General features: G+C 67.7%; 99 protein-coding genes, 5 tRNA genes, 1 other RNA gene and 3 pseudogenes (1 of these 108 running past the window's edge). 62 read left to right on the top strand and 46 right to left on the bottom strand.

All coding sequences use genetic code 11. From position 1 onward, the window contains the following. The coding region (locus LCF40_RS09910; RefSeq protein ID WP_224828344.1) for a glucuronate isomerase at positions 1-292 on the bottom strand (292 nt) is incomplete at its 3' end. Positions 293-476: 184 nt separating this feature from the next. On the opposite strand from LCF40_RS09910, the gene LCF40_RS09905 reads away from it, so the two are divergent. The 10 genes from LCF40_RS09905 to LCF40_RS09860 all read left to right on the top strand — a co-directional run bounded on the left by LCF40_RS09905 (position 477) and on the right by LCF40_RS09860 (position 13,853). Then, positions 477-1,238 carry an IclR family transcriptional regulator gene (locus LCF40_RS09905; RefSeq protein WP_224828343.1) on the top strand — a complete coding sequence of 254 codons (762 nt, stop codon included), beginning with the start codon at positions 477-479 and terminating at the stop codon, positions 1,236-1,238. A 211-nt stretch (positions 1,239-1,449) separates the two neighbouring features. Then, entirely contained in the window at positions 1,450-2,910 is a 1,461-nt protein-coding gene (locus tag LCF40_RS09900; protein ID WP_224828342.1) for an endo-1,4-beta-xylanase, read from the top strand. A gap of 216 nt (positions 2,911-3,126) precedes the next feature. Continuing rightward, positions 3,127-5,391, top strand: coding sequence for a glycoside hydrolase family 3 N-terminal domain-containing protein (locus LCF40_RS09895; protein WP_345777851.1), 2,265 nt, complete (start codon positions 3,127-3,129; stop codon positions 5,389-5,391). 31 nt (positions 5,392-5,422) lie between these two features. Then, a complete protein-coding gene (locus LCF40_RS09890) occupies positions 5,423-6,508 on the top strand; it encodes a mannonate dehydratase (protein ID WP_224828340.1) in 1,086 nt (361 codons plus the stop codon). A 30-nt stretch (positions 6,509-6,538) separates the two neighbouring features. Beyond that, complete coding sequence (gene gfo6, locus LCF40_RS09885) at positions 6,539-7,612, top strand: D-xylose 1-dehydrogenase Gfo6 (RefSeq protein WP_224828339.1); 1,074 nt, start codon at positions 6,539-6,541, stop codon at positions 7,610-7,612. Positions 7,613-7,930: 318 nt separating this feature from the next. Continuing rightward, positions 7,931-9,379, top strand: a complete 1,449-nt coding sequence (gene xacF / locus LCF40_RS09880) for a 2,5-dioxovalerate dehydrogenase (RefSeq protein ID WP_224828338.1) — start codon at positions 7,931-7,933, stop codon at positions 9,377-9,379. 165 nt (positions 9,380-9,544) lie between these two features. Continuing rightward, positions 9,545-10,618: a D-xylose 1-dehydrogenase Gfo6 gene (gene gfo6, locus LCF40_RS09875; protein WP_224828337.1), complete on the top strand. Its 1,074-nt coding sequence runs from the start codon at positions 9,545-9,547 to the stop codon at positions 10,616-10,618. 94 nt (positions 10,619-10,712) lie between these two features. Further along, positions 10,713-11,561: a sugar phosphate isomerase/epimerase family protein gene (locus LCF40_RS09870; protein WP_224828336.1), complete on the top strand. Its 849-nt coding sequence runs from the start codon at positions 10,713-10,715 to the stop codon at positions 11,559-11,561. A gap of 55 nt (positions 11,562-11,616) precedes the next feature. Further along, complete coding sequence (locus LCF40_RS09865; protein ID WP_224828335.1) at positions 11,617-12,825, top strand: enolase C-terminal domain-like protein; 1,209 nt, start codon at positions 11,617-11,619, stop codon at positions 12,823-12,825. Next, positions 12,822-13,853 (top strand): LLM class flavin-dependent oxidoreductase, encoded by a 1,032-nt coding sequence (locus LCF40_RS09860; RefSeq protein WP_224828334.1) that lies wholly within the window; start codon positions 12,822-12,824, stop codon positions 13,851-13,853. The genes LCF40_RS09865 and LCF40_RS09860 overlap by 4 nt, the downstream gene beginning before the upstream one ends. Before the next feature lie 637 nt (positions 13,854-14,490). Here LCF40_RS09860 and LCF40_RS09855 read toward each other — a convergent pair. After that, the gene (locus tag LCF40_RS09855; RefSeq protein ID WP_224828333.1) at positions 14,491-15,477 is read right to left on the bottom strand and encodes an LLM class flavin-dependent oxidoreductase; all 987 of its coding nucleotides are present in this window, start codon (positions 15,475-15,477) and stop codon (positions 14,491-14,493) included. A 150-nt stretch (positions 15,478-15,627) separates the two neighbouring features. After that, the gene (locus LCF40_RS09850; RefSeq protein ID WP_224828332.1) at positions 15,628-15,831 is read right to left on the bottom strand and encodes a hypothetical protein; all 204 of its coding nucleotides are present in this window, start codon (positions 15,829-15,831) and stop codon (positions 15,628-15,630) included. A 155-nt stretch (positions 15,832-15,986) separates the two neighbouring features. On the opposite strand from LCF40_RS09850, the gene LCF40_RS09845 reads away from it, so the two are divergent. The 4 genes from LCF40_RS09845 to LCF40_RS09830 all read left to right on the top strand — a co-directional run bounded on the left by LCF40_RS09845 (position 15,987) and on the right by LCF40_RS09830 (position 22,297). Next, positions 15,987-17,909: an ABC transporter substrate-binding protein gene (locus LCF40_RS09845; protein ID WP_224828331.1), complete on the top strand. Its 1,923-nt coding sequence runs from the start codon at positions 15,987-15,989 to the stop codon at positions 17,907-17,909. 69 nt (positions 17,910-17,978) lie between these two features. Then, entirely contained in the window at positions 17,979-18,974 is a 996-nt protein-coding gene (locus LCF40_RS09840) for an ABC transporter permease (RefSeq protein WP_224828330.1), read from the top strand. After that, positions 18,961-20,103, top strand: a complete 1,143-nt coding sequence (locus LCF40_RS09835; RefSeq protein ID WP_380682971.1) for an ABC transporter permease — start codon at positions 18,961-18,963, stop codon at positions 20,101-20,103. Before LCF40_RS09840 ends, LCF40_RS09835 begins: the two co-directional genes overlap by 14 nt. 49 nt (positions 20,104-20,152) lie before the next feature. Beyond that, a complete protein-coding gene (locus tag LCF40_RS09830; protein WP_224828328.1) occupies positions 20,153-22,297 on the top strand; it encodes an ABC transporter ATP-binding protein in 2,145 nt (714 codons plus the stop codon). A 148-nt stretch (positions 22,298-22,445) separates the two neighbouring features. Here the strand turns inward: LCF40_RS09830 and LCF40_RS09825 are convergent, their stop codons facing one another. After that, complete coding sequence (locus LCF40_RS09825) at positions 22,446-25,250, bottom strand: rhamnogalacturonan lyase family protein (protein WP_224828327.1); 2,805 nt, start codon at positions 25,248-25,250, stop codon at positions 22,446-22,448. A 490-nt stretch (positions 25,251-25,740) separates the two neighbouring features. Further along, a complete protein-coding gene (locus LCF40_RS09820; RefSeq protein WP_224828326.1) occupies positions 25,741-25,995 on the bottom strand; it encodes a hypothetical protein in 255 nt (84 codons plus the stop codon). Positions 25,996-26,090: 95 nt separating this feature from the next. On the opposite strand from LCF40_RS09820, the gene LCF40_RS09815 reads away from it, so the two are divergent. Further along, positions 26,091-26,819, top strand: coding sequence for a ThuA domain-containing protein (locus LCF40_RS09815; RefSeq protein WP_224828325.1), 729 nt, complete (start codon positions 26,091-26,093; stop codon positions 26,817-26,819). A 259-nt stretch (positions 26,820-27,078) separates the two neighbouring features. After that, positions 27,079-28,965 (top strand): ABC transporter ATP-binding protein, encoded by a 1,887-nt coding sequence (locus tag LCF40_RS09810; protein WP_224828324.1) that lies wholly within the window; start codon positions 27,079-27,081, stop codon positions 28,963-28,965. On the opposite strand, the gene LCF40_RS09805 is transcribed toward LCF40_RS09810, so the two are convergent. Both LCF40_RS09805 and LCF40_RS09800 read right to left on the bottom strand, forming a co-directional pair. Next, on the bottom strand, positions 28,962-29,954 hold the full coding sequence (locus LCF40_RS09805; RefSeq protein ID WP_224828323.1) for a Gfo/Idh/MocA family protein: 993 nt from the start codon (positions 29,952-29,954) through the stop codon (positions 28,962-28,964). The two genes, LCF40_RS09810 and LCF40_RS09805, sit on opposite strands and share 4 nt — an antisense overlap. Before the next feature lie 51 nt (positions 29,955-30,005). Beyond that, entirely contained in the window at positions 30,006-31,046 is a 1,041-nt protein-coding gene (locus tag LCF40_RS09800) for a zinc-dependent alcohol dehydrogenase (protein ID WP_224828322.1), read from the bottom strand. Between the two features lie 165 nt (positions 31,047-31,211). Here LCF40_RS09800 and LCF40_RS09795 point away from each other — a divergent pair, with 165 nt between their 5' ends. Then, positions 31,212-32,216, top strand: a complete 1,005-nt coding sequence (locus LCF40_RS09795) for an SGNH/GDSL hydrolase family protein (RefSeq protein WP_224828321.1) — start codon at positions 31,212-31,214, stop codon at positions 32,214-32,216. 13 nt (positions 32,217-32,229) lie between these two features. Here LCF40_RS09795 and LCF40_RS09790 read toward each other — a convergent pair whose 3' ends face one another. The 8 genes from LCF40_RS09790 to LCF40_RS09755 form a co-directional block, all read right to left on the bottom strand. Beyond that, complete coding sequence (locus tag LCF40_RS09790; protein ID WP_224828320.1) at positions 32,230-32,889, bottom strand: carbohydrate-binding family 9-like protein; 660 nt, start codon at positions 32,887-32,889, stop codon at positions 32,230-32,232. A 420-nt stretch (positions 32,890-33,309) separates the two neighbouring features. Beyond that, complete coding sequence (locus LCF40_RS09785) at positions 33,310-34,524, bottom strand: oligogalacturonate lyase family protein (protein ID WP_224828319.1); 1,215 nt, start codon at positions 34,522-34,524, stop codon at positions 33,310-33,312. Between the two features lie 80 nt (positions 34,525-34,604). Then, positions 34,605-38,408 (bottom strand): glycosyl hydrolase family 2 protein, encoded by a 3,804-nt coding sequence (locus LCF40_RS09780; RefSeq protein WP_224828318.1) that lies wholly within the window; start codon positions 38,406-38,408, stop codon positions 34,605-34,607. A gap of 204 nt (positions 38,409-38,612) precedes the next feature. Next, complete coding sequence (locus tag LCF40_RS09775) at positions 38,613-39,572, bottom strand: formylglycine-generating enzyme family protein (RefSeq protein WP_224828317.1); 960 nt, start codon at positions 39,570-39,572, stop codon at positions 38,613-38,615. A gap of 32 nt (positions 39,573-39,604) precedes the next feature. Then, positions 39,605-40,381, bottom strand: a complete 777-nt coding sequence (locus tag LCF40_RS09770) for an SDR family NAD(P)-dependent oxidoreductase (RefSeq protein ID WP_224828316.1) — start codon at positions 40,379-40,381, stop codon at positions 39,605-39,607. A gap of 89 nt (positions 40,382-40,470) precedes the next feature. Then, a complete protein-coding gene (locus LCF40_RS09765) occupies positions 40,471-43,233 on the bottom strand; it encodes a glycoside hydrolase family 2 protein (RefSeq protein WP_224828315.1) in 2,763 nt (920 codons plus the stop codon). Between the two features lie 43 nt (positions 43,234-43,276). After that, a complete protein-coding gene (locus LCF40_RS09760) occupies positions 43,277-44,146 on the bottom strand; it encodes an amidohydrolase family protein (RefSeq protein ID WP_224828346.1) in 870 nt (289 codons plus the stop codon). 343 nt (positions 44,147-44,489) lie between these two features. Next, positions 44,490-44,867, bottom strand: a complete 378-nt coding sequence (locus LCF40_RS09755; RefSeq protein ID WP_114575927.1) for a hypothetical protein — start codon at positions 44,865-44,867, stop codon at positions 44,490-44,492. A 187-nt stretch (positions 44,868-45,054) separates the two neighbouring features. Between LCF40_RS09755 and LCF40_RS09750 the strand changes: the two genes are divergently transcribed. Continuing rightward, complete coding sequence (locus tag LCF40_RS09750; RefSeq protein WP_114575928.1) at positions 45,055-45,369, top strand: DUF5783 family protein; 315 nt, start codon at positions 45,055-45,057, stop codon at positions 45,367-45,369. Positions 45,370-45,411: 42 nt separating this feature from the next. Beyond that, a complete protein-coding gene (locus LCF40_RS09745) occupies positions 45,412-45,780 on the top strand; it encodes a NifU family protein (RefSeq protein WP_114575929.1) in 369 nt (122 codons plus the stop codon). A 48-nt stretch (positions 45,781-45,828) separates the two neighbouring features. On the opposite strand, the gene LCF40_RS09740 is transcribed toward LCF40_RS09745, so the two are convergent. From LCF40_RS09740 to LCF40_RS09730, 3 genes are read right to left on the bottom strand one after another with little or no spacing between them, the layout of a single operon-like run. Next, complete coding sequence (locus LCF40_RS09740) at positions 45,829-46,725, bottom strand: ketopantoate reductase family protein (RefSeq protein ID WP_224828314.1); 897 nt, start codon at positions 46,723-46,725, stop codon at positions 45,829-45,831. 45 nt (positions 46,726-46,770) lie between these two features. Then, complete coding sequence (locus tag LCF40_RS09735) at positions 46,771-47,064, bottom strand: DUF7130 family rubredoxin-like protein (protein ID WP_114575931.1); 294 nt, start codon at positions 47,062-47,064, stop codon at positions 46,771-46,773. 43 nt (positions 47,065-47,107) lie between these two features. After that, the gene (locus LCF40_RS09730) at positions 47,108-49,144 is read right to left on the bottom strand and encodes a DUF4129 domain-containing protein (protein WP_224828313.1); all 2,037 of its coding nucleotides are present in this window, start codon (positions 49,142-49,144) and stop codon (positions 47,108-47,110) included. A 95-nt stretch (positions 49,145-49,239) separates the two neighbouring features. Here LCF40_RS09730 and LCF40_RS09725 point away from each other — a divergent pair, with 95 nt between their 5' ends. Genes LCF40_RS09725 through LCF40_RS09710 form a run of 4 tightly spaced genes read left to right on the top strand, consistent with a single transcriptional unit; the run spans position 49,240 to position 52,912 of the window. Next, positions 49,240-50,700 carry a DUF58 domain-containing protein gene (locus tag LCF40_RS09725; protein ID WP_224828312.1) on the top strand — a complete coding sequence of 487 codons (1,461 nt, stop codon included), beginning with the start codon at positions 49,240-49,242 and terminating at the stop codon, positions 50,698-50,700. Then, positions 50,697-51,164, top strand: a complete 468-nt coding sequence (locus tag LCF40_RS09720) for a DUF8163 family membrane protein (RefSeq protein ID WP_224828311.1) — start codon at positions 50,697-50,699, stop codon at positions 51,162-51,164. Before LCF40_RS09725 ends, LCF40_RS09720 begins: the two co-directional genes overlap by 4 nt. Next, positions 51,161-52,024, top strand: coding sequence for a DUF7982 domain-containing protein (locus LCF40_RS09715; RefSeq protein WP_224828310.1), 864 nt, complete (start codon positions 51,161-51,163; stop codon positions 52,022-52,024). Before LCF40_RS09720 ends, LCF40_RS09715 begins: the two co-directional genes overlap by 4 nt. A gap of 48 nt (positions 52,025-52,072) precedes the next feature. Further along, positions 52,073-52,912 carry an aldo/keto reductase gene (locus LCF40_RS09710; protein WP_224828309.1) on the top strand — a complete coding sequence of 280 codons (840 nt, stop codon included), beginning with the start codon at positions 52,073-52,075 and terminating at the stop codon, positions 52,910-52,912. On the opposite strand, the gene LCF40_RS09705 is transcribed toward LCF40_RS09710, so the two are convergent. The 4 genes from LCF40_RS09705 to LCF40_RS09690 all read right to left on the bottom strand — a co-directional run bounded on the left by LCF40_RS09705 (position 52,913) and on the right by LCF40_RS09690 (position 56,812). Further along, the gene (locus LCF40_RS09705; protein ID WP_224828308.1) at positions 52,913-53,953 is read right to left on the bottom strand and encodes an AAA family ATPase; all 1,041 of its coding nucleotides are present in this window, start codon (positions 53,951-53,953) and stop codon (positions 52,913-52,915) included. Continuing rightward, positions 53,950-55,098, bottom strand: coding sequence for a DUF4350 domain-containing protein (locus tag LCF40_RS09700; RefSeq protein WP_224828307.1), 1,149 nt, complete (start codon positions 55,096-55,098; stop codon positions 53,950-53,952). The genes LCF40_RS09705 and LCF40_RS09700 overlap by 4 nt, the downstream gene beginning before the upstream one ends. Next, positions 55,092-55,373 (bottom strand): DUF8044 family membrane protein, encoded by a 282-nt coding sequence (locus LCF40_RS09695; RefSeq protein ID WP_114575939.1) that lies wholly within the window; start codon positions 55,371-55,373, stop codon positions 55,092-55,094. The genes LCF40_RS09700 and LCF40_RS09695 overlap by 7 nt, the downstream gene beginning before the upstream one ends. 155 nt (positions 55,374-55,528) lie before the next feature. Beyond that, on the bottom strand, positions 55,529-56,812 hold the full coding sequence (locus tag LCF40_RS09690) for a hypothetical protein (RefSeq protein ID WP_224828306.1): 1,284 nt from the start codon (positions 56,810-56,812) through the stop codon (positions 55,529-55,531). A 143-nt stretch (positions 56,813-56,955) separates the two neighbouring features. Here LCF40_RS09690 and LCF40_RS09685 point away from each other — a divergent pair, with 143 nt between their 5' ends. Together LCF40_RS09685 and LCF40_RS09680 are read left to right on the top strand one after the other, a co-directional pair. Continuing rightward, positions 56,956-57,852 (top strand): MBL fold metallo-hydrolase, encoded by an 897-nt coding sequence (locus tag LCF40_RS09685; protein WP_224828305.1) that lies wholly within the window; start codon positions 56,956-56,958, stop codon positions 57,850-57,852. A 77-nt stretch (positions 57,853-57,929) separates the two neighbouring features. Continuing rightward, a complete protein-coding gene (locus LCF40_RS09680; protein WP_224828304.1) occupies positions 57,930-59,867 on the top strand; it encodes an AMP-dependent synthetase/ligase in 1,938 nt (645 codons plus the stop codon). Here LCF40_RS09680 and LCF40_RS09675 read toward each other — a convergent pair whose 3' ends face one another. Beyond that, entirely contained in the window at positions 59,868-60,080 is a 213-nt protein-coding gene (locus LCF40_RS09675) for a hypothetical protein (protein WP_224828303.1), read from the bottom strand. It lies immediately after the preceding gene. A gap of 165 nt (positions 60,081-60,245) precedes the next feature. Here LCF40_RS09675 and LCF40_RS09670 point away from each other — a divergent pair, with 165 nt between their 5' ends. Continuing rightward, complete coding sequence (locus LCF40_RS09670; protein WP_114575944.1) at positions 60,246-61,016, top strand: DUF7260 family protein; 771 nt, start codon at positions 60,246-60,248, stop codon at positions 61,014-61,016. A gap of 447 nt (positions 61,017-61,463) precedes the next feature. On the opposite strand, the gene LCF40_RS09665 is transcribed toward LCF40_RS09670, so the two are convergent. The 3 genes from LCF40_RS09665 to LCF40_RS09655 form a co-directional block, all read right to left on the bottom strand. Then, positions 61,464-62,228: an ABC transporter ATP-binding protein gene (locus LCF40_RS09665; RefSeq protein ID WP_114575946.1), complete on the bottom strand. Its 765-nt coding sequence runs from the start codon at positions 62,226-62,228 to the stop codon at positions 61,464-61,466. A gap of 100 nt (positions 62,229-62,328) precedes the next feature. Further along, on the bottom strand, positions 62,329-63,228 hold the full coding sequence (locus tag LCF40_RS09660; RefSeq protein ID WP_224828302.1) for an NmrA/HSCARG family protein: 900 nt from the start codon (positions 63,226-63,228) through the stop codon (positions 62,329-62,331). A 162-nt stretch (positions 63,229-63,390) separates the two neighbouring features. Next, entirely contained in the window at positions 63,391-64,107 is a 717-nt protein-coding gene (locus LCF40_RS09655) for an alanyl-tRNA editing protein (protein ID WP_224828301.1), read from the bottom strand. A 137-nt stretch (positions 64,108-64,244) separates the two neighbouring features. Here LCF40_RS09655 and LCF40_RS09650 point away from each other — a divergent pair, with 137 nt between their 5' ends. Both LCF40_RS09650 and LCF40_RS09645 read left to right on the top strand, forming a co-directional pair. Then, positions 64,245-65,348 (top strand): RNA-guided endonuclease InsQ/TnpB family protein, encoded by a 1,104-nt coding sequence (locus tag LCF40_RS09650; protein ID WP_224828300.1) that lies wholly within the window; start codon positions 64,245-64,247, stop codon positions 65,346-65,348. A 444-nt stretch (positions 65,349-65,792) separates the two neighbouring features. Next, a pseudogene (locus LCF40_RS09645) lies at positions 65,793-65,954 on the top strand (RNA-guided endonuclease TnpB family protein); the annotation flags it as partial. Positions 65,955-65,993: 39 nt separating this feature from the next. Here the strand turns inward: LCF40_RS09645 and LCF40_RS09640 are convergent. After that, positions 65,994-67,142 (bottom strand): thiolase family protein, encoded by a 1,149-nt coding sequence (locus LCF40_RS09640; RefSeq protein WP_224828299.1) that lies wholly within the window; start codon positions 67,140-67,142, stop codon positions 65,994-65,996. Positions 67,143-67,272: 130 nt separating this feature from the next. Between LCF40_RS09640 and LCF40_RS09635 the strand changes: the two genes are divergently transcribed. Both LCF40_RS09635 and LCF40_RS09630 read left to right on the top strand, forming a co-directional pair. Continuing rightward, on the top strand, positions 67,273-69,255 hold the full coding sequence (locus tag LCF40_RS09635) for a beta-propeller domain-containing protein (protein WP_224828298.1): 1,983 nt from the start codon (positions 67,273-67,275) through the stop codon (positions 69,253-69,255). Between the two features lie 80 nt (positions 69,256-69,335). Further along, complete coding sequence (locus tag LCF40_RS09630) at positions 69,336-69,941, top strand: DUF5806 family protein (protein WP_380682643.1); 606 nt, start codon at positions 69,336-69,338, stop codon at positions 69,939-69,941. Between the two features lie 7 nt (positions 69,942-69,948). Here LCF40_RS09630 and LCF40_RS09625 read toward each other — a convergent pair whose 3' ends face one another. The 3 genes from LCF40_RS09625 to LCF40_RS09615 all read right to left on the bottom strand — a co-directional run bounded on the left by LCF40_RS09625 (position 69,949) and on the right by LCF40_RS09615 (position 71,577). Next, complete coding sequence (locus LCF40_RS09625) at positions 69,949-70,446, bottom strand: DUF7529 family protein (protein ID WP_224828296.1); 498 nt, start codon at positions 70,444-70,446, stop codon at positions 69,949-69,951. 117 nt (positions 70,447-70,563) lie between these two features. Next, on the bottom strand, positions 70,564-70,818 hold the full coding sequence (locus tag LCF40_RS09620) for a DUF7127 family protein (protein ID WP_114575952.1): 255 nt from the start codon (positions 70,816-70,818) through the stop codon (positions 70,564-70,566). Positions 70,819-70,878: 60 nt separating this feature from the next. Next, the gene (locus LCF40_RS09615; protein ID WP_224828295.1) at positions 70,879-71,577 is read right to left on the bottom strand and encodes a lipoyl protein ligase domain-containing protein; all 699 of its coding nucleotides are present in this window, start codon (positions 71,575-71,577) and stop codon (positions 70,879-70,881) included. Between the two features lie 52 nt (positions 71,578-71,629). Between LCF40_RS09615 and LCF40_RS09610 the strand changes: the two genes are divergently transcribed. Both LCF40_RS09610 and LCF40_RS09605 read left to right on the top strand, forming a co-directional pair. After that, complete coding sequence (locus LCF40_RS09610; protein ID WP_224828294.1) at positions 71,630-72,496, top strand: DUF8155 domain-containing protein; 867 nt, start codon at positions 71,630-71,632, stop codon at positions 72,494-72,496. A gap of 56 nt (positions 72,497-72,552) precedes the next feature. Next, complete coding sequence (locus LCF40_RS09605; protein ID WP_224828293.1) at positions 72,553-73,023, top strand: PaaI family thioesterase; 471 nt, start codon at positions 72,553-72,555, stop codon at positions 73,021-73,023. Here the strand turns inward: LCF40_RS09605 and LCF40_RS09600 are convergent. Beyond that, positions 73,022-73,105, bottom strand: a pseudogene (locus LCF40_RS09600) (DUF4385 domain-containing protein); the annotation flags it as partial. The gene LCF40_RS09605 and the pseudogene LCF40_RS09600 overlap by 2 nt on opposite strands. Next, positions 73,102-73,683 (bottom strand): cysteine hydrolase family protein, encoded by a 582-nt coding sequence (locus LCF40_RS09595; protein WP_224828292.1) that lies wholly within the window; start codon positions 73,681-73,683, stop codon positions 73,102-73,104. The gene LCF40_RS09595 and the pseudogene LCF40_RS09600, both read right to left, overlap by 4 nt. A gap of 91 nt (positions 73,684-73,774) precedes the next feature. On the opposite strand from LCF40_RS09595, the gene LCF40_RS09590 reads away from it, so the two are divergent. The 4 genes and pseudogenes from LCF40_RS09590 to LCF40_RS09575 all read left to right on the top strand — a co-directional run bounded on the left by LCF40_RS09590 (position 73,775) and on the right by LCF40_RS09575 (position 79,796). Then, positions 73,775-75,646 (top strand): Hvo_1808 family surface protein, encoded by a 1,872-nt coding sequence (locus LCF40_RS09590; protein ID WP_224828291.1) that lies wholly within the window; start codon positions 73,775-73,777, stop codon positions 75,644-75,646. 65 nt (positions 75,647-75,711) lie between these two features. Beyond that, complete coding sequence (locus LCF40_RS09585) at positions 75,712-77,193, top strand: Hvo_1808 family surface protein (protein WP_224828290.1); 1,482 nt, start codon at positions 75,712-75,714, stop codon at positions 77,191-77,193. A 38-nt stretch (positions 77,194-77,231) separates the two neighbouring features. Continuing rightward, a complete protein-coding gene (locus LCF40_RS09580; RefSeq protein ID WP_224828289.1) occupies positions 77,232-78,452 on the top strand; it encodes a nicotinate phosphoribosyltransferase in 1,221 nt (406 codons plus the stop codon). A gap of 93 nt (positions 78,453-78,545) precedes the next feature. Continuing rightward, positions 78,546-79,796, top strand: a pseudogene (locus LCF40_RS09575) (RNA-guided endonuclease InsQ/TnpB family protein). A gap of 75 nt (positions 79,797-79,871) precedes the next feature. On the opposite strand, the gene LCF40_RS09570 reads toward LCF40_RS09575, so the two are convergent. Further along, positions 79,872-80,480, bottom strand: coding sequence for a TIGR00296 family protein (locus tag LCF40_RS09570; protein ID WP_224828288.1), 609 nt, complete (start codon positions 80,478-80,480; stop codon positions 79,872-79,874). A 195-nt stretch (positions 80,481-80,675) separates the two neighbouring features. On the opposite strand from LCF40_RS09570, the gene rnpB reads away from it, so the two are divergent. Beyond that, positions 80,676-81,068: RNase P RNA component (gene rnpB / locus LCF40_RS09565), an RNA gene on the top strand. On the opposite strand, the gene LCF40_RS09560 is transcribed toward rnpB, so the two are convergent. From LCF40_RS09560 to LCF40_RS09550, 3 genes are all read right to left on the bottom strand, one after another. Beyond that, on the bottom strand, positions 81,067-82,053 hold the full coding sequence (locus LCF40_RS09560; RefSeq protein WP_224828287.1) for a nucleotidyltransferase family protein: 987 nt from the start codon (positions 82,051-82,053) through the stop codon (positions 81,067-81,069). The genes rnpB and LCF40_RS09560 overlap by 2 nt on opposite strands. A gap of 137 nt (positions 82,054-82,190) precedes the next feature. Further along, positions 82,191-83,375, bottom strand: coding sequence for a galactokinase (gene galK / locus LCF40_RS09555; RefSeq protein WP_224828286.1), 1,185 nt, complete (start codon positions 83,373-83,375; stop codon positions 82,191-82,193). Between the two features lie 458 nt (positions 83,376-83,833). After that, positions 83,834-83,906: transfer RNA gene (locus LCF40_RS09550), tRNA-Arg, on the bottom strand. Positions 83,907-84,048: 142 nt separating this feature from the next. Here LCF40_RS09550 and LCF40_RS09545 point away from each other — a divergent pair. From LCF40_RS09545 to LCF40_RS09525, 5 genes are all read left to right on the top strand, one after another. After that, the gene (locus LCF40_RS09545; RefSeq protein WP_224828285.1) at positions 84,049-84,927 is read left to right on the top strand and encodes a hypothetical protein; all 879 of its coding nucleotides are present in this window, start codon (positions 84,049-84,051) and stop codon (positions 84,925-84,927) included. Positions 84,928-85,091: 164 nt separating this feature from the next. Next, entirely contained in the window at positions 85,092-86,360 is a 1,269-nt protein-coding gene (locus LCF40_RS09540; protein ID WP_224828284.1) for an MFS transporter, read from the top strand. A 33-nt stretch (positions 86,361-86,393) separates the two neighbouring features. Continuing rightward, a complete protein-coding gene (locus LCF40_RS09535; protein WP_224828283.1) occupies positions 86,394-87,836 on the top strand; it encodes a single-stranded DNA binding protein in 1,443 nt (480 codons plus the stop codon). A gap of 53 nt (positions 87,837-87,889) precedes the next feature. Next, positions 87,890-88,321: a histone family protein gene (locus LCF40_RS09530; protein WP_114575965.1), complete on the top strand. Its 432-nt coding sequence runs from the start codon at positions 87,890-87,892 to the stop codon at positions 88,319-88,321. A gap of 4 nt (positions 88,322-88,325) precedes the next feature. Continuing rightward, positions 88,326-89,324 (top strand): histone deacetylase family protein, encoded by a 999-nt coding sequence (locus tag LCF40_RS09525; RefSeq protein WP_224828282.1) that lies wholly within the window; start codon positions 88,326-88,328, stop codon positions 89,322-89,324. Positions 89,325-89,884: 560 nt separating this feature from the next. Here the strand turns inward: LCF40_RS09525 and cca are convergent. Further along, on the bottom strand, positions 89,885-91,255 hold the full coding sequence (gene cca / locus LCF40_RS09520; RefSeq protein ID WP_224828281.1) for a CCA tRNA nucleotidyltransferase: 1,371 nt from the start codon (positions 91,253-91,255) through the stop codon (positions 89,885-89,887). A gap of 91 nt (positions 91,256-91,346) precedes the next feature. Here cca and LCF40_RS09515 point away from each other — a divergent pair. From LCF40_RS09515 to LCF40_RS09470, 11 genes are all read left to right on the top strand, one after another. Further along, positions 91,347-91,450 (top strand) — tRNA-Asn (locus LCF40_RS09515). 49 nt (positions 91,451-91,499) lie between these two features. Then, positions 91,500-92,093 carry a MogA/MoaB family molybdenum cofactor biosynthesis protein gene (locus LCF40_RS09510; protein ID WP_224828280.1) on the top strand — a complete coding sequence of 198 codons (594 nt, stop codon included), beginning with the start codon at positions 91,500-91,502 and terminating at the stop codon, positions 92,091-92,093. Positions 92,094-92,244: 151 nt separating this feature from the next. Continuing rightward, on the top strand, positions 92,245-92,379 hold the full coding sequence (locus LCF40_RS23165; protein ID WP_255565192.1) for a hypothetical protein: 135 nt from the start codon (positions 92,245-92,247) through the stop codon (positions 92,377-92,379). Positions 92,380-92,476: 97 nt separating this feature from the next. Next, positions 92,477-92,580: transfer RNA gene (locus LCF40_RS09505), tRNA-Ile, on the top strand. 262 nt (positions 92,581-92,842) lie between these two features. Further along, positions 92,843-93,652: a M14 family metallopeptidase gene (locus LCF40_RS09500; protein WP_224828279.1), complete on the top strand. Its 810-nt coding sequence runs from the start codon at positions 92,843-92,845 to the stop codon at positions 93,650-93,652. Continuing rightward, positions 93,649-93,930, top strand: a complete 282-nt coding sequence (locus tag LCF40_RS09495; RefSeq protein WP_224828278.1) for a hypothetical protein — start codon at positions 93,649-93,651, stop codon at positions 93,928-93,930. Before LCF40_RS09500 ends, LCF40_RS09495 begins: the two co-directional genes overlap by 4 nt. Positions 93,931-94,283: 353 nt before the next feature. After that, complete coding sequence (locus LCF40_RS09490; RefSeq protein WP_380682633.1) at positions 94,284-94,631, top strand: type IV pilin domain-containing protein; 348 nt, start codon at positions 94,284-94,286, stop codon at positions 94,629-94,631. A gap of 128 nt (positions 94,632-94,759) precedes the next feature. Then, positions 94,760-95,008: a hypothetical protein gene (locus LCF40_RS09485; RefSeq protein ID WP_224828277.1), complete on the top strand. Its 249-nt coding sequence runs from the start codon at positions 94,760-94,762 to the stop codon at positions 95,006-95,008. Between the two features lie 291 nt (positions 95,009-95,299). Continuing rightward, positions 95,300-96,001, top strand: a complete 702-nt coding sequence (locus LCF40_RS09480) for a queuosine precursor transporter (RefSeq protein WP_224828276.1) — start codon at positions 95,300-95,302, stop codon at positions 95,999-96,001. Positions 96,002-96,051: 50 nt separating this feature from the next. Continuing rightward, a complete protein-coding gene (locus LCF40_RS09475) occupies positions 96,052-97,128 on the top strand; it encodes an aminopeptidase (protein WP_224828275.1) in 1,077 nt (358 codons plus the stop codon). Between the two features lie 45 nt (positions 97,129-97,173). Then, entirely contained in the window at positions 97,174-97,788 is a 615-nt protein-coding gene (locus LCF40_RS09470) for a DUF309 domain-containing protein (protein ID WP_224828274.1), read from the top strand. Here LCF40_RS09470 and azf read toward each other — a convergent pair. Continuing rightward, positions 97,785-98,531, bottom strand: a complete 747-nt coding sequence (azf, locus tag LCF40_RS09465) for an NAD-dependent glucose-6-phosphate dehydrogenase Azf (RefSeq protein ID WP_224828273.1) — start codon at positions 98,529-98,531, stop codon at positions 97,785-97,787. The two genes, LCF40_RS09470 and azf, sit on opposite strands and share 4 nt — an antisense overlap. Positions 98,532-98,626: 95 nt before the next feature. Here azf and LCF40_RS09460 point away from each other — a divergent pair, with 95 nt between their 5' ends. Then, positions 98,627-98,995 (top strand): dihydroneopterin aldolase family protein, encoded by a 369-nt coding sequence (locus LCF40_RS09460; protein ID WP_224828272.1) that lies wholly within the window; start codon positions 98,627-98,629, stop codon positions 98,993-98,995. Here LCF40_RS09460 and LCF40_RS09455 read toward each other — a convergent pair. Both LCF40_RS09455 and LCF40_RS09450 read right to left on the bottom strand, forming a co-directional pair. Then, positions 98,914-99,807 carry an ABC transporter ATP-binding protein gene (locus LCF40_RS09455; RefSeq protein WP_224828271.1) on the bottom strand — a complete coding sequence of 298 codons (894 nt, stop codon included), beginning with the start codon at positions 99,805-99,807 and terminating at the stop codon, positions 98,914-98,916. The two genes, LCF40_RS09460 and LCF40_RS09455, sit on opposite strands and share 82 nt — an antisense overlap. Continuing rightward, positions 99,804-101,423, bottom strand: coding sequence for a hypothetical protein (locus LCF40_RS09450; protein ID WP_224828270.1), 1,620 nt, complete (start codon positions 101,421-101,423; stop codon positions 99,804-99,806). Before LCF40_RS09450 ends, LCF40_RS09455 begins: the two co-directional genes overlap by 4 nt. Positions 101,424-101,590: 167 nt before the next feature. On the opposite strand from LCF40_RS09450, the gene LCF40_RS09445 reads away from it, so the two are divergent. Together LCF40_RS09445 and LCF40_RS09440 are read left to right on the top strand one after the other, a co-directional pair. Next, positions 101,591-102,043, top strand: coding sequence for a DUF5790 family protein (locus LCF40_RS09445; RefSeq protein ID WP_224828269.1), 453 nt, complete (start codon positions 101,591-101,593; stop codon positions 102,041-102,043). Between the two features lie 59 nt (positions 102,044-102,102). Beyond that, positions 102,103-103,380: an MFS transporter gene (locus LCF40_RS09440; protein WP_224828268.1), complete on the top strand. Its 1,278-nt coding sequence runs from the start codon at positions 102,103-102,105 to the stop codon at positions 103,378-103,380. Between the two features lies 1 nt (position 103,381). Here LCF40_RS09440 and LCF40_RS09435 read toward each other — a convergent pair whose 3' ends face one another. Next, a complete protein-coding gene (locus LCF40_RS09435; protein WP_224828267.1) occupies positions 103,382-104,119 on the bottom strand; it encodes a creatininase family protein in 738 nt (245 codons plus the stop codon). 86 nt (positions 104,120-104,205) lie between these two features. Here LCF40_RS09435 and LCF40_RS09430 point away from each other — a divergent pair, with 86 nt between their 5' ends. Continuing rightward, positions 104,206-104,583: a DUF5789 family protein gene (locus LCF40_RS09430; protein WP_224828266.1), complete on the top strand. Its 378-nt coding sequence runs from the start codon at positions 104,206-104,208 to the stop codon at positions 104,581-104,583. Here LCF40_RS09430 and LCF40_RS09425 read toward each other — a convergent pair whose 3' ends face one another. Next, positions 104,584-106,524 carry an ABC transporter ATP-binding protein gene (locus LCF40_RS09425; protein ID WP_224828265.1) on the bottom strand — a complete coding sequence of 647 codons (1,941 nt, stop codon included), beginning with the start codon at positions 106,522-106,524 and terminating at the stop codon, positions 104,584-104,586. Positions 106,525-106,591: 67 nt separating this feature from the next. Continuing rightward, positions 106,592-107,086, bottom strand: a complete 495-nt coding sequence (locus tag LCF40_RS09420) for a DUF192 domain-containing protein (RefSeq protein ID WP_114575984.1) — start codon at positions 107,084-107,086, stop codon at positions 106,592-106,594. A gap of 60 nt (positions 107,087-107,146) precedes the next feature. Between LCF40_RS09420 and LCF40_RS09415 the strand changes: the two genes are divergently transcribed. After that, positions 107,147-107,220: transfer RNA gene (locus LCF40_RS09415), tRNA-Val, on the top strand. 131 nt (positions 107,221-107,351) lie between these two features. Here LCF40_RS09415 and LCF40_RS09410 read toward each other — a convergent pair. Beyond that, positions 107,352-107,798: a DUF7344 domain-containing protein gene (locus LCF40_RS09410; protein ID WP_224828264.1), complete on the bottom strand. Its 447-nt coding sequence runs from the start codon at positions 107,796-107,798 to the stop codon at positions 107,352-107,354. Positions 107,799-107,995: 197 nt separating this feature from the next. On the opposite strand from LCF40_RS09410, the gene LCF40_RS09405 reads away from it, so the two are divergent. The 3 genes from LCF40_RS09405 (at position 107,996) to upp (ending at position 109,755) form a co-directional block, all read left to right on the top strand. After that, positions 107,996-108,069 (top strand) — tRNA-Phe (locus tag LCF40_RS09405). Positions 108,070-108,335: 266 nt separating this feature from the next. Continuing rightward, positions 108,336-109,025, top strand: a complete 690-nt coding sequence (locus LCF40_RS09400; protein WP_224828263.1) for a carbonic anhydrase — start codon at positions 108,336-108,338, stop codon at positions 109,023-109,025. 52 nt (positions 109,026-109,077) lie between these two features. Next, a complete protein-coding gene (gene upp, locus LCF40_RS09395; protein WP_224828262.1) occupies positions 109,078-109,755 on the top strand; it encodes a uracil phosphoribosyltransferase in 678 nt (225 codons plus the stop codon). A 9-nt stretch (positions 109,756-109,764) separates the two neighbouring features. On the opposite strand, the gene LCF40_RS09390 is transcribed toward upp, so the two are convergent. After that, positions 109,765-110,019, bottom strand: coding sequence for a DUF8007 family protein (locus LCF40_RS09390; protein WP_114575988.1), 255 nt, complete (start codon positions 110,017-110,019; stop codon positions 109,765-109,767). Positions 110,020-110,115: 96 nt separating this feature from the next. Here LCF40_RS09390 and LCF40_RS09385 point away from each other — a divergent pair, with 96 nt between their 5' ends. Next, positions 110,116-110,751, top strand: a complete 636-nt coding sequence (locus LCF40_RS09385; RefSeq protein ID WP_224828261.1) for a DUF8052 family protein — start codon at positions 110,116-110,118, stop codon at positions 110,749-110,751. Here the strand turns inward: LCF40_RS09385 and LCF40_RS09380 are convergent. Continuing rightward, a protein-coding gene (locus tag LCF40_RS09380) for a carbon starvation CstA family protein (protein ID WP_224828260.1) crosses the window boundary here: on the bottom strand, positions 110,748-110,783 show its 3' portion. The gene runs 1,911 nt beyond the window's last position; the window shows 36 of its 1,947 coding nt (coding positions 1,912-1,947); its start codon lies beyond the right edge, outside the window; its stop codon occupies positions 110,748-110,750. The genes LCF40_RS09385 and LCF40_RS09380 overlap by 4 nt on opposite strands.

The following is a 110,783-nucleotide window of genomic DNA, read 5'->3' as shown; positions in this document are numbered from 1 at the left end:
TGGGGTTGCCGGCGAAAGAGGGGAAGACCTCCGCTAAGGCCTCCCACTTCTCTCGGTTCGAGGCGTCACCCGTGATTCGTCGCTCGGGGACGCCCCGGTTGCGCATCAAGGCCCAGACGTAGTGGTCGGTCGCGCCCTCGACCTCCCAGACGTCGTCCCAGCCGTCGTCGTCGACGATCTCGCGGACGTCGGCGTGGGTGTGGGGATCCACGATCGGGAGGTCGGCGATCTCCCCGTAGAGGCTCCGTGCGGCCTCGGTCTCGAGCAGGTAGTCGTCGTCGATAAATCCCATACCGGTACTGTCCGGCTGTCGATCATAAAGCTTGGCTCCCGCTCTGACAGCGATGGATCCATTATAGTTGGATAGATTTTCCAACGGGTCGGCTGCCCGGTCGCTCCCCCATTGCGGGCGAATCGGCTGCCCTCGAGCCGAGCCGTGCAGTCAGTTCTAAGTAGCGTCGGGGAGTACTCGCTCCATGGGCGGTACAACGGGGCAATCGCTGACGTCGGTCGAGACGGCGTTCACGATCGTTGGACGACTCGCGGAGGTGGGGTGGACGACGCCGACGGAACTCGCCGACGCCCTCGAGATGCCCACGAGCACGGCCCACGTCTATCTCAAGACGATGGCGGAGGCGGGATATCTGGCGAGGGCGGACGGCCGGTACCGGCTGAGTCTCCGCTTTCTCTGTCACGGTGCCCACCTGCGCCGCGAGTTCGAGATCTACGAGGTCGCCGGCCCCGAACTCGCTTCGCTCGCGGAGGCGACCGGCGAGGTCGCGAGCCTCGGGATCGAGGAGGGCGGCGAGCGGGTCCTCCTCGACAAGGTCGAGGGGGAGAACGCGGTCTACGACAAGGCGCCGACGGGGGAGTTCACCCGCATGCACTGGACCTCGCTGGGGAAGACGATCCTCGCACACCTCCCCGAGGAGCGCGTCCACGCGATCGTCGACGACCACGGCCTGCCGGAGGCGACCGAGCGGACGATCACCGACCGCGACGAGCTGTTCGCCGAACTCGAGTCGATCCGGGAGAGCGGCTACGCGATCGAGGACGAGGAGCGCCGGGAGAACATCCGGGCGGTCGCCGTCCCGATCTTCACCGACGGCGCGGTCGCCGGCTCGATCTCGGTCTCGGGTCCCGTCTCTCGGTTCTCCGACGCCCGGATCGGGACGGAGCTGGTCGCCGCCCTCGAGGACCGTGCGAACGTGATCGAACTGCGGCTCCGTCACTACTGACACCTCGCTTTTGATTACGTCCGTATGGCTGTAATTTTATCGTCGTACGGTTCCCGCGGAGGTGGACCGATCAGCTCCGCCGGAAGGATCCAATATGGATGGATATGGAGGTGGGAGGTCGACGGGCCGGATTCGTCGATCACTGCAACAATCAGTTTTATAGTCCATACGTCCGTTCCCCGACACGGTACCCGGAGTACCACCAATAACCATGACTAACCCCTCCGATTCAGACGACGGTATCGACCGCCGACGCTATCTCCAGTTGGCCGGCGCGGCGGGCCTGCTCGCCGCCGGTTCCGGCACCGCCGGCGCCGCCCGGCCGACCGACCACACTACGGCCGCCGCGAACGCGCTGGCCGCGGCCGACGACTGGGAGGCGGCGGCCGACGAGCGGATCGCCGACCACCGGATGGCCGACCTCGCGGTCGAGGTCGTCGACGACGAGGGCGAGCCCATAGAGGGCGCCCAGGTCGAGGTCTCGATGACCGACCACGCCTACGAGTTCGGCACGATGATCGCCGCCGAGTTCCTCACCAACGGCACCGAGTGGGGCGAGGAGATCTATACCCCCGAGGATCAGGCGAAGTATCAGGAGACCGTCGAGGACCTGTTCAACACGGTCGTCCTCGAGAACCTCCACAAGTGGAACCTGTGGGAGGACAACGCGGGAATCGCCGACGAGGCCGTCGACTGGGCGATCGAGCGCGGGATGGACGTCCGCGGACACGTCTGTCTGTGGGGCAACGTCGGCGCCTACGCGATCCCGGCGGACGTCGTCGAGGCGATGGGCGTCGAGTGGGAGGCCGGCGGGGCGACCGACCCCGACCACGATCCGGAGTACGTCGTCGAGCGCTCGATGGATCACATCGAGACGATCATCACCCACTACGGCGACGACATCGCGGAGTGGGAGATCACCAACGAGGTCATCCACCAGCCCGCGATGATCGAGGCCGTCGAGGGCGAGGACGTCGACCCCGTCGAGGCCGAGATCCTCGGCGACTGGTTCGAACACGCCCAGACGGTCGCCGACGAGGAGGGCGTCGACATCGCGATCAACGACTACAACACGCTCGCGGGCGGCTACGAGGACACCCGCGACACCTACGAGCGCCAGATCGAGTACCTGGTCGAGGAGCGGGGAATCGACCTCGACGGCGTCGGCTTCCAGTGCCACTTCGCCGACGACGAACGACTCTCCCCCGCGGAGATCACGGCGGGACTCGACCGCTACGAGGGGTACGGCGCCGGATTCCGGGCGACCGAGTTCGACACCTTCCAGGGCGACTGGGCGGACCCCGAGGAACAGGGCGAGTACCTCCGGACGTTCCTGAAGGCCTTCTTCAGCCATCCCGGGACCGATTCCTTCCTCGTCTGGGGTCACTGGGACGGCGTCCACTGGGCGCCCGACTACGACGGCTCCGAGCCCGACGGCGTCCTCTTCGACCAGGAGTGGAATCCCAAGCCCGCCCACGACCACTACACCGACCTTGTCTTCGGGGAGTGGTGGACCGACGAGGACGGCGAGACCGACGGCGGGAGCTACGAGACCCGCGCGTTCAAGGGCGACTACGAGATCACCGTCTGCCACGCCGGCACCGAGCGGACGGTCGAGGCGACGGTCACGGAGGACGAGACGGTCACCGTCAGCCCCTACGAGGAGTCGTAGACTCGTCTCACTCGGCGACTCCACGATTTCGCCCTTTCGTCCGGCGGCTCGTAGAGTCGGCCTTTATTCGGTGAGCCGGGGCCTCACCCACCCGCTGTCAGAAACACTAAGTCCGCCGCCCGCGAGGGCGAAGACGTGACACGAGACGACGCCCATCCGACGTACCGCGACGCCGAGGCGCCGGTCGACCGACGCGTCGAGGACCTGCTCTCCCGGATGACGGTCGAGGAGAAGGCGGCACAGCTCGGATCGGTCAACGCGGATCGCGTGATCGAGGACGGCGAGGTCGACCGCGAGGCCGCCCAGCAGTGGCTCGGCGACGGGATCGGCCACCTCACCCGGATCGGCGGCGAGGGCGGCTTGGCGCCCGCCGAGGCCGCGCGGGTGACCAACGAGCTTCAGGAGATCCTGGGCGAAACCCGGCTGGGAGTGCCCGCGATCCCCCACGAGGAGTGTCTGAGCGGGTATATGGGTCCGGAGGCGACGACGTTCCCCCAGATGATCGGGATGGCGAGCACCTGGAACCCCGAGTTGCTGGGTGAGGTCACCCACACGATCCGGGGCGAACTCGAGGCACTCGGAACGGTTCACGCGCTTTCTCCTGTATTGGACGTCGCGCGTGACCTCCGGTGGGGCCGTGTCGAGGAGACGTTCGGCGAGGACCCCTATCTGATCGCACGGATGGCCGCCGAGTACGTCACGGGGCTCCAGGGCGAGGGCCGTGAGGACGGAATCAGTGCCACGCTCAAACACTTCGTCGGCCACGGCGCGACCGACGGCGGGAAGAACCGCTCGTCGCTCAACGTCGGTCCCCGGGAACTCCGCGAGACCCACCTCTTTCCCTACGAGGCGGTGATCGCCGAAGCCGGTGCCGAGTCGGTGATGAACGCCTACCACGACATCGATGGCGTCCCGTGTGCGAGCTCGGAGTGGCTCCTGACCGACGTCCTGCGGGGCGAGTTCGGGTTCGACGGCACCGTCGTCTCGGACTACTACAGCGTCCGCCACCTGGAGACCGAACACCGCGTCGCCGAGACCAAGCCGGAAGCGGGAGCCGCGGCCGTCGAGGCGGGGATCGACGTCGAACTCCCCTACACCGACTACTACGGCGAGTTCCTGGTCGAGGCCGTCGAGAACGGCAACCTCGCAGAGGAAACCCTCGACACCTCCGTCCGCCGCGTCCTCCGCGAGAAGGTCCGAAAGGGCGTCCTCGACGATCCGATGGCCGATCCCGACGCCGCCGCCGACGCCTTCCACACCGAGGCGGCCCGCGAGGTCACCGCCCGCGCGGCCCGCCAGTCGATGACGCTGCTGAAAAACGACGACCTCCTTCCACTCGAGGGCGTCGAGTCGGTCGCCGCGATCGGACCGAAAGTCGACGACCCCAAGGAGCTGATGGGCGACTACGCCTACGCCGCCCACTACCCCGAGGAGGAGTACGAGGCCGACGCTGTCACGCCGCTTGCGGCCCTCGAAGAGCGCGAGGGGATTTCCGTGAGTCACGAGCAGGGCGGTACGATCTCGGGACCCTCCACGGAGGGGTTCGACGACGCCGTCGCAGCGGCCGACGACGCGGACGTCGCGCTGGCGTTCGTCGGCGCGCGCTCGGCCGTGGACTTCTCGGACGTGGAGGCCGACCAGGAGGAGAAACCGAGCGTCCCCACGAGCGGCGAGGGCTGTGACGTCACCGACCTCGGGCTTCCGGGGGTCCAGGACGAACTCGTTTCCCGCCTCGCCGAGACCGACACCCCGCTCGCGGTCGTCGTCGTCAGCGGCAAGCCCCACTCGATCGAGGACATCGCGGAGAGCGAGGGCGTCGACGCCGTCCTCTACGCGTGGCTTCCCGGCGACGAGGGCGGTCCCGCAATCGCCGACACCCTCTTCGGCGAGACGAACCCCGGCGGGCGCCTTCCCGTCTCACTGGCGAAGTCCGTCGGCCAGCTCCCGGTCTACTACAACCGGAAGGAAAACACCGCCGAGAAAGAGTACGTCTACACCGACAGCGAGCCGGTCTACCCCTTCGGCTACGGCCTTTCCTACACCGACTTCTCCTACGACGAGTTCTCGCTTTCGACGGAGTCGGTCGCCCCGCTCGGCGAGTTCGAGGCGAGCGTCACGGTCGAAAACGTCGGCGACCGGGCGGGAAGCGAGGTCGTCCAGCTGTATGCCACCCCCGAGAACCCGAGCCAGGCCCGGCCGGTCCAGGAACTGATCGCCTTCGAGCGCGTCGAGCTCGAGGCCGGAGAGTCCGCGCGGGTCACGTTCTCGCTGTCGGCGACCCAGCTGGCCTTCCACGACCTGGCGATGGACCTCGCGGTCGAGGAGGGCGACTACGAACTTCGAGTCGGCCGATCGGCCGCCGACATCGAAGCGAGCGACTCCCTCTCGGTTACCGGGACGAAGCGGGTTCCGCGAAGCGGCCGGACCTACTTCGCGGAGAGCGCAGTCGAGGAGGCGGCGGGCAGCGGGGGGAGCCAGTAGGGTTTTGGGCCGTCCCCCGCCTACGACGGGTATGGCCGACACACACACCCCCGACGGGGACCGGGATCGAGAGGCGGAGGCCGGCGCGGACGTCCGGGTGGGCGTCCGGACGCGGTCCTTGTCGCCCCCGCGCCTGCGATATATCCGCCAGTTAGGCGCGACCGACGTCTTCGTCGATCACGCGGACGTCGACGAGGAGCCCGACGAGTTCAACGACCGCGAGGCCTCGGTCACCCTCGAGGTCGGCCGAGACGCGATCCCCTCCGTGGCCGAGTTGGTAGAGGCCCGCGAGCACGTCGAGGCCGCCGGCCTCACCCTCACCGGGATCCAGTCGCTGCCGTACTCGCTGTACGGCGACGTGATGTTCGACCGCGAGGGCAAGGAGGACGTCATCGAACAGATCGCGACACTGATCCGCAATCTGGGCGAAGCGGGAATCCCGATTCTGGGCTACCAGTGGAACCCCCGCGGGGTCGTACCGATGCGGACAACGCCCGTCGAGATCCGCGGGGGCGCGACCGGAACCGCCTTCGACTACGACGAACTCGAGGCACCCGACGAACTCGCCCCCGGCATCGACCGGGAGTACACCGAGGAAGAGTTCTGGGAGAACTATCAGTACTTCCTCGAGCAGGTCCTGCCCGTCGCCGAGGAGGCGGGCGTCGATCTGGCACTGCATCCGGTCGATCCCCCCGTCCTCGAGTCGATGTGTGGCATCCCGCGGCTCTGTCGGAGCGTCGAGAACTTCGAGAAGGCGATGGAGCTCGTTCCGAGCGACAATCACGGACTCAAGCTCTGTTTGGGCTGTTTCTCCCAGATGGGCGAGGACGTCGAGGAGGTTCTGCGAACGTTCGGCGCCCGCGACGAGATCGTTTTCATCCACTTCCGGGATGTCGAAGGGGAAGTACCGAGATTCCACGAGACGTTCGTCGACGAGGGCAACTTCGACACGCCGGACGTGGTCCGGACGCTTCACGAGATCGGCTACGAGGGAGCCGTGATCCCGGATCACGTTCCGCTGATGGAGGGCGACGACGACTGGCGCCACCGCGGGCGGGGCTTTACCGTCGGCTACCTCCGTGGGGTCATCGACACCGTTCGATCGGAACGCCGGTAATTTATTACGGACCGTGTAAACCGTCCGGGTATGGTATCAGACGGCATCCGGGAGGTTCTCGACTCGTTTCCCCACCGCGACTGGGCGGAGTCCGAGGAGGACGCCGGCCCGATCCGCTTCGCGATGGTCGGGCTGGGCTGGTGGACCCGCGATCAGGCGATGCCCGCCGTCGCCGACTCCGGCAGGTGTGAGACGACGGTCGTCGTCAGCGGCTCCGCCGAGAAAGCCGAGGAAGTGGCCGACGACGAGGAGACCGTCGAGGCGGGACTCACCTACGAGGCGTTCCAGGACGGGGAGGCACGCGACGCCTACGACGCGGTCTACGTCTGTACGCCCAACGCCCGCCATCTCGAGCACGTCGAGGCCGCTGCGGAGTTCGGCAAGGCCGTCCTCTGTGAGAAACCGATGGAGGCGACCGTCGAGCGAAGCGAGGACCTCGTCGACGCCTGCGAGGACGTCCCGGCGATGATCGCCTACCGGATGCATACCGAGCCGGTCGTCCGCCGGGCGCGCGAACTCGTTCGAGCAGGCGCGATCGGCGAGCCGGTTCACGTCCACGGCGACATGTCCCAGAGCATCGTCGGCTGGGGCGCCGATCAGTGGCGCCTTGATCCAGACCTCGCGGGCTACGGAACGAGCGTGATGGATCTCGGCATCTACTCGGTCAACACCGCCCGCTTCGTCCTCGACCGGGATCCCGTCTCCGCGACGGCGACGATGCGAAGCAGCCACGACTACTTCGCGGAGGTTCCCGACGAGGTCGCCGCCTTCACCGTCGCCTACGAGGACGCTATTCTCGCGAGTTTCACCGCGAGCCAGAACGCGGATCTGGGAAGCTTCCTCCGGATCGTCGGCTCGGAGGGGACGCTGTTGATCGAGCCCGCATTCCACGGCGAATGCACTCTCGAGCTATCAGTCGGAGAGACGACCGTCGAGATCGACTCGCCGGAGGTCGATCAGATGGAAGAGGAGTTCGAGTACTTCGCCGACTGCCTGCTTGCCGACCGCGAGCCCGAAGCCACGCCCGCACACGGCCTCGTCGACATGCGGGCGCTCGCGGCGATCTACGAGTCGGCCGAAACCGGCGAACGGGTCGAGTGCTGACGGGTCCTGTTCTCCGAAAGTACACCTCCGTGTTCTATACACGAACACAGTTCGGGTGTCGAACATTCCTGTTCGATCTGGCCCGCCGTTCTCTCACGTTCCTACGGCTGTAACAGGGCCGAGATCGGCGCTTCCGTCGACGGGGCCGTCGGACGGGGATCGGTCGGCGCCGAACCGGCGTCGTGGCGGCTCCAACACATAGGGAACGCCCCCCTCTTTCTCCACCAACCGGGTTCGCTGCTCGAGGACCATCGCCGAGCCGCGGCGAACCCCGCCCGAACCGTAAGGGACGTGTACCGGGACGCCGAACCGACGCCCGTGAGCGAAACAAACCGGAACTACGTGGGCGGCGAGTGGACGGAGGCAGGGACGGGCGAGACCTTCGAGACGGTCAACCCCGCGGACCCCTCCGAGACAGTGGCGGAGTACCAGCAATCGGACGAAGAGGACGCCGCCGAAGCCGTCGAGGCCGCGGCGGCGGCCGAAGACGAGTGGGCGAACACGCCCGCGCCCCAGCGGGGGGCGATCCTGCGCGAGGCCGCGGGAATCCTCGCCGACCGGAAACAGGAGCTCACCGAGGAGCTGACCCGCGAGGAGGGGAAAACGCACGCGGAAGCGGGTGGCGAGGTCCAGCGGACGATCGACATCTTCTACTACTACGCCGAGAAGACCCGCGACCTCGGCGGGAAGGTAAAATCGGCGAGCGCGCCCCAGACGAACCTGTATACCGTAGCGGAGCCCGTGGGCGTCGCAGGGCTGATCACGCCGTGGAACTACCCCATCGCGATTCCCGCATGGAAGATCGCGCCCGCGCTCGCGGCGGGTAACACCTTGGTGCACAAGCCCGCCTCGATCGCGGCGGGTCCCTCCGTCGCGATCTTCGAGGCGCTCGACGAGGCGGGGCTCCCCGATGGCGTCGCGAACTTGGTGACGGGACCGGGCAGCAGCGTCGGGGACACGATCTCGACCCACGACGAGGTCGACGCCGTATCGTTCACCGGATCGGGCGAGGTCGGCCAGATGGTGTACGACGCGGCGACCCAGGCGGGCAAGCGCGCCCAGACCGAGATGGGCGGCAAGAACCCCACGGTGGTCTCCTCGAGCGCGGACGTCGAAGAAGCAGCGGAGATCGTCGCCAACGGCCGCTTCGGCGTCACCGGCCAAGCCTGCACGGCGTGCTCCAGAGCGATCGTCCACACCGATGTCTATGAAGAGTTCGTCGAGGCCATCGTCGAGGAGGCCGAGAGCATCGAGGTCGGCCCCGGTGACGAGTACGACATGGGCCCGCAGGTCTCCGAGGACGAACTCGAGGGCACCCTCGAGTACATCGACGTCGCCGAAAAGGAGGGTGCCCGCCTGGTCACCGGCGGCGACACCCTGTCGGGCGACCGCTTCGGTGAGGGCTACTTCGTCGAGCCCACCGTGTTCGCCGACGTCGAAAGCGATTACCGCATTGCCCAGGAGGAAGTGTTCGGACCCGTCCTCGCCGTGATCGAGGTCGACGACTTCGAGGAAGGGCTCGAGGTCGCGAACGACGTGCGCTACGGGCTCTCCGCATCGATCGTCACCGACGACCACACGGAAGCCGAGCGGTTCGTCGACGAGATCGAGGCCGGGGTCGCGAAGGTCAACGCGAAGACGACCGGACTCGAGCTTCACGTGCCCTTCGGCGGGTTCAAGGAGTCCTCCTCGGAGACCTGGCGCGAGCAGGGCGACGCGGGGCTGGAGTTCTACACGATCGACAAGACCGTCTACGACAACTTCTGAGGTCGTCGGCGGACCGTTTTCGCGTCTCTCTTTCTCGCCCGTCCGTTCGAGAGCATCGCGTTCCAGGAACCATATTATATATGTCTATTTCGATTACCTCGACAGATACTGATATTATCCGCCACGGATCGAATCACTTTACCACCGGTCACCGTATGGGCGCGTATGGACCTGGCAACCGGGATCGGCGATTTCTCGCGGCGGGACTGGCAGCGTATCGAGGACGGGGAGCTCCGGTTCGCTCTGATCGGGCTGGGCTGGTGGACCGTCGACGTCGCGATCCCGGCGATCGAGGAGAGCGACCTCTGTGCGACGGCCGTGCTCGTGAGCAGTTCGACCGAGAAGGCCGAACGGATCGCGGCCGAAAACGGCGTCGAGACCGGGATCTCCTACGAGGAGTTCCACGACGGCGAAGCGGCCGAGGAGTACGACGCGGTCTACGTCGGGACGCCCAATGCCCTCCACCTCGAGTATGTCGAGACCGCTGCCGAGTACGGCAAGGCAGTGCTCTGTGAGAAACCCCTCGAGGCGACCGTCGAGCGCGCCGAGAAACTGGTCGAAGCCGCGGAGGGAGAGGTTCCGCTGATGACGGCCTACCGGATGCAGACCGAGCCCGCGGTCCGGCGGGCGCGGGAGTTGATCGAGGCTGGGTTCGTCGGGGAGCCCGTCTCCGTGCGGAGTACCAACACCCAGCCGCTGCTCGAGATGATCCCCGACCCCGATCAGTGGCGGCTGAATCCCGACCTGGCTGGATACGGCGCGAGCGTGATGGACCTGGGGATCTACTCGATCAACACCGCACGATACCTCCTCGACCGGGAGCCGGTCTTGGCGCGGGCGACGATGCGGTCGGACGACGAGGCCTTCGCGGACGTCCCCGACGAGGTCGCGGAGTTCACGCTCACCTTCGAGGGAGAGGTTCCCCTGGAAGCGACGGCGAGCCAGAACGCCCAGGAGGGCACCTCCCTCACGCTGATCGGGACCGAGGGTTCGATCGAACTCGATCCGGCGTTTCACGGCGAGGCGACGCTACACGTCTCGAAAGGGGACGTCCGGGCCGAAATCGAGGATACGGGAATCGACGCGACCGGTGAGATGCGCGAGGAGTTCGACTACTTCGCCGACCGCGTCCTGTCGGGCGGCGACATCGGCCCCGATGGCCACGAGGGGCTCGCGGACATGCGTGCGATCAGGGCCATTCATAACGCCGCTGACCGTGACGGAACGGTCGACATCTGAGTTCTTGTCGATATCTCGTTTATTATATTTTATTGGTGCGTAATGGGAGTACGTCGACGGAACGACTAAGTAGGGGAGCATCGAACCGCGGCGTATGCCACCACGGGACGGCCACGTCGTGTTGAGCGGGTTCGCGGACGAGATTGCCGAGTCGTTCGACGAGCAACTCGAAGTTCTAGAGCGGGAGGGGATCGGGGCGCTTGACCTCCGGACCGTAGACGGGACCGGCGTCCTCGATCTGTCCGACGAGGAGGTCGCGGAGGCACGGGGACGTCTCGACCGGGCGGGCGTTTCGGTTTCCTCGATCGGCTCGCCGATCGGGAAGATATCCATCACCGATCCCTTCGAACCCCACTTCGCGGAGTTCGAGCGCGCGGTCGAACTCGCGGGAGCGTTCGACGCCGACTACATCCGGCTGTTTTCTTACTACATCCCCGAGGGCGACGAGCCCGAGGACCACCGCGAGGAGGTCCTCCGGCGGATGGAACGGAAAGCGGAGCGCGCCGAGGAGGAAGGCGTCGTCCTCGTCCACGAGAACGAAAAGCGGATCTACGGCGATACGCCCGGACGCTGCCGAGACATCTTCGAGAGCGTGGACTCCCCGGCGTTGCGGGCTGCCTTCGACCCGGCGAACTTCCTTGAGATCGGCGTCTCGCCCTATCCGGAGGCCCTGCTCGACCTGATCGAGTACGTCCAACAGCTCCACGTCAAGGACTGCGTCTACGGCGAGGAGGGCGCGATCCGGGTCGCCGGCGAGGGCGACGGGTCGTTTCCGGAGATCGTCGCAACACTCGATCGCCGAGGGTGGGAGGGTTATGCCTCGCTCGAACCACACCTCGACGTCGCGGGCGAGCGAAGCGGCTTTTCGGGTCCCGAGGGCTACGGGCGTGCGGCGGAGGCGTTCCGGGGGATCCTCGAGGAGGGGGGCGTGAGTTACGAGTAGCCCTCGCGGTCGGGTGCCGAAACACTTTTTTCGGGGCTGGGGGTCGTATACGTCGATGGAGATCACCAGCGTCAGCGCGACGAACGTCGGGACCGAGTCGTGGGGCGAGTTCGTCGAGTTCCCGCTCGTCACCGTGATGAGCGGCTACGAGGAGTACAGAAACGCGGAGGGAGAAAACCCCCAGGCCCGCCGGAAGTGGATGGGACCGGTCGGCGATGTCGTCGTCGAGGTCGAGACCGACGCGGGGATCACGGGCGTCGGGCAGGGCAACTGGGCGACCGGCGCGATCTCGACGATCGTCGACGAAACCCTTTCCAAACTGGTCGTCGGCGAGGATCCCCGCGAGCGCGAGAAGCTCTGGGATCAGATGTACCGGGCGACGATCCCCTTCGGCCGGAAGGGTGCGGCGGTCGAGGCGATCAGTGCCGTCGACCTCGCGCTCTGGGACATCGCCGGCAAGGAAGCCGACAAACCGGTGTACGAACTGCTCGGCGGCCCTGTCGAGGAGGAGATCGACTGTTATGCGAGCAACCTCCACCCCGTCGATCACGAGACCTTGGAGCGAGAGGCCATCGAGTACGCCGAGGCCGGCTTCGAGACGATGAAACTCCGCTTTCGACACGGACCCGAGGCGGGCCGGTCGGGAATGAAAGAAAACGAGAAGATCGTCGAGACCGTCCGGGATGCCGTCGGCGACGACCTCGCCATCGCGGGCGACGCCTACATGGGGTGGTCGGTGCGCTATGCAAAGGAAATGACCCAGCGACTCGAACCCTACGACATGGCGTGGGTCGAGGAGCCGGTGATCCCCGACGACATCGACGGCTACGCGGCGGTCCGCGACGCGGCCCCGATGCCGATCTCGGGTGGCGAACACGAGTTCACCCGGTGGGGCCACGAGGAACTCCTGGAGCGTGGCGCAGTCGATATCCTCCAGCCCGACGTTCATCGGTGTGGCGGACTCACCGAGTTGTTGAAGATCGACGCGCTGGCCTCGACCCACGACGTGCCTGTAATCCCGCATACGGGTACCAACCCCCACCTCCACTTCATCGCGGCCTCGACGAACGCGCCGATGGCCGAGTACTTCCCGATCCCCGAATGGTACCAGAAGCGCCAGGGCGAGAAGGATTCGACCTACGCCGACGCGATCTACGCGAACCCGCCACAGGCCGAGGACGGTACGCTCTCGCTTCCCGAGGGGACGGGTCTGAGCGCCGAACTGAACCGCGAGGCCCTCGAACACTTCGCCGTCGAGCCATGAGCGACGTCAGCTTCGAGTTCAACGTCCCGGTGTTCGCGGGTGCCCCCGAGGACGGTGACGAGCCGGTCCACCGCGATACGCCCCGGCTCGAGGAGTTGGACTGGGAACGGACCAGGGAGTCGGTCCTGTTGGCCGAAGAGTTGGGCTTCGACGCCGCGTGGGCGCCCGACCACCTGATGCTCGGGCGCGACCAGGCGGAATACGAGTGCTGGACGCTATTGAGCGCGATCGCGGGCTTCACCGACGAGATCGATATCGGCTCGCTCGTGCTCTGTAACGACTACCGAAACCCCGCGCTGGTCGCGAAGATGGCCGCGACGCTCGACGTCGTCTCCGAGGGCCGACTTCAGCTCGGCCTGGGCGCAGGGTGGCACGAACCCGAGTACGAGGCCTACGGCTGGGAGCATCGAGACGGGTTCGAGCGCCTGATGCGCCTGGACGAGGCGATCCGGCTGATGAAGGCGATGTGGGCGACCGACCCCGGCGAGGGCGCGACGTTTTCGGGCGAGCGTTACGAGATCGAGGACGCCCACTGCGAGCCGGGTCCGATTCAGGAGCCCCATCCGCCGATTTTGGTCGGGGGGACCGGCGAGGAAGTCACCCTCAAGCTCGTCGCGAAACACGCCGACGTCTGGAACACCGACGTCTTCAACGGCGACCCCGAGACCCTCGCCCACAAGATCGGCGTCATCGAGGACCATTGCGAGACCGTCGGGCGCGACCCCGCGGAGCTCGAGTACTCCTGGGACGGTCACGTCATCTGTACGCGCGACGAGGAGCAACTGGAGGAGTTGGTCGACCTGATGACCCCCATCCAGTTCGAGGAGGAGTACCAGGACAGAGCGCCCATCAAGACCGGCGCGGACGCCCGCGAGTACTTCGTGATGGGCACCCCCGAGGAGTGTGCCGAGGCGATCGAGGAGCGCATCGACGTCGGCGTCACGAAGTTCCAGGGCTGGTTCGTCGACTTCCCCGAGACGGGGGGAATGGAGCTGTTCGCTGACGAAGTGATGCCCGCGTTCGCGTAGCACGATCCGTGAAACCCGTCCGGTAATGCCGAAGTATCCGTTACGGTGGTACGATCGTAATGCACCCTCCGGGGAGTCCGAAGGAGCCAGCTTTCTGTCGTCCTCAGCGGTCGACATCGGTTCGGACGATCACCGTCTCCACAGTCCGGTCGTCGAGACGCACGCATCTCGTCGTCCGGGTTTCGGCGTTTGGACAAGGCGGGACGTCGTGATCGGCTGCTCGAGGGATCGATACCCGGCCGGTCGATCGGCGCCGTCGGATCTTCAACGACGATATCGCTCGTCTCAGGAACCCGGTACTCGAGCGGTTCGACGGGTTCGTAGCGGGTCTGCCCGGTCTCACCGTTCGGCATGATCGGACAAATTGCCTGTGTGCTGCCTGGATCGCTGGCCGAAGAGGGACGTTCCGGAGACGTCTGGCCGTTCGCCGGATGACCAGGCGTTTCCACCCGTGGTCAGCCGCCTCGGGCGGTTCTGTTAGTTCGTCCGATCGTCGACCTCGAGTGCCCGAACGTGTGGTGCACTTAGGCGAGGGGGAGAGATCGTACTGATCTGTCGATTTCCCACAACCCTCTGTCCATTAGAGTTCTCCGGACGGGAACGATCGGAAACGGCCCGTCCGGTAATATCGGAGAAATTAGTCGATCCGCGGGATGACCTCCTCGCCGAACAGCCGGATCTGGTCCTCGACCAGGTCCTTTGGCATCCCGGAGTGGTGGAATCGAAGCGCGAGCTGGTCGAGCGGGAACCGCTCGCGGATCCCCTCGATCTGGTCGACGACCTGATCGGGCGTGCCGTAGATGAAGCGGTCGTCGGCGAGTTCCTCGAAGTCCTCGACGCTGTCAGCGGTCATCAGCGGGTGGGAAAACTCCCCGCCGTACTCCTCCATGTAGGTCTCGTGGAGGTATTCCTTGCGCTCCATCACTTCTTCTTCGGTCTTGGCTATGACGGCCTCGCGCATCAATGGATGGTCGATCTCCTCCCAGTTCTGGTCGCCGTCCGCGACGTGCTCGCGCTGGAGTTCCTTTCGGTCCTCGACGATACCGAGGTCGGCGACGACGCCGGGGACCCAGGCGTCGGAGAACTTCGCCGAACGGGCGATCTGCTTGTCTCCCCAGCCGCCGATCCACAGCGGCGGACGCGGCTCTTGGACGGTATCGGGGAGGGGTTCCCAGTCCTCGACGGTGAAAAAGGGACAGTCGTAGCTGATCGGCTCCTCGGCCTCGAAGAACTCCTCGATGAACTGGATCCCCTCGATCATCCGGCCGGCGCGCTCGTCCATCGGGACGCCGAACGCCTCGAACTCCTTTTCGACGTAACCCAGCCCGACGCCCAGCGTCAGCCGACCGTCGGAGATGTTGTCGAGCATCGCCGCCCGCTGGGCGACGTGCAGCGGGTGGTACAGCGGGAGGATCAACACGGAGGTGACGAGCTCGAGGTCCTCGGTGCCCTCGGCGATACTGGTCAGGCGCGTCAGGGGCGAGGGCCAGTAGTTGTCGCCCTCGGTGGCCTGGTGGTCGTTGACCCAGCAGGTCTCGAAGCCGACGTCCTCCGCGAGCTTACACTGGTCTACGACGCCCGTCCACCGATCGCCACCCTCGATCGGAAAGATCCCGAATTTCATGTGTCACTGTCGCTATCGCCCACACTCCTACTTACTTCTTGTGCTCCATTCCTCCGTAATCGTCGTTCGGCGTCGGGGAACTCCATGGATGCCTTCACATACGAGCCCGCTCGGAGAGGTATGATCCGCCGGGATGCTGGCGGCACCTCCCTAGAACTGGCCGAAGACGTCCCACTCGAAATAGGTGATGACGGCGGAGATCGTGAGCATCACGAGACAGAGCCCCGCCGTGATCACGGCCACGACGTACGAGCCGCTTCCGGGCTCGAGGTAGGGAGCGGAGAACGCGAGCAACACCAGGAAGAGGACGTTGACGCCGACGATCACCTTCAGGACGGGCCGGGTACGTTCCATCGGCTGGAACACGGTCGTGGGCGTGGAAATAGCTTGCTCCCGAACGGGTGTCGAAACAGCGCCGGGGTTCCGGGGAGGCAGGCGTTCGGTCGGCCGAACTCCGGAACGGCGAACTAACCGAATAGTTTATGTAGGTAGATCCGGAACCGAGGGGCATGCCATTCAGTAGCGATCGGCATCGGGAGGTCACGAGACGGGATGCTGTGAAGTACGGCCTGATCGGTGGAACCGTACTTACGGCGGGCTGTCTCGGCGGCAACGGTGGGAACGGAAACGGGAACGCCAGCGGAAACGGGAACGGCAATGGGAACGACAGCGAGAGCGGTGGCAGCAACGTCTCCGAGGACGAGTATGCCGATCCCGTCGAGGAACGCGCCGACAGACGGTTCACCAAGGCGCTCCACCGGGGAACGTACGAGATCCAGAACGCGTCCTGGAACCCCTACGATCCGACCGGGGAGATGGCGAACTTCGATCCCCCGGGACTGATCTACGACCCGCTGCTCATTCACTACCAGAGCCACGATACGTTTCAGGGTGTCATCGCCGACAACTGGGAGAAAGAAGACCAGTCGATCCTCGTCGAGCTGAACGACGACTGGACCTGGCACAACGGTGATCCGGTCACCGCCCACGACCTGAAGACCGATAGGGACATCAGCTTTCGTATCTCCGAAATCACGAGCCCGGACTCGCCGGCGAGCAGCTACATCGAGGACTACGAGGTCGTCGACGACTATGCCATCCGGTACCATCTGGTGGACGACTTCACAATCGAGTCGGTGCTGATCAACGAACTCGCGAACGGTCTCGTGATCATCAAGGAAGACTTTGGCGACCCCTCCTACGGTCAGTGGCGCGACGACCTCATGGACGCCGAGGGCGACGAGGCGACCCAGGTCGTCTCGGAGTTCCAGGAGTGGTCTCCCAGCATCGACGAGATCATCGGGAACGGTCCGTTCCAGATCAGCGAAACCACGGACACCACGTTTGTCGGCGAGGTCTACGAGGACCACCCCAACGCCGACAACATCTACTTCAGCGAGTACGCCATCGAGAGCCACGACGACAAGGTGCTCGCGTTCAACGAAGGGAACGTCGACGCGATTCCGTTCGCGCTCCCCGCCTCGCCGGACGTCATGCAACAGGTTCCCGACCACTACCGGATCAACCGCGATTACAACCACCTCTGGTCGGTCCTGTTCAACTTCGGGAACTACGATATGCCGGCCTCGCCGGCGACTAACCCGAGCCACCAGCCCATCACTGCCGACCGTCGCGTCCGCCAGGCGATCTCCTGTGCACTCAGCCGCCAGGAGATCGCGACGTCGGTTCCCGAACAGTACGAGCTCTACGAGCTTCCCCCCACCTTCCTCAACCAGACCGCAGTCGACAACGGCCGGGTCGATATCGAGGGGTACGACAACTACGATCGAGACCAGGAGCGGGCCACGACGCTCATGGAGGAGGCCGGCTTCGAGCGCCAGGATGGCCAGTGGATCGACGAGGACGGCGAACAGGCCGAGCTCATCCTGTTGGGTCAGTCGAGCGTCTCCGTCCAGGTCGACGGGCTGGACTCGGTTCAGTACCAGATGGAGGAATTCGGCTTCGACGTCTCCCTCAATGCAGTCGACGAGGCGACCTACGGTGAGAACCGGTTCAACGGCGACCACGACATCCTCTTCGACAACCATCCCATCTTCTCCGTCATGGGTCTCACGTACGTCGAGGCGATCTGGGAGTGGTTCCTCCAGTTGAACCACGCCGACTACCCCGACGGCGACTGGGAGATTCCCGCCGAGATCGGCAACCCCGACGCCGAGGAGACCATGACGATCAACGTCATGGATCAGATCCAGCAGCTCCACCTCACCGGCGACGACGAGTATCTCGCGAACCTCACGTGGTGGTACAACCAGGTCCTGCCGATGTACGGTTGCGTCGTCGGCCGGGACTACGGCGGGATTCAGGCCGAGGACTGGCACGTCGACGCGCCGGAGGAACTGCTCGACAACCGGGTCGCCGAGTTCAATCTGACGAAGGTTCCCGACGCCGAACTCATCCCCCGCCAGGAGTAGCCTGTTTCGGTCCACACATCAACCACGACTTACGACAACAGTAATTACCCCTCACATCGCTTTCACACTATGGACTGGAAACTACGACGGTTCGGCCAGGCCGCGTTCACCGTCTGGGCGGTGATGACGCTGGCGTTTTTCCTCACACGGATGATGCCCGGCAACCCCGTCGACGCCTTCGTCGCCCAGGTGGGCCCCCAGCTGGACAACCCCCAGGAGGCCTACGAGATGGCGGAGATCTACATGAACATCAACCCCGAGGCGCCGATGCACGTCGCCTACTGGAACTACATGACGTCGATGGCGGTCGGTGACATGGGTCAATCGATGAGCCAGAACGCACCGGTTGCCCAAATCATGGCCGAGGCAATCCCCTGGACGCTGTTCGTGATGAGCTGGGCGATCTTCATCGGTTTCGCCGTCGGCATCTCGCTCGGCGCGCTGATGGCCTACTGGGAGGGCACCAAGTTCGACACCGTCCTTACCGGTTACGCGACCATCATCACCTCGATTCCCTTCTACGTGCTTGCGCTTCTCCTCCTCATTACCTTCGCCTACCGGCTCGGCTGGTTTCCGACGTCGGGTCGCCGTCCAGAAGGCGTCACCGCGGGCTTCAACCTCCCGTTCATCTTTGGAATCATCCACCACGCGGCATTGCCCGTCTTCTCGATGTTCGTTGCCTCGGGCGTGGCCTCGCTGACGATGCGGGGCAACAGCATCCGCGTCCTCGGTGAGGACTACCTCCGGGTCGCCCGACTCCGCGGGCTTCCCGACCGGACGATCGCCGTTCGGTACATCGCTCGCAACGCGATCCTCCCGATGTACACCGGGCTGATGATCGCCATCGGCTCGATGTTCGGCGGCGCGGTCGTCTTAGAGGAGATCTTCACCTACCGAGGCATGGGCTACTACATGATCCAGGCGGTCCGGGCACGCGACTACCCGCTGATGATGGGCGCCTTTACGATCATCACGATCGCCGTCGTCATCGCCCTGCTCGTCGCCGACCTGACCTACGGCAAGATCGATCCACGTGCGGGTAACGAGGGCAATGACGCGTTCTGACGATTCACCCATGACTGACGACCACACCGAGACGAGAAAACGGGACGACACGAACCGTATGGACGAGCTCGTCCCCGACGACCCCAGGGATCGAGTCGCAGGCGAAACGGTGCGAAGCGACGGCGGCACCGTCGACTCCCCCTTCGAAACGACCTCAAGCGTCGAGGAGACCCGCGGTGACCGCCTCGATCGGTTCCTCGAGGGCTACGCCCGGACGCCCTGGTCGATCATGCGCCAGGACTGGCGGGCGCTCGTCGGACTGTCGATCCTCGGTGTCTACCTCCTCGTCGCGACCCTCGGCGTCTACCTCGTCGAGCCGAGCCATCCGGCCGACGGCCCGCAGTTGCTCGGCGCGTTCCAGAACTGGGAGTATCCCCTTGGAACGACCTCGTCGGGTCGGGACGTCCTGGCGGATGCAGTCCACTCGACGCCGTCGATCCTCATCATGATGGCCTCGGGTGCCCTGTTCACCATCGGCGTCGGTACGGCCTTCGGCGTGGTCGCCGGCTACAAGGGCGGGATGGTCGACACCGTGCTCAGCACGGTCACCGACGTCTTCATCAACATCCCCGGACTGCCGCTGGTGATCGTCCTCGCGACGCTGCTTTCGGACTGGATCAACAACCCCGTCGCCCTCGGCGTGTTGCTGGCGATCGCGGCATGGGCGGGGCTGGCGCGGGCGATCCGCTCGCAGGTACTGACGATCCGAAACGAGTCGTTCATCGAGTCGGCGCGGGCGATCGATCTCTCGACGCGGTGGATCCTCACCAAGGAGATCCTGCCACAGCTGATGCCCTACATCGTCGTGAACATGGTCAACGCCGCCCGGACGATCATCTTCGCGGCGGTTGCACTGTACTTCCTGGGCGTCCTGCCGTACTCGGACGCCAACTGGGGCGTCATGCTGAACACCGCCTACGAGGCGGGCGCCCTCTACCGGCCCGAGGCCTACCACTGGCTGCTCGTGCCCATGGTCGCCATCTCGGGGATCGCGGTCGGGCTCATCCTGCTCGCGCAGTCGCTGGACCGAGTGTTCAACCCCCGAGCCAGGGCCCGCCACCAGGGCGGGGAGGAAGAGGAACCGATGGAGCCGGAGACGGACGACACGACGGACGTGATGCAAGTATGATTCCATGCACGATTCGATATGCGACGACCGTATTGGCGGAGGTGCCACGATGACGATCACTGGATCGGACGCGACCGCCGACGCCCCCGAGGAGGACGTCGCCATCCGGCTTCGGGACACGTCGGTCTACTTCGGGATGGATCGCGGACGATCGATGGTGCTCAACGGGGTCGACGCCGATATCCGTCGCGGCGAGGTCCTCGGCGTGATCGGCGAGTCGGGCTCCGGAAAGTCGATGTTCGCCTCGGCGCTGCTCGACGCAGTGCCCGAACCCGGCGTCACGACCGGCGAGGTCACCTACTACCCCGAGGAGGGCGAGCCGGTCCCGGTCACCGACCTCTCGAAGGCGGAGCTTCGCTCGTTGCGCTGGGAGGAGATCTCGATGGTGTTCCAGGGCGCGATGAGTTCGTTCAACCCGGTCGTGACGATCCGGACACATTTCGTCGAGACGCTCTCGGCCCACGACTACGACGTCGATCGGGGCCTGGCACGCGCAACGGACCTCCTCGCGGATCTCTACCTCGATCCCGAGCGGATGCTCGAGTCCTACCCCCACGAGCTCAGCGGCGGGATGAAACAGCGGGTGCTGATCGCGCTTTCGCTCGTCCTCGACCCGGAGGTGCTCGTGATGGACGAGCCGACCGCCGCGCTCGATCTCCTGATGCAACGGTCTATCATCTCGCTGCTGGAAGAGATCAAGGAGAAACACGACCTCACGATCGTCTTCATCACCCACGACCTCCCGCTGGTCGCGGACCTCGCCGACCGCCTCGCCGTCCTCTATGCGTTCGAGTTCGCCGAGATCGGTCCGGCCGAGGAGGTATTGGAGACGCCGGCCCACCCTTACACGCGGGCGCTTCTGAACGCAACACCGAACCTCTCGGCGCCGTTAGAGGAGATGCGCCCGATCGAGGGCGAGAGCCCCGATCCGGTGAACATCCCCAAGGGCTGTTCGTACCACCCGCGGTGTCCGCTCGCCGACGAGGAATGTCAGCAGATCGATCCCGGCCCCTACGACGCGGGCGCCGACCACGACGTCCACTGTCACCACTGGGAGCAGTCGATCGAGGACCTCGACGTCGCCTTCGAGGAGACCGTCGACGTGGGCACGCGACCCAGCGCCGCCGGGAGGGCGTCGGGCGAGCCGGTGGTCTCGCTGTCGGACGTCGAGGTTACCTTCGGCTCGGCCAACGACGGCTGGTTCGACTTCGGCGACGACGAGACGGTGACGGCGGTCGACGGCGTGAGCTTCGACATCTACGAGAACGACGTCCTCGTCCTCGTCGGCGAGTCGGGCTGTGGGAAGACCACCCTGGGGAAGACCGCCGTGGGGCTCCAGAAGCCGACCGGTGGAACCGTCGAGTACCGCGGGCGGGACGTCTGGGAGGGCGCCTCGGGCAGTTCGCTCTCCGATGACGAGGCCCGTCGAGCGCTCCAGATCGTCCACCAGGACCCCGGGAGTTCGCTGAACTCCCACCAGCGGGTGCGGACGATCCTCGAACAGCCGCTCAAGCGGTGGCATCCCGACCTCGACGGCAACGACCGCCGCGAGCGAATCCTCGGAATGCTCGAGTACGTGGGGATCACGCCGCCGGGGGACTACGTCGACCGGTATCCCCACCAGCTCTCGGGCGGGGAGAAACAGCGCGTCGCCCTGATCCGGTCGATGCTGATCAACCCCGACCTGATCCTGGCCGACGAGGCGGTTTCGGCGCTGGACGTCTCGCTGCGGGTCGGAATGATGGACATGATGATCGACCTGCAGGACTCGTTCAACACCTCGTTTCTGGCGGTGTCTCACGACCTCTCGAACGCCCGCTACCTCGCCGAGAAGACCGGCGGTCGGATCGGGGTGATGTATCTGGGCGAACTGGTCGAAATCGGACCTGCCGAGCAGATCATCCACGACCCCCAGCATCCCTACACCCAGGCGCTGCGGTGGGCGACGCCGGAACTCGGCTCGGAAACCGAGGAGACCGAGAGCCCGATCCGGTCGATCGACATCCCCGACCCGAAGAACCCGCCGTCGGGCTGTCGATACCACACCCGCTGCCCCGAGGCCCGCGAGGTCTGTGTGGAACGCGAGCCGGAGCTGGTCGACGTCGGCGAGGGCGCGAGCCAACCGACGGCCTGCCTCCGAGCCCAGGACGATCCCGACTACCGGATGAGCGAGTCGATCACCGACGACGTGTAGTCGATTTCCTCGTTCGAGCGAACTCGATAAAATAACCCCGACGGTTTGTACGTTAGCTCATCTCCATATCCGGTGTTTGTGGATCATCCGCTCCCTGGCCGAGTTACTTCCTCGGCCACGGCGGCTGGTTGTAGCCGACGTTCTGCTATCAGGCCGACGGGTCGAGGAAGGCGAACAGCTGGTTGTCCGTGCTGGTCACGTCCCAGTGGCGGATGTCCGCGCCCGGTTCGGGGTCGCGCTCCCAGACGTCGGCCGCGAGGTCGGCGTGGGTCGGTTCGAGCGTGTAGCCCGTGCCGCTCTCGGGCACTGCCGCGAACTTCTGGTAGTCGGCGCCCTCCCACTGACCGAGTTCGAGGTTCGTTCCGGTGTCGGTGCCGCCGTCGGCAGCCTCCAGGACGAGGTCGTCGGCGTCGGCCGCGGCGATGCGGTAGACGCCGTCTTCGAGTTCGGTCACCTCCCACGTCTGACCGCTGGCCTCGCCCACGGTGTCGTTGTAGACGTTCGCCCCGTCGGCGAGTTCGCCGTCGACGCTCATCACGATGTCGTCGTCGTTGAGTTGGGCGGTCAGACGGTAGGTGCCCTCCGTGAGGTCGACCGTGATCGTCTCGGAGTGCGATGTCGTGCAACCGCTTTCGGCGGTGGCGGTCAGCGTGACGGTGTACTCGCCGGGACCGTCGTAGCTATGCGTAGCTGACCACCCCGTCGCAGTCGTGCCGTCGCCCAAGTCCCACTTTAGGGAGTCGATCGAGTACTCGCCGGAGACGTCCTCCGCCTCGAAGTCGACGGACTCGCCCGCGTCGACGCGGGTCGCACTCGGTACGGCCCGCGCTATCGGCTCCGGTTCCTCGACGGTGATCGTCTCGAAGTCGGTCGTCGTCTCCCCGTGCTTGCCCGTCGCGGTTAGCTTGACGGGGTACGTCCCCAGTTCGTCATAGGTGTGGCTGACCGACCGGCCGGTCGCCGTCGTGCCGTCGCCCAACTCCCACGAGAGGGAACTGATCTTCTGGCCGTTGTCCGTCCGGTCGACCGCTTCGAATTCGACCTGATCGCAGGGGCTCGCCTCGGTCTCGCTGGCGGATATCTCGGCGAGCCTGTCGTGGCCGGCGGGTTCGAACGAGGTCTTGATGTCGGGTTTCGGCGGGTCGTCCATCCCGTGGCCGAGGAAGAAACTGGGCCACGGCGGCTGGTTGTAGCCGACGTTCTGGCGCGCGATGCCGGTCCGGTACTGCGGGTCGTGTAACAGCGTGTACAGCCGGTGATCCGTCTCGTGGGGCGTTGCGTACAAGCGCAGCGCCTCGCTGTCGTCAGTTCGCCAGATCACTTCCTCACGCCAGTCACCGAGGATGTCTCCCGAAAGACACGGGTTCCCCTTCGAAGAGTTGTTCGAGCGCGTTCCCTCGAAGGACTTCAACATGTCGAGTTCCTCGGTTTCGGGGTTGTACTTCTTGACCCAGCCGACGCCGTATCCCGCGTCCCAGCCGAGGAAGTCGTGGTCTAACAGCTCTCGGTGCAGGTCGCCGGTCCACCAGATCCCCGAGTTCACCGAATTGACACCGGTCTCGCTGATCTTCTCACCGTCAGCGGTGAACGTACCGGCGATCTCACTGTCGGTTTCCAGGGGCACGCCCGCCCACGCTTCCGCACCGTCGTAGTCCGGATCGATGTCGGCGACCATCGCTCTGCCGATGTCTGCACCGTTCCTGACGGCCCAGATGTACTCGCCCGTCTCGGCGTCGCGCATCGATAGGCTCGGTGCCCCCTCGGCCGGATACTCGGCGGGAACGACGATTTCCAGGCCCTCGCGGTCGGGGAGGAAATCGCCACAATGTATCGCGTCGGGGTTTGACATCGTCGTCGTGTGGAGGGGGCTTCCGTCGTGGTCGATGACTGCGCCCCCGAAGACGATCTCGTCTTTCCCGTCCCCGTCGACGTCCGCAGTGTCGAGGCTGTGTGCGCCCACGCCCTCGTAGTCGGGGTGGCCGTCCTCACTATCGAAGATCCAGCGCAACTCGAGTTCGCCTTGCCGGAAATCCCACGCGGCGAGCATCGTCTTTTCGTAGTAGCCTCGCGTGAACACGATGCTCGGTCGCTCGCCGTCGATATAGGCGGTCCCCGCGAGGAACCGATCGACGCGGTTCCCGTAGCAGTCGCCCCAGTCACAGGCGTCTCCGCGTGCGGGCTGGAACTCCTCCGTCGCGAGTTCCTCGCCCGTCTCCCCGTCGAAGACGGTGAGATACTCCGGCCCCTCGAGGACGTAGCCGGAGTCGTTCGTCCAGTCGGCGTCCGGATCGCCGATGACGTTGCCGGCTCCGTCTTCGGCACCGTCGGCCGTCCGCACCACCAACTCCGACCTGCCATCACCGTCGAAGTCGTACACGACGAACGGCGTGTAGTGTGCGCCGGCCCGGACGTTCTGGCCGAGGTTGATCCGCCAGAGGTGTTCGCCCTCCAGCGTATATCCGTCGATCAGGACGTCGCTCGTATGACCTCCCTGGGAGTTGTCCTTCGCGTTCGACGGGGTCCACTTCTGGACGATGTTGAGCGTGCCGTCGCCCGTGAGGTCGCCCATGCTTGCGTCGTTCGCGTGGTACGTGATCGTCTCCCCGTCTTCGCCCGTTATCGACTCCGGCTTGTTCAGCGGGATCTCCTTGTACTGTTGGTCCCACACCTCGACCGATTTGGACATACCGGGTTTGCGACCACCGCGTTTTCCGCGGTTCCCTTTCGTTTTCACCCGTCCATGGCCGACTGCTCGAACCGCGTACGTCGAGTCGGTCGTCCCGTCGGGATCGAGGAAGTTCGTACTGTCGGTGATCGGCTTGTTGTTCACCCGCTCGCCGTCGCGATAGACGTGGAATCCGAGATCGTCGGGATCCGTCCCGAACAGTCGCCACCGAACGAGTACCCCGTCTTCCGTCGGAACGGCTACGAGCCCCCGGTCCAGTGTTTCCATCTGGCGGATCGACCCGTTCTCGTTCTTCCCTTTTCCGCCCTTCCGATTGTTTCGCCCCTTTGCGGCCGTTGGACCGATACCGCTCGTTGCGAGTACCGTCGTCCCGGTCGCGATTCCGCTGAGGAGTGTGCGTCGGGACTGTCGAAACCGTCGCTTGTTCTTGCTCGAATCAGTCATTGTATTGGTTACTGCACTTTCTGTGATCCTGCTCCATAATTATAAATATTCTGGTAAATAGACTAACACTAATTTCCATAAATTATGTGTAAAAGCTATAACGCAGTTTGCTATGCGATGGTGGGTGCAGTGTAGGGCTGTATTACCTGAGATATGCGGTGTTCTGTGGCCGTCAGCTGTGGATCTCTGAGTTCGATACAGCGGGAATCGGTGTCTCCTAATCTGGCCGACCTTCGAGTCAGGTTTGAAAAGAACCGCGTTCACGGCACAGCAGCTGGGTCGTCAGCCGCTGGATGAAGGCTTCTCGAGTGTTCTATCCTTGCGTGCCACGCCGAGAGAGCCGGACGAAGAGAAACGCGCCGATGCCGATCACGACGAGTGCGGCCCCCCAGATGGCGAGTATCGCGGGAACGACGCCGGTGTTGATGACGTAGCCGACGAGGATGAACGCGACCCCGGCAAGGGCCATCTTCAGCGCGAACGAGTTTCGGACGGTCTCGAGTGCCGTTCCGGCCGTCGACCCTCCGGACCCGCCTGTTCCGGAATCGGTATCGGTCTGGGTTGACATGGTTATGGATCCCACGACGAACTCCTCGATGTTAGTCGTTTCGGCGTTCGGCGACCTGCCGTCAGTTTCATAACGCCTCCAGACCCCTTTCGGGTATGACACTCGATGTGACGGTGTGGAACGAGAACGTCCACGAACGCGAATCCGAGTCGGTCGCCGAGCGCTATCCCGACGGGATTCACGGTGCCATCGCCGAAGGGATCGAGACCCAACTCTCCGACGTCTCGGTCCGGACGGCGACCCTGGAGGAACCCGACCACGGGCTCGACGAGGCGACGCTCGAGGGGACGGACGTCCTCGTCTGGTGGTCTCACTGCGCGAACGACGAGGTAAGCGACGCGGTAGCGGATCGGGTCGTCGACCGCGTCCACGAGGGGATGGGGTTCGTTCCCGTGCACTCGGGGAAGAACTCGAAGCCGTTCAAGCGGTTGATGGGCACCACGTGTAACATCAAGTACCGCCACGGCGGCGATACCGAGCGAGTGTGGGTTTCCGATCCCGGCCACCCGATCGCCGACGGCCTCCCCGAATCGTTCGAGATTCCGGAAACCGAGATGTACGGCGAACCCTACGACGTGCCCGAACCCGATCGAACGGTCTTCGTCTCGTGGTTCGAGGGCGGCGAGGTGTTCCGGTCGGGGATCTGCTACCGCCGAGGCCGCGGCCGGATCTTCGCGTTCCGGCCCGGCCACGAGGAGTATCCGATCCTCTTCCAGGAGGAGGTCCGGCAGGTGCTCGCGAACGCGGTCCGGTGGGCCGCGCCGACGGAGGGTGCAGAGGCGGTCTACGGAGAGGTCGACCCCTCTCACCGGCGGGACGACTGATCGGCTCTCCCGGTCTTCGCCGGCCGTAGGCTACCGTCGTCGGTCGGTCCCGGTCCGCCGCCCGATAAAATGACAGATGTCATACCAACTGACCGAACGGTTCGCTGGTTCCCAAACCGTTTTCACCGGTCGTCCCTCCAAGAAGTGACGATGTACGCGACATACGAACCGAACGGACGCCGGCGCCCCTCGAGACGTCTCGCGGGGTGCCCGGCACGGTCCCGACGCGGCGCTGTCTCTGGGGTGGCTCCGTACCGCGATGGTTGACCGGAAGGACCTCTTCGTCGAGGAGCGCGAGGACGTCGAGTGGCCGATGCTCCGGCTGTTCCGGGAGTACGGCCGGCGGTATCCGGTACCCGCGGGGGTCGCACTTGCGGCCAACATGGTCTCGCCGCTTCTGACGCTCGTTCCGGCCTACCTGCTCGCGCTCTCGATCGACTCGCTGTTCACACAGGAACAGGAGTTCGGGCTGCCGCTCGTTCCCGACGCCTGGGTTCCGACCGAACTGCGCGAGCAGTTGATTCTCGTCTTCGGGCTGCTCGTCGCGGTCTACGTGCTCACGACGCTGCTGACGTGGGCGGGAAGCTGGGGGTGGGCGCTCTTTGCCGAACACGTCCAGCACTCCCTGCGCACGGACGTCTACGACCGAGTCCAGTATCTCGGGATGGACTTCTTCTCGGACAAGCAGACGGGAGAGATCATGGCGATCCTCTCCTCGGACGTCAACCGCCTCGAGGGATTTCTCAACGGCTGGGTCGGCCGGATCATGAACATCGTCGTGATGGTCGTCGGCGTCACTGCCGTCATGCTCTGGATCAACTGGCAGCTCGCACTCGTCACTCTGCTACCGGCGCCGCTCCTGCTCGCGGTGAGCTACAAGTTCATCCAGAAGGTCAAACCGAAGTACCGCGAGGCCCGCTCGACGTTCGGCGAACTCGCCGCGCGCCTCGAGAACAACGTCAGCGGGATCACCGTCGTCAAGTCGTTTACGACCGAGGACTTCGAGTCCAACCGCGTTCGGGCGTCCTCCCAGGAACACATGGACGCCCGCTGGGCCGCCCGCCGGTGGGGGGTCCGCTTCGGCCCGTCGCTGACGCTGATCACCGGGGTCGGCTTCGCGACGGTCCTCTTCGTCGGCGGCTGGTGGCTCCTCTTCGGCGCGCCCCTCTTCTTTACGGGGACGGTCACCGTCGGGGTCATCGTCATGTTCCTCCAGTACACCCGGATGATCCAGCAGCCGATGACCCAGGCCGGCCAGTTGCTGAACAACTACCAGCGGGTCAAAGCCTCCGCCGAGCGCGTCTTCGTCCTCATGGACTACCCCTCGGCGATCGAGGAGCCAGAGGACGCCGTCGCCCTCGAGTCCGTTCGCGGCGAGATCGCTTACGACGACGTCACGTTCAGCTACCCCGACGGCGAGCAGGCTCTCAAGGGAATCGACTTCGAGGTCGAATCCGGCGAACTCGTCGGGCTCGTCGGCCCCACCGGCTCGGGGAAGTCGACGCTCATCAAGCTTCTCCTCCGATTCTACGACGTCGAGGAGGGAGCGGTGCGGGTGGACGGCCACGACGTCCGTGACCTTTCCGTGCGGGACCTCCGGACGTCGATCGGCTACGTCAACCAGGACCCCTTCCTCTTTACGGGGTCGATCCGCGAGAACATCGCCTACGGGATGGACGTCACGGAGGGCGAACTCCGCGCGGCCGCAGAACGCGCCCACGCCCACGACTTCATCGCCGAACTCGAAGAGGGCTACGAGACCGAGGTCGGCCAGCGCGGCGACAAGCTCTCGGGCGGGCAACGCCAGCGGATCGCGATCGCCCGCGCGATCCTCAAGGACCCCGAGATCATCATCCTCGACGAGGCGACGAGCCACGTCGACAACGAAACCGAGGTCGTGATCCAGCGCAGTCTGGAGGAGTTGATCGAGGACCGAACGACGTTCGCCATCGCCCACCGGCTCTCGACTGTCCGGGACGCCGATCGAATCCTCGTCCTGGAGGACGGGCGGATCGCAGAACGGGGCACCCACGAGGAACTCCTCGACGAGGACGGCCTCTACGCCAACCTCTGGCGGGTGCAGGTGGGCGAGGTCGATGCGCTCCCCGAGGAGTTCGTCGCCGACGCGGCGATGCGCGACCGCTAGAGATCGACGTCGATCCGCTCGCCGGTCCGGGCGGACTCGTAGGCCGCATCGAGGAGAGCGGTCACCCGGAGGGCGTCCTCGGCGGTCGCCGGCGGCGGAGTACTGGTTTCGATCGCCTCGACGAACGCCGCGACCTTCGTCTCCCTCACACTACGATCGACGTCCACGACCGACTCCTCGCCCCCGCCGTCGATCCGGGTCAGCGTCGGTTCGCCCCAGTCTCGCGCGCTCACCTCGAGGGCACCGTCCGAATCCCAGATCCGGAGGTGCTCGCGCTGGGCGGGGACGACCGCCGAGTCGGCCATGGACGCGATCGCGCCGTTTGCGAAGCGGATCGAGAGCGACGACTGGGTGTCGATCACCCCGCCATCGTCGTGAAAGGCCATCTCAGCCGACACCGACTCGGGCGTGAGGCCGGTCATCCAGAGCATCGACTCGAGGACGTGCGTGCCGACGCTGAAGAGGTGGCCCCGGACGCCGATCTCCGGGTCGGTCCGCCAGTTCTCGTCGCCCTCGAAGTGGGCCGTCCAGTCCTGGGTGAGTTGACCGGTCAAAAAGGTCGGCTCGCGCTCGCCCGCGTGCCAGCGTTCGTACCCCCGCCTGAAGGCAGGATCGAGGTGGCGCTGGTAGCAGACCATCAGCGTCTCCGGCGAGTTCGCGAAGCGCTCGACGACCGCCGCTGCCTCCTCGCGGTCGGCGACGAGGGGTTTCTCACAGAGGACGTGGAGGCCCCGCTCTCCGGCCTCGTGGATCTGGCGGGCATGGAAGGCCGGCGGCGTCGCGATGACGACGGCGTCCAGCCGGTCGCCCCGTTCGTCGTACAGTCGCTCCTCGTCGGTGTAGCGATCGCCTTTGTCGATACCGGCTTCCCGGAGGTTCTCGGGGTTGACGTCGACTGCGGCTTCGAGACTCGTCTCGGGATGGTCGCGGAGTTCGTCGGCGAGCCGGCGGCCGATGCCGCCGACGCCGAACAGGGCAGTTCGGAGCACGCGAGAGGGTACCGACGATCGGCAGTTAATCCTTCGTGTTCTCGCCGCCGGCTACGCGCTATCGCCGTTGAAGCTGAAGACGGGCTTGATGACCTCGGAGTCGAGAAACGCCTCGAAGGCGGAGGCGGGATCGGCGGTCGAGAAGCCGGTGTCGATGATCCCCTCTGCGTCGATGGTGCCGTTTTCCATCAGCCGTAGGGCCTGCTCGAAGTTCGACCAGCTCGAGCCGTAGGAGCTGTTGACGTCTATCTCGCCGCGGACGACGGGGGTCATGAACACCTCGCTGGGTTCGCCGGGGAGGCCGACGACGACGACCTGGCCGCCCTTCCTGACGACCTCGATCGCCGTCTCGACGCCGGTGTGGTGGCCGGTCGTGTCGAAGACGACGTCGAAGCCGATCCCGTCGGTTCGGGCGTCGGCGTACCCCTCGACGTCTCGTTCCTCAACGTTGATCGTGTCGACTCCCAGGCCCTCGACCTGTGGGAGCCGCGAGCGGGCGTCCCGGCCGAGACCGCTGACGACGACGTTTGCGCCCATCGAATCGGCGACGGCGGCGACCAGGACGCCGATCGGACCCGGTCCCTCGACGAGCACCTCGTTGCCCGGCGTTACCGCGGACTGGCTGAAGACGGCGCGGGTGGCGATGCTCGTCGGCTCGGTGATCGCGGCGTGGCGAAGCGGGACGTCGTCGGGGACGGGATGGAGGTGGCGGGGTTCGACGGTCACGTAGTCGGCGTAGGCGCCGTCGCGGTGCATCCCGGTGATCGAGAAGTTCTGACAGACGTTCTCCTGGCCGTTCAGACACTGAAAGCACTCCCCGCAGTGGTGGATCGGCTCCTCGACGATCCGGTCGCCCGGGGAGAACCCCTCGACGTCGCTCCCGATCTCGACGATCTCGCCGGAATACTCGTGGCCCATCACCCGCGGGATCGGGATCCACTCGTAGCCCCCCTCGTAGCGGTAGGCGTGGGCGTCGCTCCCGCAGAGGCCCGCCGAGTGGACCCGGACCAGGACCTCACCCGGACCGGGCGACGGCCTCTCTCCTTCGCGCAGTTCGACGGCCTCCGGCCCCGTTTGCACTATCTGCTTCATTGATAGACCTCTCGTGTACCACATCGCGCTCCGTGTACTTGCAACACTAGCGGCTCGGGGTATGGTCACAAATACGTTGTGGTCCCAGGGGTCCGTTCTCGCCGGCCCGTTCCCGGTTTCGGTCCGGGACCGAACGTCTAAGGGCTCCGCCCGCGATCACCGGACATGCACCACGACGGGCTCGAGTTCCACAACGTCGGCGAACTCCGCGGGACCGAGGGCGGCAGGCTCCTCCAGCGGGTGCCCGAGGCCGTTCGGAGCGAACTGAACGAGGGCGCCGCCCGGCGGATGCGCCACCCGGCGGGCGTCGAGATACGGTTCGTCCCCGACGGCCCGGTCGAACTCACCCTTTCGACGGTTCCCGGGGACCGACCGGAGGGCCGCGTCGAGGTCTTCTGGGGCCCGATCCAGGGGGAAGGCCACGTCGTCGGCGACCGGACGACCCTCGAGCTCTCCCCGCCCGAGGAACTCGCTGACCTCCGGCCGGAGGCCGTCGCCGACCTCGCGTTCGACCCGCGGGTCTGTCGGGTTCGCCTGCCCGGCGAACATCGCGGCGGGTTCGTGCGGTACCACGGCGTGAGCGGCGACGTCCGACCGCCCCGCCCCGAGGAACTCCCCGACCGGCGGTATCTCGCCTACGGGACCTCGATCACGGAGGGCGAGGCTCCGAGCGCCGAACACCTCACCTACGCGAGCCAGACGGCCCGCCGGCTGGGCGCCGACCTCGTGAACCTCGGGTCGTGTGGCACGGCCTACTGCGACCGGGCGATGGCCGACCACATCGCGAGCGAGTCCTTCGACGTCGCGACGCTCTCGCTGTCGGTCAACATGGTCGGGACCTTCTCCCCGGCGGAGTTTCGCGAGCGCGCGGCCCGGATGATCGATACCGTCGCGGGGGCCCACCCCGATGATCCGGTCGCGGCGATCACTCTCTTTCCCCACACCAGGGACGTCCTCGCCGGGAATGAGGAGCGAGAACTCGCCGAGGAGTTCCGCGAGATCCTCCAGGAAATCGTCGCCGGGACGCCCCACGACAACGTCGTCCTGCTCGAGGGGCCCGAACTCCTCCCGGACGTCGGCGGGCTCACAACCGACCTGGTCCACCCCGGCGACGACGCGATGATCCGGATCGGGGAGAACCTGGCGGGCGAACTCGAGGCGCTCCTGTAGCCGGTTTCTCTAACTACTCGAAGCGCAGGCGACCGAAGTACTCCGGGGAGTGGTAGGCCGGTTCGGGCTCCTCGATCGGGTTCCAGGTCGCCTTCCGGGGATCGGGAACCCCGCTGCGATAGACGTTCCCGCGCCACTCGGTCCCCGTTTCGGGGCCGATCTCGCGGCCCGTCAGCTCCGAGAGGACCGAAAAGGGGATAGCGGCGGCGAGCCACCAGCCGTCGTCACCGGGAGCGGGTTCCTTCGTCGAGCCCGGGACCGACGTCCGGACGTCGATCCGGGAGGCCAGCTCCGGCGAGATCAGTTCGCGCTGGCCGTGGACCTGCCAACCGGGCTCCTGCCAGGCGAGTTTGAACTGGCCACAGCAGTTCGCCTCGAAGTTGAAATAGCGATCGCCGCCGGGCGCCGCGAAGAACTCGACGGAGCTGTCGGCGTACGTCGGTCCGTTCAGCTCGGTCGTCTCGGCGTGGATCTCGTCGTCCTCGGCGAAGAACTGGAGGAAGAGCGCCCGATCGTCGTAGAGGACGTGGCCCTGCGTCGCCGGTTTCGGTCCCTCGTCGTGCCAGGAGAACTCGTCGATGTAGACGGTGTCTGCCTTGACCCAGGGCGTTCCGGCGACCGTCTCGCCGAGCGGAACGTCCCCGTCGGCGCGGCGGATCGTGTACGTCTTCATGGCGGGGCGTTCGATCGGTCGCCTCATAAAATCGACCCGAATATGGTGTCCGGCGATAGCGAACACAGAGCGGATGGTACCGCCGGTGCCGGGCGATGTGACAGTCCTACGCCTGTAACTCCAGCCGGCTCCGGTGGCCGCTCGCGGGATTCGAACCGGGCGGTCTCGTTCGGCGGTCTCTCCCCGCTCGCGTCCGGTCCGTCCGACGATGCCGCACGTATTTCGCCCCCAGCTCGGATGTATCGGGGCGACAGCGACTCTCGTCCGGGTAGTGTACGACCTCGTGGATATGCTGACACGGTCGTATGACCCGGTGGTTCGACGGTCCGTCGATGCCGAACCCCCGGGGGCGTGATACGTGGGACGACCACGCGCTTCGAGGCCGTCTCGCGGGGTCACACCGTCGACGACGCGGTCCGGTCACCGATCGGTCGCTGGTTCGAACCCCTCGAGGTCGAATCGCGGAAGCTCCGTGACGTCGTCGGGGACCTCCACGAGGTAGACGTCACTTCCCGCGTCGGCGTCGTCCTCGCTCGCGTCGAACACCACCTGTGAGTCGTCCGGCGAGAGTCTCGAGTGGGGGTGGGCGTCGTCGTCGCTCTCCCAGCCGTGGTGAGCGAGCTTCCAGGGGCCGGCGTACTCCTCGCTTCCCCCGTCCCCGCCGTCCTCTTCCCGACGCTCCCAGAGCAGGTCGAAGGGGGCGCCCCGGTGGGTACCGTCACAGACGACCCGCTCAGGTCCGTTGGAGTGGACGTGGGTGTAGAGGTCGGGCGCGGGCCACTCCCGGCGGTCGGTCCCGTCGTAGCGAACCCGTCCGAAGAACGGGTCGGGCTCGTCCCTGGTGCCGCGCCAGCCGTGGTAGCCGACGTGCTCGCCGTCCGCGAGCCAGTACTCATGGCCGACGGCCTCCCCCTCGTCGGTCGGCCGGGCGCGCCACTGCTCGCCCGAAGCGAGGTCGAGCACCCGAATCCGGTCGACGGCCTCCCAGGGACCCTCCTCGCAGTAGGTCACGAGGTCGGGGCGCGTCGGCGAGGCGTTGACGTGGTTCAGCCACCGCTCGTCCTCGACGTGGACCGTCGGCTCGCCGCCCGCGATGGGAACCGAGATGATCTGTGAGTGGGGGTTCGCGTCCATGCGCGCCTTGATCCACGCTCCCCGGTTCTCGAACTCGCGGTTGAACTCCGTCTCCGCCGCGATCGCGACCACCACACGCTCGCCGTCGGCAGTACCCGCGGTATGGCTCCCGCCGTAGCCCTCGGGGCGCTCGTACAGCTCTCGTACCCGAAGGGAGTCGAGCTCGAGGACCGCCAGCCGGTCGCCACACCAGAACAGCGCGCGCTCGCCGGCGCGGGTGACGCCATCGATCGGATGGGGGAGGTCCGTCAGCTGTGTGATCTCCCCGGTCTCGAGATCGACCGAGTGGAGCTGTCGGCTCCCCATTCGGTCCGACTGGATCAGGAGCCGGCGCCCGCCGTCGTCCCAGCCGTTCTCGGTGAAGTAGAGGTGCCAGTTGCCCGAGTCGGCGGTGTCGGTGAGCCGGGTCACGGTCGCGCCGGTCTCGGGATCGTCGTACTCGGACCACTCGGCCGGGCGTTCGGTTCCGGCTGCTGGCCCCTGTCGAAGCGCGGTGTCCATCACTGGCTCCTCGCGTCGGCGGAGGAAAAGGGTTGGCGTCGGGGCGGACTACGGTGCAACGCGTCGAGACGCGATCGCCCTCAGTTCTCGCCGTCGGCCTCGAGCACAATCCTCCGTTCGACCCGGAGAGAGACCGGCCCGAACAGCCCCGAGCGACGCTGGCCGTCGTAGACGTACCTGGTCGGCGTCTCGGTCGCGAAGTGGTTCGCGATCGTGTTCGCGGCGCGGATCTCGAGAGTCGAATCCTCCTCGACGCTCCCGAGTTCGACCTCGTACGGCGGCGAAAACGCCGCTCCGACTTCCGTGCCATCGATGAGGACCGTCGCTGCGACGCCGACGTCGCCAAGCGAGAGGACGAGCCGATCGTCCTCGCCGTGGTCGAGAGAGGGGAGTTCGGTCCGGTAGACGCCGATCCCGGAGTACTCCGCGAGGCCGAGGTCACACCAGTCGCCGGGCTCGACGGTGACGGCCTCGGTCTCGAATTCAACGGGTCCCGTGAACCGGCCGCCGCCGTAGCACGTCGGGTGGACGCTCCGGACGGCCACGGTGGTCGGCTCCTCGAGGGCTCCGTCGAGTTCGATCCGACCGTCCTCGAGGAGCCGTTCCTCGCCGTCGACCCAGACGCGGGCCTCTCCCTCGATCGGGAGCGAGAGGGCGGTCGCGCCGACGGGAGCCTCGAACCGGAACCAGTCGACGTGATCGTCGGTTTCGGGACGGGGGTCGAACGACAGCGCGCCGTCGGCCTGGAACCACCGCAGCCGGGGGACGTGGGCCAGGTCCAGGTCGGGAGCCTCCGCGGGCAGGGTCTCGAAGGCGAGGTGGGTTTCGCTCCCGGCCTCGACGACGAGGGAAACCGGCGTCGGTCCCGCCGGGAGGTCGATCTCGAGGGTCCCACTCCCGACTGGCACGTCGATCGGTTCCCCGTCGATCTCGAGCGATCGAATCTTGTTTCCGTGATGGCAGGCAATCGTCCCGCCCTCGCCGGCACGGACGGTCGTCCAGAAACGGGTCGGCTCCTCGCCGGCGACGAGGAACTCCTCGCCGATGACCCCGTTGAACCCGTGGTCGTCCGGGTGGGTTCCCGGTTTCCCCGTCAGTTCTGAGAATCGGTAGGGTTCCCAGCTGTCGTCCTCTTCGGGGTTCGGCCTCCCGCTCCCCTCGCTCTCTGCCGTTCCCGCGGGCCGACACCAGAACCCCTGGCCGGACGACCACCGGACCGACCCCCACCGTTCCGGACTGGCGTCGGGCTCGTGCCAGCCCGCCTCGAGTCCGTCCTCCTCCGGCGGTTCGGTCCGATGAACGAACTCGCGAACCTCGGGACCGACCACCCCGCCGCGGGGGTATCGCGCGTCGCCCCACTCGTTGTCGAGGGTCGGCTCGAGTTCGAACTCCCAGGCTTCGAGTTCGATCGACTTGGGAACCGAGACGGGCTCGCTCTCCGCGGTGCGGACCTCCTCCCCGTCGGCGACCGAAACCTCGTGGACGCCCCCCTCTCGGGCGAGTCCCTCGACACGGACGCCATCGGGACCTGCCTCGACCGCCTCGATCGAATCGAGCGTGGCGTCGGCGACGCACGCACCCGGCTCCTCGGCGGCGTCGAAGCCGATCACGCGGAACCCGTGGGGGTCGAACTCGAGTTCGAGGCTCGTGTACCCTCCCTCCCGGTCGAACTCGGAGAGCGGTTCGACGGTGCCGTCGTGGACGTCCCATCGTTCGGGCTTCCCGGTCGCCCGGAGGTCGACTTCGAGCGTGCGGGCCTCGTCGCGGGTGTTCATGAGGAGATAGAGGTCGTAGTCGCCGGTCCGCCGGTGGGTCGAGAGCACGTCGGCCGGGACACGGACGTCCCGATCGACGTACCGATCGAGGGTGTCGGCGAGTTTGGTCCACCGTTCCTCGTCGATTCTACTCTCCTCGCTCTCCACTCCCCTTCCGAGGTCGACGTCGGCGATCACCGCGACGCCGCCGCCCTCGTGTTCGACGACTCCCGGAACCGGCTCGTCCGGGTCGGCGGCCGCGTCGCCGAACAGCTCCTCGAGAACTCCCTGGGTGGCTCCTGCGCCGCCCTCGACGGTCGCCGTCGGGAGCCGGCCGAGCGAGACGACGCAGCCGCCGTCGGCGACCAGTTCCGCAGCGTGCTCGAGGACGGCCCCGCGGACGGTCGTCGCCGGCCCGATCAGGAGGACGTCGGCCTCCTGGCCCGCGAACGCGAGCCGGCCGTTCGCGACGCCGCTATCGACGAGGGTCTCGTGGTCGACCAGGAGGAGGTCAGCGACGGTTCGATACAGGCCCTCGGCGACCGCGCGGGTCCCCTCGTCGATCTCCTCGGCTTCGGGTTCGAGTTCCGGGCGGTGGTGGCCGCCCGGGCCGTCGACCTCGGGTTCGCCGCCGGCGAGGCGGTGGCACTGGACGGACTCGATCGGGTAGTACATGGCGACGTCGACGACCGGGTCGCCCCGGCTACAGAGGTACATCAGGCGAGTGACCGCGTCGTTGAACGCGTCCATCATCTCCCAGTACGGTTGCCGGAAATGGGTGTCCGGCGGCGCGTGTTCGTACCACCCGCCGAGGGTCGCGTAGTAGAGACCGTGTTTGTTGTACCGATTCAGCCCGTAGCAGGCGTTCTCGGCGATCGCGGCGAGGTGGAGGTCGGGCGGGAACCCCCAGCCGGTCGTATGGAGGAGTTCGCCCCAGACCCGATCGCGGTCGTAACAGGCCGCGATCGAGGCCGCGAGCTTCGCGTCGAAGAAGTTCCGGGTGCCGATTCCCTCGAAGGCGCCGCCGTCGTCGTACCCCGGCTCCTGGAACCACCGCATAGTCCGCACGTAATCGCCGTACTCGGTGGCGTGTTCCGTGAGGTCGTTCCGGCCCCAGTTGTCGTGGGCAAACTGCAGTCCCCGGCGCTCGTGCCACTCGTAGAGCGGCCGGAACCAGTTCTCCTCTATCATCGTCGTGACGACGTCGTAGTATCGCGCCCGCAACGCCGCCGTCCCGGGCCCGCAGTCCTCGAACAGCGCGATCAGCGCGGGCTCCCGGCTCCACTCCGCGCGATAGCGCGCGAGCAGACAGTCGTCGCAGGGCACCCGCCCCTGGAGCATGTAGAGTTCGTCCTGGAAGGTGCCGACGATGGGGTCGCCCAGGGAGTCCCCGAGACGCTCGACGTAGGCGCCGTAGTGGCGCTCGATGATCCGGTCGACGACATCCCGGCTCGTCCGGCACAGGCCCTCGGGACGGGTGCCGACGGCAGCGACGTGCCAGCGATCGGAAGCGCCCTCTGCGTCTTCAGGGGGTGCGGTCCACTCGAGAGTCCTCGCGGCGTCCCCGTCGACGTCCGGCAGTTCTCCTGCGAGGTCGATGGCCGCGTCGAGGTCGAGGGTCATCTCCTCGCCGTCTCCATCACCGACAACCGGATACGCGGCGATCGACTCCGCCTCGAACTCCGCCGGCAGGTCGAGGGTCGCGGTCTCGCCCGGCTCGACCGTCTCGGCGATCCGATCTACGACGCGCCCCTGGAACTCCGGGTGGTCGTCGATCTCCTCTTCGACCGCGTTCTGCCAGTAGCGTTTCCACTGCGGCGGGCTGTGGTGGTAGGTCAGGTCGTGGATCCAGAGGGCCATGTCGAGGCGGTCGCACTCTGCCACGACGTGTTCCATGTATCCCCACCACTCCTCGGAGAAGTACGCTACCTGTGGCCCCTCCGGTGGGCCGTGGGGGTACTTCTGCTCGAAGCAGACGGCCTCGACGCCCTGCTCCTTGAGGGTCTCGAGTTGGTCGGTCAGCCGTTGCTCGTCCAGCTCGTCGCCGTCCCACCACCAGAAGGGAACGTTGCCGTACTCGGCCGCCGGGGGGGTCCGGAAGCCGGCACGCAGCTCGGACTCGTCTGCCATGTCGCCTCCCGCGCCCGGCGGGAACTTAGAACCACAGGGTGAGGGCGGGGATCGTCGCGATCGACGGTCTGGCCCAACTGGAGAACGGACGCGACGCTGGGCCGGTCGTCGGCTCCCGCATTCCCGGCGATCGGAGCTCGGGGTTTCCATGCCTCCCGGTGACATGGAACGTTCATCCCGGCCGGGCCGTATAACGTTCCCGGCTCAGCCCTCGAGGATACACCGGAAGCCGATGTTCCCCGTCGAGCTGTCGGGCGTGTTCTTGCTCCGAGCGGCCAGGCGATAGCGGTTGCACCACGACTCGTGACAGAGGTACGAGCCCCCGCGCATCGAGCGGGCCTCGCCGTCGGTACCGATCGGGTTCGACGACGCCGTCCGCTCGTGGTAGTCGGGGTCGAACGCGTCCGCACACCACTCCCAGACGTTGCCGACGACGTTGTAGAGACCGTAGCCGTTGGGCTCGAAGGCGTCTACCGGGGCCGTCCCGACGTAGCCGTCGGCGCCGGTGTCGTGAGTCGGGAACTCGCCCTGCCAGACGTTAGATCGATGGTTTCCGCCGGGTTCGAGTTCGTCGCCCCACGGGAACTGTCGGCCTTCCAGCCCGCCCCGGGCGGCGTACTCCCACTCGGCCTCGGTCGGCAACCGGGCCCCGGCCCACTCGCAGTAGGCGACGGCGTCGTTCCAGGAGACGTGGACGACCGGGTGATCGAGGCGGTCGACGACCGACGAGCCGGGCCCCTCCGGACGGTGCCAGCAGGCGCCCTCGACGCCGGTCCACCACTCCGCGCCGCCGGCCGACCCGACCACCGGCGCTCCCTCGGGGCGGAACGGCTCGAAGACGAACGACCAGCCGTAGCGCTCGGCGTCGGTCGTGTACCCCGTGTCGTCGACGAACCGGTAGAACTCGGCGTTCGTTACGGCGTGGATCTCGACCTCGACGGGATCGACGACGACCTCCCGTGCGGGGCCCTCGCCGTCGCCCTCGAAGCCGACGTCCTCGTCGGTCCCCATCCTGAACGGACCGCCCTCGAGGCGGCGGGTCGGCCCGATCCCCGTTCCACCGGGGGCGCCGACGCTACGATCGACGTTCTCGGACCGGTCGGGTTCGCCGTCCGATCCGCGCTCGGGCGCACAACACGAGTCGGGGGAGCGATCGTCGGTCATGGGGTCTCGAGGGGTCGGACGATCATAACTGTTCAGTGGATCGCGTAGCCGCCGTCGGCGTACAGCAGATGTCCGGTCACGAACGAGGCATCCTCGCTGGCCAGAAAGAGGTAGGAACCGGCGATCTCCTCGGGATCCGCCCGCCGGCCCATCGGCGCCTCCTTTTCGACGCGAGCGGAGTCGGGGATCGAGTACTCCTCGCCCCCCGAACCGATCCCGGTCGCGACGGCACCGGGGGCGACCGCGTTGACCCGGATCCCCCGGCCGGCGAGCTCGAGAGCCGCCACGCGAGTAAGCATCATCACGGCGGCCTTCGAGGGGTCGTAGGCCGCGTGGCCGGCCTGGGCGAACTCCGAGCTGATCGAGGCCGTGTTGACGACGGTGCCCGGCTCTTCTCGATCGAGCATGTCCGTGGCGGCCGCGCGGGTGCCCACGAGCACGCTCCGGGCGTTGGTGGCGTACAGCCGGTCGAACGTGTCGGTATCGGTTTCGAGCAGCGGGGCGCCCCGGAAGATCCCCGCGTTGTTGACCATGATGTCGACGCCGCCGAACTCGCGGGCGCCCTCGACCAGCGACTCGACGGCCGCCGGATCGCTCACGTCGGTCCCGACGAACGTCGCCCGTCCCCCCTGGTCCTCGATCGCTTCGTGGGTCGGCCCGCCTTTGCCCTTCGGCTCCGCGCGGACGTCGGCGACGACGACCGTCGCGCCCGCCTCCCCGAACCGCCGGGCCACGGCCCGGCCGATGCCGGAGCTTCCGCCGGTCACGATCGCCGTCTCGCCCTCGAAATCGTACGTGGACGTTCCCATGACTGGAGCAGGGCGGGCGGGACCTTAGTGGTGTGGCTCCACCGGGCCGGCCGCGCGGATGTCCTCCCTCTCTACACGGATATCCGGGCTCAGCCGTCGATCCAGGGGCCGTTCGCGTCGTCGCCGTACGCTCCTCGTTCGTCCTCGCCGCCGAGGAGGCTCTCGAGGACGCCGGTCGTGATCGCCGGCTCCGGGTCGAACGCCGGCGACTCGAGATAGGCGGCGAGGCTCTCCCGGAACTGGTCGACCGTCGGATGGTCGGGCTCGAGGTCGAGCGAGCAGACCGCGAGCCGTCCGTCGCCGACGGCGGTCTCGGCGAACAGCGCGAGCTTGTGATTGCGGTAGATCGTGTCGATCGCCCGGACCGTCGGCTCGAACGCCGCGGGCGCGTCGTCGACGACGATCGGCCGAGCGTGGCGAAGCAGGTGCCACCACTGCCAGTCGGCGTGGCCCGCCGTCGGGAACGACTCGAACAGCGGGTGCTCCGGGTCGCAGGCGATCCCCAGCGTCCCCGGTTTTCCGTTCTGCTTGAACAGCTCGTAGTTCCAGAAGTCCGGCTGGAACGACCCTCGCAGCGAGTACCGGAGCGCCCCCTCGTCGGGCACGACCAGGACCCGCCGGCCCTCCGCGAGCAGTTCCCGGGCCCGGTCGTCGAAACGGTGCCGGACGGCGACGTTCACGTCGGCGAGGGGGTCGTCCGAGCGGTCGGGGTACACCCAGATCGGGTAGCTCGTCCGGCGATCGGTCCCCGAAACTTCGAGATCGATCTCGAGGGCGGCGGGCGCGTCGACCTCCGAGAGCGACGCCTCGATCGTTCCGAGCGGGGCGAGTTCGCCCTGGTCGACGGTCCGGTCCGGGAGGGTGCCGCCCGCGACCTTTCGCTCGCCGTCCGTGATTGCCCATTCGGCGGCGGCGTCCTCGACCCCTGCCGGGCCGTAGTTCGCGAGCTTCGCCTCGGCCTCGAACGTCTCGCCGTCGGTCCAGGCGTAGCGGTCCATCAGGAGGAGGGGAACTTGCGGGGCACAGAACCGCCGCCACTCGTGGGGCTCGATCACGCCCTTCGAGTCCATGAAGGCGTCGCGGACCCCCACGAGGGCGGTCCCCTGGCCGGGGAAGTCGGCCAGGTCGAGCAGCTGGAACCCCCCGAACCCCGGGGTTCGCAGCGCGGCCTCGATCTCCTCGCGGTAGCACGTCGCCGCGAGCGCGCCCGAGGCGGCCTGAAACCGCCGGTCGTCGCCCGCCATGTGGTGGTCGGCGAGCGAACGCTCGAACCGTTCGAGGTTGCGGGCCTCGAGGACGCCGGTGTACTTCCGGGCCTCGTCGAAGTCTGGATAGATCTGGAACTGGCCGATCTCGTGGCCGACGACCGGGAGGTCGTAGGGTGCGATCTCCTCGCGGTAGTCGGTCGTGGTCGAGGGCGGGCGATCGTTGACGTGGCCCGTCCCGCGGACCGGGACCAGATCCGATTCCTCGGGAGCGTCGGGATCCTCGGGGACGTTCGCGGTGATGAAGAGGTCGTCCTGCGGGCCGGGACGGGGCGCCGAGAGGAAGTCGTTCGCGCCCGAGACGTAGAGCCGGCGGCCGTCGCGGTCCCGACAGCGGGCGACGAGGTCGGCCATCCGCTCCTCGTCGCCCTGGTTCTCGTTGCCCAGGCCGAACGCGACGAACGAGGGATGATTGCCGTAGGCCGCGAGGATCCGGTCGGCCTCCCGTCGGTAGTAGTCGTAGTCGTCGTCCTCGACCAGCGACCCCCGGGCGTCCCACTGGGAGCACTCGGGCAGGAGGTAGATCCCGACGCGGTCGGCCGCCTCGAAGGCCGCCTCGGGGGGACACCAGCTATGAAAGCGGTAGTGGTTCAGCCCGTGGGCCTTCGCGACCTCCATGTGCTCGACCCACTCTGCGGTCGAGGTCGGCGGGTAGCCCGTCTCGGGGAAGACACAGCAGTCGGTCCGCCCCCGGAGGAAGACGGTTCGATCCCCGATCGCGAGCTGGGTCCCCTCGACGGCGACCTCGCGGAGCCCGGCGGTCGTCTCGATCTCGTCGGCGTACTCCCCGCTATCGAGAGCCGCGCGCAGCTCGTAGACCGCCGGGGAGAACTCGTCCCACGACAGGGCGTTGGGACCGAGGGCGTACCGGAGCTGGTGGGTCGTCTCCCCCGCGGGAAGTTCGACCCGCCGCTCGATCGGGTCCGGGTGGTGGCTCTCGTCGGCGTTCGTGCTCTCGGCGGCGACCCGGAGGTGTCCCTCGCGGTCGTCCCCGGCGTCGTTCACCGTGGTGATCTCGAGGGCGAAGCCGTCGCCGTCGGGGATCGCCCGGAGATCTTCGATCCGGACCGGGTCGGTCGCCTCGAGACGGAGGTCGCCGACGACCCCGTTCCAGTTCGTCTGGGTGTGCTCGGCCACTGCATGGGACCGTCTCACCCCGCGGCGATCCATCGAATCGCCGTCGTTGTCGACTCGGATGGTGACCTCGCAGTCGCCGGGCTCGAGCGCGTCGGTCACGTCGTAGACGTGGGGCGTGCTCAGACAGACCCGCGAACCGATCCGCTCGCCGTCGACCCACAGCGTCGTCTCGCGGCTCCGCTCAACGGTCAGCGTGACCCGCTTCCCGGCCCACGAGTCGGGAACCGGGATCGTGCGCCTGTACCATGCCGGCCCCTCGTAGCGCGAGGTGCGGGTCAGGTGTTCGCGCGGTGTCTCCTCGGGACGCTCGCCGTAGCCGTACTCGTCGGTGGTCCCCGGAAGGGTGATCGTCCCGTCGGTCTCGGCGTCGGGCCAGCCGACCGCACCCTCCCCGTCGGGGTCCAGACGAAGCTCCCACGTCCCGGAAAGCGATATCTCCGATGGCGTCATCGACCCCCCGTTTCGACCGGGAGCGCAAGAATCCGTCGGCGATTCACTCGAGCCCGACCAGATCCCGGAACGCCCGCCCGGAGATCCACTCGCGGTCCTCCCCGGAGAGTCCGTCGACGTGGTCGAGCCACCGCAGGGATTCCCCGTAGCCCGCGACGTCGCTCACGTTGGGGAAGTCAGAGCCCCAGACGACCCGTTCGCGACCGAACGTCTCGACGAGCCACCGGACGTGGTCGTGTACGTCCCGGTAGGGAAAGCCTTCCAGCGAGCGATGGGGGATCTCCGAGACCTTCACCGCGACGTCGTGATCGGCGAGGTCGGCGAGGCGGGCGAACGGTCCCTCCGCGGGCGGAACCTCCGGGTCGGCATGGGCGAAGTGATCGAGCGCGTAGGTGAGATCGGGATAGGTCTCGACCAGCTCGACGACCTGCGCCAACTGGTCCTCGTGGGCGAGAATCTGAACGAGCGCGTTGGTCTCCCGGGCGGCCTCCCAGAAGGCGGTCTCGTCGATCGCCTCCCGGAGCCACTCTACCTCGGGGTCGAACGTCTCCCACATCCGGTCGTACGGACAGATCGCACCCAGACGAAAGCCGAGAATTCCCTCGACGTCCATCGATCCCCGGAGTTCCTCGCTCGCGCCGTCGGCGAACTGATCTAGCATGACGACGCCGTAGAGCCGGTCGAACTCCCGGGCGACCCGCTCGGTGTACCGGTTGTCCGTCCACTCGCCGATCGGGTAGCCGACGACGACGGCCTCGTCGATCCCGGCCGCGTCCATGTCGGCGAGCAACGATTCCCCGCGGTAGACCGTCTCGACTGAAAAGGAGTCGACGCCGTCCTCGACCAGTGGCCCGTTCGTCCAGGGGTGGGCCGGTGACGGCGGTCCCCAGGCGTGGGTGTGAGTATCGAGCACCATCGTCTCTCCCTGTTCGCGGACCGCTACTAAACCTTCCCGTCGCGATCGCTCTCGACCTCAAATAACATACGATATCTGTCCAATATATAATAAGAAAATTTATCATTCCTAAGTATCTATATCGGCCTGGTATGAACGGCAGAGTAACGCACTCTATACTGCCCAACACTCGATTATCGGTTCTAGCCGCCAATATATTCCACTGTAATTAAATACGAAATTTGCACTAAATCGGAATTATAGCGGCATATATTCGGATATGGGTGTGTTCTATAGTGATCGTATCGAGCATCTGCCTGTTTCTATCCTTGAATTCAATCACTTATCGTTCGACTGCCGGTTAGGGAGACCGGTCCGGAACGACATCGCCGAACCGGGCACCCTCGAGAGCCGCCCGGATCCCCATGGGGTCGTCGTCGCCGGCGGCGTCCCGAACCCTGGCCATGCACTCGAGGAGGCCTTCGATGGCGGCGTGGCGCGTCGAAACCCGACAGATCGCGTCGCTGACCGCGAGTTCGCCGATGTCGTACTCGTAGCGCAGTTCCCAGCAGCGCTCGACGCCGAGCGAGGGGTGGGAGTGGACGCCCTCCGTCAGGGCGGCGCTCAGTTCGATACGGGGCCGACTCCGGCGGTAGGCGATCCGATCCGTGCCGTTGTCGGCGGGTCCCCACCCGGGCGGAAGCGCCTCCGGCGGAATGGGTTCCTGATCGGTTGGCATGTGTACTGAGAAACCACGCCGTCCGGGGTGGGGGTTCGGCTTGCGCACTCACCCCGGATATGTAGGGTCCCCATACCGTGTCAGACGGCGTGTGTGAACGATCGGCGGCCGGCCGCCGTTGCGCCGTCGGCCGCCCGACCCTCGACCGATCGGCCGACTTTTGTCGGCTCCGCCCGTCGCCCCCGACATGGCCGCCTTCGACCCCGAGAAGTTCGAGGACAAGTACGCCAACTACTTCACCGAGCTCCAGCAGGCCTACAAGAACGCCTTCGACCGGATGAACGACCGCTACGACTCCGAACTGGTCCACGCGATCGACCAGCAGGTGCTAAACGAGAGCGAACCGTTCTACCGCGACGGGGAGTTCGAGGTCGAGCTCCCCGACAAGCCCTACGACCGGCTGTCGGCGATCGTCGTTGAGCGCGAGCGCTTCGAAGACGTCCTCGAAACCTACGTCGAGACGATTGAACGCGAACTCGAGCGCGTCTTCGACACGGAGTGAGCCGACGGAGGTCTTAAGGAGGCTCGCGCCCAACGCCCGTACATGAGCACGGAGACTAAGGGCGGCGACGATCTGGAGGAGCGGGTCACGAACTTCCTGCGGCGGAACTTCCCGCAGATCCAGATGCACGGCGGGTCGGCGGCGATTCAGGACATCGACCGCGAGACCGGCGAGGTCTCGATCGCGCTCGGCGGTGCCTGCAGCGGCTGTGGCATCTCGCCGATGACGATCCAGGCGATCAAGAGCCGGATGGTCAAGGAGATCCCCGAGATCGAGCAGGTCCACGCCCAGACCGGGATGGAGGGCGACGGCGGCGGCATGGGCGGCGGTGGCGGCGGCATGAGCCCCTCGTTCCCCGGCGAGACCGTCGACGACGGCGAGGACGACGAAGGCCCTCAGGCCCCGTTCTGACCCGCGCGTAACCCCGTCTTGCGATCCGTTTTCCGCGGTAATAGGTAGTTATCGCAGTTTTCGCCCGCGCTCCCACGTCCGAATCACCCCCGCGAGCAGCCGGTTCGTCGGCGCCGCCACGCTCGCGTCTTCGGCCCGATCGACCACGTAGCCGTTGATCGCGTCGATCTCGGTTTGCCGTCCGTTTTCCACGTCCTGGCGCATCGAGGACTCGTTTCCGGCCGTCCGGTCGGCGACTCGTTCGGTCGCTGCGATGGCCTCCCGGTTCGAGAGGTCCACGCCGTGGGCGCGCGCGGTTCGGGCGGTTTCCCGGGCCGCCGCCCGGACGAGTTCCTCGGCGGGTGCCTCGAGGACGGCGCCGTTCTCGACGCGTGCGAGGGCTGTGACGGCGTTGATTCCGGCGTTGACCGCGAGCTTTGCCCAGAGCCGACGAGGCATGTCGGCTGCGACGGTCGTCTCGAGCCCTGCCGACCGAAACGCCTCGCCGACCCGGTCGGCCATCGAGGAACGCCCGCCCCCGGGCGCCCCGAGGACGACCTCGCCGCGGCCGGTACAGTCGACGACGCCCGGTTCGCGCCGGACGGCACCGTAGGTCGCCGTTCCCGCCAGCACCGTGTCGTGGTGGCCGGCGAGAACCGCCTCGTTTCCCATCCCGTTTTGCAGGGAGATGACGGCGCCGTACTCCCCGGTCGCGAGGACGTGAGCCGCATCGGGGGTGTCGAAGGACTTGACGGTCACGACCGCACAGTCCGCAGCTAGCCCCTCGCCCTCGGCCGTCGCCCGCAGGAAGACCCGGCGGTCGTACTCGCCCCGGATCTCGAGTCCGTCGGCCTCGATCGCCTCGACGTGGGGTTCGCGGCCGACGAGGGTCACGTCGTGGGCGCCGGCGAGCAGTCCGCCGACGAGGCTGCCGAGGCTGCCGGCGCCGAGGACGACGATCTCCATACGCGGCCCTCGCTCGCGGGGAACCAAAACCGTTCGGCCCGACCCCTAATCCTCCGTCCAGTAGTAGATCTCCTCGCGGTCGGCCCCGCAGTTCGGGCAGTTCTCGGGGAGGTCGTCCTCGATCTCGTCCATCTCGCCACACTCCCAGCAGCGCCACATCAGTTCGGCCTCGCCGAAGGCGTGGCCCGACCGGACGTGCTGGACGCTCATCCCCTCGATTCCCTCCCGGAGGGTGACGTAGAAGCCATCCTCGTCGAACCCCCGGATCCGGCCGACCTCCGTCCCCTCCTCGCTGTACACCGGCGTCCCGAAGCCCAGTCGAGTGATATCGTCTCCCATAGCGGAGGCACCACGACCAGGGGTATAAATTCGTTCCCGATCCTCACCCGGCGTCGCCCGACTCCGACCCGTCCTCGACCCCGGAGAGCTCCCGGGCGCGCTCGAGCAGTCCCCGAACCTCGCCGCGCGGGATGTCCTCCCGGCCGAAGACGGCCCGCTCGTAGCTCTCGGTGGCGTCCCGGAGCAGGTCGTCGTCCTCTCCGGAATACCGTCGGTAAAACTCCCAGTGGGTCATCGAGCGGTCGCCGCCGACGCGGGCGGCAAGCTCGTGGCGGACCGCGGCATAACAGTGTTCCATCGCCGCCTCGGGGTCGTCCTCGAGCTGCGCGGCGGCCCGCGAAAGCGCGAGGCGGGCGGCGGTCTCCCGCTCGCCTCTCTCCTCGCCCCCGGAGGCGGCCGACGCGGCCGCGCCCCCCGCTGGTGCGGTCTCGTCCCGGCGGTACCGTCTGGCGCCAACGACGGCGCCGACGACGAGCAATCCCGCGAGGGCGAGGCCGGCCCACCGGAGCCAGCCGGGTAGCGCCGAGAGCGCGCCGCCACCGCCCCCGCCAGCGAGCTGCGTCGTCGCCGCCGCGGGCGCGAGGCTCGTCCCCGAGCCGTCGTACTCCGCCCGCACCGTCAGATTCCCCGACGCGCTCTCGGGGATCTCGACTCGCTGTGAAAAGGCACCCTCGTCGCCGGTCGTCGCCGTCCCGACGGTCGAGCCGTCGACCGCGACGTCGATCGTTCGCTCGCCGACCACGCCGCTCGCCTCGCTCGAGAGGCTCCCGTCGACCCGGAGGGCGCCATCGCCGGTCCGTTCGGCCGACACCGAGAGGTCGGTGGGGATCTCCGCGACGGTCACCGTCTCGGTCGCGGTCACCGGCGCCAGCGCCCGCCCTTCGTAGGGGACGGCGACGCCGAGTTCGACCTCGTCGGCCGGGACCGAGACCGGGAGTTCGACGCTCCCCTCGAACTCGCCGTCGGCGACGCCGACCCACCCGATCCGCTGTCCGTCTGCGACCACCGCGAGGGCGACGTTCTCGACGTCGACGTCGCCGACCGCGATCTCGCCTTCGACCGTCACCTCCTCCCCGTAGGCGGTCCGGTCGGGGACCGACAGCCCCTCGATCGTCGGCTCGACCTGCTCGACGGCCACGGAGACGTTCTCGCTCGTCCCGAGGTACGCCGACTCGTTGTCGGGGCGGTAGGCGACCTCGAGTTCCTCCGTCGCGAGCGAGAGCGTCGTCGGCCGGTACTCGAACGCGAAGGCCCCCTCGCCGTCGGACTCGGTCGTCACCGTCTGGTTGCCGACCTCGAAGGACAGTTCCTCGTCGTCGATGGGATCGCCCTCGGCGGTCCGGACCTCGCCCTCGACCTCGAGGGGATCGGTAAACGAGATCTCGGCGGGTTCATCGATAGCGAGCGACAGTTGCGTCTCGTCGAACTCGGCCTCCCGGATCTCGGCCTGGCTCTCCTGGACGTCCTCGTTTGCCGTCTCGATCGCCGCGTCGGCCTCCCCGAGGTCGGCGCCCGTCCCGTTTTCGATCTCGTCGTACTGGGTCCGGACGGCCTCGCTCGACTCCTCGACGTCGCCGGCGAGCGCCTCGAGTTCGCGGGCGAGTTCGCGGGCGCGTTGCTCGTCGCCTTCGTCCCTGGCGTCCTCGTACTCCTGGCGGGTCTCCTCGTACTCCCGGGCGGAGTCGGTCATCTCCTCCTGGCGCTCGCCGGCCTCCCGGAAGCTCTCCTCGCTGCTCTCGCCGCCGGTCTCGCCGGCGACGTCGACGTACTGCTCCAATCGGTCGTAATACTCCTCGTCGACGTACCCGCTTGCGGCGTCGTACTCGCCCTGGCTCAACTCCACTGCCCCCTCCTCAAGTTGGCCGTTCATCCACCCCGAGAGCCAGCCCTCGAGTTCCTCGACGTCGCCGTCCTCGCTGTACTCGTCGGGGTCCTGGTGGCGGACGGTCTCGTTGTCGCTTTCATTTTGGGTCTGGAGGACGACGCCGTCGGCGGGCGCCCCCGCCGTCGCTCCCGCGGCGGCCACCAGTAGGAGGGCGGCCACGGCGAGGGCGAACGCGTACCGGCGCGAGCGGGACACGACGCCCCGTTCGTGACCGGTCACAAAAAGGTCTGCTCTCCGTGACTGATCCGCCAACCAGTACCTTAAATACGCTACGCCGTCGCCCTGGAACCATGTACCCCACGCGCCGGTCGTGGGCGGTCGCCGGCCTCGTTGCCGCCGTCGCCGCCCTCGCGGTCGCCGTCGCCCGCCCCCTCCTGCTGGGCGGGGCGGCCGTGGCCGGCGGGTGGTTCCTCGCCCGCCAGGCGGCGTTCGTTCGTGCCCTCGAGGACGCCGCCGCCGACCTCTCGGTCGAGCAGTCCCCGACCCGGCTGGGGGTCCGGACGACGACCTCGACCCCCGTCACGCTGGCCGCCCGCCTCGCGGAGCCCTCCACCCTCGAGCTCTCGGTCCGGGCGGGGCTGCCGACCGCCGCGGCAGCCGACGAGGAGCTGGAACTCGATATGGAGCCTGGCGAGACCGACCGGGCGGCGACGACCGAGGTCTCCTGGCCGACTGCGGGGCGCCACCGGTTCGGGCCGGCGACGCTGTCGGCGACCGACGGCTGGTTTCGCGACTCCGTTCCGATCGGTTCGGGGCCGACGGTGACCGCCGAACCCCCGGGCCCACGAAACGTCCACGTCGGCGAGGGGGGCGACCGGCTCGCGAGTGCCTACGGCGAACACGAGGCCGGCCGCCAGGGGTCGGGCCTCGAGCCGGCCGAACTCCGGGAGTACGTCCCCGGCGACACCGCCGACAACATCGACTGGAAGGCGACCGCCCGGCTGGCTTCCCCCCACGTCCGGGAGTACGAGGCCGAGACCGAACGGCGGACGCTGCTGGTCGCGGACCACCGGGGGGCGCTCGCGACGGGCCGGCCCGGCGAGACCAAACTCGACTACCTCCGGGAGGTCGCGCTCGCAACGGCGGCCTCGACCCGCGAGCTTGGCGACCCCCTGGGTTTGCTCGCGGTCGGCGACGCCGGCGTCACCGGCCGGATCGAGCCCGCCTCGAGCCCCCGGACCTACGTCTCGGTCCGCCGGCGGCTGCTCGACATGGAGCCGACGGTCCCCGAGGATCCGCCCTCGACGGTCAGCGGGCGGTCGGCGCCCGACGCCACCGCGGGCGGGGCCGCCGACCTCCGGCGAACGATCGCCGACCTCGAGGCCGACGACGCCTTTTCCCGGCAGCTCCGGCCCTTTTACGCCGGGCGGCAGGGCTACCGCGAGCGATTCGACGACGATCCACTCTACGCCGCGGTCCGGGCGGCCCAGGGCCGGACCACCGGGCGGCTCTGGACGGTGATTTTCACCGACGACGCGGCGCCCGACGAGCTCCGTGAGACCGTGACCGTTGCCCGCGAGAGCGGCGAGGTGCTCGTCTTGCTCGCGCCGACCGTACTCTACGAGCCCGGGGGGCTCGCCGACGTCGAGGCCGCCTACGACCGCTACGTCGCCTTCGAGGGCTTTCGCCGCGAGCTCTCGGGGATGGACCGGGTGCGGGCCCTGGAGGTCGGCCCCGGCGACCGGCTCTCGACGGTGCTCTCGGCGGGGCGCTCCCGGCGTTCGCGGAGCACGCGGGGTGAGTTCGCGTGACCCCGCCGCGCGAGCGCCGATACCTCCTCGGGCTCGCGGTCGTCGTCGCGGCCTACGCGGTCGCCGTCGGCCCGCTCGCCGGAATTCCTGCGGGCCTCGCGACGGCCGCCGTCGGCTACTGGCTGGGCACGCCCTACGCCGTCGCCGCCGGTCACGTCCTCCTGCTCCCGATCTTTCCCGACGGGGCCCACCCCCTCTCGGTTGGCCTCGTCGAGGCCGGTTTCCTCGCGTTGCTGGTCTTCGAGTCGCCGGCAACTCCGGCGCCCCGTCGGTTCGCGACGGCCGGAGTCGCCGCGGCAGCCGGGCTGGGCGCGCTCGCCTGGGGCCTCGGGGCGACCCAGTCGGTTCCGGTCGCCGCCGCCGTCCTCCTCCTCGCGTTCGGGGCCACGGTCTACGGCCTCCACCGCTACGGGCTCCTCGCGACCGGGGGGCTCACGACGACCGACACTCCCACCGAGCCATGAGCGCACACGACATCGACGAGATGACCCCCGAGACCGACGAGAATGCGGAGAGCGAGGAGGATGACCTCGACCTCGCGGCCCAGATCGAGCTGCTGGCCGCCGAGAACCGCCGGCTGCGCGACGAGTACGCCCGGGCCCGCCAGTCGCGGTATCGCCACACCGCCATCGGGCTCGGTTCGATCGGCGCCCTCGCCGCCCTCGGCGGGCTGCTCTTTCCCGACGCCCGGGACGTTCTCTTCGCCCTCGCCGCGACGGGGCTCTTCGGGGCGGTGCTCACCTACTACCTCACCCCTGGCCGGTTCGTCGCGGGCGAGGTCGGCGAGCGAGTCTACGCCCCGCTGGCCGGAAACGAGGCCGCCATCGCTGACGACCTCGGCCTCGGCGAGGACCGAATCTACCTCCCGCGGGAGGGCTCCGTCCGCCTCTACGTCCCCCAGCGATCCGGGGGAGAGCTCCCCGAGGCCCGCGCGGGCCCGATCGTCACCGCCGAGGGGAGCCGCGGGCTCCTGCTCGAAACCACGGGGAGCGGACTGTTCGCCGAGTTCGAGGACTCCCTGGCGGGCGACCTCGCGACCGCACCCGCCCCCCTCGGAACCCAACTCGCCGACGGGCTCGTCGAGGGGTTCGAACTCGTCGAGAGCGCCGAGCTCGACGCCGACCCCGAGGGGGACCGGCTCACGCTCGCGGTCACGGGCAGCGCCTTCGGCGACGCCGACCGGTTCGACCACCCCGTCGCCGCCTTCGTCGCCACGGGAGTCGCGACCGGGCTCGACCGGCCGGTCGCCCTCGAGGTCCGCCCCGGCGACGACCGCCACGACTGGCTGGTGACCTGCCGGTGGGACCTCGAGAGGGTCACGTAGGAGCGCCGAACCGATAGGTTCGTCCGTTCGAGCGACGAGGTAACGGAGATGACCGTCCCAACAGCGGAACTCCCGGGCGGCGACGCGATGCCCGTCGTCGGGTTCGGAACCGGCGGACTGGCCGGCAAAGAGCTCGAAGACGCCGTCGAGGAGGCGATCGAGGCGGGGTACACGCGGTTCGACACCGCAGAGGGGTACGGCAACGAGGCCAATCTCGGGAGGGCCCTCGAGCCCTACGACCGCGAGGAGTTGTTTCTCGCCTCGAAGGTGCTCCCGAAGAACCTCGACTACGAGTCGCTGATCGACGCCTGCGAGTCGTCGCTCGATCGCCTGGGTACCGAGTACCTCGACCTCTACCTGATCCACTGGCCGAACCCGGCGATCTCGCTCCGGGAGTCGCTCGCGGCGATGGCGACGCTTCGCGACCGCGGGCTGGTCGACAACGTCGGCGTCTCCAACTTCGACGCCTACGGGCTCAGCTGTGCTCGCCACGTCACGGACGTCCCGATCGCGGTCGACCAGATCGAGTGCCACCCGTGGCGACAGCGCCCCGACGTCCGCGACTACTGCCGGAAGGCCGGGATCGTCGTCGACGCCGCCGCGCCGGTGGCGCGCACGGAGGTGTTCGAGGACGTGGTCGTCCGTGATCTGGCCGAGTCCCACGATCGGGCGCCCTCACAGATCGCGCTCAAGTGGGCCGTCGAAAACGACGTCGCGGTGATCCCGAGCTCGACGGACCCGACACACATCCGGGAGAACCTCGACCTGTTCGACTGGAACCTGACCGACGAGGACCTCGAGCGGCTCGATGGACTCGATCGCGACCGGTCCGTCTACACCCTCTCGCCGACGGACTGGACTGACGACACCTTCGGGATCCCGGAGTGACTATTCTTCTTCCTCTTCGCGGCCGCCGTCGCCGACCGCTTCGGCCGGCTCGATCGCCTCGGCGCCCGGGGGCTCGACGCCCTCGACCAGATCGGCGACGACGTCCTCGGGGCCGACGTCGCTGAGTTCGGCGTCGGTGTCGAGGACGAGCCGGTGGATCAGGATCGGCTCCGCCAAGGTCTTTACGTCGTCGGGGATGACGTAGGGCCGGCCATGGATCGCCGCCCGGGCCTTCGCGCCGTCGAGGAAGGCGAGGCTCGCCCGCGGGGAGGCGCCGTAGACGACGTCCGGGTGGTCGCGGGTCGCGGCGACGATATCGAGGACGTACTCCTTGACCGGCGGGGCGACGTGGACCCCGTTCACCTGCTCGCGGGCCGCGACCAGGGAGTCGACGGGGATGACCTGTTCGGCCCGGTCGGGGCCGAGTTCGGGATCGTCGTCGAACCGCTCCAGGAGCTCGCGTTCGCCCTCCCGCTCGGGGAGGTCTACGGTGAGCTTGAACTGGAAGCGGTCGCGCTGGGCCTCGGGGAGCTCGAAGACCCCCTCCATCTCGATGGGGTTCTGGGTCGCGACGACCATGAACGGCGTCGGCAACTCGAGCGTATCGCCCTCGATCGTCACCGTCCGCTCTTGCATCGCCTCCAGCAGCGCGGACTGGGTCTTCGGCGTCGCCCGGTTGATCTCGTCGGCGACGACCAGGTTCGAGAAGACGGGACCGCGCTGGAGGGTAAACTCACCGGTGGTCTCGTGGTAGACGTGGGTCCCGGTGATGTCGGCCGGAAGGATGTCGGGGGTCATCTGGATGCGGCGGTACTCGAGGCCGGTCGTGCGGGCAAAGAGGTTCGCGAGCGTCGTCTTCGCGACCCCGGGAACCCCTTCCAGGAGAACATGGCCCCGCGTGAGCAGGGCGATGGTGAGGTGTTCGATCGCCTCCCGGTTGCCCACGAGGACGCGCTCTATCTCCGTCGAGAGCGCGTCGTATATCTCCTGGGGGTCGGCGTCGGTCGATACGTCCGGTCGGTCGTCGGTGTTCTCGCTCATTGGTCGTGTTCGTCGCTCCCCCTCGTCGGTTCCGTCCCCGGTCCGTCCGGCCCGCGTCGTTCGGCGCGCTCGACCGCCGCCGTCACCCGCTCGATCCGGTCGTCGTCCCAGTCGGGGTACCGTTTCCGGAGGTAGGCGGCCCGGTCGGCGGTCGAGAGCTCCCGGCCCGGCTCCGCCCGCTCCAGATCGCGGGCCCGGCCGGCCCGGGTCCGACGGAGTCGGTCGGTCGGGAGCCGCCGACCCGACAGGACCGCCACCGCGCCGATCGCCCCGAACCCGACGACGACCTGAAGGAACGGCGAGTCCCGCAGCGTCAGTATCGCGGCTGCGAGCGGCGGGACGTCGCCGACGTGGGAGACGTCGAGGACGACCCGGTCGGCGTCCTCGTACAGCCCCGAGACGAACGCGGCGTTGTCCGGCTCCGCCAACATCGAGTTGATCGTGATGCTCGGGTCGCCGACGGCGACGACCGTCCCCGCGCTCACGTTCTCGCTCGTCGCGACCGGGTAGGCGTCGAGTTCCTCGACCTCGGCGAGCTCGGTCTCCTCGCTCCCCAGATAGGTAACGTCGCTCGTCCGGACGAGCACGGTCGCCTCCCCGGGTTCGACCGCGGTCGCGTAGTTCAGCGTCAGCTGGGTGACGCCGTCGGTCAGCTCGTGGTCGGTGACGTTGTCGGCGATCGGCATCGGCGGCCCCCGGAAGTGGTTCTGCTCATCGCGAAGCAGGTCGCCGTGGAACCGCGCGTCGGCGCCGACCGCCGCGAGGACGGTGTTGCCGCCCTCGCCGAAGTTCTCCAGGACGACGAGAGTGCCCCCGTTCTCGACGAAGCTCCGGAGTCGCTCTGCGTCCTCGCCGGTGTAGGGCTCGTCGGGCGCGGCGACGAACGCGACGGTGCCCTCCGGTTCGATCCCCTCGTATCCGGCAGTGTCCCGGAGGAGTTCCGCCTCGACGCCCGGCTCCGCCTGGATCTGGCTCCGGAGGTCGCTCGAGCCGTCCCAGCCGGGGTTGTAGGGGCCGAAGGAAGTCGTCGAGGTCGCCGCCGCGACCCCGACCGCGAGGAGGACGGTGGCCGCGAGCGCGACCAGGAGCACTCGGGGCCAGTCGGCGCCGCCGCCCCGTTTGCGGAGCCACTCGACGCCTACCACGGCACCACCTCCGGCGGGAGGATCTCGACGATCCGCCGCACGACGACGTAGGCGAAGCCGGCCAGCCCGGCCAGGATGAGCCACTTCAGCCGGCTCCGCCATTCGGGGGTGACGTTGAACGGCGCGGTCAACTCGGTCACGATCAGCAACCCGATCAGCGAGCAGACGAAGAAGAGCTCGTACGACAGCGAGCCGAGCAGGGAGAGCGCCAGCACCGTCGCTACCATCCACGCGACCTGTCCGCGAACGAACTGCATCCGTCGCCGGGTCGCCATCCGTTCTCGAAGGGACCACGGATTCACCTAAATCTAGCGCATCCGTCCCTCCGGCGCCCGAACGCGCCCGTCGGCCACGCAGCGGCCCCCTCGTCCGGGATCTGTCGTTCTACTCGCCGGACACGACAGTGTCGATGCGGCCACTAGCGTCGACCCTACCTGCCGGGACGGCCGCGCCCGAGCACCGAGAGCGTCCCGAGGTCGCGTTCGCCGAGGACGACCGGCTCCGCCCGGCGCCCGACGGCCTCGCGGTCGCCGTTCTCGACCGTGGGGTCAGACAGCGTCGCCCGCACCGCGTACTCGCCCGCGGGGGCGTCGTGGGGTACGTGCCACTCGACGCTCGCCGTCACGGGCTCATTCGATGGAGGCGTCACGGTCGTCGTCGCCGTGTACCGCTTGGGGCCGTCGAAAACGACCGTCAGATCGCTCTCGTGGGCCGACGCCGGGAACGTATCGTCGAAGACGACGGTTGCCTCGACGGCAACCCGGTCGCGAGGCCGGGCAGTCTCCCGGTCGAACCGTGCATTCCGGAGGGCGTCCCAGGCGGCGAGCCCGCTCTCGTAGTAGTGGATCGCGATTCCCCCGTACCCGCCGCCGGGTGGGTCGGCCGCGATCGCCTCTTCGATCGTGCGGAGCCCCGACCAGCCCTCCTCGTATGTCGTCACCCAGCTTGCGCCACCGGGAAACTCCTGGGTCTCTATCGCGAGGAGGTGGGGCGCATCGAGGCCCTCGACGATGGTCGCGAGCCGCCGGCGGACCTCCTCGGGTTCGTCCCAGTAGGCCATGATCACGCTGGCTGCCAGCGCGGGGTGGGCCGCGACCGCCCGCGCGAGGGCGGGCTCGTAGTCGGGTAGCGCCCACCACCAGGCGACCGTCGCCGAAACCTCGAGGTCGGGTGCGATCGATGGACGCTCGTCGAGGAGAGCGACGAGAGACTCGAGGAACGGCCGGAGGTCTCCGGGCGCACACTCGAGGTTGAGGTGGAGCCCATCGAACCCTGCGTCCGGCCCGTATTCGTCGTTGTGGGCACGCACCTCCCCTACGACCTCGCGGGCAATGTCGGTCGCACCCAGTCCGTAGGCGCCGGTCATCGCGTGGACCGCGAGCCCGGCCGCGTGGGCCGCCTCGCTGAGTCCGCCGATCGCTGCCGGGGATGCGCTCCGCAGGGCACCCCACGAGAGGTAGACCGTGTCGATCCCGAAGCGGTCGGTCCGCTCTATGAACCGTTCCCGGGCGGCACCGTCGGTCGCCAGGACGGGGGCGTACCCCCAGACGTAGAGCGCGCGTTCGTCCGCGGCGACCTTCGTCCCCTGGGCGGCGGCCGTCCCCGCGATCCCCGTGAGGCCGACCGTGCCGGCGGCAAGCCCCTTCAGGACGGTCCGACGCCCGGTCCCGGGATCCGCGGTCGAACTTGAGAAGTTTTCATATGGTTCGTTCATAGTATCATATACTATGGTAGAGTATTTAGTCCTGCTGTGAGACGGATGGGCGTGGGGGTTGGTCGCGTTGGCCTCCCCCTGGCGGTTCCGGACCGTCCGTCCGGGACCGGGAGCTACTTGGACGCGCCCGTCGGGCTACCGGTATGGGAATCGGAGACGTCCGCACGGTCGGCGACTGCGCCGACCTCCACTACGTCGATACCGGGATGTACGGGACGTCGGAGTACGGCGCGGTCTACCTTCTCGACGACGACCGGCCCGCGATAGTCGAGTCGGGGATCGGGACGAACCACGAGCTGATCCTCGACGCGCTGGCGGAGGTCGGGATCGACCGCGAGGAGCTCGCGGTCATCGCGGTCACCCACGTCCACCTCGATCACGCCGGTGGCGCGGGCTTTCTCGCCGAGGCCTGTCCGAACGCCGAGGTCTACGTTCCCGAGGTGGGCGCCCACCACCTTGCCGACCCTTCGCGGCTCGTCGAGGGAACGAAGCGCGCGGTCGGCGACCAGTGGGAGTTCTATGTCGAACCCGAGCCGGTCCCCGAGGATCGCATCACGGGGATCGAGGACGGCGACGCCATCGACCTCGGGGGCCACGAGCTCCGGGTCCACGAGGCTCCCGGCCACGCTCCCCACCAGGTCGTCTTCGAGGACCCCGAAAACGACGCCGTGTTCACTGCTGACGCCGCCGGCATCTGGGTGCCCTCGATGGGAGTCATCAGGGAGACCAGTCCCCCACCCCAGTTCGACCTCGAGGGCTGTCTCGCCGACATCGAGACCCTCGAGGCTCTCGACCGATCGACGCTGCTGTTCACTCACTTCGGGCCCAGGGAGCGAGGGGAGGTCCTCGAGCAGTACGGGGAGGTACTCCGCGAGTGGGTCCGGGCGGTCGAAGAAAAGCGCGCCGAACTGGGCGACGACGAGGCTGTGATCGACCACTTCGCCGAGGCGACCGAGATGGGCGAGGTCTGGGGCGAGCGCAAGGCCCGTGCGGAGGCGGCGATGAACGTCCGGGGCGTCCTCGCCTCTCTCGATCGGTGACTCCGGGTCGGTAAACGGGACCCCCAGTGCGAGGAGTTTCCTCACGTTTTATCGTTCGCGAGCCGTTCTCAGGGAGTATGGACTGGCTGGACGCCGAGCGCGCGTACGACGACGAGGTCATCGGGCAGACGACCCTCGGGCGGCTGTTCGAGGACAGTGCCGAGCGCAACCGCGACCGGCCGGCCCAGCGCTACAAGGGCGGGATCTACGACCGCTCGCTCGCCGGGACCGCCTTCTCGCCCGCCCGCGAGGGCGAGTTCCGGACGATCTCCTACGCCGAGATGCGCCATGTCGTCCGCCGGCTCGCCGCCGGCTTTCGGGACCTCGGCCTCGAGGCCGGCGACCGGGTCGCGATCTTCGCGGACACGCGCATGGAGTGGGCCCAGACTGACTTCGCCGTCCTCGCCGCCGGCGGGGTCGTCACGACCGTCTACAGCGGCTCCGGCCCCGAACAGGTCCGCCACCTGCTCTCGGACCCCGACGCGAGCGCGGTCGTCGCCGCCGGCGACGACGAACTCGAGCGGGTTCTCGACGTGGCGGACGGGCTCGATCTCGACGTTTTGGTCTCGATGGACGAGTCGGCGATCGCCGGCGAGTGCGAGGACGTCCACACGCTCGGGGAGGTTTACGAGCGCGGGGCGGAGCGCTTCGACCGCGAGGCCTACGAGGGCTGGATCGACGCGGCCTCGCCCGGCGACCTCGCGAGCCTGATCTACACGAGCGGGACGACGGGCCAGCCCAAAGGGGTCCGGCTTACCCACCGCAACTTCCGGACGAACGTCAATCAGGTCCGCAAGCGGTTCGCGCCGCGTCCGGACAAACCGGAGGGGGCACCGTCGATCGGTTCGGGGACGGAGACGGTCTCCTACCTCCCGCTGGCCCACGTCTTCGAGCGGCTGGCGGGCCACTTCCTGATGTTCGCGAGCGGCGCCTGCGTCGCCTACGCTGAGAGCCCCGACACCCTCCAGGCCGACTTCGCCGCCGTGTCGCCGACCTCCGCGACGAGCGTCCCTCGAGTGTACGAGAAGATCTACGACGGGGTCCGCGAGCAGGCCAGCGAGTCCGCGACGAAAAAGCGGATCTTCGAGTGGGCGACCGACATCGGCGTCGCCCACTACGAGGCTGCGGATCCGGGTCCCGTTCTGGAGGCGAAACGCCGGCTGGCCGACCGGCTGGTCTTTTCCCAGGTCCGGGAGGCCCTCGGCGGGGAGATCGAGATGCTGATCAGCGGCGGCGGGAGCCTCTCGGCGGAGCTCTGTACGCTGTATCACGCGATGGGGCTCCCGATCTACGAGGGGTACGGCCTGACAGAGACCTCGCCGGTCGTCACCGTCAACCCGACCGAGGAGCCCAAGGTCGGGACGATCGGCCCTCCGGTTTCGGACATCGAGATCGAGATCGACGAGTCGGCGGTCGATCCCGAGACGTTCTCGGACGCCGGCGAGGTCGGCGAACTCCTCGTCCGGGGGGAAAACGTCACCGACGGTTACTGGTCGGACCCGGCGGCGACCGACCGGGCCTTTTCGGATGGCTGGTTTCACACGGGCGACGTCGTCCACCTGCGTCCCGACGGCTACGTCGAGTTCCGCGAGCGCTCGAAACAGCTCCTGGTGCTCTCGACGGGGAAAAACGTCGCGCCGGGGCCGATCGAGGACGCCTTCGCCTCGAGCGAGGTCGTCGAGCAGTGTATGGTCGTCGGCGACGGCGAGAAGTTCGTCGGTGCCCTGATCGTTCCCAACGCCGACCGCGTCCGCGAGTGGGCCGCCGGCGAGGGGATCGACCTCCCCGACGACCCTGAGGCCCTCGTCGCCGACGACCGGGTCGAGGAGTACGTCGAGCGGGAGGTCGAACGGGTCAACGAGGGCTTTTCGCGCCACGAGCGGATCAAAGAGTTCCGGCTCGTCCCCCGGGAGTTCACCGAGGAAAACGAGATGCTGACCCCGACGATGAAGAAGAAACGCCGCGTCATCCTCGAACGCTTCGACGAGAAGGTTCGGGAGCTCTACGAGGAGTAGCTACCGGCGGTCGCCGAACTCGTCGAACCAGGAGGCATAGAGCAGGTACGTCGGCGCGAAGACGACCGCGCCGAGGAGAACGATCGCGACGGCGACGTTTCGGAGGATGCCCTCGCCGGCAACGGTGCCGACCGCGAGGACGGAGACGGCCGCGAGGAGGGACCCGAACGCGATCGCCGCGGCGCCCCCGAACCGATCGTTCCCCGAACCCATACGCTCGCTTCGGCCCCGCGGGGAAAAACCCCGTCGTCGTCCCGTTCCGTCCCGTCGCCGTCGATCCGGCGGCCGCCGGCGAGACGCCCCTTCGCCTCCTCCGGGTTTTGCCGGTAATAATTAACGACCCGACACGTTTAAGTCGGGGCCGGCGAAGGGGTCGGTATGCCCTCCGACGGCCCGGCCGGCGTGGAGCGTTCCTCCGAGGGGAGCCTCGAGGACGCCCGGCGGGCCGTCACGCGCGAGCGCCGTCACCTCGCGGACGAGCGCGCCGCGTTCGCCGGGTTTCGCGAGCGTGTCGAGGATCTGGACGTCGTCCGTTCTCGGGGCGGGGCGCCCGCCCGATCGCGGGAGGTCGGCGGCGGGATCGCTCGGGTTCGGGAGGCCTACGCCGACACCGTGATGGCGGTCCCCCACTACCGCGAGCGATTCGACGAGGACCTCACGGAGAACGTCGCCGGCGAACTCAGCCCCGAACTCGCCGCTGCCCTCGCGCGCCACGACCGCCTCCGACCGTACGTAAAGCGGTCGCTGCTGACGGCGGCCGACGCCGCGATCGGTGGTCGGACGACGCTGCTCTCGATCATCGATTCGGAACTCGAGTCGATCGCCGACCTCGACGAGCGCCTCGAGGGGATTGAAGCGGAACGGGCGGCGATCGTCGGCCAGCCGATCGACCGCATGGAGTTCAACGCGCTCAGACTCTCTCGTCGGCGGCTGTGCGGGCTCGAGGAGCGGTGTGACGACCTCGCCGCCGAGCGCCAGGCGACCCTTGGGGACGGCTGTCGGTCGTCGCCCGCCGGCGACGACCTCGGGGAGTACCTGTACGCCGACTGCGAGAGCGTCCACCCGTTGCTCGCGGCGATCGCGGCGACCGGCCGGCGGATCGAGCGGGACCTGGCGGGGGTCGAGGACAGATTGGTCGCGGTCAAGTAGGGTGCCACAGAACAGTTCACAAGCGGTTCTATTCAGGGTGTATTTGATGAATTCCGTGCTCACTGCAGGTGCTTACTGTGCAGTTGAGTAGACCTCGGCCCATAGATACACAATCCCAAGTAGCGAGATGAATACACCCAAACCGGTAGGTATCCATTCGCTTTGCACGGCATAGAGAGACACCTGCACCAGCCCTATTCCCACCATTGCTATCCCAATAGCTGTCTTGAGTAGTCTGCGTTCCATACTTAGTAAGAATCCAATATCCTGATAGTTATTTCGTTGTACTGACCGATATGAGTATTCCCTCTACTGAGCGATGCTGAGTAGTAGCGGGCAGAGTGTGTGACCCGTTATATGACACCCTCCGCGATCAACGGCTGATTCTCGAGCCATACTTAGTTCGACCGGGGCGAGGTACCCGCCGGTCGTTCCAGACCAAGGCTCTCAGACCGCTTCCTCGGGTTCGGCGTACTCGCCCTCGTCGGTGACCGCGAGGAAGGCATCCTCCAGGCTTCCCTCCTCGCCGGTCTCCGCGCGGCGCTTGAGCTCGGTGGGAGTGCCCTCGGCGACCAGCCGGCCGTCGTGGAGGACGCCGATCCGGTCGCCGAGTTCGTCGACGACGGGGAGGATGTGCGTCGAGAGGAAGATGGTCATCTCCCGATCCGCGAGGTCGGCGATCGTCTCGCGCATCGTCCGGGCCGCGCGGGGATCGAGCCCGCTCGTGGGCTCGTCGAGGAAGGCGACGGCGGGCTCGTGGAGTACCGCCTGGATGACGCCGACCTTCTGGCGCATTCCCTTCGAGTAGGCCTCGATGCGCTTGTCGGCGTCGCCCGTGAGGTCGAAACGCTCGAGCAGGCGTTCGATGCGCGCTCCGGACTCCTCGCGGGGCAGGTCCCGGAGCCCGGCGACGTACTCGAGCTGTTCGCGCCCGGTGAGTTCGTCGTAGATCGGGGGCTCCTCGGGGAGGTAGCCGATGTGGGGGGTGACGGCGTCGCGCTCGGCGATCGAGTGGCCGGCGACCCGCGCCGAGCCCGACGTCGGTTTCGTGAGCGTCGTCAGCATCCGCATCGTCGTCGTCTTTCCCGCGCCGTTTGGACCCAGAAAGCCGTAGACCGTGCCGGGGTCGATCTCGAGATCGAGCTCCCGGACCGCGTACTCGTTGCCGTACCGTTTCGTCAGCGCGTCGGTCTCGATCGCGAGGTCGGCCATGCGCCGACTTGTTGGCGAATCGTAATAACCGTATCCCTCCTCGATGGCCGCCGGCTGTCCGACCACGGACGGTGGAGGGTCCCGCGTTGCGACCGTCGGCCTACAGCGCCTTGACCCAGCCGGGGGTCGAGGCCATCCCCTCCTTGTCCTCCCAGCCGTTCTCGCGGAGGTACTCCTCGAGGTCGGCGAAGTCGAAGCCGAAGACGTCCTCCATGGCGTCGATGTCCGCGCTGTAGCCCTCCTCGTTGAACCACTCGCACATGACGGTGAACTCCTCGCCGAAGGAGTCGTAGGCGTCCTCGATCGGGACGTGGACGGCCTCGACCTCCCGGCCCGTCACCGTAGAGAGAACGTCGGCGGTCTCCGCCAGCGTCGCCTCGTCGCCCGCGAGATCGATCCGTTCGCCGACGAGCTCGTCGGGATTTTCGAGGGCGACTGCGGCGGCATGGCCCACGTCGTCTACGTCCACCATCTGGAGGGAGACGCCCTCCTCCAAGGGCAAGGCGAGCTGGCCGTCCTCGACGATGTCCTCGGCGAACGCCTCGAGGTTCTGGAAGAAGAAGACGGGCTTGAGCACGGTCATGGGGAGGTCCAGATCCTGGGCGTGCTGTTCGATCTCCCAGGCGGAGTCGAAGTGAGGGACGCCGGTCTCCTCGTCGTGGCTTCCGACGCCGCTGAAGACGAACTGGTCTACCCCCTCCTCGCTCGCGACATCGGCGAGGTTCTCTCCCTGCTGGACCTGGCCCTCGTAGCCCTCCGTCCAGAAGTTCGTGACCGCAAAGATCCGGTCGGCGTCGCCGACGGGTCCTCGGAGACTTTCGGGGTCGTCCAGGTCGCCCTCGACCATCTCCACGCCCTGCTCTGCGAGCTCCTGGGCCCGGTCGCCGGCTGCGTCCCGGGTCAGCCCGTGGACCTCGAGTTCGCCCGACTCGAGCAGGTGCTCGACGACGGCACCTCCCTGGTTGCCGGTCGCGCCCGTGACGAGGACGGTGTCGGCCATCTCAGTGGCCCTCCTCGTCGGTGGCGGTCGTCGAGACGGTTCGAATCGGCTGCCGGAACTCTGGTTGTATCACGTTACCTGATTCGGCCGCGAACCTATATATCGCTTCGGCGACAGTCGGGTTACCCGATGACATCGGCGTCCCCGAGAACCGTTCGCACTCTACTCGAGTTCGAACCGGAGTCGCTCCTCGCCGGCGCCCCGGCTCTCCCGGCCCGTGACGGTGACGGGGCCGATATCCCTGGTGTTCTCGACGTGGGTGCCCGCACACGCCGTCCGGTCGAAGGGAGCCTCGGGGTCGCCGATCTCGACGATCCGGACCTCGCGGATCGACTCCGGGAGGAGGTCGAGGCGGGTACGTCCGGGATCCAGGCCTGCTTCGGCGTCCTCGCGATCCATCGTGTACCACCGGACGGCGAGTTCGTCCTCGACGAGGTCGTTCATCCGGGCTTCGACGTCGGCGAGTTCTTCTTCGGAAAAGCGATCGTAGGCACAGTCGAGGCGGGCCCGGTCGGCATACAGCTGGTTTCCGGTCGCCGCCGCGTCGAACTCGGCGAGGACGATCGCGGAGAGGAGGTGCTGGGCGCTGTGATACCGGCTGTGGGCCCGTCGCCGGTCGGCATCGACCGCTCCCTCCACGACGGTTCCGACTGCGGGTGGCTCCCGGTCTACGTGGTGGTAGATCGTATCCCGTTTCTGGACGTCGGAGACGGCCCAGGACTCGCCATCGGCGGCGAGCGTTCCCCGATCCGCGGGCTGGCCGCCGCCCTCGGGGTAGAAGGCAGTCCGATCGAGGACGACCCGGTCGCCGACGACGCGCTCGACCGTCGCCTCGAACTCGAGGAGACTGGAGTCCGAGAGGGAGAGCGCCTCGGTCATCTTTAGTCAGCGAGGAAATCCCACCGTCTGTGGCGGGGAGGAATCGCGTGAATCACGTTGGAAAGCCGCCGACGAAAGCCGGCTGGCTCCCCGACGGAGCCGATACCAATATAAATGTATAGTTTCATATATGATGTATGGTGGAGACCCGTCGCACCGTCGTCGCCAAGCTTGACGTAGACGACAGCGACGCGACTCTCCTCCACAAAACCGTCGAGGAGTATCTGTGGGCCGCCAACTACATCGTTCGCGACGCATGGCAAGACGACTACAAGCCCACCTCCAAGACGAAACTCCACGAACGGACGTATTCGGCTGTACGGGGCGAAACGAGACTTCAAGCGAACCTCGTTCAGTCGGCACGGAACAAGGCCGCCGAAGCCATCAAGGGCGTCGTCGCTCGATGGAAGAACGGCAAGAAGTCGTCACAACCGCACTTCACGACGCCCTCGGTTCGCTACGACAAGCGGAGTGCCACGTTCCACGAGGACTACGTGTCGCTTTCGACTGTTAATGGGCGTGTCGAAGCCAAGTATGTCCTGCCGCCGGAGGGCGAGAATCCGCAGACGAAGTACCTCCGCAACGACGACTACGAGGTTACAGGAGCGACGTTACAGTACCGCGACGAGACGGACACCTTTTATCTCCACATCGGAACGAAGGCCGACGTGGAGCCCGAGATACCGGACGAAGGCGACACCGAGCACAGCACAGTCCTCGGCGTCGACCTCGGTATCGAACAAATCGCCGTCACGTCAACCGGGATGTTCTGGAACGGTGCTTACCTGAACCATCGTCGCCAGGAGTACGAGCGGATTCGTGGCAACATCCAACATACGGGTACCGAATCGGCCCACCGAACCATCGAACAGATGGGCGACCGCGAAACGCGGTGGGTCGAGGACTCCCTCCATCGAATCTCGAAAGCGATCGTTCAAGAAGCCGTCGCGCATGGCTGCTCTCACATCGCCTTCGAGGACCTGATCGATATTCGGGACCGAATGCCCGGCGCGAAGAAGTTCCACGCATGGGCGTTCCGACGCCTGTACGACTATACCGCCTATAAAGCGGAGGCCGAAGAGATCGCAACGACGCAAATCGATCCGGCCTACACAAGCCAACGGTGCTCACAGTGTGGGACGACGCTTCGGGAGAACCGGCCGTCGCAAGCGGAGTTCCGGTGTCAGCAAACGGTAGCGAGGAGCCTCCTTCCTCAACGAGCGACCGACGGGAGCGAGTAGGGTGGAGAGGAATCGCGTTGCGAAGCTGGACGAAACCGCAAGGATTAGGCCGTCTCCGCCCGTTATGTGAGATACTGCCGTCCTCGCACAAGCCGGGGTCGGTAGGAGCCACGAGTAAACTGGCTCCCGTGGTGCGACGGCGTGGCCGTCGCACCCTATACTCGGGAACGACGACCGCGAACGGGTTCGATCCCCGTCCCCAGTGTTGGGGTAGAGTGAGAGAACACCGGGAATTAAATCGGCGGGACAATCCACGGAACGGATCCGGTAGGCGGGTCGCAGCAACAACTCCGACCCGCCGTCCGCCCGTGGACGGGAAGAGGAAGCCGGGCCGCGCCCTTGCATGGGGTTGCGGGGTACAATGTCGTTGCGGTAAAGCCCCGCCCTCAAGGAGTGACCGACCGCCGCAAGGCGGGAGGGTGCGAGTAGGGCGGGGTAGTTTACAAGTGCGGTTACGAGGTCAACGCGGATTACAACGCAGCGAAGAACATCGGGTTCAAGATGCTCCGTGCGGGGCAAAAGTCTCCGCATGGAGGGGCGACACGTCACCTCGCCCTGAAGTCGGGGACGCTGAACGTGAATGGCGAGCATTCGCCTGCCGGGTAGATTCGGCCAGAACGGGAGTCCACCGACAAGCTCCGCCCTTTAGGACGGAGAAGGTGACACGGTGAACTCGATTGCGGCGCCCTGGCCGAAGCCGACACAGAGCGTCGCGAGTCCGCGACCACCGCCCCGTCGCCCGAGTTCGTGGAGCAACGCCACGGGGAGTCGCGCGCCGCTGGCACCCAGGGGATGACCCAGCGCGATCGCACCGCCGTTGACGTTGAACCGCTTAGGATCGATGCCGAGTTCGTCGCGGGCGTACACCGTCTGGCTCGCGAAGGCCTCGTTGAGTTCGACGAGGTCGTACGCCTCGATCTCCCGATCGACGCGCTCTAGGAGCGCTCGGGTCGCGGGGACGGGCCCGATCCCCATCACGGTGGGATCGACGCCCGCGACCGCGTTGCTCCCGACCTCGGCCATGATTTCGAGGTCGTGGTCGTCGGCGAACTCGCGGCTCGTCACCAGAAGGGCGGCGGCGCCGTCGGAGATCTGGGAGGCGTTTCCGGGGGTGACCGTCCCCTCCGACTTGAACACGGTAGGGAGCCCCGCGAGGGTCTCCATGTCGGTGTCTCGGCGGATCCCCTCGTCCTCGCTGACCTCGCCCTCGTCCGTTTCGATCGGGACGATCTGGTCGTCGAAGCGGCCCTCGTCGGTCGCTTCCGCCGCCCGCCGGTGGCTCTCGAGGGCGTACTCGTCCTGGCGCTCCCGGGAGACGTCGTACTCCTCTGCGACCTTCTCGGCGGTCATCCCCATCTGGAGCTCGCCGACGTTGTACTCGGTGGCGAGCTGGGGATGGAGGTGGGACGTGCCCTCGCCCATCGGGTTCCGGGACATGTTCTCGACGCCGCCGGCGACGATACAGTCGCGCTGGCCCGCCCGGATCGCGTCCGACGCCGAAATGATCGCCTGCATCGAGGAGGCACACCAGCGGTTGATCGTCGTCGCCGGCACCTCCTCGCCCAGCTCCGACAGGAGGGCGATCACCCGCGCGAGGTTGTTGTCCTGTTCGCCGCGTTGCTGTGCACAGCCCCACATCAGGTCGTCCACGTCCGATCCCGAGAGGCCGGTTTCTTCGAGTATCTCGTCGATCAGCGGGATCGAGAGGTCCTCGCTTCGCACGTCCGCGAAGACGCCGTCCTCCTTGCCCTGTGGGGTCCGCACTGCCCGCACGACGACCGGGGTCCGTGTCATACCCCTCGTATGGGCCTCGCGGCCTTAAATCACGGTTGAACTGCGGGCGACGGGTTCGGAGTTCACGGAGGGTGAAATCCGCGTTTGAGCTTGGGATACGCCCTTTTCTGCGGGGATCGTCGGCTCAGCCATGGCGTCTACACGAACGCTGGCGGCCGTCGCCGTCGTCGCCCTGCTCGTCGGATCGGCCGTCGGCCTCGCGGTGGGTGGCGTCGTCGATGCCCCCGGCACGGACCAGTCCGACGGAGACGGGGACTTCGATGATTCCGACGATCCCGATGACCGCGACGAACGCGACGACGGCCTCGCGACGGACGAGGCCGACGGGCCGGCGATCGACCGGTTCGACTCCGCGGCGGCGTTCGCGACCTATCTCCAGGAGTCCCGGGCGTCGGCCCCCGTCGGACAGGCCGGCGCCGCCGACGTCGCCGTGGCCGATGACGGCGCCACCGAGACCGGCGTCGCGGAATCCGCCACCGTCGCCGAGGGGGGCGACGCCGCCCCGGCCGGCGAGGATGGACCCGCGCGCCACTCGGAGACGAACGTTCAGGTCGAGGGGATCGACGAGCCCGACCTCCTCAAGAGCGACGGCGAGACGGTCTACTACGCCGGCTCGCGCTCGCAGGACACCGGCGGGACCCACGTCCTCGACGCCACGGAGCCCGCAGACCCCAAGGCGATCGGCGAAATCCCCGCCGATGGCGAGCTCCTGCTCGCCAACGACTCGCTGGTCGCTCTCGAGAGCGACCGGCTCCGGGGATACGACGTGAGCGAACCCGCCGCCCCCGAGCCAGCCTGGAGCAGCGGACTTGAGGGTCGGATCGAAGCCGCACGCCTCGCGGGCGGCGACCTCCTGCTGGTCGTCGCCGAGCGGGCCGACCCGACCGACCCCTGCCCGGTCGAGCCCCTCGGCGGTGACGGCCCCGCGATCGACTGTACCGACGTCAGCTATCCCGCCGACCAGTCGGACGCCGACACGGTCTACACGGCGATGCGGATCGACCCCGCGAGCGGTGAGGTCGAGGACGACGCCAGTTTCCTCGGCTCGGGACGGGCGACGGCGACCTACGTCTCGGGGACCGCGATCTACCTGACCTACGCCGACACGCCAGACCGCGCCGGCCAGCGCCTCGAGTTCCTGCTCTCGGAGGGCCGTGAGTACCTCGACGACCGCGCGATCGCCCGTCTCGAGGAACTCCAGGAGTACGACCTCTCGGAACCCGCGACCCGTGCCGAGATTGCGGCGATCGAGCGCGAGTGGCGCACCGGCCTCGATCGGGGGGAGCGCCGGACCGCAGTCGACGATCTCGAGGAAGCCTGGGAGACCTACGTTGAGGACAGAAAGCGCTCGTTCTCGCGGACGGGGATCGTGAAGCTCCCGACCGACTCGTTGTCGGTCGCGGCGACCGGCAGCGTCGCCGGGACGCCGCTCGATCAGTGGGCGATGGACGAACACGACGGCAATCTCCGAATCGCGACGACCGTCGCCGCACCGGGGGTCGAGAGCGAGAACGACCTCGTCGTGCTCGACTCCGATCTCGACCCTGTCGGCGCCGAGCGGGGGATGGGCGAGGGCCAGGAGGTGTTCGCCGCGCGCTACCAGGGGGACACCGCCTACCTCGTCACGTTCCGGCGGGTTGATCCGTTCCACGTGATCGACCTTTCGGAGCCGACCGACCCGACCGAGGAAGGCGAGCTCGAGCTGCCGGGTTTCTCGACGTACCTCCACCCGCTGGGCGACGACCGGGTGCTCGGGATCGGCGAGGAGGGGGGGTCAGTGAAGGCCGTGGTTTTCGACGCGAGCGATCCGACCGACCCGGTGATCGAGAACGAGCGCATCCTCGACGACCGGTGGTCGGCGGTCCGTGAGTCTCACACCGCCTTCCTCATCGACGAGCGCCACGGTATCTTCTTCCTGCCCGGCAGCCAAGGGGGACACGTCTTCGACTACGAGGACGGCCTCGAGCGGGTGCGGACCGTCGAGACCGACGGGCCGGCGCTGCGAGCGATGTACGTCGAGGACTACCTCTACGTTTTCGGCGACGAGGAACTGGTGGTCGTCGACGAGACGACTTGGGAGGAGGAAGCCTACCTCGACCTGCGCGGGGACTGATCGACCACTCGGCCACGGCAACCCTTTTGACCGACGGTTGGCAACGGGAGTCCATGTCGGAGGAGCCGCGGTCGCCCCCGATGGGGGAGGACAGAGACGACGAGGCCGCCGACGGCGAGTACCCGGATTCGGGCGCCGGCGAGCGGGCCGACGAGGAGTCGATGCCGGGGGTCCCCGAGGAGCCCGATCAGGAGGAGGTCCCCGAGGACGTCCGGAAGTACGCGAAGTTCCAGAAGATGGACGGCGCCGCCTACGAGCGGGTCAACGAGTTCCTCCGGGACCGGACTTATATCACGGCCCGCGAGTGGGCGATCGCACGGCTCTGTGCGGACTTTCGGACCGAGACCGGCGTCGAGATGACCAAGATCGGCGAGAACCTCCCCGAACTCGTCCCGTTCATGACCGACACCTACTCCCCGCAGGCGGTCAACCAGGCCCGTTCGTCCTTCGAGGACAAAGTCAGAAAGTCGGGCGCGACGTTCCTCTACGGCGCGATGTCGGACTTCTTCACCGCCGAGGAACTCGACGACGTGATGTACGAATCGACGGAGGTCGCGAAGTTCCTGCTGGAGGTCGAAGGGGTGGATCTCTCCGTTGAGGAGGAACTCGAGGCCGAAGAACGGATCTCGGCGGTGATGCGAGAGGTCCGGGCGGCCAGCGAGCAACTCCGCGAGGAAGGCGAGTAAGAGCCCGCTACCCGCCGCTCTCTCCGCTTTCGGCGTCGCCCGCGAACAACGATGGCTCGGCGTGGGAGAAGGTGAGCCACCGGTCGCCTGACGGCGTTCGGAGGTGGATCGGAAGCTCCCCCCGGTCCTCGGCGACCTCGAATAGGTCCTGGCTCCCGGCGCGCCGGTAGAAGATCGGCACCGTCACCGCGACCTCGCGCTCCTCGTCGCGCTCGACGGCGAGGACGAACACGACTCCCTCGACGGCGTGGCTGAAGACCTCGACGGAGTCGAACTCCGCCCGGTCGAAGAGCTCCTCGATGGCCTCGTACTCGTCGTCGGCGACCAACACGCTGAACCCGAAGCGGTCGTGGTCGGTCGAGGCGACCGCCGTCACGTCGCCGGGATCACACTCGACGACCTCCCAGCCGGCCTCGCGGTACTCCGCCGCGATATCGGCCGCGTCGGCGAGAAACGTCGGCCAGACCTCCGGGCCGAGCCCTTCGGTCGGGGAGTCGCCGGTCATCGCTTGCCCCCTGCCCGCCCGGTCGCCGGGCTCGAGGGGGTCGGCTCGTGCCGTCGGCTCGGTTCGTCCATACCTCCCGGAGGGGGACCCTGAGAGAAAGGGTTGCCCATCCCGAGGTCAGTTCCCGTCGGCGGGGCCCCGGATCGTGAGCACGCCGTTGTTGGCGGTCACGCCCTCGGCGCCCTCGGGGAGGTCGAACTCGAACTGGTCGCCGTCGGTCGTCGCGATGACGGTCCCGCCGACGACGTCGACCTCGAGGTCGCCGGCCCCCGCCCCGAAGTCGACCGTGATCTCGCTTTCGCCGTCGGCCGTCACCGTCCGGGCGATCGCGGTCTCGTGGTCGACCGACCGCAGCGTTCGTGGGACTCTCATACCTGAACGGAGGGGCCGACGCTACCTAAGGGCCACGCCGGCAGTCTCCAGCCCCCTCGCTCACCCGTCTCCGGCTCCATCGCCGGCAGTATCGACCACTTCGACCGGGCCATCGCCGGTGAGCGCGTCCTCGAGCCGGCGCCGGACCCGCGTCGCGTCTCGGGGGCCGTCGGCCGCGGCGACACTGCCGACGGTCTCCGGATCGAACGGAACATCGAGGGCGCCGTAGACGGCCGCGAGCGCGTCCGTGAGGTCGTCGGCGGCGGTGACCAGGAGGACGCCCGCGGCGACCGCGGCGTCGGCCCGGACGCGCTGGGCGACGCCCGCGAGTTTGCCGTCCTCGCCCGACAGCGAGTGCGATCCCGGACAGAAGGAGTTCTCCGGTTCACCCCGCTCGACCGCGACGCCCAGTCCGGCCAGGCCGTCGGCGACGTCGCCGAGGAGTCGGTCGTAGCGGTCGGCGATCCCCGTCCGCTCTCGCCCGACCGGTTCGGCCCGGGCGAAGGCGACCGTCGTCGCCCCGTCGAAGGCGACCGCGCGCCCGCCGACCGCCCGCTCGACCGGCTCGAAGCCCCGCCTCTCGGCGATCTCCCGGGCCCGGTCGTAGCCCGCGCGTCGGCGGTCCCGCCGGCCGAAGGCGACCTGTCGGCGGGGGATGCCGACCGAGACGACGGGTCCCTCGTCGGCGAGCGAGAGCACGGCCTCGCTCGCCGAGCCGTCGGGCGCGCGGAGGACGCGCGTCGGTGCTGGCGGTGCCATACCGGGAGGAGGGACCGACGCGCCTAAACGCTCCCGGCACCCAGGGGCGCCGATGAGCGGGGATCGGACGATCGAGTTGAGTGCGGGGACGCTCGAGCGTTACGCCCGGTTCTCGCTTTTCAACTCGCCGTACCCCGCCCACGACGAGGGTCGGGCGATCGACCTCTACCCCGGCGGGCGCGCCGGCGAGGGGTTCGACGGCGAGCCGGCACCGTCGCCGGTCGCAGGGCGAGTGCTCTCGATCGAGACCGTTCGGGCACCCGCGGGGCCGGTGGGGATCGACCGGGACTACCTGATCGTCATTTCGTGTACGGCACCCGACTCGGCGAGGGGACTCGCAGCTAGGATCCTCCACGTCGACCCGTCCGTCGAACCCGGCGACGAGGTCGGGATCGGCGACTCGCTTGGCACCCTGGTCCGGACGGGGTTTTTCGACCCCTGGGTCGGCGCCCACCTCCACGTCGGCTTTCGCCCGCTCGAGGCCGACCACCGTCGGGCGTCGGGCTCGCTTCCCGTGACCGTCGGCGCCGACCTCCGCCCGGTTCCCTGGGACGGGACGGGGAGAGTCGCCGCAGTGGGCGAAACGTACGCCGTCCTCCGCGGGTCGGGTTCGGGAACACTCGCCGGCATCGGGGCCGACGGCGGCGGGGTGCTCGATGGCGGGCTCCCTCACTACGCGGCCGGCGGTCTCCTCGGCGGACCCCAGGGACCCGTCTCCTTCGGCGGCGAGCGTGTCGGCGTCGCCGACGGCCGAACCGTCGCCTGGGACGATCTCGGGGTCAGGGCCAACGGCGACCCTGCGACCGGCCTCTCGCTTTCCTGTGGCCTCGAGCCGGGCGTGACGGTCGTCTCCCCCGGCCACTCCCTCGAGGCCGGCGAGCGAGTCGAGGTTACGCTCGAGCGCGAGAAACGCCGGTAAACGGGCCGGGCCGGAAAACCGCCGGAGCCAAACCGTCGGCGACCGATCGAGGGGACATGACCGACGACCGCGACTTCGACTCGCTCGCCGCCGTCCTCCAGAGCTACATCGACGACCACCACGAGTTCCTCTCCTGGCTCGGCGCGGGCGTCGAGGCCGTCGAGCGCGGCGGCATGGTCATGTCGATCCCCTACGACGACAAGCTCACGAACGGCCGGCCCGGAACCGACGGGGAGCGCACGCCCGACATTCACGGCGGCGTCGCCGCCACCCTCGTCGACACGACGGGGGGGCTGGCGCTCCGGACCGAACTCGACGACCCCCTCTCGGGGGCCATCGCGACGATCACCCTGAACGTCAACTACCTCCGGCCGGCGACGGGAGACCTGCAGGCGACCGCCGAAGTCGTCCGGGCGGGCTCGACCATCGGCGTCAGCGAGATCATCGTCGAGAGCGAGACGCCCGACGGCGATCGGGAGCCGGTGGCGATCGCACAGGGCGCCTACCGGATCTTCCGGGACGATTGAAGATGCCTTCCTCGCCGCGGCCGATCTCGTATCGGTCTGGGTGGTCCCGGAAATCGACGTCGTACTCGGGGTCGTCGCTCATCGCGCGAACCCGACCTCCTCGCTGTCGGAGACCTCGCCGAACAGCCACGCGGCGTGCTCCAGGGCGTACTCCCTGTGCTCGTCTTCGATCGCGCCGATGCAGTCGGAGACGAGGACGGTCCGGAAGTCCCGAAGCCCCGCGCTCCCGGCGGTGTGGAGCACGCAGACGTTCGCGAGGGTACCACAGATCACGAGGTTCCGGATCCCTCGCGCGTCGAGCCAGCCCTCGAGCTCGGTGTCGTAGAAGGCGTCGTAGGTGTGTTTCTCGACGACGAGGTCGTCGTCGCGGACGTCGAGTTCGGCGAGGAGTTCGGCGTCCCAGGAGCCCTCGAGGACGTGTTCGCCCCAGCGGTCGAACTCGTCGTAGGAGTGGGTGCCCTCGAACTGTTCGGGCGGGTGGACGTCGCGGGTGTAGACGATCCGGGCGCCGGCCTCGCGGGCGCGGGCGACGAGGTCGGCGATCGGCCCGACGACGCGCTCGCTGCCGGGGGCGTACAGCGAGCCCTCGGGGTGGGCGAAGCCGTTTTGCATGTCCACGACGACGACCGCCGTCCGGTCGGGATCGAGCGTCCCCTCCATGGACGAGGCGTGGGCCGCGAGGAAAATAGGTCTGCCGTCGCGCGAGGGATACGCTTAAGGCGCCAACCTTCCGAATGCGCACAACCCACACATGTCAGCCCGTTCGACCCGCCTCGTCGTCGCCCTCCTCCTGGCGGCCGTCGTCGGCGCCGGCGTCGCCGCGGCCGGAACGGCCGTCACCGCCCAGGAAGAGGCCGAAAACGAGACCGACGAACTCGTCGCCGACTGTGCCGCCGAGATGCCGGCTGACTACGCCGATCCCGCCGAGGGCAACGACACCGTCGGCTGGGTCGGGGGCTACTGGTACGACGAGCCCCTCGACATCGAGCGCGAGGACGGGCTGAACGAGACCGAACTCGACGCGCTCTCGGCGCGGGCGGCCGCCCGGTTCGAGGCGCTGCGGTGTCTGACCTTCGAGGAACTCCCCGAGATCGACGTCGTCTCCCGCGAGGAGTTCGAGTCCGAGAACGCCTTCGCCAACGTCACCGAGGACGAACGCGCCTTCGACAACGCGATGCTCGAGACGATGTTGCTGGTCGGCAACGAGACCGACTCGATCGACGTCCGCGAGGAGGAGCGGGCGGCCGTCGTCGCGGGCTACTACGACTTCGTCGAGGAGCGGATCGTGGTCGTCAGCGAGGACCCCGGGTCCGTCGAGATCGACGAGGGGGTCCTGGCCCACGAACTCGGCCACGCCCTCCAGGACCAGCAGTTCGACCTCGATAGCTACGAGCGGCCGACGACCGACGTCGACAACGGCGTGCTCGGGATGATCGAGGGCGACGCCCAGCGGATCGAGTACCAGTACTCGGAGCGGTGTGAGGCCGGGCGGTGGGCCGAGCCCTGCCTGAGCGAGAACGCGACCGCCCAGGGTGCGGCCGCGGGCGAACCCCCGAGCTGGGGGCTGTACTTCATGGGCTACCAGCCCTACAGCGACGGCCCGTCGTTCGTCGAGCACGTCTACGACGAGGGCGGCTGGGACGCCGTCAACGGCGTCTACGAGGAGATGCCCTCGACGTCGGTCCACACGATCGATCCCGAGAGCTACGGCGAGTTCACCCCCGAGGACGTGACCGTCGCCGACGAGAGCGGCGACGACTGGGAGCGTATCGAGCGCCCACAGGGCCCCGACTACGACGTGATCGGCCAGGCGGGGCTCTCGGCGATGTTGATGGATCCGGCCTACGACGGCTCGCCGATCATCCCGCCCGAGGAGTTCCTGAACATGGAGGGCGGCGAGGCCAACCGGACGGACCCACTCGAGTACAATCACCCCGAGACCGACGGCTGGGTCGGCGACCGGCTCTACGCCTACGGCGACGGCGAGGAGACGGGAACCGTCTGGAAGCTCGCCTGGGAGGACGGCGAGGAGGCCGCCGAGTTCGCCGACGCCTACGAGCAACTGATAGAGATCCGGGGCGGCGAGGCCGTCGAGGACGCGAACCGAACCTACGAGTTCGGTGCCGAAAGCGAGTTCGGCGGCGCGGTCACCCTCGAGCAGGAGGACGACCGGCTGTGGATCGTCACCGCGCCCTCCGTCGAGGAACTCGGCGAGATCCATGACGTCGCCGACGCGGCGACGGACGCCGACGGCGAGAACGAGGAACCGGACGATGCCGACGCTGGCGGCGAGAACGACACCGACGACGAAGGGACCGCCGACGCTGACGCCGACGACGACGGCGCGGATGACGAGGCCAGCGACGAGGGTGGAAACGGCAACGGCAACGAGGAGAGCGAGGACGTCGACGACGAAAGCACGAACGGCTCCGGGAGCGTCGCGAACGATTCCGAGACTGGCAACGCGACCGGCGACGAGAACGTATCCGACGACGCTGATGCCGAGGCGGCTGGCGAGACCGAGAGCGACGGGGCGATCGATTCCACGGCCGCCTTCGCCGGGGTCGGACTCGTCCTCGTCGTTCTCGCGGTCGCCGCCGCCCTGTTCGTTCGGCGGCAGTAGCCGCCTTCTTCTCCCGGCGGTCGCGGGCCGGAAACGCTTTTTCGACACGGGCCCTCGCTCCCGCCGTGCGACGCCTTACCGCCCTCGGTTTCCTCCTCGTCGCCGCCCTCCTCGCGCTGACGGCCGTGGCGCCGGCGGTCTCCCCGGCCGAGGAGCGACTCCGGGTCGAGGCGGGCGACCTCGACGACGACCGTCCGCTCGGGGAGGTCGCGGGCTACACGGCCGAGGAACCCCTCGAGATCGACGCCGACGAGCTCTCGCCGGCCGACCTCGAAGCCCTGAAATACCGCTCGATGGCCCGGATCGAGGAGATCCGGGGGCTCCGGTTCGAGGAGGACGTCGCCCTCGAGGTCGTAAGTCGCGAGCGCTATCGCGCGGAGTCGAGCCGCGAGGGGGAGGCGGGACCGTTCGTCAACGAGGTGTGGCGCGGCGCGTTCGTCGTCGGCGAGACCGACATCGACGATGCGCTCGCCGGGGTGTACGGCGACGCGGTGGTCGGCTACTACTCGGACGGCCGGATCGTCCTCGTCGTCGAGGAGCCGGACTCGTTGCGGCTGAACCGCGCGACGCTGGTCCACGAACTCGTCCACGCCCTCCAGGACCAGCGGTTCGGTCTCGGTCGCGAGGGGGAGACGATCGACGAACGGCGGGCCGAGACCGGGCTGATCGAGGGCGAGGCCGGGTACGTGCCGGCGCTCTACGACGACCGTTGCGGGGAGTGGGAGTGTCTCCCCCAGGACGGGGAGGAGCGGGCCGAACTCCGCGAGCGGCCGTTCGACGTCGGCCTCTTCCTCTCGATCTACGCGCCCTACGCCGCGGGGCCGTCGTTCGTCGCGTCCCTCCGGGAGACGGGGGGGTGGGAGGCCGTCGGCCGGGCGTTTGAGGAGCGGCCGGCGAGCACCGAACAACTGATCCATCCCGAGCGGTATCCCAATGACCGCCCCGAAAACGTCTCGATCGAGGACCGTTCGGACGACGGCTGGGAGCCGTTCACCGAGGAGGACGGGGACGGAAACGCGAGCGCGGACCTCCGGACGGAGACCGTCGGCGAGGCGACCCTGTTCGCGACGCTGTTCGAAAACGGCGTCGTCTCCCGCCCGATCGACGAGGGCGCGGGCGACCTTGGGCAGTATAACTACTCCCACCCGGCGACCGACGGCTGGGCCGGCGACACGTTCCTCGCCTACCGCGGTCCGGGAAATCGGACCGGCCACGTCTGGGAACTCGCCTGGGAGAGCGACCGGGACGCCGCCGAGTTCGCCGACGCCTACCGCGACCTGCTCGAGGAACGCGGCGCCGAGCGGATCGGGGCCTCCGGGGAGACCTATCGGATCCCGGAGAACCGCCCGTTTTCCGGCGCCTACCGGCTGACCGTCGCGGGCGACCGGGTGACGGTCGTCGGCGGGCCGACCGCCGATGCTCTCCAGGGGATCCGGCCGACGGGTGCGGAGCGAGCGGCGTCCCTGCCCGGACCAACTGCCCCGCCCGGAGCGACGGAACTGGCTCCGCAGGCGGGACCGACCGCGGCGCGGGCCGAACCGGGCTAACGGGTAGCTTTTTCGCCCCCGGTCGGAAACTCGGGGGTATGACGAACCCGTTCGGAACCGTCCCGCCGGAGGCGATCCTCGAAGGGCGTGCAACCGACGCCTACTTCGACCGCACCCGCGAGACCCTGGCGCACGCCGGGAAGAACCCCCACGTCGTCGCCGAGGTCACCGCAGACCAGTTCCCGACCGGCGAGTTCGAGGTCCTCACGGGCATCGCCGACGTCGCGACCCTCCTCTCGGGTCGGTCGGTCGACGTCGACGCACTCCCCGACGGCCAACTGTTCGACGGCGGCCCCGTCGCCCGGATCGAGGGCGACTACCTCGCCTTTGCCGAACTCGAGACCGCCCTCCTGGGACTGCTGTCGCAGGCGAGCGCCTTTGCGACCGCCGCCCTCGAGGTCCGCCGGGCCGCGCCCGACTCCCGGGTGCTCTCCTTTGGCGCCCGCCACGTCCACCCCAGCATCGCCTCGGTCGTCGAACGCGCCGCCCTGCTGGCGGGTCTCGACGGCTTTTCCCACGTCGCCGCCGGCGAGGTCCTGGGGCGGGAGGCCAGCGGCACGATGCCCCACGCGCTCATGTTCTGTTTCGGCGAGGGCAACCAGGCCGACGCCTGGGCGGCGTTCGACGAGGCCGTCGCCGAGGACGTCCCCCGAGTCGCGCTGACCGACACCTTCTGGGACGAGAAAAGCGAGAGCCTGCTCGCGGCCGAGACCGTCGAGGATCTCGCCGGCGTCCGCCTGGACACGACGGGCTCCCGTCGTGGGGACTTCCGACACATCGCCCGCGAGATCCGGTGGGAACTCGACGCCCGGGGCCACGAGGACGTCGAGATCTTCCTCTCGGGCGGGCTCGGGCCCGGGGATCTCCGGGAGTTGCGCGACGTCGCCGACGGCTTCGGCGTCGGCGGCGCGATCACCGACGCCGACCCGGTCGACTTCGCGCTCGACATCGTCGCGCTCGACGGCGACCCGGTCTCGAAGCGCGGGAAGCTCTCGGGGGTCAAGGAGGTCTACCGGACGCCCGAGGGGGGTCACGGCGTCGCCCTCGCGGACTGCGGGGAGCCCGACGGGGACGAAGGGGATGAAGGAGAGGCCCTGCTCGAGCCGTTGATCCGCGACGGCGAGGTGGTTCGCGAGGAGAGTCTGGCGGCGGCGACCGACCGCTGTCTCGCCGACGCGGAGGCGGTCGGCTTCAGCGTAATTCAAGGTGGAGCCTCCGGCCTCGAGGAGCGACCGGAGTGTAGCGAAGGGAGCGAGTAGGCCCGAGAGGAAACCGACACGGTATGACGCAACCGGCATACCGCGACCGATCGACTCCCGACTGTATAAGTACCGTCGGCTTCTCCCTGAAGTATGGAGGTGCGTCGAACCGCCGTCGTGAAACTCGCCGTTTCCGACGAGCAACGCGACGCGCTCCACCGAACCGCCGAGCAATACCTGTACTGCGCGAACTGAACCGCCGACTACTGTTGGTCCGACACCTCCTACACCGAGTGCAAGACCAACAAACGGCAGGTCCGCGACGCGCTCTACGCCGACCTCCGTGAGGAGACGGACCTACAGGCACAACTCGTCCAAGCCGCCATTCGTCGCGGCGTCGAAGCCATCAACGGCGTTGTCGAACGGTGGAAGAAGGGCCAACGCATCTCTTGTCCGACGTTCACCGCCGAGACGATGGACTACGACACGCGAAGCGCGACGTTCTCCCGCAACAAGGTGTCGCTGGCAACTGTTGAGGGCCGGGTCGAACCGTCGTTCGTTCTCCCGGCAGACAGCCCGACGCCCTACGAGCGGTACGTTCTCTCCGAGGGCTACGAGTTCTGCGAGAGTACGCTTCGGTACGACTCGGTAACCGACGAGTTCTACCTGCACCTCTCGACGCGACGCTACGAATCGGGCGGCAACGATGTCGAGGTTTCGGCAGATACCGAGCACCAGACGGTCCTCGGTATCGACCTCGGCGTCAACAGCCTTGCGGTCGCTTCGACCGGCACGTTCTGGCAAGGAGATAAGTACGACCACTGGTGCCGCGAATTCGAGAAGCGACGTGGCGAGATGCAACAGCGCGGCACACAGGCCGCGCACAACGCTCTGCTTCGCCTCGGGAAACGCGAAGAAGCGTGGCGAACGCAGTACATCCACACAGTCGCCACCGAGCTTGTCTCGGAAGCTGTCGAACACGACTGCAACGTAATCGTGTTCGAGGACTTGACGGACATCCGCGAGCGGCTTCCACAGGCGAAGTGGCACCACATCTGGGCGTTCCGGCGCCTGTTCGAGTACGTCTCCTACAAAGCACCAGAACGCGGCGTCTCCGTAGAGCAGGTTGCGCCGAACCACACGTCCCAACGCTGTTCTCGAATGGACTGTGGGTTCACGCATGAGGATAACCGCCACGGTGAACACTTCGAGTGCCAGAAGTGCGGCTATGAGGTCAACGCGGACTACAACGGTGCGAAGAACATCGGGCTCCGATATGCTCGAAAGCGGACACACAGACTCCGGTCCTCGCCCACGTCGGGGAGCGGAGACGCAGAAGTAGACCTGCGTATAACTGGTGGGACGTTGAACGGCGAGAGTCACCGGCCTATTGCTGGCGACTGATTGCCGGGAGTCCACATCAAAGCCCCACCCTCAAGGACCGAGGCGCGAAGCGCCGAGGGAGTAGGGTGGGGTAGTTTACGCGGTAAGCTGCTCAACGCTGCCGTCGGCCTCTCGTTCGCGAAAGACCAGCCCTTCGAAGAGGGTGACGACGCTGTCTTCTTCCTGCCAGGCCGTCGGCGGGATCCCCGCCTTCCGGCAGACCCGATCGAGGTACTCGCGCTCGCTCCAGGCGTTCTCGACGGGGACGGTGGGGTAGAGCCAGCCGCTCTGCCCGCTGCCGTCGACGGCGACGCCGTGGACCCCGAGCTCGAGGTCGGCCAGCGGGTCGTCGGTCAGGATCACGTCGCCGACCGCACAGACCGAGACGGTGAGGTTCGACAGCTCCGAGGGGGTCACTTCGGAGCCACAGGAGTCGTCGCTCGCGGCCTCGATCGCCGAATCCACGATGACGTGGCCGAGCTGGTCGCCCGAGCGGTAGCCCCCGGCACAGCCCCGGAGGCTCCCCCGTCCGCGGGTGGACTCGAGGCGGACGAACGCGCCGGTGCGCTCGTAGAACGCGTCGCGCATGCTGCCGGGGTGTTCTCGCTGTCCGTGGCGCACGTACGATTCGACGGCCTCGCGCGCGAGTTCCACCGCGCGCGCACCGTCCTCGTAGGAGAGTTCGACGCCCTGTGGCTGGGACATACAGACAGTGGTACACGTGAGCGTCCTAAAGCGCTTCCATTCGCGGCGGCCCCATCGAGGGATTTAACCCCGGTTCGCCCCTACGGGAACCGGGAGAGAGAGCCCGACTGCCGCGATGGCTCCGCCGGCGACGGCGGGGCCACCATTGTGGACCGACTCTCCGAGTCGCCCCACGCCCACGTTGCCCGTCTCCCCGAGACGCGCAACGCTCGCGAGGAAAGTCCCCCCACCGCCGGGCGGGCGACCGGACGCAAGTCCGGAGCGGGAGACCGCTGGCTCTGGAACAGAAACGACACGTCTCGGCCCGACCGATGATGCGCGCGAACCCGACCGCAAGGAAGGGGAGTTGACCCGCGGAGGGAGCGCGGTTCCGCGACGCGGAACCGCGGGACGTGAGGCGGCACAAGCCGCCGAACGGGCGATTCGGAGCGGCTTTGCCGCGAGAATCGCAGACGGCCGAGGACCGATGGAACGGCGAACCCTCGCCGGTGCAAGGTCACGTCGAGGTAGCCCGGACCCGCCGCGAACGCGGCCGGCGTGACTGCTCAGCCGAATGCCGGGCCGAACAGAAGGGGGCTTACTCCTCTCACCCGTCTCGCTTCGACCAGCCGTCGGGCTGGAGCCGCGAGTGGGCGCCGACGACTGCCCCCGACAGCGGCAACTCCTCGACGACGGCTTGCTCGTCGACGATGCTCCCCTCGAGAGCGGCGTCCCTGATCGTCGCTCCCGGGAACACCAGCGAATTCTCGACCGTCGAGTTCTCGACGGTCGCACCCGCCATGACGTGGACGTTGCCCGAGAGCTCCGCGTCCCGCAGGTCGGCGTCCTCGGCGACGAGGTTCTCGCCGTCGAGCTCCCAGGCGACGGCCTCGAGGTAGGCCTCGGGCTCGCCGATGTCGAACCACTTGCCGTCGAACGTGAAGGCGTGGACCGTCCGGTTCGCGACGAGCCACTGCATGAACCAGCCGGGTTCGTCGGGGTTGTTGTCGCCCGCGAGGTAGGTCTCGAGGGAGGGAAGTTCTGCCGCGGGGAGCGCGTAGCAGGCGATCGAGACGAGCGAGCTCTCGGGCTCGTCGGGTTTCTCCTGGAGATCCACCACCTCGGTCCCGTCGAGCTCGAGGGGTGCGTACGCCGTCGCCCGCTCGAGGGAACCGACGTCGTAGCCGACCAGACAGGGCTCGCCGCGCTCCTCGAAGAAGTCGGTGAACTCCCCGAGATCGAACCCGAGCAGGTTGTCGCCGGCAACGATCAGGAGGTCGTCGTCGACGCCTTCTCGCTCGACGAGCTGGGCCAAGGCGCCGACGACGCCGAACTTCTCGTCCTCGCCGGTGGTGTCCTCGATCGAGAGCGTCGGCTTCTCGAAGTCCCGATCGGCGAGGTACTCGCGGAACTCGTCCTCGAAGTACTCGTTCGTGGAGACGAACACCTCGGTGATCCGGTCGTCGTCCTCCAGGTCGGCGAAGATCCGGTCGATGACCGTCGAGTCGCCGATCGGGAGGAACATCTTGGGTCGATCCTTCGTGATCGGCCAGAGCCGGGTCGCGTACCCGCCCGCGAGGACGACGGCCTTCATGTCTCCCCTTCGTCGCCGGCCAGTGAAGTTTGTTTCCGTTCTCTACGGGCCGAACGGGGCTCGTCCCCGAAACAGTTCCCCCCACGAGCCCGTGCCAGCGACCGGGTCGGCGCGGCCGATCCGGGCGGGTCGGTCCGTCACTCGACGGTGAGCCCGCGGCCGGCGTCGAACGTGTAAATGTCGCACGCGACGCCGGTCGCCTCCTCGTAGCGCTCCCGGACCGCCTCCGCGACTGCCGGTGGCTCTCCGGGCTCGACCAACGAGACGACGCTGCCGCCCCAGCCTCCGCCGACCATCCGGGCGCCGTAGACGGCGGGCCGGTCGGTCAGCGCGGAGACGGCGGCGTCGAGTTCCTCGCAGCTGACCTCGTAGTCGTCCCGGAGGCTGTGGTGGGACTGGGTCATCAGCGAGCCGAGGCTCGCGGCGTCGTCGGCCGACAGGGCCTCCGTTGCGGCCTCGACGCGCCTGATCTCGCTCGTGACGTGGCGGGCCCGGGCGGTGTGGGGGGAGCCGAGGGCGTCCGCGTGGGCCTCGACCTCCTCGGGGGTAACGTCTCTGAGCGCCCGAACGCGTTTGCCCATCGCGCCGTCGAGCCGGGCGGTCGCCTCGTGGCACTCCCGGACCCGGTCGTTGAACCCGCTGTCGATCAGTTCGTGTTTGACGTTGGTATCGACCACCACCAGCTCGGCGTCGAGTTCGAAGGGGACGTGCTCGACCGAGCGATCCCGGCAGTCGATCCGGAGCGCGCGGTCGGGCCGGGCGGTCGCCGCCGTAAACTGGTCCATGATCCCACAGGCCATTCCGACCGCCTCGTTTTCCGCGCGCCAGCAGACGTCCGCGATCGTCTCCCGGTTGAGCCCGAGGTCGTGGGCCGCGTCTATGGCGCCACAGACGGCGACCTCGAGGGCGGCCGACGAGGACAGCCCCGCGCCCATGGTCACGTCGCCGCCGACGGCGAGGTCCGCGCCGACGGACTCCCCGACCTCGTCGGCGAGAACCGACGCGGTACCGAGGACGTACGCGCCCCAGCCCTCGGGGGTGGTGCCGACGGGCTCGGTGATCGTCTCCTCGAACGCCAACGAGCGGGCCCGGATCACCCCGTCCGAGCGGGCTCGGGCGGCGACGACGGTCTCCCGGTCGATCGCCACGGGCAGGACGAGGCCGTCGTTGTAGTCGGTGTGGCCGCCGACGAGGTTCACCCGGCCGGGCGCACGCGCCCGCTCGGTCGGCTCCGCGCCGAACCGCTCGCGGAACGCCTCGCCGACCGGATCGACCGAACTCTCCCCGCCCGTCCGCTCTCGCTCACCGCTATCCCGGTGCATACACGTTTCTCGGTCGAACCACGCCGGGCGTAATACTCTTTCTCCCCCGACCGCGCCGCCCTGGCGACCCGCGCGTTTCGGTGGTCCCCGGCCGTTCCCAACCGGTGTCTCGCCTCTCGCGCTTACCGTTCGACATACCCTGCCGTGATGTGCAACCCTGGTGTATATATATCTCCGTTGTTTACACGCAACTGCGGCACACTTCCCCCACCACCGTGTGCCGGACCATTCGACCGACCGTCCGCCCTCGCGTCACCCCCCACCGCGGGCGGTCTTTTTCCTTTCACCGTCACGAGTGACGGCTTCAAAGCTATCGAACCGGCAACCGAAATACCACTGGAGTTCGTCGACACCAGCCGCTTGCTTGGCTCGTCGTTGTTGTATTCGGAAACGCGTCCTGACGGAGTCCAACGCGAGCAAAGCGAGCGTTGGGCACGTCAGGTCGTGAACGAAGTGAACGTCCTGACGGAGATTTGAACTCCGGTCCCTGGCTCCGCAAGCCAAGAGGATAGTCCACTACCCTACCAGGACTCGACTCGGGATAGTCGGGTCCCCAATAAAGCCCTTTCGAAACGGGGGACGCCAGCCGGGGCCCGGAAGCGCCATCGGCGTAGCTACAACGCTGATTTCAGCTACCGAAACGCTGTTTGAAGGGGACGGTCTACCGGAACGTATGCACCGACGACCCTTCCTCGGGGCGCTCTGTACGGTCGCAGCCGCCGGAACGATCGCCGGCTGTCTCGACGACGGGGGCAGCGGAGACGCCGGAGGCGACGGAAACGACACCGACGGAGACGACGAGAGCGATACGAGTCCGGAGGACGGCGGCGACGGAACGGAGGACGAAACCGACACCGACGAGGACGCCGGAACCGACACGAACGGGACCGACGATCCGGCCAACGATACCGGCAACGACACCGGGACCGACGATGGGAGCGATCTCAACGACACCGGCGGTAACGACACTGACGACAACGGTAGTGACAGCAACGAGAGCGACGAAGACGACGGGGACGTCGAGAACGATGAAAACGAAACTGGAGGACGCGACGGGAACGAAACCGACGACGGAACGGACACCGAAACCGACACCGACGGGGGCGACGAAAACGATACCGAGAGCGGGGGCGTCTCCGAGGACGGGGAGGACGACCCGGGGGATGCCACGGACGTGACGATCGAGACCGTAGGAACCGACTGTGCGGGCGGTGGACGCGGGGAGGGCGGAAACGCGACCGGCGAGGCCACCGGCAACGACGGAGTGGACGAGGCGACGATCGAACCCACCGACGAGGGGGCGGCGATCCGGGGAACGATCGGGTCGCCGACGCCGTGTTACGAGGCCGAGGTAGCCGAACGGGCGGTCGCCGGCGACGAACTGCGGCTCCGGATCGGCGTCGAGAGCGACGGGAGCGGCCTCTGTATGGAGTGCGTCGGCGCCGTCGAGTACGAGGCGACGGTGGTCGGACCGGTCGAGCGGATCGTCGTGGAGCACGAGCGGATCGAGGGCGATCCGGTCGAGGTCGCCGAGGCGGAACTCGAGGACTGACGCCCGCCGGCCGGGGTGCGTCCGCTCCGCATGGATCGGGCGGCGCCGGCGCGGATGGACACGTATTCGTAGGGGGCGACGAAGGATCGACCAGTGAGTCAGCCGATCGGGGGAGGCGCCGGTGGGAGACCGTGGAAGGGGCCACGGAGCGGCGGTGGTCGGCCGTGAACGAGAACGACCGCACCATCGTCGGCTTCACGATGGTCGGCCACGGGCTGGTCCACACCTACGAGCTGTCGATCCCGATCCTGATGACGGTCTGGCTGCTCGAGTTCTCGGTCACGGCGGCGACGCTGGGGGCGGTCGTCACGGTCGGCTACGGACTGTTCGGCGTCGGCGCGCTCCCTGGGGGGATGCTCGTCGATCGGTACGGCTCGCGGACCCTAATCGCGGCGTGTCTCGTCGGGATGGGGATCTCCTTCGGGCTGTTGGGCCTCGCACCCGGGATCGGCGGGATCGCCCTCGCGCTCGCGGTCTGGGGGGTCGCCGCGAGCGTTTACCACCCCGCGGGGCTCGCGCTCTTGAGCAACGGCGTCACCGAACGGGGTGCCGGCTACGCCTACCACGGAATGGCCGGCAACGTCGGAATCGCGGGCGGACCGCTCGTGACCGCGCTCCTCTTGCTCGTCGTCGACTGGCGGATCGCCGTCGCCGTCCTCGCGATCCCTTCGATCGCCGGGGCAGTCATCGGAGCGAGACTCGAGTTCGACGAGACGGCGGCCGTCGATGGCCCGGGGAACTCCGCGCCCGCGGGCGACCCCGAGGGCGGTCTCGCCGGGTTCCTCGCCGACAGCCGGCGGCTGTTCACGCTGGCGTTCCTGACGGCCGTCGTCCTCGTCACGCTGAGTGGCTTCTTCTACCGGGGGGTGCTCACCTTCCTCCCCGATCTCCTCGGGGAGTTTCTCGCCGTCGAGTTCCAGCCGGCGGCGATCGAGGGGAGCCCGATGGCCGAGGAGTTCGACCTCGGGCAATACCTCTACGTCGCGCTCCTCGTGGTCGGGATCGGCGGCCAGTATCTCGGCGGGCGGCTCACCGACGCGATCGAACCCGACCGTGGACTCGCGGTCGTCTTCGTCGTCCTCACCGCCATCGCGATCCTGTTCGTTCCCGTGGCGGGGGCCGGGAGCCTCCCGCTGGTGACCGCGAGCGTCTGTCTCGGGTTCGTCCTCTTTGCCCTCCAGCCCCTGGAGCAGGCGACGATCGCGAAGTACTCCCCGCCCGACTCGCGAGGCCTCTCGTTTGGCTACACCTACCTCGCGATCTTCGGGGTGGGGGCACTCGGCGCGACGGTCGTCGGGATCGTGCTCACCTACGCCTCGCCGATGGTCGCCTTCCTCGTCCTCGCGGCGTGTTCGACCGCCGCTGGGGGGCTCGCAGCGTCGCTGTCGGCGGGGTACGTTCCGGCGCCCTCGGTCGCCCGGAAGCGAGGATAAACGCTTATGCGCGGCCTGGGCATGGACGATTCCATGAGCGAGATCGAGGCTATTTACGAGGACCTCGAGGCGGACGTCTCCCTCGAGGAGTTCCGCGAGGCCGTCGAGGAGAAAGTCGAGCAGATGGGCGGGCTCGCCGACGAGGAGACGGCCGCAATGTTGCTCGCCCACGAGGCCGACGGCGGGGAAGTCGAGGGGATCGCCGACGTCGAGCCGGGGATGGAGGAGGCGAAGTTCGTCGCGAAGGTGGTCTCGATCGGCGAGCTGCGGACGTTCGAACGCGACGGCGAGGACGAGGACGGTCGGGTCGTCAACGTCGAGGTCGCGGACGAGACGGGGTCGATCCGGGCGGCGTTCTGGGACGATCACGCCGCGGCCGCAGTAGACGAACTGGAGGCGGGCCAGGTGCTCCGGATCAAGGGCCGGCCCAAGGAGGGGTTTTCGGGCCTCGAGATCAGTGTCGACGAGGCCGAACCCGACGCCGACGAGGAGGTCGACGTTCAGCTGACGGACACCTATACGATAGAACAGCTCTCGCTCGGCCTCTCGGACGTCGACCTCCGGGGAGTCGTCCTCGAGACCGACTCGCTCCGCACGTTCGACCGGGACGACGGCTCGGAGGGGCGGGTCGCGAACCTCACGCTCGGGGACCCGACGGGGCGGGTTCGGGTCACGCTCTGGGACGACCGGGCGGATCTGGCCGAGGAGCTCTCCCCCGGCGAGTCAGTCGAGGTCGTCGACGGCTACGTCCGCGACCGGGACGGCCAACTTGAGCTTCACGTCGGGGACCGCGGCGCCGTCGAGGGGATCGAGGAGGGAATCGAGTACGTCCCCGAGAGCACGCCGATCGAGGGCGTCGAGATCGGCGAGACGGTCGATCTCGCGGGCGTCGTTCGCTCGGCAGACCCCAAACGCACCTTCGACCGGGACGACGGCTCGGAGGGCCAGGTCAGAAACCTTCGGATTCAGGACGCCACCGGCGACATCCGGGTCGCGCTCTGGGGCGAGAAGGCCGACGTCGATATCGGCCCCGGCGACGAGGTCGCGGTCGGCGACGTCGAGATCCAGGACGGCTGGCAGGACGACGTCGAGGCGTCGGCGGGCTGGCGCTCGACGATCACGGTCCTCGAAAGCGAGGCCGAGAGCGCCGCCGAGGCCGGCGACGACCGCGACGGCGCGGAGGCGGGACTGGACGCCTTCGCCGACGGGGAGTCGCCGTCCTCGGACGGGGCGTCGTCCGACCGAGCGGACGACTCCGGCGGCGAGGGCGGGGGTGACGCGGCTCCCGACGATCCCACAGACGGGGAGGAAGTCGAGTTCACGGGCGTCGTCGTCCAGGCCGGCGACCCGATCGTTCTCGACGACGGCGAGACGACGATGAGCGTCGAGGCCGACGCGAACGTCGGGCTGGGCGAGGAGGTCACTGCGCGCGGGATCGTCCGGGACGGCCGTCTCGAGGCCGCCGACCTGTTCTGATCGCGTGACCCGCTTACACAATCATTAAGGGTGTGAACTGCCGGTATCCGGGTATGAACGTCGAGCTACCGTTCGCGCCGGTTGATACGATCATCCGGCGGAACGCGGGGGATCTCCGGGTGAGCGCCGATGCTGCCCGGGAACTCGCCGAACGGATCCAGCGCCACGGCGCCGATCTCGCGGTCGAGGCCGCCCGGCGGGCCAGCGAGGACGGCCGCAAGACCCTCCAGGCCGCGGACTTCGGCGCCGACCCCGGCGATGGCGACGCCATCGAACTCCCGATCGCGCCGGTCGATCGGATCGCCCGCCTCGAGATCGACGACGGCTATCGGGTATCGACGGAGGCCCGGGTCGCCCTCGCCGAGCGCCTCGAGGAGTACGCCGACGGCGTCGCGGCCGCGGCGGCGATCCTCGCGCGCCACGCCGGCCGGAAGACGGTCACGGCCGAGGACGTCGAGACCTCCGTCCGGCTCGACCGGGTGTGACCGGATGCGCTTTGGCTACTCGGAGACCTGTCTCGAGCACGATCCCGGTCCGCGCCACCCCGAGACGCCCGACCGACTGCGGGCGATCCGGGAGGGGTTAAAGCGCAAACACGGCGTCGAGTACGTCGAGGCCGACCCCGCCGACGTCGAGACGCTCGCGGCGGTTCACGACCGGGAGTATATAGAGGAGGTCCGGGAGTTCTGTGGCGACGGCGGCGGAAGCTGGGACCCCGATACGAGCGCCGTTCCCGAGACCTGGGACGCCCTGTGTGCGAGCGCGGGGCTTGCCTGCTGGGCCGCCGAGGCCGCCCTCGACGGCGACTCCGGTCGGAAGACGCCGTTTTCGATCGGGCGCCCGCCCGGCCACCACGCCATCGAGGACGACGCGATGGGCTTTTGTTTCGCCAACAACGTCGCCGTCGCCGCCCAGCACGCCATCGACGACTGCGGGGCCGAGCGGGTCGCGATCGTCGACTGGGACGTCCACCACGGCAACGGCACGCAGGACATCTTCTACGACCAGGACGACGTCTTCGTCGCCTCGATCCACGAGGAGGGCCTCTATCCGGGCACCGGCGAGGTCACAGAGACCGGGACGGGCGCGGGCGCCGGGACGACGATGAACGTCCCGATGGCTCCCGGCACCGACGACACCGACTACCTCGCGGTCGTAGACCGCCTGATCGACCCCGCACTCGAGGCGTTCGATCCCGACCTCCTGCTCGTGAGCGCGGGGTTCGACGCCCACCGTCACGATCCGATCTCCCGGATCCGGCTCTCGACGGAGGCCTACGCCGGTCTGGCCGACCGGTTCCGGGGGATCGCCGATGGCGGGGCGCTCGCGTTCGTCCTCGAGGGCGGCTACGGCCTGGAGGTCCTGGCCGATAGCGTCGCGCTCGTCCACGAGACGTTCGACGGCCGCGAACCGATGGAGGAAGGCGCCGGAGTCGATGAGGAGACCGAAGCGCTGATCGACCGGGTGGCCGACGCTCACGGGCTGTAGGCACGGCCGCAGGGAGCGGCCGCCGGCTTCGGCTCGAAGGGCGGGAGTCGCCCAGGAGGGTGGCTGCCCGTCGTGTCGGGGCCGTTTTCGACCGCCGGGCCGTGACGTGGCCAGTGGCAGCCGCGAGCGCGCGAGCCGGCGCGCCCAGGACCGCCCCGGGACTTGCACCCGGCCGTCGGCTCCGATCCGAGGCGGCTCTCGCCGGGACCGCTGTCACACCTCCGGCGACCCCACGGAAGGGTCGCGGTTTCGCCGACCCGTCGGGACGGCGGTTCCGCTCGTGGAGGGGGTTACACCGATGTACCGTTCGATCGCGCCAGCGTGTTGGGTTGACGGTATACTGACCTGTACCCGACCCTATCAGTCGGCGCCGTGGTTCGGGGCATGTCCACAGTCGGGACACTGCCAGGTTCGGTGTCTTCGCTCGATCCGTCCGGCACAGTTCGGGCAGGATTCCGCGCGTCGTGTGGGGGCCGTCGCCATGGAAGAGTCGAAGTCGGTCGAGAGGAATAAGCGCTCCTATTATGGAAATTGAGATGTATTAGGCAATGAAAGGCAGTTTAGGGGCTCGGGTCGAAGTACCGGGCCAGCTCGGCGCCGAAGGGGTCGGCCAGCGCCGCGAGGTCCTCGCCGACGAGCAGGTCGTAGTCCTCCTCCAAGGCGGTCTCGACGTGTGCGCCGAGGGCGACGTCGAACAGCCGGTCGCTCTCGAGGAACGCCCGCGCCGACGTGAACTCCCGCTCGCGCTCGACGACGTACCGGCCGCCCTCGACGTAGGGGCCGTAGGCCGCCGGCTCGTCGGCGTAGGCGTCGTAAAAGCCCTCGGCGTGGGAGCGAACGGCGACCGGGGGTCCCTCGTGGCGCTCGACGGCCGGCAGCGAGGCGACCGCGAGTTCGACCAGGAGCACCGCGTCCTCCGCCGCGAACGTCGCGGTTCGAAGGACGTCGAACCCGCGGTCCTCGAGCTCGCGGGCGATGCCGGCGAGTGATTTCCGCAGTTGGGGATAGAGCTGGTCGTCGACGAGGTCGGGGGCCGGAAACGAGAGCGCGAGGGGGGTCGTTCCCCGGCGCTCGACGTGGCCGGCGACCGCCTCGGCGGAGAGCGGGCCGAGGTCGTCGGGCTCGAACAGTTCGGCGCGAGGGTCGGCGAGCAGGTCCCGCGCGTGGTGTTGGAACCGGGCGACGCTCTCGGCCGAGCAGACGGCGGCGACGTTGCGTTCGGGGTCCGTGGGGTCGATGACGACCAGCGGGTCCGCGAACGATTCGCGTCCGTGGCCCTCGGGGTCGAGTTCGACCGGCGGCTGCCAGTCGGCGGCAGCTTCACAGAGTTCGCGAAAACCGCCGTACGCACAGACGAGCAGTTCGGTGAGATATCCCCCAAATCCCCGGGTTCGGAGGTCACTACCGTAGATCCCGACCCCCTTCAGAAAGCCCTTTGCGAGACGGATTTCGCTGGCGAGCTCGTCGTCGAGGCGCTCCTGGAGGTAGCGCGTGTGAAAGGGGGTCCGATCGACCGCCGACCGGGTCTCCGTCGCGCTCTCGACGCGAAAGCAGGGGACGACGTCGACGTCGAACCCCTCGAACTCGCCGCTGACGTAGGGATGTTCGGCGTACTCCTCGCGGCCCTCGGGAAGGGTCTCGTGGCCGACGGCGAGACCGTAGCGCTCTAAGGTCTCTCGGTCCAGACCGGTCGGAAAGCGGACGAAGACGTCGATGTCGCGGTCGCCGCTGATCCAGGTGTTCCGGGCAGTCGAGCCGACCCGGAGGACGTCGGCGTCCGGACAGCGCTCGGTTGCGGCCCGCCGGGCGCGCTCGACGAGGGTGTCGGCGACCGCCCGGAGGCGCTCGCGTTCCTCGGAGCCGGGGTCGACTCGCTCGGCGACCTCGCTCGTGACCCGCTCGAACGCGTCCCCGCCGGCGTCGTCGGTCATCGCCTGCCCTATTCGCGGCGGGAGTGAAAGGGTGTCGAAGGCCGGCGGGAAGCGAAAGCCCTATCAAATCCACCCGACAACACCGAGACGGGCCGAAGTAGCTCAGTTGGTAGAGCACCTCGCTGTTACGGCGATACAGGCCGGCTGATCGCCGCAGATACGAGGCGGTCCCAGGTTCGAGTCCTGGCTTCGGCGCTTCCGTTCTCCCGCCGTCTATATCTCCCTGCAGCGAGGAGTCCCGGCCATGTCAGATTCCGCCGACAGACGTACCACCGACGACCACGGCCACGATCTCATCGATCCCCTCTACGTCGGGATCGTCACTGTCTCGACCTCTCGAGCGACTGATGCACGCGCGGACGAGGAGCCCGAGGATCCGGGCGGGGACACGATCGCGGAGGTCTTCGAGGCGGCGGGCCACGAGATCCGCGAGCGCGAACTCGTCCGGGACGACTACGGCGCGATCCGAACCGCCGTACGGGGGCTCGTCGCCCAGCGAGGGATCGACGTCGTCGTGACCACGGGCGGGACCGGCGTCACGGCCGACGACGTCTCCCCGGAGGCGACGTCGGCGCTGTTCGAGCGCGAGCTTCCCGGCTTCGGCGAGCTGTTCCGGGCGCTCTCCTGGGAGGAGGTCGGCACTCGCGCGATGGCCTCCCGGGCGACGGCGGGGATCGCCGCCGACACGCCCGTCTTCTGTCTACCGGGAAGCACGAACGCCGTCCGGACCGCCTGCGAGGAGCTGATCGTCCCCGAGGCCCCCCACCTCGCGGGACTCGCGACCAGCCACCGCGCGGGGACCGAAGACCGGACGCTCCACGCCTTCAGCGAGGAGTGAGGGGGGTCGGGAGATCGCGTCTTTCCCCGTCGGAAATTACCAAACTTGGGATATAAAATAACAACAATTGCTAGGTGACTCGGGTTATTACACAACCACGAAACCGCCGCTAACAGCCTTTATGGACCTTCCAGCCCACGCTCCGGATGCCATGTGCCACTGCTTCGAGGACGCGACCGAACTGAGCGCCGAGGAACGAGAGGACGTCGTCGAGAGTCACAGCCGCGAGGAACTCGAGGCCGAACTCGACGACGACGAGCTCGCGGCGCTGGGTCTCGCGGCCTGAGTCCGCTCGACCCGCGACCGCCGTGGAACCGCCGCGACCGCCCCGTTTTCGCCCGGGAGAGTAAGGGTTAACTGCGGGGCTCGAGTTCTCCGAACGAGGGCCCTTAGCTCAGTCCGGTGAGAGCGCTCGGCTCATATCAGTGCCCCATTGGGGGTGTTGTGGGACACCGAGTGGTCGATGGTTCGAATCCGTCAGGGCCCATCGATTCTGCGACGAGCGGACGCGAGGAGCGAATCGTTCGGATCGCTGGCGGTTCGAATCCGGGGAGTCGCAGCTCACGAGCGAAGCGAGCGTGACGGTCTCCACATGGTTCGAATCCGTCAGGGCCCAGGGAACTGTGACGAGCCAACGGGGGTCATCGACCGATTTCTGACGGCTCGAGGACGATCGCGACGACGTTCGAATCCGTGGGCTCTCCGCGGATGACACATCATTTATCCTCGCTCGCTCGAGAGTCACCGATATGCACAGACGGACGGTTCTCGGGGCCGGGGCTGCGGTTTCCGGCCTGGCCGGGGGGGCCACCCTCGTCCGGTCGCGGGCCGAGTCGTCGGGGCCGGGCGAACCTGCCGACCCCCACCGGGAGATGGCACTCTCCCGCCGGCCGATCATGGAGGGGACCGACCGGGAGACGACCGTGTTCGAACTCGAGGGACCCGAGACGGGGCCGACGGCGGTGGTCGTCGGCGGGGTCCACGGCGGCGAGACGAGCGGCTACCGGGCGGCCGAGGAAGTGATCGGCTGGGGGATCGAACGGGGCACTCTGGTCGTGATCCCCTGGGCGGAGATCGTCGCCCTCGAGCGCAACGAACGCGGGGGTCCGGACGGCGATCTGAACCGGCAGTTCCCCGCGGGGCGGGAGCCGACGACCGAACTCGCACGGGCACTGTGGGCCGAGGTCGAACGCTCCGATCCGGACGTCGTCCTCGACCTGCATCGCTCGCGGGGGATCTACGGCACCCATCACCGGTGGGTCGGCCAGGCGATCTTCCCGACGGCGGCCGGCGACGCCCCCGCCGACGCCGGGGCGGTGATCGAGCACATGAACGACGAGCACGTCCCGCGGACCATGGTCGCCCACCGGTTCTCGATGGGGAACACGCTCACCGGCGAGGGGCCGCTCCTGATCCACAAGGTCGGGGGCGACCTCGACCGGGCGGGCTTTCTGGTCGAACTCACCGACTTCCTGCTCGATCCGGGTACCCAGGTGCGCTGGACCCTCGAGATCACCGAACGGCTGTTGGAACGGTACGGGATGGCGCGGATCGCATGACCGACTTCCGCACCCTCGCGGTCCGGGTCCTCTCGGGTCCGGCGACGGTTGTCGTGTTCTGCCTGCTCTTCGTTCCCTTCGTTCTCGGGGTCTTCGACGCTCGGCTGATGACGCCGCTTGCGGCGCCGGGCTATACCGTCATGCTCGCGATGACCGCCGTCGGGAGCCGCCTCGTTTCCTACGATCTCTGGATCTACTGGGTGCCCTTCCTCGCCGCGTGCTACGCGGTTGCGGTTGCCGCCGGCGGGCTCTACTACGGGTTCCGTCTGGCACGCTGATCGCGGGGTTTCACCGGCGGACCTATCCGGGTTGCTCGCCGTCCACTAACAATTGGAATTATTATAGGTTTCGGCGCGACGGAGCCCCTCGACCGAAACCGAGCGAGGAGAGGGTGTTCAAGGGCCGCTTGTACGCGTTCTATGGGCCATTGAGAGATTCCTCCTAGAACCGTTCTCGAAAATAGAATGTCATGAACTCGGGACGGTCAACTATGTTTATATAGGAACGAGAGTCACTACTGTTTAGCATCGGAAACAACGGGACGTAATGCGATGCGACCGGCCGGGAGTCGGTCCTCACGCGTGCCCTCGCGGCCGCGTGGTCCCCATCCCAACGATGCGACCGAACAACAATGGACTTGAAACAGACTGTCTTCGGGAACGAAGACGAACGCGGCGTATCGCCCGTCATCGGAGTCATCCTGATGGTGGCAATCACAGTGATTCTGGCAGCGGTTATCGCGATGTTCGTGCTGGATCTCGGTGGCAGTGTCAGTGAGGAGGCAAACGCCGGCGTGGACATTGAGGACGACGGCACCGTTTCCTGGGTCAGTGAAGGGAACGCAGACACTGTTGAAGTAGGAAGTGATTGCACTCTGGAAAGTGTAGGCGAGTCGTGTACCGGGAGTGATGGTGAGTCAGTGGTCGCCGTGAGTGGGGATACTGAAACCCAAATCGGAACGGTTGAAGTCACCAGCTGAAACGGCGGCGGCTCCATCGAATAGACCGCTTCCTGGCTAGCGGTCCGGTCTTTTTTGTCGGCCTCTATAGCAGACCATGCGCGTGCCCCCCTATCATTCAACTACTGACAGACGCTACTACGTACTGCATGACCGAACTCGACGTTCCACAGAACGCCGACGCCCGTGAGGCCCGCGAACTCGTCCGGGAACTGGTCTCGGTCGGCGACGAGATCGAGCTCTACGACACCGTGATGGTCGCCGGCGAGGAGAACCGCAGGGAGGGAACCGTCGTCGGCTTGGAGGAGGAGTACCTCGAGCTCGAGGAGCTGACCGACTCGCCCTCGACCGACCGGATCGGCTACGTCGACATCGACCGGGTGGCGATCGTCGAGTAGGAGACGCCCGTCCGACCCACAGTTCTTTGGCCGCTCATACCCGAAAAGCGGTATGGACCTGGCCGTCCCGCTCGTCCCGACGATCGCGCTGATCGTCCTCGTCGTGGTCTGTATGATCCTGTTGCTCTACATCTCGACGCAGTGGGAGGAGTAGCTCTCCGACCGTCCTCGACGTCGGTTCTCCCGGACCAGCCGGAGAGATCCGATCTTACTGCGGCTGGTATTCCTCAGGGATGCTACGGATCGGACCGGAATAGCATCGTTTAGGGCGATCGGACGAGAGGTGCGGGTATGTCCGACCCCCGGCAGACGCCGACGGTGCCCCAGGTGGCGCTGATCGGCCTCTTCGTCACCGCGCTCGTCACCGCACAGCTGACGGCCTCGAAGATCCTGGCGTTTTCGCTGCCGTTCTCGCTTCCGATTACGGGCGCCGAACTCGTCCTTCCCGGCGCGGCGCTCGCGTATGCACTGACCTTCCTCGCCAGCGACTGTTATGCCGAACTCTACGGCCGGCGGGCGGCCCATATCGTCGTCAACGTCGCCTTTGCGATGAATTTTGTCGTGCTCGTGTTGGTCTGGTCGACGATCGCCGCGCCCGCCTCGCCGACCTCGCCGGTCGATCCGGGGACGTTCGAGGCGGCGCTCGGACCGGCCGCGAACGTCGTCGCCGGCAGCCTGCTGGCCTACGTCGTCAGCCAGAACTGGGACGTCTTCGTCTTCCACCGGATCCGCGCACACACCGGGCGAAAGAAGCTCTGGCTCCGGAACGTCGCCTCGACGGCGACCAGCCAGGCCATCGACACCGTCATCTTCGTCGGGGTCGCCTTCGCCGTCGCGCCCGCCCTCTTCGGGATCGGCGCCGCCCTCCCGCCCGAGGCGGTCCTCTCGCTGGTCGTCGGCCAGTACCTCCTGAAACTCGCGATTGCGATCCTCGATACGCCGGTCGTCTACGCGGTCGTCGCGCTCGCCCGGCGCGAGACCGGTCCGGCCTGATACGGGCCGGGATCAGAGGGAGTTTAGTCGGGGGCAGTCGAGGGGATTCCATGGACGAACGCGTCTACGACCACGCCGAAACGCTCGTCGACTGGAGCGCGAGAGTCGAGGAAGGCGACGACGTCGTCCTCTCGGTCGGGCCCGCGGCCCACGACCTCGCGGTCGCCGTCGCCGAAGCGCTCGGCGAGCGCGGCGCGAACCTGCTCGCGACCTACAGTTCTGAGGAACTCCGCCGAGCGTACCTGCGGGCCTCTGAGGGGGAGTTCGAGGCTCCCGACCACGAACTCGCTCTCTACGAGGCGGCGGACGTCGTCCTCTCGCTCGGCGGCGGCCGGAACACGAACGCGATGGCCGACGTCCCCGGCGAGCGCCGCCAGTCCTACCGCAGTGCCCGCACTGACGTTCGGGAGGCCCGCTACGACACCCGGTGGGTCTCGACGTACCACCCGACCCGAAGCCTCGCCCAGCAGGCCGACATGGCCTACGAGGAGTACCGGGAGTTCGCCTACGACGCGATCCTCCGGGACTGGGACTCTCTCGCCGACGAGATGGCCGAGGTGAAGGCGGTGCTCGACGAGGGAAGCGAGGTCAGGATCGAGTCGGCAGGAACCGACCTCACGATGTCGATCGAGGACCGGACGGCGGTCAACAGCGCCGCCTCGGTCGCCTACGACTCCCACAACTTGCCCAGTGGCGAGGTCTTTACGGCGCCCGAAGCGACGGAGGGGGAGGTCCTGTTCGATATCCCGATGACGATCGACGGCGAGGCCGTCAAGGGCGTCCGCCTCGAGTTCGAGGACGGCGAGGTCGTTTCTCACGAAGCCGACCGGGGGGAGGACGTGATCGCCGATCTCCTCGAGACCGACGAGGGCGCCCGCCGACTGGGCGAACTCGGGATAGGAATGAACCGGGGGATCGACCGCTACACTGACACCATCCTCTTCGACGAGAAGATGGCCGAGACGGTCCACCTCGCGCTCGGCCGGGCGTACGACGCCTGTCTTCCCGAGGGCCAGTCGGGCAACGAGTCGGCGATCCACACGGACATGCTGATCGATACGAGCGAGGACTCGGTGCTGGAAGTGGACGGCGAGGTCGTCCAGCGCGACGGGGAGTTCCTGCTGTAGGTCGCGGACCCACACGCCTATCGGCCCGGCCCGCCTGAATCGGGTATGCGCGAACGGCTCCGGGCGGGCGTCGCGATCTACAACGCGGGCCACTACCACGCGGCCCACGACGCCTGGGAGGCCCACTGGCTCGAGCTCGAACGCGAGAGCGACGACGAGCGCCTGCTCCACGGCCTGATCCAGTTCACCGCCGCGGTCCACCACGCCAGGAACCGAAACTGGGAGGGCTGTGTCGGTCTCGCGGAGAGCGCGCTCGACTATCTGGAGGGCCTCCCCGCAGACTACCGAGAGGTCGACCTCGCGGGCGTCCGGCGCGCGCTGTCGGCGCTCGCGTCCGATCCCGAAATCATCGAGCGTCGGCCGCCGCCCCGGATCGTTCTCGACGGCGAGCGTCCGACCCTCGCGGACCTCTCCTCGGAAGAGCAGGCGATCGCGGCACCGATTCTCGCCGACGAACTGGGCTACGCCGAGGAAATCGTCGAGGGAGCCTGCGAGTACGCGATCGCGGATCTCGAGGCGGGCGAGGAGGGGAGCCGTTTTCTCGCGCTCGTCGCGGACTTCCTCGCGGAGGACGACCACCGGGGGATCGTCTACGACCGGCTACGGGGCCACGTCGAGCGGCGGGAGGCGAAGGAGCGAGACGTCGAGGGACTGTTCTAGTCGTCGTGGTCGGCGGAATTGTCCCGAGGGTCGTAGCCCAGCACTTCCCGGGCACGCTCCAGGGAGTAGTACTTCCGGTCGTTGTCGCTGATTCCGTAGACGATCTCGTAGCCGTACTCCGCTTGCAGGCTACGATCAAAGAGGTGGGCACAGTCCCGATAGGAGAGCCACATCGCCTGGCCGCGCTCGTAGTCGATCGGCGGGTGGCCCTTGGTGAGGTTGCCGATGCGGACACAGAGCACCGAGAGGTCGTGGGCGTCGTGGTAGTACCGGCCGAGGGTCTCGCCGGCGGCCTTCGAGACGCCGTAGAGGTTTCCCGGGCGGGGGAGTTCGTCCCCGTCGAGGCGGAACTCGTCGTCGGGCCGGTAGACGTCGGGGGTACGGTCGTCGGTCTCGTAGGCGCTGACGGCGTGGTTCGAGGAGGCGAAGACGACCCGCTCGACGCCGGTCTCGACGGCGGCCTCGTAGACGGTCTGGGTGCCGTCGATGTTGTTCGCGAGGACGCTGTCCCAGGGGGCCTCCGGGCGGGGGTCGCCCGCGAGATGGACCACCGCGTCGATTCCCTCCATCGCTTCCCGGACGGCCTCGTCGTCGGTGATGTCGGCGACGACGACCTCGCCTGGCTGGCTGCCCGCGAGCGGGTCTCGATCGAGGAGTCGCCACTCGTAGTCGTCGGCCAGGTCGTCGATGATCGCCCGGCCGACGCGTCCCGCGGCCCCCGTCAGCAGGACTCGCTCTCCCATCGTTGGTCTTGGTGGGGCGTTGGCGAGGCAGGGTAAGTAACGTGCGGTTCTCCCGCGGCCGAAATCGCCTTCCGCTCGCCGGGCGTGGAACGGATATGGACGAAACCCTCGAAGGCGCCGACGAGACGGGGCCTACCGACCCCGAGACCGCCTGCTTCGAGGCCGGCATCAAGTTCGGCTCGCTCTACCACCAGTTCGCCGGCACCCCCGTCACCCCCGAGAGCGCCCCCAGCCTCGCCCGGGCGATGGAGGAGGCCATCGAGAACCAGCCCCACTGCGAGGAAGTGACCGTCGACGTTCGCGAGGACGAACTCGCGGCCGCCTGCGCCGACGGCTACACCGAGATGACTGGTCGGTTCATCGAGGTCGGAATCGTCGTCGCCTACGAGGGTTGTACCGTCCGGACCCGTATGGAGATGGAGGAGGGGTATCCGCTAATGAGAGTCGAGTCTGTCGATCGCTGACCGGCTCCAATTGCGATCACCGGTTCCCGTCTCGCTCGCTCGTCAGGCGGAGGAAGGCGTCCTCGAGGGTTCGATCGGTGTCTCCCGGGCGCTCGGCGAAGTTCTTTCGAGGGACCCTCCGCGACGAGTTCGCCCTCATGACAGATTCCGACCCGATCCGCGACGGCTTCGACGACCGGGAGGATATGCGTCGAGAGACAGACCGTCGTTCCCCCGTCTGCCAGTTCAGTGACGACCTCCCTGACCGTCCGCGTGGCTCGCGGGTCGAGTCCGGCGGTCGGCTCGTCGAGAAAGACGACGCTCGGCTCGTGCATGATCGCCTGGATCAACCCCACCTTCCGGCGCATTCCCTTCGAGTAGGTCACGACCCGGTCATCGGCCGAGTCGAGCGCGAGGCGCTCCAACAGCGCCTCGGTCCGGCCGTCGATCTCGCGGGACTCCATCCCGCGGAGCCGGCCGTGGTGGGCGAGCTGTTCGCGGCCGGTGAACTGTCCCCGGATCGGCGTCGATTCGGGCAGGTAGCCGATCTGTGAGACGAGTGTCTCCCGGTCGGAGACGGGGACGCCTGCGACCCGGGCGCTTCCGTCGGTCGGTGGAGCCAACCCGGTCAGCATCCGGATGGTGGTCGTCTTCCCTGCTCCGTTGGGTCCGAGGAGGCCGTAGACGGTGCCGGCCTCGATTCCGAGATACAGGTCCTCGACGACCGCCGTGTCGCCGTAGCGTTTCGTCAGTCCGTCGGCGACGACTGCCGCCTTGGGGTCGGCCGCATCGTTTCCATCGGATTCGTCGGCCGGCGGTTCCGTCGGCGTCATTCGAACGAATACCCCTCGTATCGGTCGATAGCGATCTCGCTTGCGAGCCGTGTGACCCCCACGGCGACCAGGGCACCGAGCAGGAGGGAGACGCTTCGGGTGGCGGGGACCGAAAGCCCGGCTCCCGCCAGATACTCGTACACCACCGGGTGGGTCCCCACGAACGCCGGCAGCGCCGAAAGCGTCGCGGCGACGAGGACCACTCCGAGCCGGCCGAACTGTTCCCATCCGATCTCGATGTACCAGGGGGCGTCCGTGAAGAACCCCGGGTGAGGGACGAACGCCGACCGCTCGACGCCCAGTCCGACCGCGAGCGCGAGTGTGGCTGTAGATCCACAGACGGCGATCCCGAAGAGAACAAACGAGAGCGTCTCGCCGGCGGTGGCGGTACTCACCGCCCCCAGCGGGAGGACGACCGCCGGGACGATGACGGCGGCGGGTGCGAGCGCCGCCAGCAGAAAACCACCGACGAACGCCCGTCCCCCGACAGTCGTCAGCATCATCTGCAGGCCGCGGTACTCGATCCCGATCGGGTCGGAGCCGAACACGATGCCCACCGCGAGCCCGAGCGAATGGACTACCAGTACGAACAGGGGGACTCCTCCGGCGAGGATGCCGGCTGGGAAGAGGACGATGCCGGAAAATCCGACGACCTGACCCGCATACAAAAGCCCGCGCGCGGTCCGGCGCTCGACCAGCCAGCGTTTTCGGGCGACGGTCCGGACCGGTCGCGGGATGCGTTCGCCCGTGAGCCGCTCGACCCAGCCCGGCTCGAGGAGCGGGTGCGAGCCGGTTTTCGGGGCCCGCCCCGCGGGTTCTCCCTCCCAGATCCGCCGGGCGAGGAAGGTCGTCGTCCCGACCGAAAGCGCCGCTCCGCTGGCGAAGACGGCGAGTGCGGCCAGCCCGCTCGCGGGGTCGGCCCCCGTCCGACCGGCCGCGCCGAGCAGCGCGAGGTCGGCGACACCTCTCGTCGGTGCGGCCGCGAGCCACGCGATCGAGACGCGTTCGACCGTCTCGATGAGGAGGAACCAGCCGACCACGAGCGGCACCCAGCCGAACAACACTACCAGGTCCCTGTAGGTCCGTCCGCGGGATAGCCGCGACGCGGCGAGCGAGGCCACCAGCCGAACCGAGACGCCGACACCGACGGCGGCCGCGGTTGCGGCCGCGACCGCGAGGACGACCGTGAGCGCGAGCGCCGGTGTCCGGAGTCCGACCGCCCCGCCGACTCCGATGGCAACCGTCGGGACGGCGAGGACGGTCGCGACGCGGGCGTAGACGACCACCAACAGCCCCAGGGCGGGGATCCGCGCCGGGACAGTCGTCAGGAGGAACTCGGGGTTCAGACCCTCGAACGAGTCCCGGGTCAGTCTGGAACTCCGCCAGGCCACCCATGCCATCGTGGCGGCCGCGGCAATCCCGAGGACGCCGAAGGGAACGGACTCGCCGCCAGCCACCTCCCGGCCGATCCCGTAGGCGCCCCAGCCGAGAGCGGCGCCAACCACGAAGACGGCGAACGCGAGTCCTCGCCGGGCCACTCCGCCGCGTTCCCGGCGGTGGAGGACCCACTCGCCGCGTGCGATCTCCGCGCCGCCTCGGAGCCAGGAGCGCCACATCCCGAATGATTGAAAAACGACACGAAAGCAGCTTAACGGTTTCGACCTCTCCCGACGAGCTGGTTTCGGAATCCGTGCGTCGTTCGCTCCCGTTCGCGGTTCTCGACCCCGATTTCACTTCCGCTTTCGGGCGACCTTTTAACCCTGGCGGCGGTGTACGCCCGGCCATGAGCCAATCGGCACTGGACGACGACGAACTGTTCGGGGAGGCGGCAAGCGAGATGCGCGACGACGTCGAGTCCTCGCTTTCGGCCGCCCGGGAGGCCCTCCCCGAGGCCGACGCGGTCTGGGAGGCCGAGGCCGACAACGTCCTCGGCGTCCTGAACACCCTCGACGCGAACCTGGAGGCCGGCGACGCAGAAGAGCATCTCCGGGACGCAAAGAAGTGGTACACGATGGGCGAGCGCGCCGAAGCCTTCGAGGACGCCTCCGACCTCGAAAGCGAGATCGAGGCCCTCGAGGAAACCGTCGAGCAGCTCTCGACGGCCGGCGAGCGCATCGACGGCCTTCCCGAGACGATGCTAGCGCTCAAGGAATCCCTCGAGGACGCAGAAACCGGCGCCGGCGACGGAGCCGACGGCGGGAACGAAGGCGAAGACGAAGACGAGGACGAGGAGTAGCTGCGGGCGGCCGTCGCCGATCGGTGAACGTTTCTCCCGTCGCAATCGTGTCCGAGTCGATGCAGCCGTTCGGTTCCCCGCGACGCTATCGCTGGCTCCTGTGGGGACTCCTCGGGCTTGTTTTCCTGCTGGTCAACGTCTACCGGCTCTCGACTGCGGTGCTCGCCGAGGAGCTGATGGCGGCGTTTCGGACGACGGGCGCCCGCCTGGGAACGCTCCACGCGGTCTTCTTTTACGTCTACGCCGCGATGCAGATCCCGACGGGGCTGCTCGCCGATCGGGTCGGTCCCCGGCGGACGGCGGCCGCGGGGGCCGTCGTAATGAGCGTCGGCGCGCTCTGGTTTTCGCTCGCGGGGAGTTACTGGACGGCGATCGCCGGCCGAGGGCTGATCGGCCTCGGGGGGAGCGTCGTCTTCGTCTGTATCCTGCGATTCTGTGCGAGCTGGTACCGCGCCGACGAGTTCGCGACGATGAGCGGGCTCACCTTCGCGGTGTCGGGAATCGGCGGGGTGCTCGCGACGACGCCGCTCGCGCTCGCCGTCGGCGCGGCGGGCTGGCGGACGACGATCGCCGCGTTGGGGGCCGTCGGGCTCGCCGTCGCCGTCCTCGTCGCCCTGGTCGTCCGGGACTCCCCCGAACGCGCGGGGTTCGAGCCGGTCGAGGGCGTCCCCGACCAGCCCTCGCTCACTCTCGCCGAGCTCCGGGCGTCGCTGGCGGCGGTTCTCGGGGATCGGGTCGTCTGGGCGGTGAGCGCGATGTTGTTCTGTGCGACGGGAATCAACCTGACCCTGTTCGGGCTCTGGGGGGTGCCCTACGTCGCCCAGACGTACGACGTCTCGGTGACGTACGCTTCGACGTTCACCCTCGCGGGAAGCGTCGGGCTGGTCGTCGGCCCGCCCGCGCTCGGCTGGCTCTCCGATCGGACCGGCGAGCGTACCAGTTTGATGATCGTCGGCGGAGGCTGTTACGTCCTCGCGCTCGGGACGATCGCCGCGGTCGGGAACCCTCCACTGCCGGTCGTCGCGGCCGTTTTCTTCCTGACGGGGTCCTTCCTCGGCGCGTTCGTCCTGAGCTACGCGGTCGTCAAGGACCGCCATCCCGCGAGCGCCAGCGGCGTCTCGACGGGGACGATAAACGGCGCCGCCTTCCTCGGGGGATCGACCCTTCCGACGCTGATGGGCTTCGTGCTCGACAGCTACTGGACGGGCGAGCTCGTCGGCGGCGTCAGGGTCTACACCGCGACCGGCTACCGGATGGCGTTCGCCATCGCGACCCTCGCCGCAGCCGTCGCGCTGGCCTGTGCGCTCTGGCTCCACCGGTGGACGGGGTCGGATTGACTCACTCCCGTCGGGCCGGCCGCGACACGTCCCGTCTCTCGACGGCTTCGAGCAGATCCGCCAGTCGGTCTGTGGCCCGGTCGAACAGCCGCGCGCCCCGTTCTTCGGTTCCCTCCGCGGGATCGCCGACGACGCCGTTGTCGGTGAACTCAGCCGAGTCGTGGGCCAGGTTGGTGCCCGACACCCACTCGCCCCACCGCTTTGCCCCGGCGTCGCTCGCCTCCTCGACACTTCCCTCCCGAACCAGGTCTCCCAGGTACCGGAGCACGGCGGTCTCGAAGGCGCCGGCGTGGCCCATCTCGATCTCGTCGTCGCCCACCGCGTCGAACCAGGTAAAGGAAACGGCGTAGGCCGCATCGTGGCGCGTGATCGTTCCCGCGACCTCCCGGAGGGCGGAGACGTTACCGCCGTGGCCGTTGACGAGCACGACCCGGTCGAAGCCGTGGGCGGCGAGGCCCGCGACCGTCTCGCGGACGACCTCTCGAAAGGTGTCGGGCGAGAGCCAGAGCGTGCCCGGGAACTGGCGGTGTTCCTCGCTCACGCCGACCGGGATCGTCGGCGCGCGGACGACCTCGCCCGAAAAGCGTTCGCTCCCTTCGGCGGCGACCGCCTCGGCGATCAGGAAATCGGTTCCCAGGGGGGCGTGGGGGCCGTGTTGTTCCGTGGCGCCGACCGGGACGACCGCGAGGTCGGTTCCACAGTCGGCGACCTCACTCCAGGTGGCCTCGGGAAGGTACATGACCCTGGGTCACGTGGGGGAGGGGTTAGTTCCGGCGGTGGATGCAGGTGGAACCGTTTTGTGGACGGAGGCCGACGATCGAGTGTATGAGCGACGACGACTCGACCACGATGGACGGCGAGGAGAGCAGGGAGCAGGGCGTCGAGTTCGGCGGGTTCGAGGAGACGATCGAGGACGATATCGACTACCCGATCGACAACGACGAACTCATCGAGCAGTACGGCGACGCCGAGTTCGAACTCGGCGACGAGACGACGACCTTGGCGGAGATCCTCGAGCCGCTACAGGACGACGACCAGACCTACCAGGACGCGGGCGACATCGAAACGATGATCATGAACTTCGTCGGCGACGACGCGATCGGCCGCAAGAACTACTCCGATCGGACCCCCTACGCGCCGGGCGAGGAGCGCCAGGACGAAGCCGGCGAGGAGGAGGGCCACTCCGACCAGGACTCGTTCTGATCAGTCATCCTGTTGGGCCTCGGTCCGGGCCTGTCGGCGCTGGGCGCGCTCGATGAACTCCTGGGGGAGCTCGTCGATCTCGCCCGCCTGAACGCCCCAGAGATGGGCGTAGAGCCCGTCGTTGTCGAGAAGGTCCTCGTGGGACCCCCGTTCGACGATCCGCCCGTCCTCGAGGACGACGATCCGTTCTGCATCCTTGATCGTCGAGAGCCGGTGAGCGATCGCGAACGTCGTCCGGTCTTCGGTCAGCTTGTCGATCGAACGCTGGATCAGCATCTCGGTCTCGGTGTCGACGTCGCTGGTCGCCTCGTCTAAGATGAGGATGTCGGGATCCTTGAGGATCGCCCGGGCGATCGAGATGCGCTGGCGCTGGCCGCCCGACAGCTTCACGCCGCGTTCCCCGACCTCCGTATCGTAGCCCTCGGGGAGGTTCTGGATGAACTCGTGGGCCTCGGCCATCTTCGCGGCCTCGATCACCTCCTCGCGGTCGGCGCCGAACGTGCCGTACTTCAAGTTCTCCTCGACGGTGCCATAGAACAGGAACGTGTCCTGGCTGACGTAGCCGGTCCGCTCCCGGAGACTCCGCAGGGTGACCTCGCGGACGTCCTGGTCGTCGATCCGGATCGCCCCCTCGTCGACGTCGTACATCCGCAAGAGGAGTTTGAGGATGGTCGATTTGCCGGCACCGGTCGGGCCGACGAGCGCGAGGGTCTCGCCGCCCTCGACCTCGAAGGAGACGTCCTCGACGATGGTCTCTTCCTCGTCGTAGCCGAACGTGACGTCGTCGTACTCGACGCGCCCGTCGGTGACCTCGAGATCGACGGCGCTCGGGTCCTCGGCGACCCGGTGGGGTTCGTCCATCAGGCCGAACATCCGCGCCGAGGAGGCGCGTGCGCGCTGGTACATGTTGATGATCTGGCCGAACTGGGCCATCGGCCAGATGAACCGCTGGGTGTAGAGGACGAACGCGACGAAGGTCCCCTCCCGCAGTTCGCCGGTAAAGGGTCCCGGCGGCGACCCCTGAAACACCCAGAGGCCGCCGACGAAGAAGGTGACGACGAACCCGATGCCGGCGATGACCCGCAGGCTGGGAAAGAACTTGATCCGCGTCTCGATGGCGTCCCAGTTGGCGTCGAAGTAGTCCATCGAGACGTCCTCGACGCGGTCGGACTCGTACTCCTCGGTCGTGCTCGACTTGATCACCTGGATCCCCCCGAGGTTGTTCTCGAGCCGGGAGTTGACGTTGCCGACCGTCGAGCGCACCTTCGCGTACTTGGGCTGGATGATCCTGATGAACAGGTAGGTGAACGCGGCGATCAGGGGCACGGGAAGGAGCGCGACCAGCGCCAGCTGCCAGTTGTACGCAAAGAGGATGACGCCGATCCCGACCACCATCACCGACAGGCGAAACATCGAGTTGATGCCGTCGTTGAGGAATCGCTCCAAGCGATTGACGTCGTTCGAGAGGATCGACATCATCTCGCCGGTCTGCTTGTCGGCGAAGAAGTCCATGTTCAGGCGCTGCATCTTGTCGTAGGTGTCCGTCCGCACGTCGTGTTGGATGTTCTGTGCGAAGCCGTTGAACCCCCAGTTTCGAACCCAGTGGAAGCCGGCGCCCAGAAAGAAGGCCCCGGCGATGATGCCGACCGTCAGGTAGAACTGTCCGAGTTGGGTCGCCGGTACGTACGGCTCGATCAGGCTGCTCCCCAGGGGAAACGCCTCGGCGTAGGTCGTCTCCTCCCTGAACACCGCGTCGAGGGCCACGGCCAACATCACCGGCGGCAGGAGATCGAGGATGCGAGCGAAGACGCTCGCGAGAATGCCGACGATCGCCTGGAACTTGTAGCGCATTCCGTACTCGGCGAACAACCGCTTCATCGGGTTCTCGATCTTGTCCCGTTGTTCCTCGAACGGGTCGTCCTCCTCCCAGTCGACGCTCATTACACCGCCTGAATGGGCGGTCAGCAATAAGTATTTCCTACGAATCGAAATAGTCCCCGTCGCCGGATCAGAACGTGTTCTCGATCACGAGTTCGTCGCCGACCTCGACGCCGGTCTCGTTCGTGTAGCCGTAGGGGACCTCGAGGACCCACTTCGCGCGCCCGGAGTAGTGCATCTCGGCCCCGTCCTCGCCGGACTCCGGCGCGCGGGCGTGGTGGATCTCCGTGATCTCACCGTCGCCTCCGACGAAGACGATGTCGATCCCGAAGGCCATCTCTCGCATCACGTACGTCCGCTCGCCCTCGTCGCCGTGGACGAACAGCATCCCCTCGCCGGGCTCCAGGGAGTCGTGGTCGCTCAGACCGGTGTACCGTTCCTGGCGGGTGTCGGCGACCTCGACGTCGATGGCGGCTTTGGTCTCGCCGTCGGCGCCGACGATCCGGACGTCGCCCTCGTCGTCGGTCCAGGGCGCCGGGAGCACCCCCAGCACCGAGAGGCCGATTCCGGCGGCGAGGACGACCGCGAGCGCGAGGAGCGCGGCGACCGCCCGTTCGTGGCTCATTGGGTGGTGTTCTGGACGAGAAGGCAAAGGTTATTCGCCCGGCGGGCCTTCCGACGGCCGGGGCTCGTGGTCTAGCTGGTCATGACGCGGCCTTTACAAGGCCGAGGTCGGTGGTTCGAACCCGCCCGAGCCCATATTTCCGTCGCGAACGATCCGTGAGCGGCAGAAATATGCTGTGAGGATGGATTCGAATTACGGGGCGAGCGGTAGCGAGCGACGTTCAGGTAGTTCGAACCCGCCCGAGCCCCCTCTTGGTAACCCCGTGCTACGGCCGAAGCCGTGCGACGTTCTCCCGGAGCTGGCGGATCAGGCCGTCCCCGGACTCCGCCTCCAGGGCCGCGTGGAGCCGGGAGTTCCGTGGCTCGTCTACGATCACGAGCCGGAGGTAGGGCTCGAGTTGCTCGTAGTTCTCGGCGAGGACGACGGAGTGGTTTTCCTCGTTGTGATCGACGACGCCCGCGTCCGCGAGCTTGGGGACGTGACACTGGACCGAGGAGACGTAGACGCTCTTGTACTCGTTGCGCGAGACTTCCTCGGGCGCGATGTCGTGTTCCCAGCCGGCGATCCGTTCTGCGACCGAGGCGAGCTCGATAGGGTCGTCGTACTGACGGAGTGCGTAGAGGAGGTACCGTCGCCGCCGGTTTGCGAGCAGCTCCAGGATCGTATCGGCAGAGAGGTCCGCCGGGGGTTCGTCCCTGGCAAGCGCTTCCATAACACGATATTACTCGCCGGAGCGCAAAAGCGTGTCTTGAATATTCGGGCATCCAACAGACGACGGCGGGTATGTCCCGATCGCTTGGGATTTCCGCGGGCGTCAACGACCCCTTGTTCGACCTCGGGCGTTTGGATCCGCCGGGAGCCGGCGCCTTTCGAAATCCTTTTTTGTGCTATCGACGGAGAGACGGACGGGCCGCCTTAGCTCAGACTGGGAGAGCACTCGACTGAAGATCGAGCTGTCCCCGGTTCAAATCCGGGAGGCGGCATCCGGTTTCCACGCGCTTCTCGTTCGAAGAGCTTTCGCACTCGACCGCGGACCGAGCCGTCCTCACTCGCTGCGCACGCGGGAAGTCGAAAGGTTTGCTCTCGCTCGTCTTTCGGACGTTCGAATCCGCAAGGACGCACTTCTCGCGGCGATCGTCTCGGCGAACCCTCGAGTCCCGTTTCTGATCCGGTTCGAGAGAGCACGATCGAATCCGTCCCGGCCGACCCGAGGGGAACATAGAATACGCTCGCACACACAGCCTCCTCCATGCCCGAGACCACGCTTCGCGAACTGCTCGAGCGCAACGCCGCCCACGTCGAATCCGTATCCGACGATTACTTCGCGGCCGTTCAGGACGGCCAGGAGCCCGCAGCGGTCTCGATCTGCTGTTCGGACTCGCGGGTCTCTCAGGAGGGAATGTGGTCGGTCGAGGAACCCGGCTGGCTGTTCACCCCCAGTACCATCGGCAACCAGGTCTGGGACCGCCACGACGGGCAGCGAGTGGTGGACGGCAGCGTTCTCTACCCGATCGCGTATACCGACACTGGCGTGACGACCGTCGTCGGCCACACCGGCTGTGGCGCGGTGACCGCGGCCCTCGAGGCGGTCCGAGCGGACGAAATCGACGCACCGGCGGGCGTCGAGAAGTGGATCCGAGAGCTCGTCCCGGTCGTAGAGGCGGGCCTCGCCGACGATCGGGTCGGTCCCGACCGGGAGCCGAGCCTCGTCGATCAACTCGTCGAGTACAACGTCGATCGCCAGGTCGAGTTCCTCCGCGAGAGTAGCGACGTCCCCGACGAGGAGGCGATCTACGGCTTCGTCTACGACTTCCAGGGCGTGTACGGCGACGCCCGCGGACGGACCTATCTCGTCAACGCCGACGGCGAGACCGACACCGATGCGCTCGCCGACCTCGTTCCCGAGGAGTTCGAGGAGCACGTCCGACGGTTGCTGTGACTGCGAGCGAACGTCGATACACTTACCGGCGCCCCCACACAGGGGTAGGGTAATGCCGATCGAAGACAGAGAGGAGGCCTCCCTCGTCACCCACGCGATGGCAAAGGACACCCTTTCGCGGATCAGGGACGTCGAGACCGAACAGGTCGAGTTCCGGAAGGGGCTGGTCAAACTCGGGCGGATCTGTGGCTACGAGATCATCGACGGCCGGATGGACACCGAGTACGTCACGATCGAGACGCCCTTAGAGGAGACGATGGGCGAGCGCGTCAACGGGCTCGATGACGTGGTCATCATCAACGTCCTCCGTGCGGCGACGCCGTTCGTCGAGGGGCTGCTCAAGGCCTTCCCGCGGGCCCGTCAGGGAGTGATCAGCGCGAGTCGCGACGAGGAGGCCGGCCGGAACGAGGAGGGCCGGTTCCCGATCACGGTCGACTACGTGAAACTGCCCGAGATCACCGAAGAGGACACCGTGATCGTCGCCGATCCGATGCTCGCGACGGGAAGTACGATGGCGGTCGTCCTCGAACACGTCGTCCAGAACGCGGGCGAACCCGAGAACCTCATCGTGCTCTCGGCGGTTTCGGCGCCCGAGGGGCTGCTCCGGGTCGGCGAGCAGTTCCCCGGGGCCGACCTTTTGACGGTCGCGATCGATGACCGACTCGACGAGAACGGCTTCATCGTCCCCGGCCTCGGTGACGCCGGCGACCGGGCGTTCCGGACGACCTGAGTCTCGTGGTCAGTCCTCCCGACCGTAGATGAGCCGTTCGGCGAGGTCGTCGAGCCGGCGGCCGAGCCGGCCGGCGACGACGGCGGGCGCGGAGACCAGCCGGAGGTCGCGTTCCTCGACCTCGATGTGGCCGCCCTCGAAGGGGTCGTGTGGGCTCTCGTGCTCCGGGTCGTCGGTCGAGACGGCATCGACGACCGTCGAGAAGCTACACCGGCCACAGCTCTCTCGGTCCGCCGGGCCGCCGGGATCGTTCGACGGATCCATACACGGGTGTACGTACCGAGGGACAATAAGGGGCCCTCGGCCAACGTATTTACCGCCGCCGCGAGACGATCCAGTCATGAAGCGGGGGTGGCCGTGGTGACCGACGACCCTGCCGGCGATCGGTCCGTCTCGACCGACGACACCCCTCGGGAACGGTCGAAGCGTCCCGAAGGGGTCCCGGTCTGGAACGACGACTACCTCGACCGGGTCGGGCTTCGGCTGGCCCATCACTACGATCTAGAGCGCGACCACGTCGTCGCCGGCGAGCGCTTCTCGCTCTACGGCGAGATGCACGTCCGCCACGAGCGCCATGCGATCCACCCCGCCTTGACCTTCGGCCACCACGAGGCCGAGGAGTACCTGTTCGTCCGGCGGGTCGATCGGCCGGCGGTCGTGGAACTGGAGTCCATGGAGACCCTCGGCGAACGCCTGGCCGACGAGCGGATCGAGGCCGACGAGGACCACTACAGCACGGACTTCACGTTCGTCCTGATCGCCGACTCGATCCCCGACGACGTCCGGGAGTTCGTCGCGGGCTACCGGAACCGCACGCTGTTGAACTACGGCTACTTCGGTCACTACGAGACCAACCTGCTGGTGGTAACACCCGAAGGAGAAGCGAGCGTCGCGAGTCGGGAAGCCGACGTCGAGAGCGCGTTCCGGCTCTGGGAGCCGATCGACGTACAGGAACCGGGGCGCCTCGACCGGTTTCTGGGCTGGCTGTCGCGCTAGTCGTCGCCGGGTTCGCTGCTGGGGGCGACGGC

The organism is Saliphagus infecundisoli (assembly GCF_020177375.1).
Lineage (GTDB): Archaea > Halobacteriota > Halobacteria > Halobacteriales > Natrialbaceae > Saliphagus > Saliphagus infecundisoli.
This window is presented reverse-complemented; position numbering and strand designations above follow the sequence as displayed.

What these genes read in the sequence shown, in the direction of transcription:
- LCF40_RS09905 (WP_224828343.1), top strand. Translation starts at nt 477, where the DNA reads ATGGGCGGTACAACGGGGCAATCGCTGACGTCGGTCGAGACGGCGTTC.
- LCF40_RS09900 (WP_224828342.1), top strand. Translation starts at nt 1,450, where the DNA reads ATGACTAACCCCTCCGATTCAGACGACGGTATCGACCGCCGACGCTAT.
- LCF40_RS09895 (WP_345777851.1), top strand. Translation starts at nt 3,127, where the DNA reads ATGACGGTCGAGGAGAAGGCGGCACAGCTCGGATCGGTCAACGCGGAT.
- LCF40_RS09890 (WP_224828340.1), top strand. Translation starts at nt 5,423, where the DNA reads ATGGCCGACACACACACCCCCGACGGGGACCGGGATCGAGAGGCGGAG.
- gfo6 (WP_224828339.1), top strand. Translation starts at nt 6,539, where the DNA reads ATGGTATCAGACGGCATCCGGGAGGTTCTCGACTCGTTTCCCCACCGC.
- gfo6 (WP_224828337.1), top strand. Translation starts at nt 9,545, where the DNA reads ATGGACCTGGCAACCGGGATCGGCGATTTCTCGCGGCGGGACTGGCAG.
- LCF40_RS09870 (WP_224828336.1), top strand. Translation starts at nt 10,713, where the DNA reads ATGCCACCACGGGACGGCCACGTCGTGTTGAGCGGGTTCGCGGACGAG.
- LCF40_RS09865 (WP_224828335.1), top strand. Translation starts at nt 11,617, where the DNA reads ATGGAGATCACCAGCGTCAGCGCGACGAACGTCGGGACCGAGTCGTGG.
- LCF40_RS09860 (WP_224828334.1), top strand. Translation starts at nt 12,822, where the DNA reads ATGAGCGACGTCAGCTTCGAGTTCAACGTCCCGGTGTTCGCGGGTGCC.
- LCF40_RS09855 (WP_224828333.1), bottom strand. Translation starts at nt 15,477, where the DNA reads ATGAAATTCGGGATCTTTCCGATCGAGGGTGGCGATCGGTGGACGGGC.
- LCF40_RS09850 (WP_224828332.1), bottom strand. Translation starts at nt 15,831, where the DNA reads ATGGAACGTACCCGGCCCGTCCTGAAGGTGATCGTCGGCGTCAACGTC.
- LCF40_RS09845 (WP_224828331.1), top strand. Translation starts at nt 15,987, where the DNA reads ATGCCATTCAGTAGCGATCGGCATCGGGAGGTCACGAGACGGGATGCT.
- LCF40_RS09840 (WP_224828330.1), top strand. Translation starts at nt 17,979, where the DNA reads ATGGACTGGAAACTACGACGGTTCGGCCAGGCCGCGTTCACCGTCTGG.
- LCF40_RS09835 (WP_380682971.1), top strand. Translation starts at nt 18,961, where the DNA reads ATGACGCGTTCTGACGATTCACCCATGACTGACGACCACACCGAGACG.
- LCF40_RS09830 (WP_224828328.1), top strand. Translation starts at nt 20,153, where the DNA reads ATGACGATCACTGGATCGGACGCGACCGCCGACGCCCCCGAGGAGGAC.
- LCF40_RS09825 (WP_224828327.1), bottom strand. Translation starts at nt 25,250, where the DNA reads ATGGAAACACTGGACCGGGGGCTCGTAGCCGTTCCGACGGAAGACGGG.
- LCF40_RS09820 (WP_224828326.1), bottom strand. Translation starts at nt 25,995, where the DNA reads ATGTCAACCCAGACCGATACCGATTCCGGAACAGGCGGGTCCGGAGGG.
- LCF40_RS09815 (WP_224828325.1), top strand. Translation starts at nt 26,091, where the DNA reads ATGACACTCGATGTGACGGTGTGGAACGAGAACGTCCACGAACGCGAA.
- LCF40_RS09810 (WP_224828324.1), top strand. Translation starts at nt 27,079, where the DNA reads ATGGTTGACCGGAAGGACCTCTTCGTCGAGGAGCGCGAGGACGTCGAG.
- LCF40_RS09800 (WP_224828322.1), bottom strand. Translation starts at nt 31,046, where the DNA reads ATGAAGCAGATAGTGCAAACGGGGCCGGAGGCCGTCGAACTGCGCGAA.
- LCF40_RS09795 (WP_224828321.1), top strand. Translation starts at nt 31,212, where the DNA reads ATGCACCACGACGGGCTCGAGTTCCACAACGTCGGCGAACTCCGCGGG.
- LCF40_RS09790 (WP_224828320.1), bottom strand. Translation starts at nt 32,889, where the DNA reads ATGAAGACGTACACGATCCGCCGCGCCGACGGGGACGTTCCGCTCGGC.
- LCF40_RS09785 (WP_224828319.1), bottom strand. Translation starts at nt 34,524, where the DNA reads ATGGACACCGCGCTTCGACAGGGGCCAGCAGCCGGAACCGAACGCCCG.
- LCF40_RS09780 (WP_224828318.1), bottom strand. Translation starts at nt 38,408, where the DNA reads ATGGCAGACGAGTCCGAGCTGCGTGCCGGCTTCCGGACCCCCCCGGCG.
- LCF40_RS09775 (WP_224828317.1), bottom strand. Translation starts at nt 39,572, where the DNA reads ATGACCGACGATCGCTCCCCCGACTCGTGTTGTGCGCCCGAGCGCGGA.
- LCF40_RS09770 (WP_224828316.1), bottom strand. Translation starts at nt 40,381, where the DNA reads ATGGGAACGTCCACGTACGATTTCGAGGGCGAGACGGCGATCGTGACC.
- LCF40_RS09765 (WP_224828315.1), bottom strand. Translation starts at nt 43,233, where the DNA reads ATGACGCCATCGGAGATATCGCTTTCCGGGACGTGGGAGCTTCGTCTG.
- LCF40_RS09755 (WP_114575927.1), bottom strand. Translation starts at nt 44,867, where the DNA reads ATGCCAACCGATCAGGAACCCATTCCGCCGGAGGCGCTTCCGCCCGGG.
- LCF40_RS09750 (WP_114575928.1), top strand. Translation starts at nt 45,055, where the DNA reads ATGGCCGCCTTCGACCCCGAGAAGTTCGAGGACAAGTACGCCAACTAC.
- LCF40_RS09745 (WP_114575929.1), top strand. Translation starts at nt 45,412, where the DNA reads ATGAGCACGGAGACTAAGGGCGGCGACGATCTGGAGGAGCGGGTCACG.
- LCF40_RS09740 (WP_224828314.1), bottom strand. Translation starts at nt 46,725, where the DNA reads ATGGAGATCGTCGTCCTCGGCGCCGGCAGCCTCGGCAGCCTCGTCGGC.
- LCF40_RS09735 (WP_114575931.1), bottom strand. Translation starts at nt 47,064, where the DNA reads ATGGGAGACGATATCACTCGACTGGGCTTCGGGACGCCGGTGTACAGC.
- LCF40_RS09725 (WP_224828312.1), top strand. Translation starts at nt 49,240, where the DNA reads ATGTACCCCACGCGCCGGTCGTGGGCGGTCGCCGGCCTCGTTGCCGCC.
- LCF40_RS09715 (WP_224828310.1), top strand. Translation starts at nt 51,161, where the DNA reads ATGAGCGCACACGACATCGACGAGATGACCCCCGAGACCGACGAGAAT.
- LCF40_RS09710 (WP_224828309.1), top strand. Translation starts at nt 52,073, where the DNA reads ATGACCGTCCCAACAGCGGAACTCCCGGGCGGCGACGCGATGCCCGTC.
- LCF40_RS09705 (WP_224828308.1), bottom strand. Translation starts at nt 53,953, where the DNA reads ATGAGCGAGAACACCGACGACCGACCGGACGTATCGACCGACGCCGAC.
- LCF40_RS09695 (WP_114575939.1), bottom strand. Translation starts at nt 55,373, where the DNA reads ATGGCGACCCGGCGACGGATGCAGTTCGTTCGCGGACAGGTCGCGTGG.
- LCF40_RS09690 (WP_224828306.1), bottom strand. Translation starts at nt 56,812, where the DNA reads ATGAACGAACCATATGAAAACTTCTCAAGTTCGACCGCGGATCCCGGG.
- LCF40_RS09685 (WP_224828305.1), top strand. Translation starts at nt 56,956, where the DNA reads ATGGGAATCGGAGACGTCCGCACGGTCGGCGACTGCGCCGACCTCCAC.
- LCF40_RS09680 (WP_224828304.1), top strand. Translation starts at nt 57,930, where the DNA reads ATGGACTGGCTGGACGCCGAGCGCGCGTACGACGACGAGGTCATCGGG.
- LCF40_RS09675 (WP_224828303.1), bottom strand. Translation starts at nt 60,080, where the DNA reads ATGGGTTCGGGGAACGATCGGTTCGGGGGCGCCGCGGCGATCGCGTTC.
- LCF40_RS09670 (WP_114575944.1), top strand. Translation starts at nt 60,246, where the DNA reads ATGCCCTCCGACGGCCCGGCCGGCGTGGAGCGTTCCTCCGAGGGGAGC.
- LCF40_RS09665 (WP_114575946.1), bottom strand. Translation starts at nt 62,228, where the DNA reads ATGGCCGACCTCGCGATCGAGACCGACGCGCTGACGAAACGGTACGGC.
- LCF40_RS09660 (WP_224828302.1), bottom strand. Translation starts at nt 63,228, where the DNA reads ATGGCCGACACCGTCCTCGTCACGGGCGCGACCGGCAACCAGGGAGGT.
- LCF40_RS09655 (WP_224828301.1), bottom strand. Translation starts at nt 64,107, where the DNA reads ATGACCGAGGCGCTCTCCCTCTCGGACTCCAGTCTCCTCGAGTTCGAG.
- LCF40_RS09650 (WP_224828300.1), top strand. Translation starts at nt 64,245, where the DNA reads ATGGTGGAGACCCGTCGCACCGTCGTCGCCAAGCTTGACGTAGACGAC.
- LCF40_RS09640 (WP_224828299.1), bottom strand. Translation starts at nt 67,142, where the DNA reads ATGACACGGACCCCGGTCGTCGTGCGGGCAGTGCGGACCCCACAGGGC.
- LCF40_RS09635 (WP_224828298.1), top strand. Translation starts at nt 67,273, where the DNA reads ATGGCGTCTACACGAACGCTGGCGGCCGTCGCCGTCGTCGCCCTGCTC.
- LCF40_RS09630 (WP_380682643.1), top strand. Translation starts at nt 69,336, where the DNA reads ATGGGGGAGGACAGAGACGACGAGGCCGCCGACGGCGAGTACCCGGAT.
- LCF40_RS09625 (WP_224828296.1), bottom strand. Translation starts at nt 70,446, where the DNA reads ATGACCGGCGACTCCCCGACCGAAGGGCTCGGCCCGGAGGTCTGGCCG.
- LCF40_RS09620 (WP_114575952.1), bottom strand. Translation starts at nt 70,818, where the DNA reads ATGAGAGTCCCACGAACGCTGCGGTCGGTCGACCACGAGACCGCGATC.
- LCF40_RS09615 (WP_224828295.1), bottom strand. Translation starts at nt 71,577, where the DNA reads ATGGCACCGCCAGCACCGACGCGCGTCCTCCGCGCGCCCGACGGCTCG.
- LCF40_RS09610 (WP_224828294.1), top strand. Translation starts at nt 71,630, where the DNA reads ATGAGCGGGGATCGGACGATCGAGTTGAGTGCGGGGACGCTCGAGCGT.
- LCF40_RS09605 (WP_224828293.1), top strand. Translation starts at nt 72,553, where the DNA reads ATGACCGACGACCGCGACTTCGACTCGCTCGCCGCCGTCCTCCAGAGC.
- LCF40_RS09595 (WP_224828292.1), bottom strand. Translation starts at nt 73,683, where the DNA reads ATGGAGGGGACGCTCGATCCCGACCGGACGGCGGTCGTCGTCGTGGAC.
- LCF40_RS09590 (WP_224828291.1), top strand. Translation starts at nt 73,775, where the DNA reads ATGTCAGCCCGTTCGACCCGCCTCGTCGTCGCCCTCCTCCTGGCGGCC.
- LCF40_RS09580 (WP_224828289.1), top strand. Translation starts at nt 77,232, where the DNA reads ATGACGAACCCGTTCGGAACCGTCCCGCCGGAGGCGATCCTCGAAGGG.
- LCF40_RS09570 (WP_224828288.1), bottom strand. Translation starts at nt 80,480, where the DNA reads ATGTCCCAGCCACAGGGCGTCGAACTCTCCTACGAGGACGGTGCGCGC.
- LCF40_RS09560 (WP_224828287.1), bottom strand. Translation starts at nt 82,053, where the DNA reads ATGAAGGCCGTCGTCCTCGCGGGCGGGTACGCGACCCGGCTCTGGCCG.
- galK (WP_224828286.1), bottom strand. Translation starts at nt 83,375, where the DNA reads ATGCACCGGGATAGCGGTGAGCGAGAGCGGACGGGCGGGGAGAGTTCG.
- LCF40_RS09545 (WP_224828285.1), top strand. Translation starts at nt 84,049, where the DNA reads ATGCACCGACGACCCTTCCTCGGGGCGCTCTGTACGGTCGCAGCCGCC.
- LCF40_RS09535 (WP_224828283.1), top strand. Translation starts at nt 86,394, where the DNA reads ATGAGCGAGATCGAGGCTATTTACGAGGACCTCGAGGCGGACGTCTCC.
- LCF40_RS09530 (WP_114575965.1), top strand. Translation starts at nt 87,890, where the DNA reads ATGAACGTCGAGCTACCGTTCGCGCCGGTTGATACGATCATCCGGCGG.
- LCF40_RS09525 (WP_224828282.1), top strand. Translation starts at nt 88,326, where the DNA reads ATGCGCTTTGGCTACTCGGAGACCTGTCTCGAGCACGATCCCGGTCCG.
- cca (WP_224828281.1), bottom strand. Translation starts at nt 91,255, where the DNA reads ATGACCGACGACGCCGGCGGGGACGCGTTCGAGCGGGTCACGAGCGAG.
- LCF40_RS09510 (WP_224828280.1), top strand. Translation starts at nt 91,500, where the DNA reads ATGTCAGATTCCGCCGACAGACGTACCACCGACGACCACGGCCACGAT.
- LCF40_RS23165 (WP_255565192.1), top strand. Translation starts at nt 92,245, where the DNA reads ATGTGCCACTGCTTCGAGGACGCGACCGAACTGAGCGCCGAGGAACGA.
- LCF40_RS09500 (WP_224828279.1), top strand. Translation starts at nt 92,843, where the DNA reads ATGCACAGACGGACGGTTCTCGGGGCCGGGGCTGCGGTTTCCGGCCTG.
- LCF40_RS09495 (WP_224828278.1), top strand. Translation starts at nt 93,649, where the DNA reads ATGACCGACTTCCGCACCCTCGCGGTCCGGGTCCTCTCGGGTCCGGCG.
- LCF40_RS09490 (WP_380682633.1), top strand. Translation starts at nt 94,284, where the DNA reads ATGGACTTGAAACAGACTGTCTTCGGGAACGAAGACGAACGCGGCGTA.
- LCF40_RS09485 (WP_224828277.1), top strand. Translation starts at nt 94,760, where the DNA reads ATGACCGAACTCGACGTTCCACAGAACGCCGACGCCCGTGAGGCCCGC.
- LCF40_RS09480 (WP_224828276.1), top strand. Translation starts at nt 95,300, where the DNA reads ATGTCCGACCCCCGGCAGACGCCGACGGTGCCCCAGGTGGCGCTGATC.
- LCF40_RS09475 (WP_224828275.1), top strand. Translation starts at nt 96,052, where the DNA reads ATGGACGAACGCGTCTACGACCACGCCGAAACGCTCGTCGACTGGAGC.
- LCF40_RS09470 (WP_224828274.1), top strand. Translation starts at nt 97,174, where the DNA reads ATGCGCGAACGGCTCCGGGCGGGCGTCGCGATCTACAACGCGGGCCAC.
- azf (WP_224828273.1), bottom strand. Translation starts at nt 98,531, where the DNA reads ATGGGAGAGCGAGTCCTGCTGACGGGGGCCGCGGGACGCGTCGGCCGG.
- LCF40_RS09460 (WP_224828272.1), top strand. Translation starts at nt 98,627, where the DNA reads ATGGACGAAACCCTCGAAGGCGCCGACGAGACGGGGCCTACCGACCCC.
- LCF40_RS09455 (WP_224828271.1), bottom strand. Translation starts at nt 99,807, where the DNA reads ATGACGCCGACGGAACCGCCGGCCGACGAATCCGATGGAAACGATGCG.
- LCF40_RS09450 (WP_224828270.1), bottom strand. Translation starts at nt 101,423, where the DNA reads ATGTGGCGCTCCTGGCTCCGAGGCGGCGCGGAGATCGCACGCGGCGAG.
- LCF40_RS09445 (WP_224828269.1), top strand. Translation starts at nt 101,591, where the DNA reads ATGAGCCAATCGGCACTGGACGACGACGAACTGTTCGGGGAGGCGGCA.
- LCF40_RS09440 (WP_224828268.1), top strand. Translation starts at nt 102,103, where the DNA reads ATGCAGCCGTTCGGTTCCCCGCGACGCTATCGCTGGCTCCTGTGGGGA.
- LCF40_RS09435 (WP_224828267.1), bottom strand. Translation starts at nt 104,119, where the DNA reads ATGTACCTTCCCGAGGCCACCTGGAGTGAGGTCGCCGACTGTGGAACC.
- LCF40_RS09430 (WP_224828266.1), top strand. Translation starts at nt 104,206, where the DNA reads ATGAGCGACGACGACTCGACCACGATGGACGGCGAGGAGAGCAGGGAG.
- LCF40_RS09425 (WP_224828265.1), bottom strand. Translation starts at nt 106,524, where the DNA reads ATGAGCGTCGACTGGGAGGAGGACGACCCGTTCGAGGAACAACGGGAC.
- LCF40_RS09420 (WP_114575984.1), bottom strand. Translation starts at nt 107,086, where the DNA reads ATGAGCCACGAACGGGCGGTCGCCGCGCTCCTCGCGCTCGCGGTCGTC.
- LCF40_RS09410 (WP_224828264.1), bottom strand. Translation starts at nt 107,798, where the DNA reads ATGGAAGCGCTTGCCAGGGACGAACCCCCGGCGGACCTCTCTGCCGAT.
- LCF40_RS09400 (WP_224828263.1), top strand. Translation starts at nt 108,336, where the DNA reads ATGCCCGAGACCACGCTTCGCGAACTGCTCGAGCGCAACGCCGCCCAC.
- upp (WP_224828262.1), top strand. Translation starts at nt 109,078, where the DNA reads ATGCCGATCGAAGACAGAGAGGAGGCCTCCCTCGTCACCCACGCGATG.
- LCF40_RS09390 (WP_114575988.1), bottom strand. Translation starts at nt 110,019, where the DNA reads ATGGATCCGTCGAACGATCCCGGCGGCCCGGCGGACCGAGAGAGCTGT.